Origin of the sequence: Malikia granosa, from assembly GCF_002980595.1 — a bacterium.
Classification (GTDB): Bacteria; Pseudomonadota; Gammaproteobacteria; order Burkholderiales; family Burkholderiaceae_C; genus Malikia; species Malikia granosa.
In genome coordinates this window covers 1-99,954 of the sequence record NZ_PVLQ01000007.1, presented here as the reverse complement: position 1 = coordinate 99,954, position 99,954 = coordinate 1, and the positions used below count along the sequence as shown (strand labels likewise).

The 99,954-nt window shown below is 67.5% G+C and carries 82 protein-coding genes, 1 tRNA gene and 1 other RNA gene; 60 read left to right on the top strand and 24 right to left on the bottom strand.

All coding sequences use genetic code 11. The features are described from left to right. The first annotated feature begins 35 nt into the window (after positions 1 to 35). From C6P64_RS01130 to C6P64_RS01080, 11 genes are all read left to right on the top strand, one after another. Positions 36 to 111, top strand: a tRNA-Trp gene (locus C6P64_RS01130). Between the two features lie 114 nt (positions 112 to 225). Continuing rightward, a complete protein-coding gene (gene secE, locus C6P64_RS01125) occupies positions 226 to 606 on the top strand; it encodes a preprotein translocase subunit SecE (protein ID WP_105746753.1) in 381 nt (126 codons plus the stop codon). Between the two features lie 2 nt (positions 607 to 608). Beyond that, positions 609 to 1,181, top strand: coding sequence for a transcription termination/antitermination protein NusG (gene nusG / locus C6P64_RS01120; protein WP_105746752.1), 573 nt, complete (start codon positions 609 to 611; stop codon positions 1,179 to 1,181). Positions 1,182 to 1,372: 191 nt separating this feature from the next. Beyond that, a complete protein-coding gene (gene rplK, locus C6P64_RS01115; protein ID WP_105746751.1) occupies positions 1,373 to 1,804 on the top strand; it encodes a 50S ribosomal protein L11 in 432 nt (143 codons plus the stop codon). Between the two features lies 1 nt (position 1,805). Further along, positions 1,806 to 2,501: a 50S ribosomal protein L1 gene (gene rplA, locus C6P64_RS01110; RefSeq protein WP_105746750.1), complete on the top strand. Its 696-nt coding sequence runs from the start codon at positions 1,806 to 1,808 to the stop codon at positions 2,499 to 2,501. A 242-nt stretch (positions 2,502 to 2,743) separates the two neighbouring features. Then, entirely contained in the window at positions 2,744 to 3,277 is a 534-nt protein-coding gene (gene rplJ, locus C6P64_RS01105) for a 50S ribosomal protein L10 (protein ID WP_105746749.1), read from the top strand. 36 nt (positions 3,278 to 3,313) lie between these two features. Then, the gene (gene rplL / locus C6P64_RS01100; RefSeq protein ID WP_105746748.1) at positions 3,314 to 3,688 is read left to right on the top strand and encodes a 50S ribosomal protein L7/L12; all 375 of its coding nucleotides are present in this window, start codon (positions 3,314 to 3,316) and stop codon (positions 3,686 to 3,688) included. 277 nt (positions 3,689 to 3,965) lie between these two features. Beyond that, complete coding sequence (gene rpoB, locus C6P64_RS01095) at positions 3,966 to 8,090, top strand: DNA-directed RNA polymerase subunit beta (RefSeq protein ID WP_105746747.1); 4,125 nt, start codon at positions 3,966 to 3,968, stop codon at positions 8,088 to 8,090. Between the two features lie 79 nt (positions 8,091 to 8,169). Continuing rightward, positions 8,170 to 12,378: a DNA-directed RNA polymerase subunit beta' gene (rpoC, locus tag C6P64_RS01090; protein ID WP_105746746.1), complete on the top strand. Its 4,209-nt coding sequence runs from the start codon at positions 8,170 to 8,172 to the stop codon at positions 12,376 to 12,378. Between the two features lie 179 nt (positions 12,379 to 12,557). Next, positions 12,558 to 13,601: an ornithine cyclodeaminase gene (locus C6P64_RS01085; RefSeq protein ID WP_105746745.1), complete on the top strand. Its 1,044-nt coding sequence runs from the start codon at positions 12,558 to 12,560 to the stop codon at positions 13,599 to 13,601. Positions 13,602 to 13,642: 41 nt separating this feature from the next. Further along, positions 13,643 to 13,987 (top strand): RidA family protein, encoded by a 345-nt coding sequence (locus C6P64_RS01080; protein ID WP_105746744.1) that lies wholly within the window; start codon positions 13,643 to 13,645, stop codon positions 13,985 to 13,987. 64 nt (positions 13,988 to 14,051) lie between these two features. On the opposite strand, the gene C6P64_RS01075 is transcribed toward C6P64_RS01080, so the two are convergent. Continuing rightward, the gene (locus C6P64_RS01075) at positions 14,052 to 14,528 is read right to left on the bottom strand and encodes an Lrp/AsnC ligand binding domain-containing protein (RefSeq protein ID WP_105746743.1); all 477 of its coding nucleotides are present in this window, start codon (positions 14,526 to 14,528) and stop codon (positions 14,052 to 14,054) included. Positions 14,529 to 14,627: 99 nt separating this feature from the next. Here C6P64_RS01075 and putA point away from each other — a divergent pair, with 99 nt between their 5' ends. The 3 genes from putA (at position 14,628) to C6P64_RS01060 (ending at position 19,794) form a co-directional block, all read left to right on the top strand. Beyond that, positions 14,628 to 18,350 carry a trifunctional transcriptional regulator/proline dehydrogenase/L-glutamate gamma-semialdehyde dehydrogenase gene (putA, locus tag C6P64_RS01070; RefSeq protein WP_105746742.1) on the top strand — a complete coding sequence of 1,241 codons (3,723 nt, stop codon included), beginning with the start codon at positions 14,628 to 14,630 and terminating at the stop codon, positions 18,348 to 18,350. Positions 18,351 to 18,424: 74 nt separating this feature from the next. Next, positions 18,425 to 19,024: a hypothetical protein gene (locus C6P64_RS01065; protein ID WP_105746741.1), complete on the top strand. Its 600-nt coding sequence runs from the start codon at positions 18,425 to 18,427 to the stop codon at positions 19,022 to 19,024. Positions 19,025 to 19,146: 122 nt separating this feature from the next. Further along, positions 19,147 to 19,794, top strand: coding sequence for a class I SAM-dependent methyltransferase (locus tag C6P64_RS01060; RefSeq protein WP_105746740.1), 648 nt, complete (start codon positions 19,147 to 19,149; stop codon positions 19,792 to 19,794). Between the two features lie 26 nt (positions 19,795 to 19,820). Here C6P64_RS01060 and C6P64_RS01055 read toward each other — a convergent pair whose 3' ends face one another. From C6P64_RS01055 to C6P64_RS01020, 8 genes are all read right to left on the bottom strand, one after another. Continuing rightward, positions 19,821 to 20,444: a response regulator transcription factor gene (locus C6P64_RS01055; protein ID WP_425436662.1), complete on the bottom strand. Its 624-nt coding sequence runs from the start codon at positions 20,442 to 20,444 to the stop codon at positions 19,821 to 19,823. Positions 20,445 to 20,452: 8 nt separating this feature from the next. Further along, positions 20,453 to 22,450: an ATP-binding protein gene (locus C6P64_RS01050; RefSeq protein ID WP_105746739.1), complete on the bottom strand. Its 1,998-nt coding sequence runs from the start codon at positions 22,448 to 22,450 to the stop codon at positions 20,453 to 20,455. Continuing rightward, positions 22,451 to 23,965, bottom strand: coding sequence for a tripartite tricarboxylate transporter permease (locus tag C6P64_RS01045; protein WP_105746738.1), 1,515 nt, complete (start codon positions 23,963 to 23,965; stop codon positions 22,451 to 22,453). A 14-nt stretch (positions 23,966 to 23,979) separates the two neighbouring features. Next, positions 23,980 to 24,468, bottom strand: a complete 489-nt coding sequence (locus C6P64_RS01040; protein ID WP_105746737.1) for a tripartite tricarboxylate transporter TctB family protein — start codon at positions 24,466 to 24,468, stop codon at positions 23,980 to 23,982. A gap of 89 nt (positions 24,469 to 24,557) precedes the next feature. After that, positions 24,558 to 27,026: an adenosylcobalamin-dependent ribonucleoside-diphosphate reductase gene (locus C6P64_RS01035; protein ID WP_105746736.1), complete on the bottom strand. Its 2,469-nt coding sequence runs from the start codon at positions 27,024 to 27,026 to the stop codon at positions 24,558 to 24,560. A gap of 253 nt (positions 27,027 to 27,279) precedes the next feature. Next, positions 27,280 to 28,971, bottom strand: a complete 1,692-nt coding sequence (locus tag C6P64_RS01030) for a SulP family inorganic anion transporter (protein ID WP_105746735.1) — start codon at positions 28,969 to 28,971, stop codon at positions 27,280 to 27,282. A 25-nt stretch (positions 28,972 to 28,996) separates the two neighbouring features. Next, complete coding sequence (locus C6P64_RS01025) at positions 28,997 to 30,313, bottom strand: sulfatase family protein (protein WP_105746734.1); 1,317 nt, start codon at positions 30,311 to 30,313, stop codon at positions 28,997 to 28,999. A 28-nt stretch (positions 30,314 to 30,341) separates the two neighbouring features. Continuing rightward, positions 30,342 to 31,313 (bottom strand): Bug family tripartite tricarboxylate transporter substrate binding protein, encoded by a 972-nt coding sequence (locus C6P64_RS01020; RefSeq protein ID WP_105746733.1) that lies wholly within the window; start codon positions 31,311 to 31,313, stop codon positions 30,342 to 30,344. 100 nt (positions 31,314 to 31,413) lie between these two features. On the opposite strand from C6P64_RS01020, the gene C6P64_RS01015 reads away from it, so the two are divergent. Continuing rightward, complete coding sequence (locus C6P64_RS01015; protein WP_105746732.1) at positions 31,414 to 31,950, top strand: MarR family winged helix-turn-helix transcriptional regulator; 537 nt, start codon at positions 31,414 to 31,416, stop codon at positions 31,948 to 31,950. Positions 31,951 to 32,047: 97 nt separating this feature from the next. Here the strand turns inward: C6P64_RS01015 and groL are convergent, their stop codons facing one another. Continuing rightward, positions 32,048 to 33,694 (bottom strand): chaperonin GroEL, encoded by a 1,647-nt coding sequence (gene groL, locus C6P64_RS01010; RefSeq protein ID WP_105746731.1) that lies wholly within the window; start codon positions 33,692 to 33,694, stop codon positions 32,048 to 32,050. Between the two features lie 134 nt (positions 33,695 to 33,828). After that, on the bottom strand, positions 33,829 to 34,119 hold the full coding sequence (groES, locus tag C6P64_RS01005; protein WP_105746730.1) for a co-chaperone GroES: 291 nt from the start codon (positions 34,117 to 34,119) through the stop codon (positions 33,829 to 33,831). 439 nt (positions 34,120 to 34,558) lie between these two features. Here groES and C6P64_RS01000 point away from each other — a divergent pair, with 439 nt between their 5' ends. From C6P64_RS01000 to C6P64_RS00990, 3 genes are all read left to right on the top strand, one after another. Beyond that, positions 34,559 to 35,545 carry a porin gene (locus C6P64_RS01000; RefSeq protein WP_170073015.1) on the top strand — a complete coding sequence of 329 codons (987 nt, stop codon included), beginning with the start codon at positions 34,559 to 34,561 and terminating at the stop codon, positions 35,543 to 35,545. Positions 35,546 to 35,852: 307 nt separating this feature from the next. Beyond that, entirely contained in the window at positions 35,853 to 36,860 is a 1,008-nt protein-coding gene (locus C6P64_RS00995; RefSeq protein ID WP_170073014.1) for a porin, read from the top strand. 119 nt (positions 36,861 to 36,979) lie between these two features. Next, the gene (locus C6P64_RS00990; RefSeq protein ID WP_105746727.1) at positions 36,980 to 38,473 is read left to right on the top strand and encodes a bifunctional aminoglycoside phosphotransferase/ATP-binding protein; all 1,494 of its coding nucleotides are present in this window, start codon (positions 36,980 to 36,982) and stop codon (positions 38,471 to 38,473) included. Positions 38,474 to 38,540: 67 nt separating this feature from the next. Here the strand turns inward: C6P64_RS00990 and mrdA are convergent, their stop codons facing one another. Genes mrdA through C6P64_RS00970 form a run of 4 tightly spaced genes read right to left on the bottom strand, consistent with a single transcriptional unit; the run spans position 38,541 to position 42,983 of the window. Further along, positions 38,541 to 40,496, bottom strand: a complete 1,956-nt coding sequence (gene mrdA, locus C6P64_RS00985; RefSeq protein ID WP_105746726.1) for a penicillin-binding protein 2 — start codon at positions 40,494 to 40,496, stop codon at positions 38,541 to 38,543. A gap of 6 nt (positions 40,497 to 40,502) precedes the next feature. Continuing rightward, positions 40,503 to 41,033 carry a rod shape-determining protein MreD gene (gene mreD / locus C6P64_RS00980; protein ID WP_105746725.1) on the bottom strand — a complete coding sequence of 177 codons (531 nt, stop codon included), beginning with the start codon at positions 41,031 to 41,033 and terminating at the stop codon, positions 40,503 to 40,505. Then, the gene (gene mreC, locus C6P64_RS00975; RefSeq protein ID WP_105746724.1) at positions 41,030 to 41,917 is read right to left on the bottom strand and encodes a rod shape-determining protein MreC; all 888 of its coding nucleotides are present in this window, start codon (positions 41,915 to 41,917) and stop codon (positions 41,030 to 41,032) included. Before mreC ends, mreD begins: the two co-directional genes overlap by 4 nt. A gap of 19 nt (positions 41,918 to 41,936) precedes the next feature. Next, positions 41,937 to 42,983 (bottom strand): rod shape-determining protein, encoded by a 1,047-nt coding sequence (locus C6P64_RS00970; RefSeq protein WP_105746723.1) that lies wholly within the window; start codon positions 42,981 to 42,983, stop codon positions 41,937 to 41,939. 243 nt (positions 42,984 to 43,226) lie between these two features. Between C6P64_RS00970 and gatC the strand changes: the two genes are divergently transcribed. Genes gatC through gatB form a run of 3 tightly spaced genes read left to right on the top strand, consistent with a single transcriptional unit; the run spans position 43,227 to position 46,491 of the window. Further along, the gene (gene gatC / locus C6P64_RS00965) at positions 43,227 to 43,526 is read left to right on the top strand and encodes an Asp-tRNA(Asn)/Glu-tRNA(Gln) amidotransferase subunit GatC (protein ID WP_105746722.1); all 300 of its coding nucleotides are present in this window, start codon (positions 43,227 to 43,229) and stop codon (positions 43,524 to 43,526) included. Beyond that, on the top strand, positions 43,523 to 45,019 hold the full coding sequence (gatA, locus tag C6P64_RS00960) for an Asp-tRNA(Asn)/Glu-tRNA(Gln) amidotransferase subunit GatA (RefSeq protein WP_105746721.1): 1,497 nt from the start codon (positions 43,523 to 43,525) through the stop codon (positions 45,017 to 45,019). The genes gatC and gatA overlap by 4 nt, the downstream gene beginning before the upstream one ends. Further along, complete coding sequence (gene gatB, locus C6P64_RS00955) at positions 45,016 to 46,491, top strand: Asp-tRNA(Asn)/Glu-tRNA(Gln) amidotransferase subunit GatB (RefSeq protein ID WP_105746720.1); 1,476 nt, start codon at positions 45,016 to 45,018, stop codon at positions 46,489 to 46,491. Before gatA ends, gatB begins: the two co-directional genes overlap by 4 nt. 64 nt (positions 46,492 to 46,555) lie before the next feature. On the opposite strand, the gene C6P64_RS00950 is transcribed toward gatB, so the two are convergent. Together C6P64_RS00950 and pyrE are read right to left on the bottom strand one after the other, a co-directional pair. Beyond that, positions 46,556 to 47,245 carry a DUF4124 domain-containing protein gene (locus C6P64_RS00950; RefSeq protein ID WP_146115836.1) on the bottom strand — a complete coding sequence of 230 codons (690 nt, stop codon included), beginning with the start codon at positions 47,243 to 47,245 and terminating at the stop codon, positions 46,556 to 46,558. Between the two features lie 44 nt (positions 47,246 to 47,289). Next, positions 47,290 to 47,994 (bottom strand): orotate phosphoribosyltransferase, encoded by a 705-nt coding sequence (gene pyrE, locus C6P64_RS00945; RefSeq protein WP_105746718.1) that lies wholly within the window; start codon positions 47,992 to 47,994, stop codon positions 47,290 to 47,292. On the opposite strand from pyrE, the gene C6P64_RS00940 reads away from it, so the two are divergent. Next, positions 47,993 to 48,796, top strand: a complete 804-nt coding sequence (locus tag C6P64_RS00940) for an exodeoxyribonuclease III (RefSeq protein ID WP_105746717.1) — start codon at positions 47,993 to 47,995, stop codon at positions 48,794 to 48,796. The two genes, pyrE and C6P64_RS00940, sit on opposite strands and share 2 nt — an antisense overlap. A gap of 15 nt (positions 48,797 to 48,811) precedes the next feature. On the opposite strand, the gene C6P64_RS00935 is transcribed toward C6P64_RS00940, so the two are convergent. Then, the gene (locus C6P64_RS00935) at positions 48,812 to 49,207 is read right to left on the bottom strand and encodes a glycerate kinase (protein ID WP_105746758.1); all 396 of its coding nucleotides are present in this window, start codon (positions 49,205 to 49,207) and stop codon (positions 48,812 to 48,814) included. Positions 49,208 to 49,332: 125 nt separating this feature from the next. Between C6P64_RS00935 and C6P64_RS00930 the strand changes: the two genes are divergently transcribed. After that, on the top strand, positions 49,333 to 51,264 hold the full coding sequence (locus tag C6P64_RS00930; RefSeq protein WP_342747505.1) for a GspE/PulE family protein: 1,932 nt from the start codon (positions 49,333 to 49,335) through the stop codon (positions 51,262 to 51,264). Positions 51,265 to 51,292: 28 nt separating this feature from the next. After that, positions 51,293 to 51,931, top strand: a complete 639-nt coding sequence (locus C6P64_RS00925) for an MBL fold metallo-hydrolase (protein WP_105746757.1) — start codon at positions 51,293 to 51,295, stop codon at positions 51,929 to 51,931. Positions 51,932 to 51,949: 18 nt separating this feature from the next. On the opposite strand, the gene C6P64_RS00920 is transcribed toward C6P64_RS00925, so the two are convergent. Then, positions 51,950 to 52,831: a M48 family metallopeptidase gene (locus C6P64_RS00920; RefSeq protein ID WP_105746715.1), complete on the bottom strand. Its 882-nt coding sequence runs from the start codon at positions 52,829 to 52,831 to the stop codon at positions 51,950 to 51,952. Positions 52,832 to 52,888: 57 nt separating this feature from the next. Here C6P64_RS00920 and C6P64_RS00915 point away from each other — a divergent pair, with 57 nt between their 5' ends. From C6P64_RS00915 to htpX, 10 genes are all read left to right on the top strand, one after another. Next, positions 52,889 to 54,253, top strand: coding sequence for an AmpG family muropeptide MFS transporter (locus C6P64_RS00915; RefSeq protein WP_105746714.1), 1,365 nt, complete (start codon positions 52,889 to 52,891; stop codon positions 54,251 to 54,253). Positions 54,254 to 54,555: 302 nt separating this feature from the next. Then, positions 54,556 to 56,445, top strand: coding sequence for an ABCB family ABC transporter ATP-binding protein/permease (locus C6P64_RS00910; RefSeq protein ID WP_105746713.1), 1,890 nt, complete (start codon positions 54,556 to 54,558; stop codon positions 56,443 to 56,445). Position 56,446: 1 nt separating this feature from the next. Further along, positions 56,447 to 57,376 carry a LysR substrate-binding domain-containing protein gene (locus C6P64_RS00905; protein ID WP_105746712.1) on the top strand — a complete coding sequence of 310 codons (930 nt, stop codon included), beginning with the start codon at positions 56,447 to 56,449 and terminating at the stop codon, positions 57,374 to 57,376. 120 nt (positions 57,377 to 57,496) lie between these two features. Then, a complete protein-coding gene (locus tag C6P64_RS00900) occupies positions 57,497 to 58,396 on the top strand; it encodes a transporter substrate-binding domain-containing protein (protein WP_105746711.1) in 900 nt (299 codons plus the stop codon). A gap of 63 nt (positions 58,397 to 58,459) precedes the next feature. Next, complete coding sequence (locus C6P64_RS00895) at positions 58,460 to 59,215, top strand: amino acid ABC transporter permease (protein ID WP_105746710.1); 756 nt, start codon at positions 58,460 to 58,462, stop codon at positions 59,213 to 59,215. A gap of 1 nt (position 59,216) precedes the next feature. Further along, positions 59,217 to 59,888, top strand: a complete 672-nt coding sequence (locus tag C6P64_RS00890) for an amino acid ABC transporter permease (RefSeq protein ID WP_105746709.1) — start codon at positions 59,217 to 59,219, stop codon at positions 59,886 to 59,888. A gap of 24 nt (positions 59,889 to 59,912) precedes the next feature. Beyond that, entirely contained in the window at positions 59,913 to 60,650 is a 738-nt protein-coding gene (locus C6P64_RS00885; protein WP_105746708.1) for an amino acid ABC transporter ATP-binding protein, read from the top strand. Positions 60,651 to 60,731: 81 nt separating this feature from the next. Beyond that, on the top strand, positions 60,732 to 61,763 hold the full coding sequence (gene pyrC / locus C6P64_RS00880; RefSeq protein ID WP_105746707.1) for a dihydroorotase: 1,032 nt from the start codon (positions 60,732 to 60,734) through the stop codon (positions 61,761 to 61,763). Next, positions 61,748 to 62,530: a DUF3025 domain-containing protein gene (locus C6P64_RS00875; RefSeq protein ID WP_425436663.1), complete on the top strand. Its 783-nt coding sequence runs from the start codon at positions 61,748 to 61,750 to the stop codon at positions 62,528 to 62,530. Before pyrC ends, C6P64_RS00875 begins: the two co-directional genes overlap by 16 nt. Before the next feature lie 153 nt (positions 62,531 to 62,683). Next, entirely contained in the window at positions 62,684 to 63,553 is an 870-nt protein-coding gene (gene htpX, locus C6P64_RS00870; RefSeq protein ID WP_105746706.1) for a protease HtpX, read from the top strand. Between the two features lie 95 nt (positions 63,554 to 63,648). On the opposite strand, the gene C6P64_RS00865 is transcribed toward htpX, so the two are convergent. The 3 genes from C6P64_RS00865 to cysK all read right to left on the bottom strand — a co-directional run bounded on the left by C6P64_RS00865 (position 63,649) and on the right by cysK (position 67,041). Continuing rightward, the gene (locus C6P64_RS00865) at positions 63,649 to 65,481 is read right to left on the bottom strand and encodes an NAD(P)/FAD-dependent oxidoreductase (RefSeq protein WP_105746705.1); all 1,833 of its coding nucleotides are present in this window, start codon (positions 65,479 to 65,481) and stop codon (positions 63,649 to 63,651) included. A 119-nt stretch (positions 65,482 to 65,600) separates the two neighbouring features. Beyond that, positions 65,601 to 65,936: a hypothetical protein gene (locus C6P64_RS00860; RefSeq protein ID WP_105746704.1), complete on the bottom strand. Its 336-nt coding sequence runs from the start codon at positions 65,934 to 65,936 to the stop codon at positions 65,601 to 65,603. Between the two features lie 181 nt (positions 65,937 to 66,117). Beyond that, positions 66,118 to 67,041, bottom strand: coding sequence for a cysteine synthase A (gene cysK / locus C6P64_RS00855; RefSeq protein ID WP_105746703.1), 924 nt, complete (start codon positions 67,039 to 67,041; stop codon positions 66,118 to 66,120). A 100-nt stretch (positions 67,042 to 67,141) separates the two neighbouring features. Between cysK and rnpB the strand changes: the two genes are divergently transcribed. Next, positions 67,142 to 67,497, top strand: an RNA gene (rnpB, locus tag C6P64_RS00850) — RNase P RNA component class A. A gap of 123 nt (positions 67,498 to 67,620) precedes the next feature. Here the strand turns inward: rnpB and C6P64_RS00845 are convergent. Both C6P64_RS00845 and C6P64_RS00840 read right to left on the bottom strand, forming a co-directional pair. Continuing rightward, positions 67,621 to 68,346 (bottom strand): RNA pseudouridine synthase, encoded by a 726-nt coding sequence (locus C6P64_RS00845; RefSeq protein ID WP_170073013.1) that lies wholly within the window; start codon positions 68,344 to 68,346, stop codon positions 67,621 to 67,623. After that, a complete protein-coding gene (locus C6P64_RS00840; RefSeq protein WP_105746701.1) occupies positions 68,339 to 69,997 on the bottom strand; it encodes an MBL fold metallo-hydrolase in 1,659 nt (552 codons plus the stop codon). Before C6P64_RS00840 ends, C6P64_RS00845 begins: the two co-directional genes overlap by 8 nt. 200 nt (positions 69,998 to 70,197) lie before the next feature. On the opposite strand from C6P64_RS00840, the gene C6P64_RS00835 reads away from it, so the two are divergent. The 25 genes from C6P64_RS00835 to C6P64_RS00715 form a co-directional block, all read left to right on the top strand. Further along, complete coding sequence (locus C6P64_RS00835) at positions 70,198 to 70,854, top strand: YiaD family glycine zipper/OmpA-like lipoprotein (RefSeq protein ID WP_105746700.1); 657 nt, start codon at positions 70,198 to 70,200, stop codon at positions 70,852 to 70,854. Positions 70,855 to 70,895: 41 nt separating this feature from the next. Continuing rightward, positions 70,896 to 71,780, top strand: a complete 885-nt coding sequence (gene dapF, locus C6P64_RS00830; RefSeq protein ID WP_105746699.1) for a diaminopimelate epimerase — start codon at positions 70,896 to 70,898, stop codon at positions 71,778 to 71,780. A gap of 7 nt (positions 71,781 to 71,787) precedes the next feature. Continuing rightward, entirely contained in the window at positions 71,788 to 72,480 is a 693-nt protein-coding gene (locus C6P64_RS00825) for a DUF484 family protein (protein ID WP_105746698.1), read from the top strand. A gap of 128 nt (positions 72,481 to 72,608) precedes the next feature. After that, positions 72,609 to 73,724 carry a CobW family GTP-binding protein gene (locus tag C6P64_RS00820; RefSeq protein WP_105746697.1) on the top strand — a complete coding sequence of 372 codons (1,116 nt, stop codon included), beginning with the start codon at positions 72,609 to 72,611 and terminating at the stop codon, positions 73,722 to 73,724. 250 nt (positions 73,725 to 73,974) lie between these two features. Then, positions 73,975 to 74,457 (top strand): RNA polymerase-binding protein DksA, encoded by a 483-nt coding sequence (dksA, locus tag C6P64_RS00815; RefSeq protein ID WP_105746696.1) that lies wholly within the window; start codon positions 73,975 to 73,977, stop codon positions 74,455 to 74,457. Between the two features lie 69 nt (positions 74,458 to 74,526). Next, entirely contained in the window at positions 74,527 to 75,087 is a 561-nt protein-coding gene (gene hslV / locus C6P64_RS00810; RefSeq protein ID WP_105746695.1) for an ATP-dependent protease subunit HslV, read from the top strand. Next, positions 75,087 to 76,430: an ATP-dependent protease ATPase subunit HslU gene (hslU, locus tag C6P64_RS00805; RefSeq protein WP_105746694.1), complete on the top strand. Its 1,344-nt coding sequence runs from the start codon at positions 75,087 to 75,089 to the stop codon at positions 76,428 to 76,430. Before hslV ends, hslU begins: the two co-directional genes overlap by 1 nt. Before the next feature lie 77 nt (positions 76,431 to 76,507). Then, a complete protein-coding gene (locus C6P64_RS00800; RefSeq protein WP_105746693.1) occupies positions 76,508 to 76,984 on the top strand; it encodes a hypothetical protein in 477 nt (158 codons plus the stop codon). A gap of 228 nt (positions 76,985 to 77,212) precedes the next feature. Further along, positions 77,213 to 77,641: a division/cell wall cluster transcriptional repressor MraZ gene (gene mraZ / locus C6P64_RS00795; protein WP_105746692.1), complete on the top strand. Its 429-nt coding sequence runs from the start codon at positions 77,213 to 77,215 to the stop codon at positions 77,639 to 77,641. A 10-nt stretch (positions 77,642 to 77,651) separates the two neighbouring features. Then, positions 77,652 to 78,578, top strand: a complete 927-nt coding sequence (rsmH, locus tag C6P64_RS00790; protein ID WP_105746691.1) for a 16S rRNA (cytosine(1402)-N(4))-methyltransferase RsmH — start codon at positions 77,652 to 77,654, stop codon at positions 78,576 to 78,578. Further along, on the top strand, positions 78,575 to 78,865 hold the full coding sequence (ftsL, locus tag C6P64_RS00785) for a cell division protein FtsL (protein WP_105746690.1): 291 nt from the start codon (positions 78,575 to 78,577) through the stop codon (positions 78,863 to 78,865). Before rsmH ends, ftsL begins: the two co-directional genes overlap by 4 nt. Then, positions 78,862 to 80,601 (top strand): peptidoglycan D,D-transpeptidase FtsI family protein, encoded by a 1,740-nt coding sequence (locus C6P64_RS00780; protein ID WP_245911586.1) that lies wholly within the window; start codon positions 78,862 to 78,864, stop codon positions 80,599 to 80,601. The genes ftsL and C6P64_RS00780 overlap by 4 nt, the downstream gene beginning before the upstream one ends. Beyond that, positions 80,598 to 82,145, top strand: a complete 1,548-nt coding sequence (locus C6P64_RS00775) for a UDP-N-acetylmuramoyl-L-alanyl-D-glutamate--2,6-diaminopimelate ligase (protein ID WP_245911585.1) — start codon at positions 80,598 to 80,600, stop codon at positions 82,143 to 82,145. The genes C6P64_RS00780 and C6P64_RS00775 overlap by 4 nt, the downstream gene beginning before the upstream one ends. Next, positions 82,142 to 83,542 carry a UDP-N-acetylmuramoyl-tripeptide--D-alanyl-D-alanine ligase gene (locus C6P64_RS00770; RefSeq protein ID WP_105746689.1) on the top strand — a complete coding sequence of 467 codons (1,401 nt, stop codon included), beginning with the start codon at positions 82,142 to 82,144 and terminating at the stop codon, positions 83,540 to 83,542. Before C6P64_RS00775 ends, C6P64_RS00770 begins: the two co-directional genes overlap by 4 nt. Continuing rightward, positions 83,532 to 84,710: a phospho-N-acetylmuramoyl-pentapeptide-transferase gene (mraY, locus tag C6P64_RS00765; RefSeq protein ID WP_105746688.1), complete on the top strand. Its 1,179-nt coding sequence runs from the start codon at positions 83,532 to 83,534 to the stop codon at positions 84,708 to 84,710. The genes C6P64_RS00770 and mraY overlap by 11 nt, the downstream gene beginning before the upstream one ends. 8 nt (positions 84,711 to 84,718) lie before the next feature. Further along, positions 84,719 to 86,338, top strand: coding sequence for a UDP-N-acetylmuramoyl-L-alanine--D-glutamate ligase (gene murD / locus C6P64_RS00760; RefSeq protein ID WP_105746687.1), 1,620 nt, complete (start codon positions 84,719 to 84,721; stop codon positions 86,336 to 86,338). Then, complete coding sequence (gene ftsW / locus C6P64_RS00755) at positions 86,335 to 87,600, top strand: putative lipid II flippase FtsW (RefSeq protein ID WP_105746686.1); 1,266 nt, start codon at positions 86,335 to 86,337, stop codon at positions 87,598 to 87,600. Before murD ends, ftsW begins: the two co-directional genes overlap by 4 nt. Then, positions 87,597 to 88,679 (top strand): undecaprenyldiphospho-muramoylpentapeptide beta-N-acetylglucosaminyltransferase, encoded by a 1,083-nt coding sequence (gene murG / locus C6P64_RS00750; RefSeq protein ID WP_105746685.1) that lies wholly within the window; start codon positions 87,597 to 87,599, stop codon positions 88,677 to 88,679. Before ftsW ends, murG begins: the two co-directional genes overlap by 4 nt. Positions 88,680 to 88,681: 2 nt before the next feature. Further along, positions 88,682 to 90,103: a UDP-N-acetylmuramate--L-alanine ligase gene (murC, locus tag C6P64_RS00745; protein ID WP_105746684.1), complete on the top strand. Its 1,422-nt coding sequence runs from the start codon at positions 88,682 to 88,684 to the stop codon at positions 90,101 to 90,103. Further along, on the top strand, positions 90,100 to 91,077 hold the full coding sequence (locus C6P64_RS00740; protein ID WP_105746683.1) for a D-alanine--D-alanine ligase: 978 nt from the start codon (positions 90,100 to 90,102) through the stop codon (positions 91,075 to 91,077). Before murC ends, C6P64_RS00740 begins: the two co-directional genes overlap by 4 nt. 1 nt (position 91,078) lies before the next feature. Then, positions 91,079 to 91,891: a cell division protein FtsQ/DivIB gene (locus tag C6P64_RS00735; protein WP_105746682.1), complete on the top strand. Its 813-nt coding sequence runs from the start codon at positions 91,079 to 91,081 to the stop codon at positions 91,889 to 91,891. Positions 91,892 to 91,906: 15 nt separating this feature from the next. Further along, positions 91,907 to 93,136, top strand: a complete 1,230-nt coding sequence (gene ftsA, locus C6P64_RS00730) for a cell division protein FtsA (protein WP_105746681.1) — start codon at positions 91,907 to 91,909, stop codon at positions 93,134 to 93,136. Between the two features lie 71 nt (positions 93,137 to 93,207). Further along, positions 93,208 to 94,434 (top strand): cell division protein FtsZ, encoded by a 1,227-nt coding sequence (ftsZ, locus tag C6P64_RS00725; protein ID WP_105746680.1) that lies wholly within the window; start codon positions 93,208 to 93,210, stop codon positions 94,432 to 94,434. A gap of 4 nt (positions 94,435 to 94,438) precedes the next feature. Beyond that, positions 94,439 to 96,322 carry an ABC transporter ATP-binding protein gene (locus tag C6P64_RS00720; protein WP_245911584.1) on the top strand — a complete coding sequence of 628 codons (1,884 nt, stop codon included), beginning with the start codon at positions 94,439 to 94,441 and terminating at the stop codon, positions 96,320 to 96,322. A 171-nt stretch (positions 96,323 to 96,493) separates the two neighbouring features. Then, the coding region (locus C6P64_RS00715; RefSeq protein WP_211296772.1) for an FG-GAP-like repeat-containing protein at positions 96,494 to 99,954 on the top strand (3,461 nt) is incomplete at its 3' end.

Below are 99,954 nucleotides of genomic sequence, written 5' to 3'. Positions count from 1 at the left end.
GTTGCCAAGATCATCGACTGATTTTGAATCAGCGTAGGGGTATAGCTCAATTGGCAGAGCGTCGGTCTCCAAAACCGAAGGTTGGGGGTTCGATTCCCTCTGCCCCTGCCACCTGATCCGGGCATAATTATCGCCCGCTCTGAGTGGTAACCGAAAGCCCGCCCGAGTCGCAAGATTCCGGTGGGCTTGCGTTTCTTCTGACGCATTTTTCACGAGTGCAAATTCATGGCCACAACTGATGTAGAAACCGTTGGCTCTGGCGCCGACAAAGCCAAGCTGGCAGGCGCCGTTGCTCTGCTGCTGCTGGGGTTTGTCGGTTTCTATCTGCTTGCCGGGCAAGGTGCCCTGTTGCAGTGGGCCGTCATGCTGCTGGCCCTGGCTGCCGCGGTCGCGGTATTTGCCATTTCGGAGCCGGGCAAGCGGCTGCAGGGCTACGGCCGTGACTCCTGGAAGGAAGTCAAGAAGGTGGTCTGGCCAACGCGTCGCGAAGCGAGCCAGATGACGGCCTATGTGTTTGCCTTCGTGTTCGTGATGGCCCTGTTTCTGTGGCTGACCGACAAGACGCTCGAATGGGTGCTTTACGACCTCGTGCTGGGTTGGAGATAAGAATGACCGAACAAACCGTCACCATGAATGCCGCTCCCGCTGAGGGGATGCGCTGGTATGTTGTGCACGCCTATTCCGGCATGGAGAAGGCGGCCGAGCGCAACATCATTGAGCGCGTCCAGCGCGCCGGCATGCAGGACAAGTTCGGTCGCATCCTGGTGCCGACCGAGGAAGTGGTCGAAGTCAAGAACGGCGTCAAGCGCACCACCGAACGCAAGTTCTTCCCGGGCTATGTGCTGGTCGAGATGGTCATGGACGACGAGACCTGGCACCTGGTCAAGAACACCGGCAAGGTGACGGGTTTTGTCGGTGGCGCCAAGAACCGCCCGGCACCGATCTCGGAAGAGGACGTGCAGAAGATCATCGGTCAGATGCAGGAAGGCTCCGACAAGCCGCGCCACAAGGTCGAGTTCATCACCGGCGAATACGTGCGAGTCAAGGAAGGCCCCTTCACCGACTTCAACGGCACGGTCGAGGAAGTCAACTACGAGAAGAACAAGCTGCGCGTCTCGGTCACGATCTTCGGTCGCGCGACCCCGGTCGAGCTGGAATTCAACCAGGTGGAAAAGACCTGAGCTGACGCAAAAACCGCTTGACCGACTGGTTTGAGCGGCTTAAAATCTAAAGCTTTTCGCCGACGTGCTGCTGTGCGTCGGCGTTTGCACTGGTGGCTTCGTTCCGACGCCGGCTGCAAAATCATCGGAACCTGTCAGCGAGGAGGTCGTTGCCGTGGGGCAAGGGCCGATTGGACTCGCAGGAGCTCAAAATGGCGAAAAAAATCGTCGGCTTCGTCAAGCTGCAAGTGCCAGCTGGTAAGGCCAACCCCTCTCCCCCGATCGGTCCGGCGCTGGGTCAGCGCGGCCTGAACATCATGGAGTTCTGCAAGGCGTTCAACGCCCAGACCCAAGGCGTCGAGCCGGGTCTGCCGCTGCCGGTGGTGATCACCGCCTACGCGGACAAGAGCTTCACCTTCATCATCAAGACCCCGCCGGCGACGACCCTCATCAAGAAGGCCATCAAGCTGGACAAGGGTTCGTCGAATCCGAACAGCGCCAAGGTCGGCAAGATCACCCGCGCTCAGCTGGAAGAGATCGCCAAGACCAAGCTGAAGGACATGAACGCCGCCGACATCGAAGGCGCGGTCAAGACCCTGGCTGGTTCTGCCCGTTCGATGGGCGTGATTGTGGAGGGCGTGTGACATGGCCAAGCTGACCAAGAAGCAAAAAGCCCAAGCTGGCAAGATCGAATCGACCAAGCTGTACCCCATCGCTGACGCGCTGGCACTGGTCAAGGAATTCGCCAACGCCAAGTTCGACGAGTCGATCGACGTTGCCGTGCAGCTGGGCGTTGACGCCAAGAAGTCGGACCAGGTCGTTCGTGGCGCCGTCGTGATGCCCAACGGCACCGGCAAGACCAAGCGTGTCGCCGTGTTCGCCCAGGGTGCCAAGGCCGAAGAAGCCAAGGCCGCTGGTGCCGACATCGTCGGTTTCGACGATCTGGCCGCCGACATCAAGGCTGGCAAGATGGACTTCGACGTCGTGATCGCTTCCCCGGACGCGATGCGCATCGTCGGTACCCTGGGTCAGGTCCTGGGCCCGCGCGGCCTGATGCCGAACCCGAAGGTCGGCACCGTGACCCCGGACGTCGCCACCGCTGTCAAGAACGCCAAGGCCGGCCAGGTCCAGTTCCGTGTCGACAAGGCCGGCATCATCCACGGCACCATCGGTCGTCGCTCGTTCGGCGCCGAGCAGCTGCAGGGCAACCTGGCAGCACTGCTGGATGCCCTGAACAAGGCCAAGCCGGCTTCGTCCAAGGGCCAGTACCTGCGCAAGGTCGCTGTCTCGTCCACCATGGGTGTGGGCGTGCGCGTCGAAGTCGCATCCATCGCGGTCTGATCGCGTATTGAAGATTCGGTGCTCCGGTCCAGGCCGAAGCACCAAACTGGTGGGCTCGGGCGGTGCAAGTCACCCGAGGCCATCCAAGACCGCTGGCGTGGTCGGGCTGCAAGGCCGGGCCGCTTAATCAGAGCCAGCGCAGATGGCGATCCCGCCGCAGATGGACAAGTCCTGAAACGGTTGATCGCTGCAAGAAGGTGCATGGAAGGGGGAACCCGACCGTGCTTTTTAAGGAGTAGACCTTGAGTCTGAATCGCAGTGAGAAGCAAGTCGTCATCGATGAGGTGTCGGCACTCGCAGCTAAAGCTCAAACGCTCGTGATGGCGGAATACCGCGGCATCACGGTCGCTGCCCTGACCCAGTTGCGCGTTGCCGCCCGCAGCCAAGGTGTGAGCCTGAGTGTTCTGAAGAACACCCTGGCCCGCCGCGCTGTGGCCGGTACCGGCTTCGAGGCAGGCGTCGACCAGATGACCGGTCCGCTGATCTACGGCTTCTCGGAAGACGCAGTCGCTGCCGCCAAGGTGGTGGCTGACTTCGCGAAAACCAACGACAAGATGGTGATTCGCGGTGGTGTCTATGCCGGCAAGGCCCTGGACGCGAACGGCGTGAAGCAACTGGCAAGCATCCCTTCGAAGGAAGTGCTGCTGGCTCAATTGCTGGGCTTGATGCAATCCCCGATCTCGCGCACCGCACGCGTTCTGGCCGCTCTGGCCGAGCAGCGTGGTGCAGCGCAGCCTGCCGAAGCCGAAGCTCCGGTCGAGGCGCAGCCCGCCTGAGGCGAGCTGGAATCCAACTAGTTTTAGGAAATCAAAATGGCATTCGATAAAGACGCATTCCTGACCGCCCTGGACAGCATGTCTGTCATGGAACTCAACGAGCTGGTCAAGGCCATCGAAGAGAAGTTTGGCGTGTCCGCTGCAGCCATGGCTGCTCCGGCCGCTGCTGGCGGTGGCGCTGCTGCTGCTGCTGAAGAGAAGACCGAATTCAACGTCGTGCTGCTCGACGCTGGCGCCCAGAAGGTCGGCGTCATCAAGGCCGTGCGCGAAATCACCGGTCTGGGCCTGAAGGAAGCCAAGGACCTGGTCGACGGCGCTCCGAAGAACGTCAAGGAAGCGCTGCCGAAGGCTGACGCTGAAGCTGCCGTCAAGAAGCTGATCGAAGCTGGCGCCAAGGCTGAAATCAAGTAATTCATTTGGGGCTTTGCCCCAAATCGGTTACAAAGGCAGGTTGCGAAACCTGCCTTTCGGCGTTGCTATCGAAAACGCTGAAAAGCGGATTGCCCGGCAGTCCGCTTTTCAGTGTCTTCTGACCCCGACTGCAGAAGACGACTTGGTTCGGGCCTGTGTGCAAGGCACAGGCCGTCCGCCACGGGCTGGTAGAGGCCAGCCGCCAAGACCGGGTGCGAGGCCTGTACACCTCGCCGCCCACTAGACAGTCGCCGCAGACCTCATGTCCGGAGATCTCATGGCCCCTGCTTCCCAATATTCTTACACCGAACGCAAGCGCATCCGCAAGAGCTTTGGCACGCGCGAAAACGTCTTGGCGATTCCCTATCTGCTGCAAATGCAGAAGGATGCCTACACGGCCTTCTTGCAAGCTGACGTCGCGCCCAAGAAGCGTGCGCCCGAAGGCCTGCAGGCGGCGTTCGAGTCGGCCTTCCCGATCGTCTCGCACAACGGCTATGTCGAGATGAAGTTCGTCGAGTACAACCTGGCCAAGCCGGCGTTCGACGTGCGCGAGTGCCAGACCCGCGGTCTGACCTTTGCCTCGGCCGTGCGCGCGCGCGTGCAGCTGATCATCTACGACCGCGAGTCCTCGACCAGCCAGTCCAAGGTCGTCAAGGAAGTCAAGGAGCAGGAGGTCTACATGGGCGAAGTGCCCCTGATGACCGAGAAGGGCTCCTTCATCATCAACGGCACCGAGCGCGTCATCGTCTCGCAGCTGCACCGCTCGCCGGGCGTGTTCTTCGAGCACGACAAGGGCAAGACCCACAGCTCGGGCAAGTTGCTGTTCAGCGCCCGCATCATTCCCTACCGCGGCTCCTGGCTCGACTTCGAGTTCGACCCCAAGGACCTGCTGTACTTCCGCGTCGACCGCCGCCGCAAGATGCCGGTGTCGATCCTGCTGAAGGCGATCGGCCTGAACCCGGAATCGATCCTGGCGAACTTCTTCGTCAACGACCATTTCCGCCTGATGGACAGCGGCGCGCAGATGGCCTATGTCAGCGAGCGCCTGCAGGGCGAGGTCGCACGCTTCGACATCACCGACAAGTCGGGCAAGGTCGTCGTCGCCAAGGACAAGCGCATCACCGCGCGCCACACCCGCGAGCTCGTGCAGTCTGGCACCACCCATGTCAGCGTGCCGGAAGAGTTCCTGCTCGGCCGCGTCGTCGCCAAGAACATCGTTGATCCCGACACCGGCGAGATCATCGCCAAGGCCAACGACGAGCTGACCGAGACCCTGCTCAAGAAGCTGCGCAGCGCCGGCATCCAGGAACTGGCCTGCATCTACACCAACGAGCTGGACCAGGGCGCCTACATCAGCCAGACCCTGCGCACCGACGAGACCAGCGACGAGTTCGCCGCCCGCGTCGCGATCTACCGCATGATGCGCCCCGGCGAGCCGCCGACCGAGGACGCGGTCCAGGCCCTGTTCCACCGCCTGTTCTACAACCCGGACACCTACGACCTGTCGCGCGTCGGCCGCATGAAGTTCAACGCCCGCATCGGGCGTGACGAGTCGACCGGCCCGATGGTGCTGTCGAACGAGGACATCCTGGCCGTCGTCAAGCTGCTGGTCAACCTGCGCAACGGCAAGGGCGAGGTCGACGACATCGATCACCTGGGCAACCGCCGCGTGCGTTGCGTCGGCGAACTGGCCGAGAACCAGTACCGCACCGGCCTGGCTCGCATCGAGAAGGCCGTCAAGGAGCGTCTGGGCCAGGCCGAGCAAGAGCCGCTGATGCCGCATGACCTGATCAACTCCAAGCCGATTTCCGCGGCCCTGAAGGAGTTCTTCGGTGCGTCCCAGCTGTCGCAGTTCATGGACCAGACCAACCCGCTGGCCGAGATCACCCACAAGCGCCGCGTGTCGGCCCTTGGCCCGGGCGGTCTGACCCGCGAGCGCGCCGGCTTCGAAGTGCGCGACGTGCACGTCACCCACTACGGCCGCGTCTGCCCGATCGAAACGCCGGAAGGTCCGAACATCGGCCTGATCAACTCGCTGGCGCTCTACGCGCGCCTGAACGAGTACGGCTTCATCGAGACCCCGTACCGCCGCGTGGTGGACGGCAAGGTCACGAGCGAGATCGACTACCTGTCCGCGATCGAGGAAGGCAAGTACGTGATCGCCCAGGCCAACGCGGCGCTCGACGCCGAAGGCCGCCTGGTCGAGGAGCTGGTTTCCGCGCGCGAGAAGGGCGAATCGATCCTGACCCCGCCCGAGACCATCCAGTACATGGACGTGTCGCCGGCGCAGATCGTCTCGGTCGCTGCCTCGCTGGTGCCCTTCCTCGAGCACGACGACGCGAACCGCGCGCTGATGGGCGCCAACATGTCGCGCCAGGCCGTGCCGGTGCTGCGTCCGGAAAAGCCGATGGTCGGTACCGGCATCGAGCGCGTCGCCGCGGTCGACTCGGGCACCGTCGTGACCGCGACCCGCGGTGGCGTGGTCGACTATGTCGACGCGACCCGGATCGTGATCCGCGTCAATGACGCCGAGGCCGTCGCCGGCGAAGTCGGCGTCGACATCTACAACCTGATCAAGTATCAGCGTTCGAACCAGAACACCAACATCCACCAGCGTCCGATCGTCAAGGTCGGCGACAAGCTGGCCAAGGGTGACGTGATCGCCGACGGCGCCTCGACCGACCTGGGCGAGATCTCGATCGGCCAGAACATGCTGATCGCCTTCATGCCCTGGAACGGCTACAACTTCGAGGACTCGATCCTGATCTCGGAGCGCGTCGTGGCCGAGGACCGCTACACCTCGATCCACATCGAGGAGCTGGTGGTGATGGCGCGCGACACCAAGTTGGGCGCCGAGGAAATCACCCGCGACATTCCGAACCTGGCCGAGCAGCAGCTCAACCGCCTGGACGAGTCGGGCATCATCTACGTCGGCGCAGAAGTGCTGCCGGGCGACGTGCTGGTCGGCAAGGTCACCCCGAAGGGCGAGACCACGCTGACGCCGGAAGAGAAGCTGCTGCGCGCGATCTTTGGCGAGAAGGCCTCCGACGTGAAGGACACCTCGCTGCGCGTCGACCAGGGCTCGAGCGGCACCGTGATCGACGTCCAGGTCTTCACCCGCGAAGGCATCCCGCGCGACAAGCGTGCCCAGCAGATCATCGACGACGAGCTCAAGCGCTTCCGTCTCGACCTGAACGACCAGCTGCGCATCGTCGAGGCCGACGCCTTCGACCGGATCGAGAAGCTGCTGGTCGGCAAGGTCGCCAACGGCGGTCCGAAGAAGCTGGCCAAGGGCTCGACCATCGACAAGGCCTACCTGGCCGAGGTCGAGAAGTTCCACTGGTTCGACATCCGCCCGGCTGACGAGGTCGTCGCGGCCCAGCTCGAGTCGATGAAGAACGCGATGGAGCAGACCCGCCACAGCTTCGACCTGGCCTTCGAGGAGAAGCGCAAGAAGCTGACCCAGGGCGACGAGCTGCCGGCTGGCGTGCTCAAGATGGTCAAGGTCTACCTGGCCGTCAAGCGCCGCCTGCAACCGGGCGACAAGATGGCCGGCCGTCACGGCAACAAGGGCGTGGTCTCGAAGATCACCCCGGTCGAGGACATGCCGCACCTGGCCGACGGTACCCCGGTCGACATCGTGCTGAACCCGCTGGGCGTGCCGTCGCGCATGAACATCGGTCAGGTGCTCGAGGTCCACCTGGGCTGGGCCGGCAAGGGCCTGGGCCAGCGCATCGGCGACATGCTGCAGCGCGAGGCCGCGACCACCGAGCTGCGCGCCTTCATGGAGCAGATCTACAACGGCACCGGCCGCAAGGAGAACCTCGATGCGCTGAGCGACGGCGAGATCCGCGCCATGGCGCAGGAGCTGACCAGCGGCGTGCCGTTCGCCTCGCCGGTGTTCGATGGCGCCTCCGAGCAGGAGATCATGGACATGCTCAAGCTGGCCTACCCGGACGACATCGCCAAGGCCAAGGGCCTGACCGCGACCCGTACCCAGGCCCAGCTGTATGACGGCCGCACCGGCGACGCCTTCGAGCGCGTCACCACCGTCGGCTACATGCACTACCTGAAGCTGCACCACCTGGTCGACGACAAGATGCACGCGCGTTCGACCGGCCCGTACTCGCTCGTCACCCAGCAGCCGCTGGGCGGCAAGGCGCAGTTCGGTGGCCAGCGCTTCGGTGAGATGGAAGTCTGGGCGCTGGAAGCCTACGGCGCCTCCTACATCCTGCAGGAAATGCTGACCGTCAAATCCGACGACGTGCAGGGCCGCACCAAGGTGTACGAGTCCATCGTCAAGGGCGAGCACGCGATCGATGCCGGCATGCCGGAATCGTTCAACGTGCTGGTCAAGGAAATCCGTTCGCTCGGTATCGACATCGAGCTGGACCGTTCCTGATCACCAAGGAAGCTGGCGGGACGGGAAAGCCTGGCATTGCCGGCCGCCCTGTCCCCAAAGAATTTAAGGAAAGATTCACATGAAATCCTTGCTCGACCTGTTCAAGCAGTTCACGCCCGACGAGCATTTCGATGCGATCCGCATCGGCCTGGCTTCGCCGGAAAAGATCCGTTCCTGGTCCTTCGGTGAAGTCAAGAAGCCCGAGACCATCAACTACCGCACCTTCAAGCCCGAGCGTGACGGCCTGTTCTGCGCCAAGATCTTCGGCCCCATCAAGGACTACGAGTGCCTGTGCGGCAAGTACAAGCGCCTCAAGCACCGCGGCGTGATCTGCGAGAAGTGCGGCGTCGAAGTCACCCAGACCAAGGTGCGCCGCGAGCGCATGGGCCACATCGACCTGGCCGCGCCCTGCGCCCATATCTGGTTCCTGAAGTCGCTGCCGAGCCGTCTGGGCATGGTGCTCGACATGACGCTGCGCGACATCGAGCGCGTGCTGTACTTCGAAGCCTATGTGGTGGTCGACCCCGGCATGACCCCGCTGAAGAAGTTCAGCATCATGACCGAGGACGACTATGACGCCAAGGTCAAGGAATACGGCGACGAGTTCGTCGCCAAGATGGGCGCCGAGGGCATCAAGGACCTGCTCGAGTCGATCGACATCGAGTCCGAGATCGAGCGCCTGCGCAACGACCTGACCGGCTCCGAGCTGAAGGTCAAGAAGAATGCCAAGCGCCTGAAGGTGCTGGAAGCGTTCAAGAAGTCCGGCATCAAGCCCGAGTGGATGGTGCTGGAAGTGCTGCCCGTGCTGCCGCCGGACCTGCGTCCGCTGGTGCCGCTGGACGGCGGCCGCTTCGCGACCTCCGACCTGAACGACCTGTACCGCCGCGTCATCAACCGCAACAGCCGCTTGAAGCGCCTGCTCGAGCTGAAGGCACCGGAAATCATCGCGCGCAACGAAAAGCGCATGCTGCAGGAAGCCGTCGACTCGCTGCTCGACAACGGCCGCCGCGGCAAGGCCATGACCGGCGCCAACAAGCGCGCGCTGAAGTCGCTGGCCGACATGATCAAGGGTAAGTCGGGTCGCTTCCGTCAGAACCTGCTCGGCAAGCGGGTCGACTACTCGGGCCGTTCGGTCATCACCGTGGGCCCGACCCTGAAGCTGCACCAGTGCGGCCTGCCCAAGCTGATGGCGCTCGAGCTGTTCAAGCCCTTCATCTTCGCCCGTCTCGAGAACATGGGCATCGCGACCACCATCAAGGCCGCGAAGAAGGAAGTCGAAGCCGGCACGCCGGTGGTGTGGGACATCCTGGAAGATGTCATCCGCGAGCATCCGGTGCTGCTGAACCGCGCGCCGACGCTGCACCGCCTGGGCATCCAGGCTTTCGAGCCGATCCTGATTGAAGGCAAGGCGATCCAGCTGCACCCGCTGGTCTGCTCGGCGTTCAACGCCGACTTCGACGGTGACCAGATGGCCGTCCACGTCCCGCTGTCGGTCGAAGCGCAGCTCGAAGCCCGCACCCTGATGCTGGCCTCGAACAACGTGCTGTTCCCGGCTTCGGGCGAGCCGTCGATCGTGCCGTCGCAAGACGTGGTGCTGGGCCTGTACTACACCACCCGCGAGCGCATCAACGGCAAGGGCGAAGGCATGTACTTCACCGATGTCGCCGAGATCCAGCGCGCGCTCGACGCCGGCGTGGTCGAGCTGACCGCCAAGATCAGCGTGCGTCTGGTCGAGTGGGTCAAGGACAAGGAAAGCGGCGAATTCGTGCCGGAGACCAAGCTGGTCGAGACCACCGCTGGCCGTGCCCTGCTGTCCGAGATCCTGCCCAAGGGCCTGGCGTTCGAGAACATCAACAAGGCCTTGAAGAAGAAGGAAATCAGCAAGCTGATCAACACCTCCTTCCGCAAGTGCGGCCTGAAGGACACCGTCGTCTTCGCCGACAAGCTGCTGCAGAACGGTTTCCGCCTGGCGACCCGCGCCGGCATCTCGATCGCGATCGACGACATGCTGGTGCCGGCCGAGAAGCACGGCATCATCGCGCGCGCCGAAGCCGAGGTGAAGGAAATCGCCCAGCAGTACTCCTCGGGTCTGGTGACCTCGGGCGAGCGCTACAACAAGGTGGTCGACATCTGGGGCAAGGCCGGCGACGACATCTCCAAGGTCATGATGGACAACCTGCGCAAGGAAAAGACCATCGACCGTTCGGGCAAGGAAGTCGACCAGGAATCGTTCAACTCGATCTACATGATGGCCGACTCGGGCGCGCGGGGTTCCGCGGCCCAGATCCGCCAGCTCTCCGGCATGCGCGGCCTGATGGCCAAGCCGGACGGCTCGATCATCGAGACCCCGATCACGGCGAACTTCCGTGAAGGTCTGAACGTGCTGCAGTACTTCATCTCGACCCACGGCGCACGTAAGGGTCTGGCCGACACCGCGCTCAAGACCGCGAACTCGGGTTACCTGACCCGTCGCCTGGTCGACGTGACGCAGGACCTGGTCGTGATCGAGGAGGATTGCGGCACCGTCAATGGCACGCTGATGCGCGCCATCGTCGAGGGCGGCGAAGTGATCGAGTCGCTGCGCGAGCGCATCCTGGGCCGCACCACGGCCGAGGAAGTGCTGAACCCTGAGAACCAGCAGCTGATCTTCCCGGCCGGCAAGATGCTGGACGAGGACGCGATCGACGAGATCGAGGCCGCCGGTGTCGACGAGGTGCGCGTGCGCACCGCGCTGACCTGCGAAACCCGCTTCGGCCTGTGCGCGCGCTGCTATGGCCGCGACCTCGGCCGTGGCGGCCTGGTCAACGTCGGCGAAGCCGTCGGCGTGATCGCGGCGCAGTCGATCGGCGAACCGGGCACCCAGCTGACCATGCGTACCTTCCACATCGGTGGTGCGGCATCGCGTGCAGCGGTGGCTTCGAGCGTCGAGGCCAAGTCGAGCGGCAACATCGCGTTCAACGCGACGATGCGCTACGTGACCAACACCAAGGGCGAGCTGGTGGTGATTTCGCGTTCGGGCGAGATCATCATCCAGGACGACCTGGGCCGCGAGCGCGAGCGCCACAAGGTGCCTTACGGCGCGATCCTGACGATCAAGGCCGACCAGACCATCAAGGCTGGCACCATCCTGGCCAACTGGGACCCGCTGACCCGACCCATCATCACCGAATTCGCCGGCGTGGCGAAGTTCGAGAACGTGGAAGAGGGCCTGACGGTGGCCAAGCAGGTCGATGACGTGACCGGCCTGAGCACCCTGGTGGTGATCGATCCGAAGCGCCGCGGCTCGGCCAAGGTCGTGCGTCCGCAGGTCAAGCTGATCGACGCCCAGGGCCACGAGGTCAAGATCCCCGGCACCGACCACTCGGTGACGATCGGCTTCCAGGTCGGTGCGCTGATCCAGGTCCGCGACGGCCAGGACGTGGGCCCCGGCGAGGTGCTGGCGCGTATTCCGGTCGAAGGCCAGAAGACCCGCGACATTACCGGCGGTCTGCCGCGCGTGGCCGAGCTGTTCGAAGCCCGTTCGCCCAAGGACAAGGGCATGCTGGCCGAGATCACCGGTACCGTGTCGTTCGGCAAGGAGACCAAGGGCAAGGTGCGCCTGCAGATCACCGATCCGGACGGCAAGGTCTGGGACGAGCTGATCCCGAAGGAAAAGAACATCCTGGTGCACGAAGGCCAGGTGGTCAACAAGGGCGAAAGCATCGTCGACGGTCCGGCCGATCCGCAGGACATCCTGCGCCTGCTGGGCATCGAGGAGCTGTCGCGCTACATCGTCGACGAGGTCCAGGACGTCTACCGACTCCAGGGCGTGAAGATCAACGACAAGCACATCGAAGTGATCGTGCGCCAGATGCTGCGTCGGGTCGTGGTGGACAACGCCGGTGACTCGAGCTACATCGCGGGCGAGCAGATCGAGCGCTCCGAGATCCTCAACACCAACGACGCGCTGCGCGCCGAAGGCAAGACCCCGGCGACCTACAGCAACGTGCTGCTGGGCATCACCAAGGCCTCGCTGTCGACCGATTCCTTCATCTCGGCGGCTTCCTTCCAGGAAACCACCCGCGTCCTCACCGAGGCCGCGATCATGGGCAAGCGCGACGAGCTGCGCGGCCTGAAGGAAAACGTGATCGTGGGTCGCCTGATCCCGGCCGGTACCGGCATGGCCTTCCACGACGCCCGTCGTGCCAAGGAGCAGATGGACGACGAGGAGCGCCGCTCCATCGCCGAGGCCGATGCCGCCGCACTGGCCGGCGACCAGGCCGAGTCCAGCGACGCCGCGGCCGAGTGAGGCCCTGAGCGCTGACGGGGGAGGGCGACAGCCCTTTCCTGCCGCCAGCAAGAAACCCGGAACGCGTGAGCTGTCCGGGTTTTTTTACGCCGCTATCTTGACGATTTTCATTATCGACGTCTCCCGGCACACTTCATCCCGTCGCTGCCAGGCAGCCAATGAACACCGGAGATACTGCAATGATCGACTTCAACGCCCAGGCCCGCAACGTCAATCCGCTCTACCTGAGCGTGCCCGATGCCGCCCAGCTGATCCTGGCCAAGGGTCTCAAGAACTGCATCGCCGCCATCGCCGACAACCTGCGCGAGGACTTCATGCGCTGGGGCGACTTCGACAAGTCGGCCCGCGTCGCCAACCACAGCCGCGATGGCGTGATCGAGCTGATGCCGATCTCGGACGACAGTCTCTACAGCTTCAAGTACGTCAACGGCCACCCGAAGAACACCAGGCTCGGCCTGTCGACCGTGATGGCCTTCGGCGTGCTGTCCCATGTCGACACCGGCACCCCGCTGCTGCTGAGCGAGCTGACCCTGACCACCGCCATCCGCACCGCCGCGACCTCGGTCTTTGCCGCCAGGCTGCTGGCCCGTCCGGACAGCCGCGTGATGGCGCTGATCGGCAACGGTGCACAGAGCGAGTTCCAGGCGCTGGCCTTCCAGCACCTGATGGGCATCGAGGAAATGCGCCTGTTCGATGTCGATCCGGCCGCCACGGCCAAGCTGGCTGACAACCTGCAAGGTTCCGGCCTCGAGGTCGTCGTCTGCGCCAGCACTGCCGAAGCCGTCAAGGGCAGCGACATCGTCACCACCGTGACCGCCGACAAGAACTACGCCACCATCGTGACGCCCGAGATGGTCGAGCCCGGCATGCACATCAACGCCGTCGGCGGCGACTGCCCGGGCAAGACCGAATTGCACGCCGACATCCTGAACCAGGCCAGCGTGTTCGTCGAGTTCGCGCCGCAGTCGCGCATCGAGGGCGAGATCCAGCAGATGCCGGCCGACTTCGCCGTCACCGAGCTGTGGGAGGTGCTGCAGGGCCACCAGACTGGCCGCCGCGACGCGCAGGAGGTCACGGTGTTCGACTCGGTCGGCTTCGCGCTGGAGGACTACTCGGCGCTGCGCTTCATGTACCAGAGCGCGCTCGAGCTGGGCCTGGGCGAGCGCATCGCGCTGATCCCCGAGCTGGCCGATCCGAAGAACCTGTTTGGCGTGCTCCGATAATGCGTGCAGTCCAATTGAACTGATCAAAGAAGGAGTTCCCCATGGTTCAACGCTTCGATGTCGGCGCCCGTCTGTCCGAGATGGCGGTCCACAATGGCGTCGCCTATCTGGCCGGCCAGGTGCCGGAAGACGCCAGCCAGGACATCCAGGGCCAGACCGCCCAGGTGCTGGCGGCCATCGACGCGCTGCTCGCGCGTGCCGGCAGCGACAAGAGCCGCATCCTGATGGCGCAGATCTACCTGGCCGACCTGGCCGATTTCGCCGGCATGAACCAGGCCTGGGATGCCTGGGTGGCCGCCGGCAACGCGCCGCCGCGTGCCACCGTGCAGGCCGCGCTGGCCAATCCCGACTGGAAGATCGAGGTCGTCGTCACGGCTGCCTGCTGAGATGGCCGGTCGGTCCAGCCTGATGCAGGGGCTGCGAGGGTGGCAAAACGACAGTGCTGCTTGATCAGCCCAGGTTCAGCTGGGTCGAGTTCTTGACCTCCTCCATCACGGCGTAGGTGCGGGTCTCGCGCACGCCGGGCAGCTGCCACAGCACCGAGCCGGCGAAGCTGCGGTAGGCATTCATGTCGGCGCTGCGGGTCTTGAGCAGGTAGTCGAAGCCGCCCGCGACCATGTGGCATTCCATGATCTCGGGATGCACCTGCACCGCGGCCTTGAACTGCTCGAACACATTGGGCGTGGTGCGGTCGAGCAGCACCTCGACGAAGACCAGCATGCCGGCACCGAGCTTGAGCGGATTCAGCCTGGCCTCGTAGCCCAGGATATAGCCCTCGCGCGTCAGGCGCTGCACCCGGGCCAGCACCGCGGCCGGCGACAGCAGCACCTGCTCGGCCAGCTTGAGGTTGCTGATGCGGCCGTCCTGCTGCAGCACCTTCAGGATGCGCAGGTCGATGCGGTCGATTTCAGTGTGGGTATTGCTCATGGTCTGAATTTTATTTGGTGCAATCGGTGAAATACCGTGATTAATTTTTCGCCTGGCTCGGCATGATGGCGCCATTCACGCCTCTTCCAGACACCGACCATGAGCCCAGTCTTCCAACAGTTCGTCGATGGCCCCCTGCAGCGCGAGCCGCTGCGCGCCGCCATCACCGCCGCCTACCGCAGGCCCGAGCCCGAGGCCGTCGCCGACCTGCTGGTGCAAGCCCGCCTGTCCAGGACTCAGGCCGATGCCGCGCAGGCGCTGGCCCAGCGCATCGCGCGCCAGTTGCGCGAGCGCAAGAGCGACGGCGGTCGCGCCGGCATCGTCCAGGGGTTGCTGCAGGAATATGCGCTGTCCTCGCAGGAGGGCGTGGCGCTGATGTGCCTGGCCGAGGCGCTGCTGCGCATCCCTGACACCGCCACCCGCGACGCGCTGATCCGCGACAAGATCTCGCACGGCGACTGGTCGCCGCACCTGGGGCAGAGCCCCTCGCTGTTCGTCAACGCGGCCTCCTGGGGCCTGCTGCTGACCGGCAAGCTGGTCGCCACCCACAGCGAGCGCGGCCTGGGCAGTACCCTGGGCGGACTGATCCGCAAGGGCGGCGAGCCGCTGATCCGCAAGGGCGTCGACATGGCGATGCGCATGATGGGCCAGCAGTTCGTCACCGGCGAGACCATCGCGCTGGCGCTGGAGCATGCCCGTGGCCTGGAAGCCCAGGGCTTCCGCTATTCCTACGACATGCTCGGCGAGGCCGCGCTGACCACCGAGGACGCCGAGCGCTACCTGGCTTCCTACGAGGCAGCCATCCACGCCATCGGCAAGGCCGCCGCCGGCAAGGGCGTCTACGACGGCGCCGGCATCTCGATCAAGCTGTCGGCGCTGCACCCGCGCTACAGCCGCGCGCAGTACAGCCGCGTCATGGCCGAGCTCTACCCGGTGCTGCTCAAGCTGACGCAGTTGGCCAAGGCTTACGACATCGGCCTCAACATCGACGCCGAGGAGACCGACCGGCTCGAGCTCTCGCTCGACCTGCTGGAAAGGCTCTGCTTTGAGCCAGTGCTCCAGGGCTTCAAGGGCATAGGCTTCGTGATCCAGGCCTACCAGAAGCGCTGCCCCTTCGTGATCGATCACGTCATCGACCTGGCGCGGCGCAGCGGCCAGCGCCTGATGATCCGACTGGTCAAGGGCGCCTACTGGGACAGCGAGGTCAAGCGCGCCCAGCTCGACGGCCAGGCTGGCTATCCGGTCTACACCCGCAAGGCCTATACCGACGTCTCCTACCTGGCCTGCGCCAAGAAGCTGCTGGCGGCGCCCGACGCCGTCTATCCGCAGTTCGCGACCCACAACGCGCACAGCCTGGCCGCGATCTACCAGATGGCCGGCCCCGACAACTACCACCCGGCCCAGTACGAGTTCCAGTGCCTGCACGGCATGGGCGAGCCGCTGTACGAGCAGGTGGTCGGCCAGGCCAGCGAAGGCAAGCTGGGCCGCCCCTGCCGCATCTACGCGCCGGTCGGCACCCACGAGACGCTGCTGGCCTATTTGGTGCGCCGCCTGCTTGAGAACGGCGCCAACACCTCGTTCGTGAACCGCATCGCCGACCCGAGCATCGCGATCGAGACCCTGGTCGAGGACCCGGTCGCCACGGTCGAACGCTGGGCGGCCGACGAGGGCGAGCTCGGCCTGCCGCACCCGGCCATCCCGCTGCCGCAAGGCCTGTACGGCCATATCCGAGCCAACTCCGCTGGCCTGGACCTGTCGGACGAGACCACCCTGGCTAACCTGAGCGAGGCGGTGCGCAAGACTTGCCAGCAGTCCTGGGACGTGACGCCGCTGCTGGCCTTCGACGCCGCCGCGAGCGGGCCGGTCGAGCCGGTGCTCAATCCCGCCCAGCATTCCGACCAGGTCGGCAGCGTGCGTTCTGCTACGCCTGACGAGGTCGAGGCTGCCATTGCTCACGCCCAGGCGGGCTTCCCGGGTTGGGCCGCGACCGCGCCAGCCGACCGCGCCGCCTTGCTCGAGCGCGCCGCCGAGCTGATGCAGGCCGAGCTCCAGCCGCTGATCGGCCTGCTGATCCGCGAGGCCGGCAAGACGGCCGCCAACGCGATTGCCGAGGTGCGCGAGGCGATCGACTTCCTGCGCTACTACGCGGCCCAGGTGCGCGCCGACTTCAGCAACGACAGTCATGTTCCGCTGGGCCCGGTGGTCTGCATCAGCCCGTGGAACTTCCCGCTCGCCATCTTCACCGGCCAGGTCGCCGCCGCGCTGGCTGCCGGCAACACCGTGCTGGCCAAGCCGGCCGAGCAGACCCCGATCGTGGCCCATTTCGCCGTCCGGCTGCTGTGGCAGGCCGGCGTGCCGCGCGCCGCGGTCCAGCTCGTGCCGGGTGCCGGCGCGCGCGTCGGCGCCCAGCTGGTGGCAGACCCGCGCGTCCAGGGCGTGATGTTCACCGGCTCGACCGAGGTGGCCCGCCTGCTGCAGGCGACCCTGGCCCGCCGGCTGAGCCCGGCCGGCAAGCCGGTGCCGCTGATCGCCGAGACCGGCGGCCAGAACTGCATGATCGTCGACTCCTCGGCGCTGACCGAGCAGGTCGTCAACGACGTGGTGTCGTCGGCCTTCGACAGCGCCGGCCAGCGCTGCTCGGCGCTGCGCGTGCTTTGCCTGCAGGAGGAGATCGCCGACCGCGTGATCGAGATGCTCAAGGGCGCGATGGCCGAGCAGCGGCTCGGATCGCCCGACGCGCTCAATGTCGACATCGGCCCGGTGATCGACGCCGAGGCACGCGACGGCATCGCGCGCCACATCGACGCCATGCGTGCCAAGGGCCGCCCGGTGTTCCAGCAGGCGCGCCAGGCGGCTGGCGCGACCGCCCAGGGCAGCTTCATCGTGCCGACGCTGATCGAGCTCGAGCGCATCGGCGAGCTCCAGCGCGAGATCTTCGGCCCGGTGCTGCATGTGCTGCGCTATCGGCGCCGTGAGCTTGGCGCGCTGATCGAGCAGATCAACAGCACCGGCTACGGACTGACCTTCGGCATCCACACCCGCATCGACGAGACCATCGCGCGCGCTGTCGAATCAGTCCAGGCCGGCAACCTGTACGTCAACCGCAACATGGTCGGCGCCGTCGTCGGCGTCCAGCCCTTCGGCGGCGAAGGGCTGTCGGGCACCGGTCCCAAGGCGGGCGGCCCGCTCTACCTGTATCGCCTGCTGGCCCGGCAGCCGGCCGACGCGATGGCGCGCGGCTTGGCGTTCTCGGGTGGCGCCGAGCAGCCCGCCCCCAGACCGGCGCTGCAGGCGCTGCGCGACTGGGCGCAGGCCACTGGCAAGACCTGGCTGGCTGTTGCCTGCGAGCGCTTCGGCGCCCAGTCGTGCAGCGGAGCGACCGTGCTGCTGACCGGTCCGACCGGCGAGCGCAACAGCTATCAGATCCTGCCGCGCGAGGCGGTCCTGAGCCTGGCCGGGCAGGAATCCGATCGCCTGCTGCAGCTGGCCGCCATACTGGCGGTCGGCAGTCGGGCGGTCTGGCCGGCCGCGGCGGTCTCGCTGCGCGACAGCCTGCCGCCCGTCCTGCGCGAGCAGGTCGCATTGGCCGAGGACTGGCAGTCGCCCCTGGTGCATTTCGATGCCGTGCTGCACCATGGGCCAGCCGCCGAACTGCCAGATCTCTGCGCCTTCCTGGCCAAGCGCCCAGGGGCCATCGTCGGCGTGCAGAGCCTGGCCGATGGCGAGTCCGGGCTGCTGCTGGAGCGGCTGGTGATCGAGCGCTCGGTCAGTGTCAACACGGCAGCCGCTGGCGGCAACGCCAGCCTGATGACGCTGGCCTGAGTCTTGCCGGCCCTGGCCGTCCAAGCCGGCGCGGCCAGGGTGGTACAGTGCGTTCGACCGTACTGCACAGATCCATGAACCTCTACCTGCTGGCAGCCCTGGCCGCCTTTTTCCTCTTCCAGCTGCGCTCACGCGAGCAGCGCCAGCGCATCGCCCTGCTGGCCGAGCAGCTGCGCCGCTACCAGATCGAGCCCCTGATGGAGCGCCTGACCGAGGGCTACCAGCGCGCGCTGGCCGAGTCCGATCCCGAGCGTCGCCAGCTGCTCTGGCAGCAGCATGGTGCCAGCGAGCAGGCGCTGGCCGACCAGGTGGGTCGGCTGGCGAACGACTGTGCCCGCCTCGACGCCGAACAGACCCGCATCAGTCGCATCGTCCTGCCCTATGCCAGCCGTTGGTGGCCGCAGTCCAGCTTCGATTTCCGCCAGTTGCTGGCGCTGCATGCGCGCGGACTTGCCGAGGCCACGCGGCAGGACCTGCCGCGCTCGCCCCAGGACCGTGCCTACACCCTGCTGGCCGAGATGCTGCTGCTGCAGCACAGCTGCCACTGGTTCTGCCGCTCGCGCCCGGTCGCCAGCGCCAGGCTGCTGGCCCGGCACAAGACCCGCCACGACCAGGTCTTGCAGGCCGTCGGCGCCGCCACGCGCGAGGGCTACGATCAGATCGTCGGCGGCTGATCCGGCCTGGCCGACGTCCCTGGTCGCTTCCTGGCCGCTTGCCCCTCTGCGTTGGGCCGCCTACACTGGCCCTGCGGCATGCCCCCGGCTGGAGGGGCCGTCCATGACAAGAAGGGGAGCCGATGAGGGACTTTACACTACCCGGAGCGGGCCAGGCCAATGAAGCCGCCGCCCTGGCGCTGTATCGGGCGCGCTGCAGTTACTACGACTGGCAGCTCGCGCCCTACGAGGCGCTGCGCCGCGCGGCGGTCGAGCGCCTGGGCCTGCAGCCCGGGCAGGTCGTGCTCGACATCGGCTGCGGCTCCGGCATGAGCCTGGACCTGCTGCAGCAGGCGGTCGGACCCGAGGGCCGGGTGATCGCGATCGACCAGAGTCCCGAGATGCTCGCCCAGGCTCGCCAGCGCGTCGAGCAAGCGGGCTGGAAGCAGGTCGAGCTGGTCTGCAGCCCGGTCCAGCAGGCGAGCCTGCCCGCAGCGGCCGATGCGGCGCTGTTCCACTTCACCCACGACATCCTGCAGACGCCGGCGGCGCTCGACCATGTGCTGTCTCATCTGGCGCCCGGTGCCAGCCTGGCGGTCTGCGGGCTCAAGTGGGCGCCGCCACTGTACGGCATGCTCAATCCGCTGGTCTGGTGGAATGCCGTCCAGTCGGTCACGACCTTGGCCGGGCTCGACATGCCCTGGGCCGGCCTGGTGCTGCGTGGCGCCCGCCTGACCGTCGAACCCGTGTGCGGCGGCGCGCTCTACCTGGCCAGCGGTCGCATGCCCTAGACGGCCCTGGCCGTGCTTGGTCGACCTCAGCTCTGGTGCAGCAGCCGGACCAGGTCGACCACCGACCTGACTCCCATCTTGTCGAAGATCCGGGCGCGATGGACCTCGACCGTGCGCACGCTGATCCCGAGCTGGTCGGCCACCAGCTTGTTCGGCATGCCGGAGGCGATCCATTGCATCACGGCCTGCTCGCGCTCGGTCAGCCCGGCGATCTTCTGTTGCAGCTCTTGGCTGCGCTTGCGCTGGCTCAGCCGCTCGGCCGACAGTTCGAGCGCGGCCTCCACCCGCGCCACCAGCGCGTTGTCCGAAAAGGGTTTCTCGCAGAAATCGAAGGCGCCCCGCAGCACCGCGTCGACGGCCGTCGGTACATCGGCATGGCCGGACAGGAAGATTATCGGCATCTGGGCAAACCAGGCTTGCTCGCGCAGGCGTTCGAACAGCGCCAGCCCGTTCATGCCCGGCATGCGCAGGTCGAGCAGCGCGCAGCAGGGCGAGGCCGGGCCTTCGGTCCAGCCCTGGGCCTCGGCCCAGAAGGCATCCGCGCTGGCATAGGGCAGGCTCAGCAGGCGGCGCGTGCGCAGCAGCCAGCCCAGCGAGTCGCGCACCGCCTCGTCGTCGTCGATCAGGAATACCGTACCGTCTCTCGTCATGCCCCGCATCATAGGGCGGCTGGCAGAGTGAAGCTGAACCGGGTGCCGCGCGGCGGGTGGCTCGAGTGGTCCAGCGTGCCGCCGTGCTGCTCGACCACGGTGCGGCACAGGCTCAGCCCGAGGCCCATGCCCTCGCGCTTGGTCGTGAAGAAGGGGGTGAACAGGCGCTGCGCCACCTCGTCCGACAGGCCGCAGCCATGGTCGGTCACGCTGAACGAGACCCATTGGCGTCCGCTGCCCGGCTGCGCCAAGGCCGGCTCGGCCCGCAGCTGCAGGATGCGCAGGCCCGAGGCGGGCGTCGGGTCGCCGGCTGGCATGGCCTGCAGGCCGTTGCGCGCCAGGTTCAGCAGCACCTGCTCGACCATGGTCGAGTCGCACCAGACCGCCGGGCAGTCGGGGGCGATTTCCCATTGCACCTCGATGCCGACCTTGCGCGCCTGCAGCTGCACCAGCGGTGCGATGCCGTCGAACAGCTGTTGCGGTGGCACGGCGCTGCGCTCGCGTTCGCGCCGGCGTACCAGGTCGCTGACGCTCTTGATGACCTTGCCGGCGCGGCCGGCCTGGTTGGCGATGCGCCGCATGGCCTCCTCGAGGTCCGGGCGCAGGTCAGCGCAGTCCTGTTCCGGGTCCTGCAGCAGGTTGAGCGATCCGTTGGCATAGCTCGAGATCGCCGCCAGCGGCTGGTTGAGCTCGTGGCTGATCAGCGAGGCCATCTCGCCCGCCATCGCCAGCCGGGCGGTCGCGGCCAGGCGCTCCTGCGAGGCGCGCGACTGCTCCTCGATCTTGCGCTGCGCGCTCAGGTCCAGCACCGCGCTCATCCAGCCGGTCTGCTTGCCGATGCCGTTGATCAGCGGGGCCTCGACGATCAGCACCGGCAGCCGGGTGCCGTCGGAGCGCAGGTATTCCGACTCGAAGCCCTGGCGCAGCGGCTGCTGGCCGGCCTGCCGGCTGGTCTGGCGCTGCAGGTATTCGTCGACCCGGTCCGCTGGCCAGTAGGGAGCCGGGTTGCTGGTGCCGATCAGCGCCTCCGGCGGCAACCCGACCAGCTGGCAGAAGGCCGGGTTGACATAGGTGATGCGCCCCTTCATGTCGCGCGCGCGCAGTCCGGTCAGCAGCGAGTCCTCCATCGCCTTGCGGAAGGCCAGTGCCTCGCCCAGCCGGGCTTCGGTCTGCAGCCGCTTGCGCACGTCATAGCTCAGCAGCGCGAGCACCCCGACCAGCGCCACGGCCAGCAGGGTCAGCGTCGAGCTCAGCGCCTTGGGCCTGAGGCCCTTGAGCTCGCGCGCCTGATCGACCCGCAGGGTATAGGCGCTGCCCGGCAGCTCGAGCAGGTGCACCGCCGCCATCGTGGTGCGGTCGCGCGCCGAATGGCCGGCGATGGCCAGCCGGGTCCCATCGGATTCGGTCAGCGCCACGCTGAACGAGCGGTAGGCCTCGCGCTTGTGCAGCTCGCCCAGCAGATCGCTCAGGCCATAGGTCAGGACCAGGAAGCCGCCGTCCTCGGGCAAGGGCAGGCACATCTCGAGCAGTTCCTGGCCCCGGCCTTCCTGCAGCGGCATGAAGTAGCTGGTCGAGTAGGCCGCACCGGCGAAGCGCAGCGCGTTGGCGCAGGCCTGCTTGACATCGGGCTGGACCTGCGAGCGCGGCAGCTGGTCGAACAGGAAGGGCTGGAAGGGGCTGGCCTGGGCCAGCCGGATCTGCAGGTCGGTGCTGCGCCACTCGATGCGCAGGATCTCGCGGTTGCTCAGCAGCAACGCGGTGGCTCCGCGCTGCCAGGCCGTATCGTCCGGCCCTGGCGCCTGCAGTCGCTGCAGGGCCTGCACATTGCGGTCCAGGTCCGAGCGGATCTCGGTCACCATGTCGGTGGCGACCTGCTCGAGCTCGCGTGACAGCCGGCTTTCCTCGTAGGCCCGGGCCAGGAAGACCAGTGCGCCCAGCAGCAGCAGCAGCAGGACGCACAGGGCCGACCACAGCCACCAGCGGCCGGCCCCGAGCGACAGGTTCAATCAGTCCTCCACGAAGGCTTCTTCGCGCTTCTTCTTGACCGAAGGCGAGAGCACGATCAGCAGCAGCAGCGCGGCGACGGCCAGCAGCGAGGCCGACAGCGGACGCGTCACGAACACGCCCCAGTCGCCGCGCGACAGCAGCATGGCGCGGCGCAGGTTTTCCTCCATCATCGGGCCCAGGATCAGACCCAGCAGCAGCGGCGCGGGCTCGCAGCCGAACTTGACGAACAGGTAGCCCACCACGCCGAACATGCCGGTGGTCCAGATGTCGAAGGTGTTGTTGTTGGTCGAGTAGACGCCGACCGCGCAGAACAGCACGATGGCCGGGAACATCCAGCGGTAGGGCACCGACAGCAGCTTGATCCAGACGCCGACCAGCGGCAGGTTCAGGATCACCAGCATCAGGTTGCCGATCCACATCGAGGCGATCAGGCCCCAGAACAGCTCCGGGTTGCTGGTCATGACCTGCGGGCCCGGCTGGATGTTGTGGATGGTCATCGCGCCGACCATCAGCGCCATCACGGCGTTGGGCGGGATGCCCAGCGTCAGCAGCGGGATGAAGGAGGTCTGCGAGCCGGCGTTGTTGGCCGCTTCGGGGGAGGCGACGCCGCGGATGTTGCCCTGGCCGAACGGCACTTCGCCCGGACGCAGCTTGGTCTTCTTCTCGAGCGTGTAGGCCGCGAAGGACGACAGCAGGGCGCCGCCGCCAGGCAGGATGCCGAGCGCCGAGCCCAGCGCGGTACCGCGCAGGATGGCGGGCATCATGGCCTTGAAGTCGGCGGCCGTCGGCATCAGGCCGCTGACCTTCTTGGTGTTGAGCGCGCGCTCCTCCTCGGGCTGGGCCAGGTTCTGGATGATCTCGCCGTAGCCGAACACCCCCATCGCGATCACGATGAAGCCCAGGCCGTCGGTCAGCTCGGGGATGTCGAAGGAAAAGCGTGCCACGCCCGAGTTGACGTCGGTGCCGACCATGCCGAACAGCAGGCCGAGGATGATCATCGCGATCGCCTTGAGCAGCGAGCCCGAGGCCAGCACGACGGCGCCGATCAGGCCCAGCACCATCAGCGAGAAATACTCGGCCGGGCCGAACATGAAGGCAACCTCGGTCAGCGGCACCGCGAAGGCGGCCAGCACCAGGGTGCCGACCGAGCCGGCGAAGAAGCTGCCGATGCCGGCAGCGGCCAGCGCCGGTCCGGCGCGGCCCTTCTTGGCCATCGCATAGCCGTCGAGCGCGGTCACGACCGAGGATGCTTCACCTGGCAGGTTGACCAGGATCGCGGTGGTCGAGCCGCCGTACTGGGCGCCGTAGTAGATGCCGGCCAGCATGATCAGCGCGGCGATCGGCGGCAGCGCATAGGTCGCCGGCAGCAGCATCGCGATCGTGGTCACGGGACCGAGGCCGGGCAGCACGCCGATCAGGGTGCCGAGCAGGCAGCCGATCAGCGCGTAGAGCAGGTTCTGCATCGTGAAGGCGACGCTGAACCCGAGCGAGAGGTGATCAATCAGATCCGTCATGGTGTGCTTTCCTTTCAGGCGCCGACGAACCAGGGCCAGACCTGGAAGGTCAGTCCGAGCATCTTGACGAAGATGAAATAGCTGCCGACGGCCAGGATGGCCGACAGGATGGTGGCGCGCTTGACGCAGAAGTCAGCGCTGGCCAGCATGGACACGAAGGTCAGGCCGATGATCGCGACGATCAGGCCCATGGCCGGGATGCCGACGGAGGGCAGGCCACCGAGCAGCAGGCCGAAGATCAGGTTGGCGCCGATGATGAAGATCAGCGGGCGCCAGGCGAAATGCCCGATTTCTCCGTCCGGCTTCGGCTTGCCGCCGAAGGATTGCAGGGTGATCAGGATGCCGAGTCCTGCGAGGATGATGCCGAGCACGAGCGGGAAGTAGCCCGGTCCCATTCTGCCGGCAGTGCCCATGTCGTACTCGCGGGCGCCCAGCGTGAAGGCGGCACCCGTGAGCGTGAACATCAGTCCCGCCAGCAGATCTTTTTGGCTTTTTATCGCCATGTGTACTCCTGTCATGATTTTTATGGTGAACGCATTGTCCACCAGCCGCATGACAGGAGAATTGTGGAAGTTACTTAGGTCTTGCGGCTTCAGCCGCAGCTGCCCAGGTGGCCGCACTGGGTGCAGTACTCGCAGCCGTCCTTCTTGATCACGGCATGGGCGCCGCACTCGGGGCATTTCTTGCCTGCCATCACGGGGGGGGCCTCCGAAGCGGGCGAGCTGTCCTGCTCGGCCAGCGGCAGGCTGAGCTGTTCCGACTGCTCGTTCTGCTTCGCGCGCAGCGCCAGGATGTTCTGGATCGCGAACGCGATCGCCGCCACTTCCGAGTCGTGCCACATCGGGATGCGGACCCCGTCCTCGCGCTCGTGCGTGCCCAGGCGCACCGGACCGCGGTCCCAGGCCACCTTGCGCATGTCGCTGAGTGCGCGCTCGAGGAAGCCGCCGCGCGCGGCCAGCGACAGCAGGCGCATGCTCGAGGTGATCCACTGCTGCGACTCGTTGCTCTGGCCGACAGGCATGAAGAACTCGACCGCGCGGTCCACCGTCTTGCCGTTGCCGTCGGCCACCGGCAGGAAGGACACGATCAGGTACAGCGTCTGCTGGCCTTCCTGGGTCCAGTACTCGAGCTTCTCTGCCACGGCCGACAGCGCGCCCTTGGGACGGCTCTCGATCACGGTGCGCATCGGATCGATCGGGGCGGCCGGCGCGGCTGCGACCGGAGCCGGGGCGGCGGCGGGCGCCGGGGCTGCTGCCGGTGCCGGGGTGACCTCGAGCACCGAGCCCAGGATGCTGTTCGGGCGGTAGGTCGCCAGGCCCTTGAGGCGTGCGTTCCAGGCCTGCAGGTACAGGTCCTTGAAGTCCTCGTAGGGGTAGTCGGCCGGCACGTTGACGGTCTTGGAGATCGCGGTGTCGACGAAGGGCTGGACCGCCTGCATCATGCCGATGTGGTCGGCCGCCTTCATCTCGAGCGCGTTGACGAAGCTGTCCGGCAGCTGGTTCGGGTCACCGCCGAGCTCCTGCCAGACGCGCCAGGCATGGTCCTGCACCTGGTATTCGCTGCGGCTGCCATCGGCCTCGCGCTTCTTGCGCGTGTAGGTCCAGGAGAAGGCCGGCTCGATGCCGTTGGAGGCGTTGTCGGCGAAGGCCAGGCTCACGGTGCCGGTCGGCGCGATCGACAGCAGGTGGCTGTTGCGGATGCCATGCTGGCGGATCGCCTGCTGCAGGTCGGCCGGCAGGCGGCTCGCGAAGGTGCCCGGCTTGAGGTAGCCGTCGGCATCGAACAGCGGGAAGGCACCTTTCTCCTGCGCCAGCTCGACCGAAGCGCGGTAGGCGGCGTCACGCATCGCTTCGGCGATGCGGGCGGCCATCTGACGGCCGGCCTCGCTGTCGTAGCGCAGGTTCAGCAGCGTCAGCGTGTTGCCCATGCCGGTGAAGCCGACGCCGATGCGGCGCTTGGACTTGGATTCCTCGTTCTGCTGCGGCAGCGGCCACCAGGTCAGGTCGAGCACGTTGTCGAGCGCGCGCACCTGCAGTGCGACCACCTGCTCGAAGGCGGCGAAGTCGAAGCTGGCCTCGCCGTCGCGGCCGAAGGCGTTGCGCACGAAGCGCGGCAGGATGATCGGGCCCAGGTCGCAGCAGCCATAGGAAGGCAGCGGTTGCTCGCCACAGGGGTTGGTCGCCGCGATGGTCTCGCAGTAGCTCAGGTTGTTGTCGGTGTTGATGTTGTCCAGGAACAGGATGCCCGGCTCGGCGAAGTCGTAGGCCGACTTCATCACCGTGTCCCAGAGCTCGCGCGCCGGCAGGGTCTGGTAGACCCAGAGGCCGTCGGCGCGCTGGCGAGCGCCGGCAGCCAGCAGGGTCTCGCCCGGCATGGCGCGGTGCACCAGCTCCCACTGGGCGTCATTGACAACCGCCTGCATGAAGGCGTCCGACACGCCGACCGAGACGTTGAAGTTGTTCCAGCGGCCCGGGGTGCGCTTGGCGGTGATGAACTCGCGCACGTCCGGATGGTCGATGCGCAGCACGCCCATCTGGGCGCCGCGACGCGCGCCGGCGCTCTCGACGGTCGAGCAGGACTGGTCGAACACGTTGATGTAGCTGCAGGGGCCCGACGCCATCGAGGCCGTGCCCTTGACGCGCGCGCCCTTGGGGCGGATGCGCGAGAAGTCGTAGCCGACGCCACCGCCGCGGCGCATCGTCTCGGCGGCCTCGCGCAGCGCTTCGTAGATGCCGGGGAAGCCCTCGTCGTCGACGCCCTGGATGCAGTCGCCGACCGGCTGCACGAAGCAGTTGATCAGCGTGGCCTGGATGTCGGTGCCGGCGGCGCTCATGATGCGGCCGGCGCCGATCGCGCCGGCATGCAGGTTCTGCAGGAAGCGCGCCTCGTATTCTTCGCGCAGTTCGGGCTGCTCGACCGAGGCCAGCGCGCGCGCGACGCGGGCGTACAGGTCCTCGATGCTGGACTCGTCGCCCTTGAGGTATTTCTCGCGCAGCACGTCCAGGCTGATCGGTTGCGGGGCCATTGCTTGGGCCGACAGATGCAGGTCGTCGAGTTTCATCTTGATCCTTGGGTCTGGTGGGGGCAGCCGGGTGGACCGGTGCCGCAGGGCGGGGCAGTGGGGGCGCCGGCATGGGCGCCGCTCGGGCTGCCCGAGCCCGGAAAAACTTGCAGCCCGGTGATCCGGGCAGCGGTCGAATTCTAGCGGCGAACCTCAATCGGCACTAGATCTAGTGGCATAAATTATTCTTGCCACTAGATCTAGTGTTTGTGGTAGGGGTGCCGCGCGGCTTTTGTCCCGCTGGCCGGCGGTTTCAGATCACTGGCCAGGGCTCGCAGGGCATGTCCGCCGGTCCGCCTTGCCGCCGCAGCGCCGCCAGCGCTTCGGCATCGGTCCGGTGCAGCCCCAGGTGGGGCGAGTCCTGCAGGCAGCCGGCGCGCCGCAGCACCCGCTCGACCGGCAGCTTGATGCCGCTGATGTGCAGCATGATCTGGCGCGCCTGCAGCTGGCGCACCAGCTTGGCGAACAGGTCGACCCCGGTGGCATCGATGCGGTTGATCGGTTGGGCGAACAGGCAGACCTGCTCGGTCTCCGGGTGCCGGGCCAGGTGTTCGACGATGGCGCGCTCGAAGTCGGCGGCGGACGCGAAGTCGAGCGCTGCGTCCATGCGCAGCGCATAGGTATTGGCGGCCAGTGGCGGCAGCTTCCACAGGTGGCGGTCGCGCAGGCTGCCGTCCTGATGCAGGCCGATCTCGATGATGCGCGGGTGCAGGCGCTGGAACACGAAGCGGCTCAAGGCCATCAGCACGCCGGCCAGCACCCCCCAGTACAGTTGCGGCGCTGCCAGCAGGGTGATCGCGAAAGTCACGCCCGCGATGCCCGCCTCGACCCGCGAGATCTGCCACAGGCGCGTGAACTCGCGCGGCTTGACCAGTCCCAGCACGGCGACCAGCACGATGGCTGCCAGCACCGCCTGCGGCACATGGCGCAGCACCGGCGTGAAGACCAGCAGCGCGCCGAACACGACCACGACCGAGAACACCGTCGCCCAGCCGGTGCGCGCGCCGGCATACAGGTTGAGCGCCGAGCGCGAGAAGGAGGAACTGGTCGGGAAGGCACCGCTGAGTCCCGCAGCCAGCTTGCCCAGCCCCTGGCCGATCAGGTCCTGGTTCTGGTTCCAGCGCTTGCCCTGGCGCTCGTTGTCGACCTTGGCGCTCGAGGCGGTCTCGAGAAAGCTCACCAGCGTGATGATCAGCGTCGGCAGCAGCAGCTGGTTCAGGGTCGACAGCTCGGGCAGCGCCGGCAGGTAGAGTGCCGGCAGGCCCTGGGGCAGCGCGCCCACCACCCGGCCGCCGCCCGCCTCGAAGTCCAGCGCCCAGGACAGGGCGGCGCTGGCCAGCACGATCAGCAGCACCGAGGGCACGGCCGGCTTCCAGCGCCTGGACAGCTGCAGCAGCGCCAGGCTGACCAGGCCGAAGGCCAGCGAGGGCCAGTGCACGGCGGGCGCCTGCAGCCAGGCGCTCCAGCCCTGGCTGATGCCGAGCAGGTCGGGCAGCTGCGAGCCGATGATCAGCAGCGCCGCCGCCTGCGTGAAGGCCATCAGCACCGGGGCATTGACCAGATTGAGCAGCCAGCCAAAGCGCATGAAGCCGAGCGCGACCTGCAGCAGCCCCGTCAGGATGGCCAGCCAGACCGCCAGCTCGACCCAGCGCGCGCTGCCGGGCTCGGCCAGGCCGCTGAGCGAGGCGCTGACCAGCAGGCAGCTCAACGCGGTGGGACCGACCGACAGCCGCACCGAACTGCTGAACAGCACCGCGAGCAGCGCCGGCAGCATCGAGGCATAGATGCCGGTGACCAGAGGCATGCCGGCCAGCGCCGCATAGGCCACGCCCTGCGGAATCACCATCAGCCCGACGGCCAGCCCCGCCATGGCCTCGCCACGCAGCAAGGCCGCATCGGGCCTGGGCCAGGACAGGAAGGGAAACAGGCGGTGCAGTCGAGTCATGGATGCCGATCGTAAGGCCAGGCCGTCAGCGTTGCGGCATGTCCCGGTAGGAATAACCCAGGCTGATGGTCGCATCGAGCGGGATCGGCGGCACCGAATCGTTCCAGGCTTCCCAGCTCGCGCGCATCGCGGCCAGACGCTCGGGCTCGCGCGGCCCCAGGTTGGCGCGCTCGCGCTCGTCGGCTGGAATATTGAACAGGTAGTCGTTGCCGTCGACGCGCAGGTACTTCCAGTCGCCGTCGCGCAGCGCGCGCTGGCCGCGGTGGTTCATGCGCCAGAACAGCGGGCGCTCGAACTCCTGCTGCTCGGCCTGCAGCACCGGCAGCAGCGAAATGCCATCGAGCGGGTAGTCCGGATGCGCCGCCACGCCGGCAGCGTCCAGCATCGTGGCCGACCAGTCCATCGTCATGCAGGATTGCTTGCTTTCGCGGCCCGGCGCGATCACCGCCGGCCAGTGCGCGATCCACGGCACCCGGATGCCGCCCTCGGTCAGGTCCATCTTGCCGCCGACCAGCGGCCAGTTGTCGCTGAAACGCTCGCCGCCGTTGTCGCTCGTGAACACGATCAGCGTGTTGTCGAGCTGGCCATTGCGGCGCAGCGCCTCGATCAGCCAGCCTATGCCTTCGTCCATGTGATGGATCATGCGGCGGTAGGTGTGGATGTTGCCGCCATGCAGGTGGAACAGGTTGTCCTTGACCTCCTGGGACAGCGCCTCGTCGTCGCGCGTCTCCCAGGGCCAGTGCGGCGCCGTGTAGTGCAGGCTCAGCAGGAAGGGCGCGTCCTGCTGCGCCATCCGGTCGACATAGTCGACCGCGCGCTGCGACAGCAGGTCAGTCAGGTAGCCTTCCTCGCTGTGCGCCTGCTCGCCGAAATACAGGTCGTGTGTGCCGCTGCTGCTGCAATGGGTGAAGTAGTCGACCCCGCCCGACATCGGGCCGAAGAACTCCTCGTAGCCCGACTTGAGCGGACCGAAGGCGGGCGGATAGCCCAGGTGCCACTTGCCGATCAGCGCGGTGCGGTAGCCGCTGTCCTTGAGCAGCGAGGGCAGGGTCGGCACCTCGGGCGGCAGGCCCAGCACGGTGCTGCCCTTGCTGCGGCTGTTGATTGGCTCGTCGGCACCGCCGCGCAGGCGGTACTGGTAGCGCGCCGTGATCATGGCAAAGCGGGTCGGCGAGCAGACCGGCGAGTTCGAATAGCCCTGGGTGAGCTTGAGCCCGTTGGCCGCCAGCTGGTCGAGCACCGGCGAAACCTTGCCGAACCCGGCATCGCGGCCGCCATAGCAGCCCAGGTCGGCAAAGCCGAGGTCGTCGGCAACGATGAAGATGAAGTTGGGTTTTTTCATGTTGTGAATCTCCTGCGGGTCGCTGGCCTCATTCCACCTTCATGCCGGTGGCGCGCACCAGCTTGGCGTAGCGGTCCGAGATCTCGGCCAGGCGCTTGGCCGCCTCGCTGCCGGTCTGGCCTTCCATGACCATGTCCAGGTTGAGCAGCCGGCTCTCGAGCTCGGGGCGCTTGAGCGCTTCCAGGATGCCGGCCTGCAGCTTCTGCACCACGGCGTCCGGGGTAGCGCTCGGCACCAGGGCCAGGTAGAGGATTTCCTGCTCCAGCTCCTTCAGGCCGAGCTCGCCCACCGTCGGCAGCTCGGGCGCCAGCCGGGAGCGCTTGGCGCTGGTCACCGCCAGGCCCGTGATCTTGCCGCTGCGCACGAAGGGCAGCAGGCCTGGCGTGGCCAGCACGCCGCCATCGACCTCGTTCGACAGCACGGCCGTGACGGCCGGCGAGTTGCCCTTGTAGGGAATGTGGTTGATCTTGATCTGGACCGCGTCGGTGAAGCGCTCGGCCGCCAGGTGGCCGGGGGCGCCGCTGCCCGCCGAGCTCAGGTTCAGGCCCTTGCCCTTGCCGACCGCGATGAAGTCCTTCAGGCTCTTGATGCCGGTGGCCGGATTGACCGCCACCATCATGCCCGACGAGCTCATGATCACCACCGGCTTGAGCTCGCTGTTCTTGAACGGCATCGCCTTGCCGTAGATATGCGGGTTGACCGTGAAGGTGGTGTCGATGCCGAACAGCACGGTATGGCCATCGGCCGGGCTCTTGGCCACCGCGTCGGCCCCGATGTTGCCGCCAGCGCCCGGCTTGTTCTCGACGATGAAGGGCTGCTTGAACTTCTCGGCCAGCACCTGTCCGACCGAGCGCGCCAGCAAGTCCGCCGGGCCACCGGCCGGGAAGTTGCTGACGAACTTGACCGGCTTGCTCGGGTAGTTGTCCTGGGCCATGGCGGGGGCACAGGCGAACAGTGCCGACAGGCACAGGGTCAGCAGGCGGAAGGCAGGGCTTTTCATGATGGGTCTCCTGATGTTTTGACTTGGATCAAACCGATGGCCAAAATGTAATGGCGCGATAATTGCTTGTTCAAATCAACTGTTCTAGGAAAAAACCCTGATGTCATCGACCGGACTGACCGGGCTCGAGACGGTCAACGACCTGTTGCTGTACCGCCTGGGGCGCCTGGTCTCGACCGGCGGAAGCCTGGTGGTGCGGCTGTGCGAAGGCCAGTTCGGCATCACGCGGCGCGAATGGCGGCTGCTGGCGCAGCTGGCGCTGCGGCCCGGCCTGTCGCCGACCGAGCTCGCCAGCCTGGCCAGCCTCGACAAGGCGCGCACCTCGCGCGCCATCGGCGGCCTGGTCGACAAGGGCCTGCTCGAGCGCCGTCCGCTGCCGCAGGACCGGCGCCAGGCCGAACTCGCCTTGACCGCGGCCGGACAGGCGCTCTACGAGCAGCTGATGCCCGAGGCGCGACGCATCAACCGGGAGCTGCTCGCGCCGCTGAGCGCTGCTGAACTGGTGCAGCTCGACGACCTGCTGAACAGATTGCAGGCCCATGCCAGCCTGGTGGTGCAGCACAACGACGAGCAACTGCCCCGGGTCCAGCGCCACAAGGGCGGCCGTGGCCGCTTCACCGCCGGCGACAGCCGCTAACTGCTAACCGCCAACGGCAGACGCAAAAAAACCCGCCGGGGAGGTCCCAGGCGGGTTGTTCTTGGCGACGGCTGCAGCTGCAGCCGTCAGGCGGGCATTACATGCCCATGCCACCCATGCCACCCATGCCGCCCATGTCGGGCATGCCGCCGGCCGGAGCGTCGTCCTTCGGGGACTCGGCGACCATGCACTCGGTGGTCAGCATCAGCGAAGCGACCGAAGCGGCGTTCAGCAGCGCGGTGCGGGTCACCTTGGTCGGGTCCAGGATGCCCATCTCGATCATGTCGCCATAGGTGTGGTTGGCGGCGTTGAAGCCGTAGTTGCCCGAACCTTCCAGCACCTTGTTGACGACCACGCTCGGCTCGTCGCCGGCGTTGGCGACGATCTCGCGCAGCGGGGCTTCGATCGCCTTCAGGACCAGCTTGATGCCGGCGTCCTGATCGTGGTTGTCACCCTTGAGGGCGCCGATGTTGGCGCGGGCGCGCAGCAGGGCCACGCCACCGCCGGCCACGATGCCTTCTTCCACGGCAGCGCGGGTCGCGTGCAGCGCGTCCTCGACGCGGGCCTTCTTTTCCTTCATCTCGACTTCGGTGGCAGCGCCGACCTTGATCACGGCCACGCCGCCGGCCAGCTTGGCCACGCGCTCCTGCAGCTTCTCGCGGTCGTAGTCGCTGGTGGCTTCCTCGATCTGGATGCGGATCTGCTTGACGCGAGCCTGGATGTCGTCCTCGGCACCGGCGCCGTCGATGATGGTGGTGTTTTCCTTGCCCACTTCGATGCGCTTGGCCTGGCCCAGGTCAGCCAGCGTGACCTTCTCGAGGGTCAGGCCGACTTCCTCGGCGATCACCTTGCCGCCGGTCAGGATGGCGATGTCTTCCAGCATGGCCTTGCGGCGGTCGCCGAAGCCCGGAGCCTTGACGGCGACGACCTTCAGGATGCCACGGATGGTGTTGACCACCAGGGTCGCCAGCGCCTCACCTTCGACGTCCTCGGCGATGATCAGCAGCGGACGGCCAGCCTTGGCAACGGCTTCCAGCGTCGGCAGCAGGTCACGGATGTTGCTGATCTTCTTGTCGAACAGCAGGACAAACGGGTTGTCCAGCAGGGCAGCCTGCTTTTCCGGGTTGTTGATGAAGTAGGGCGACAGGTAGCCGCGGTCGAACTGCATGCCCTCGACGACGTCGAGCTCGTTCTGCAGCGACTTGCCGTCCTCGACGGTGATCACGCCTTCCTTGCCGACCTTGTCCATCGCGTTGGCGATGATCTCGCCGATGCTGTAGTCGCTGTTGGCCGAGATCGAGCCGACCTGGGCGATTTCCTTGCTGGTGGTGGTGGCCTTGGAAGCCTTCTTCAGCTCGGCGATCAGCGCCTCGACGGCCTTGTCGATGCCGCGCTTGAGGTCCATCGGGTTCATGCCGGCGGCGACATACTTCATGCCTTCGCGCACGATCGACTGGGCCAGCACGGTGGCGGTGGTGGTGCCGTCGCCCGCGTTGTCAGAAGTCTTGGAAGCGACTTCCTTGACCATCTGGGCGCCCATGTTCATGAGCTTGTCCTTGAGCTCGATTTCCTTGGCCACGGACACGCCGTCCTTGGTCACGGTCGGGGCGCCGAAGCTGCGCTCGAGCACCACGTTACGGCCCTTGGGGCCCAGGGTGACCTTGACCGCGTTGGCCAGGATGTTCACGCCTTCGACCATGCGAGCGCGTGCGTCAGCGCCGAAAACAACGTCTTTTGCTGCCATTTTTCAGATTCCTTGGATACTTAAATTATTCGGTTGGGAGCAGAGCCAGCCTGCGCGCTGCGCGGCGCCGGGTCTGTCTCGCCATGGTCAGATGGGGACCGGGCTGGCTTGCGCCAGGGCAGTCCCCATGAACCTCAGGCCTCGACGACTGCGAACAGGTCGTCTTCCTTCATGACCAGCAGCTCGTCGCCGTCGATCTTGACGGTCTGGCCGCTGTACTTGCCGAACAGGACGCGGTCGCCGACCTTGACGGTCAGGGCCTTGGTCTCGCCCTTGTCGTTGGTCTTGCCCGGGCCGACGGCCAGCACTTCGCCCTGGTCGGGCTTCTCGGCGGCGTTGTCGGGGATGTAGATGCCCGATGCGGTCTTGGTTTCGTTTTCCAGGCGCTTGACGATCACGCGATCGGCGAGGGGACGCAGTTTCATGGGATTCACTCCGAATTCAAAGACACAGGGGTTGTCAGGGCTGGCCCCGGATGCTGTTAGCACTCGTTGCCATCGAGTGCTAATCATAAGGGCTGAAAGCCGGCTTTTCAAGCCTGGGGTCTATGCCCGATCGACCGGGCCGGCTTCCGGGGCCGCAGCGGACGCTGGCGGCCTGTCCAGGGCCTGCAGGGGCAGGGATCAAGCACCGGCTTTGCACCCAGGCGGAATGGAGGAGGGCAAAGCTCGACTAAGGGAAGACCCTTGGGACCCTAGCGAGCGAAAGTGTCGTTTTTATGACACGTTTTGCCCTCAAACTAAGGGTAAACCTGGATTTTCGGCCCGTTATCTGGTGAAATTGTCTGGCATTTTCATTTCCTGTGATGAAAGTTTGCCAGGCGCATCTCGTTGCGTCCAACCCCAACCTCAAGAGGAATTCGATATGAAAAAGTCTCTGATCGCTCTGGCCGTGCTGGCCGCCGCTGGTGCCGCTTCCGCTCAATCTTCCGTGCAGCTGTACGGTACTGCTGACGTCTGGTTCGGCAGCGTCAAGAACCTCGGTCAGAAAGCTCAGACCGTTCTTGAAGATGGCGGCGTTGACGACAGCCGTTTCGGCCTGAAGGGTTCGGAAGATCTGGGCGGTGGTCTGAAGGCCATCTTCACTCTGGAGCAAGGTTTCAAGCTCGACAACGGCGCTCAAGCCGCTGCTGGCCAGGCTTTCAGCCGTGAAGCGACCGTCGGCCTGGAAGGCAAGTTCGGTACCGTCAAGCTCGGTAAGCAGTTCAACGCTTTCGACGACGTGAGCGGCGCTGCTGCCACCGTGTTCGACGGCGCCCTGACCCCGATGAACAACGTGTTCGAGTCTGGCGCTTTCGCTACCAACGACAACAACACCGTCAAGTACCTGTCGCCCTCGTTCAGCGGCTTCTCGGGTTCCGTCAGCTACAGCTTCGGCGAAAACAAGACCGCTACCGTTGACGCCACCAACAACTACGCGCTGGCTGGCCAATACGCCAACGGCCCGTTCGCTGCTGGCATCGGCTACGCCGTCAAGGATCTGGGCGCTGCTGGCGAAGACAAGGCCACCCGCCTGAACGGTTCGTACAACCTCGGCGTCGCCACCCTGAAGGCTTCCTACGGCCTGGTTGATTTCGCCAACAACAACGAAACCAACGAATACGAAATCGGCGTCGACTACCCGGTCGCTTCGAACCTGGTCCTGTCGGCTGGCTACGCCTTCTCCAAGAAGGAAAACGGCGCTGGCGCCAAGCTGAGCGAAACCAACGGTTTCGGTCTGGCTGCTGCCTACCTGCTGTCCAAGCGCACCACCGCCTACGTCGGCGCTACCCAAGCTACCACCGAAAACGCTGCTGGCGTGGACACCGCCAAGAAGACTGTCTACGCAGTCGGCGTCAAGCACAACTTCTGATCCTGCAGCGGGCTGACCCGCTGTCGATCGCAAGTCAAAAGCCAGTCGGTTCGCCGGCTGGCTTTTTTTATGCTCGGCTCGACCGCCGGCCGGGTCGCGACAAGGCCCGCTTGCGGGTCGGCCGAGGCTTGATCAAACCCATGGTTAACCCTAGTTTGTCGCATGTTTGCAACATTTTTCGGGCATAACGCGGATTCGATCCTTGGTGGGTATGGGGCTCTCTGCTTTAATTCATTCAGCTTCTCTTGCTGGAAGTCAGGTGCGGCAGGATGCTGCGGCCGAAGTAAACAATTTTTGGAGAGACCCCATGAAAAAGAATCTGATCGCCCTGGCCGTGCTGGCCGCTGCCGGTGCCGCTTCCGCCCAATCCTCCGTGACCCTGTACGGCCGCGTCGATGCTGGTCTCGTCAGCGCCAAGGCTGTCGATGCAGCGGGTGTGAGCCTGACCCAAACCAAGCTGGACTCCAACGTCCTGAACAACAGCCTGTGGGGCTTCAAGGGCACCGAAGACCTGGGCAACGGTCTGAAGGCCAACTTCGTGCTGGAATCCGGCATGAGTATGGACACTGGCGCTCAAGCCGACACCACCAAGCTGTTCAACCGCAAGGCCACCGTCGGCCTGTCGGGCAACTTCGGTAGCGTCGAACTGGGCCGCAACTACACCGCCTACGACACGCTGCGCAGCGCGACCAACAACACCGGTGATACCAACATGGCTGTGACCGGCGACGTGTGGAAAGTTGGTGGCGACTACAACCTGCGCACTGACAACTCGGTCCGTTTCGACAGCGCCAACTACAGCGGCTTCAGCGGTTCCGTGGCTTATGCCTTTGGCGAGAACAAGAACGCTGCTGACAACCTGAACAACGGCGCTACTGATACCGTGTCGCTGCATGTCAAGTATGCCAACGGCCCGCTGCTGGTCGGTTACGCACACCAGACCGAAGAGCAGAAGCGTAGTGTTACGGTTCCCTCCTCCACCAAGTACAACCTGATCGCCGGTTCCTACGACTTCGGCGTCGTCAAGCTGAATGCTGGCTACAACAAGGTCAGTGGTTCCGCTGCCCGTGGCGATGACACCGAGTACCAAGTCGGCGTGTCGGCTCCGTTCGGCGCCACCACCGTCTACTTCGGCTACGCCAACGGCAAGAACGAAATCGGCGCTGTCGAGACCAAGCGCGCCGGCTTCGACTTGGCTGCTACCTACGCCCTGTCCAAGCGCACCACCGCCTACGCTGGCTACAAGACTTATGAAACCAAGAACACCAAGATCGAAAACACCGTCTACGGCGTTGGCGTCCGTCACGTCTTCTGAGTTCCCGCTGGCGTGAGCCAGCTGGTCTGAAGAGAAGCCAAAGCCTGGCCGCGCAAGCGGCCAGGCTTTTTGCCATCCAGGCATGAGCATGCCGTGTGTCCAGGCGGCACAATCCGGGCATGGACCTCAGCCTCTGCCTGCCCGGTGCCGTCCGGATCGACACCCATATCTCGACCGTCTGGCTTGCCGGCGACTACGCCTACAAGCTCAAGAAGCCGGTCAAGCTACCCTTCCTGGATTTCTCGACCCTGGCCTTGCGCCGGCATTTCCTGGCCGAGGAACTGCGCCTGAATCGGCGCACCGCCCCCGAGCTCTACCTCGACCTGCTGCCGGTCACGGGCAGCGCCAGTGCGCCCAAGCTGGGCGGTACCGGCGAACCGATCGAATGGGTGCTGCGCATGAGGCGCTTTCCGGCAGGCCAGCTGCTGTCCGAGCTGGCCGCATCCGGGCAGCTGGAGGCCTGTCACATCGACGCGCTGGCCGCGCATGTGGCGGAATTCCATCGCCACCTGCCCGCGCTGGCGCCAGCCGAGGCGCCGGCCAAGGAGGTCGTCGCCTGGACCTGCGAGAGCCTGGACGAGGCCGAATCCCATCCCGGGCGCCCGCCCGAGGTCGATCGGGCCCGGGTACTGCGCCTGCGCGAGCGTCTGCTGACCTTGCTCGCGGCCCAGGCCGGCTGGCGCGCGTACCGGCTGCAAGGTGGTTTCCTGCGCGAGTGCCATGGCGACCTGCACCTGGGCAATCTGGTGCTGTGGCGCGACGGGGTGGTCGCCTTCGATGCAATCGAGTTCGAGCCCGCGCTGCGCTGCATCGACCTGGTCAACGACGTCGCCTTCGCCTTCATGGACCTGCTGGCCTGCGGGCGCCCCGAACTGGCCTGGCGCCTGGTCAATGGCTATGTCGAGCGCAGCGGCGATTTCGACGGCCTGACTGGCCTGCGTGCCTTTGCTGCCTACCGTGCGCTGGTGCGGGCCAAGGTGGCCCTGCTGTCGGGCCAGCCCGCGGGCTTCCTGCGCTACTGGCCGCTGGCCGAAGCGCTGGCGGCCGATCCGTCGCTGCCACGCCTGCTGCTCGTCATGGGGCTGAGCGGCGCCGGCAAGTCCACGCTGGCGGCCATGCTGGCCGAGCAGTCGGGTGCCATCAGGCTGCGCTCCGATGTCGAGCGCAAGCGGCTGCACGGGCTGGCGGCGACCGACCGGCCCGCTCCGGGGCAGGATCTCTACGGCGCCGAGGCGACCCGGGCCACTTACGCGCGCCTGCTCGAGCTGGCCGATGGCTTGCTGGCCGCCGGCCATTCGGTGGTGGTCGATGCCACCTTGCTGCACCAGTCCGAACGTGCCGCCTTGCGCCAGCTGGCGCAGCGGCGCCAGGTCCCCTGCCTGCTGGTCGAATGCCGCGCCGACCCGGCGCTGACGGAGCGTCGGCTGCTGGAGCGCGCGGCGGCTGGCAGCGATGCGTCGGATGCCGGAATCGAGGTGCTGCGGCGCCAGCGCGAGGCGGTCGAGGCGGTCCCGGCCGACTGGGCCGCCGGGCACCGCGTGCTGTTCAACGATGGCAGCCTGGAGCAGCTGAGGACAGCGGCAGCGGCCTTGCTGGCGGACTGGACGCCCTGAGCCTGGCTGGCGGCTGCCAGCAGGTGGGTGGCTGCTGCAGGCTCAGCGGTCTGGCTAGGGTCCGTCTTCAGCGTGTCGCAGCCGGTGGCCACTCGACTTCGCTCGCTGGCCGGAACGGCCCGATCGGGCTCGATGACTGGCCGAGCCGGGTCAGGCGGATGTCCTCTTCGCTCGGGTAGCGGCCCAGCAGCAGGTAGTCGAACACCCGGCGCGCGATCGGTGCCGCGCTGGCGGCGCCGAAGCCGGCGTTCTCGACGATCACGGCCAGCGCGACCTGCGGCTTGTCGGCCGGCGCGAAGGCCGAATAGAGGGCGTGGTCGCGCTGGCGCTCGGCCAGCCTGGCGGCGTTGTAGCGGTCCTTCTGGCCGATCGTGACGGCCTGCGCAGTGCCGGTCTTGCCGCCGCTGCGGTAGGGCGCGCCGGCGAAGACCCGGGTGCCGGTGCCTTCGGTCGTCACGCCCTCCATCGCGCTGAGCACGACCGCCACGTGTTCGGGTTTGACCCCGAGCGATACGCCCGCGCCGACCTCGGCCGGGGTCTCGACCCGGGTCACGACATCCTGGGTGGCCAGCATCACATGGGGCTTGTGCTTGACGCCGCCGTTGGCCAGCGTCGCGGTCGCGTGCGCGAGCTGCAGCATGGTGAAGTTGTTGTAGCCCTGTCCGATGCCGAGCGAGATGGTTTCGCCCGCATACCATTTGCGTTGCTCGGGGCGCTTGTAGGTATTGCGCTTCCATTCCTGGTTCGGCAGCACGCCGCGGACCTCGCCGCGCAGGTCGATGCCGGTGATCTGGCCGAAGCCGAACGGCTGCATGAAGTCGTGGATCGCATCGACGCCGAGGTCGTTGGCGAGGATGTAGTAGTAGACGTTGCTCGACATCACGATGCTGCGGCGCATGTTGACCGCCCCGAGCCCGCCGTCGCCATGGCTGCGGAAGCGGTGGCCGCCGAACTCCCAGTAGCCCGGGTCGTTGATCACGGTCTCGGGCCTGCGCTTGCCGAGCTCGAGCGCGGCCAGTGCCATGAAGGGCTTGTAGGTCGATCCGGGCGGGTAGGTGCCGCGCAGCGCGCGATTGAGCAGCGGCTTGTCGATCGATTCGTTGAGCGCCTTCCAGTTGTCGACATCGATGCCCTCGACGAACAGGTTGGGGTCGAAGGTTGGCTTGCTGACGAAGGCCAGCAGCTCGCCATTGCGCGGGTCGATCGCGACCAGGGCGCCGCGCCGGTCGCCGAACAGGTCCTCGACCATCTTCTGCAGCTTGATGTCGATCGTGAGCTTGACGGTATTGCCGGGCGTCGCGGGCGAGTCGGCCAGCTTGCGCACCGCGTGGCCGCCGGCCGAGGTCTCGACCCGCTCGAAGCCGGTGATGCCGTGCAGCACCTGCTCGTAGCTCTGCTCGACCCCGAGCTTGCCGATGTACTCGGTGCCGCGGTAGTTGGCGATCTCCTCGTCGGTCCAGTCCTCCATCTGCGCCTTCTCGCGCGCGTTGATGCGGCCGATGTAGCCGATCACATGGCTGGCGGTCTCGCCCAGCGGGTAATGGCGGAACAGCCGGGCCTGGATCTCGACGCCCGGGAAGCGGTAGCGCTGGGCCGCGAAGCGGGCGATCTCCTCGTCGCTCAGGCGGGTGCGGATCGGGATCGAGTCGAAGCGGCGCGATTCCTCGGACAGGCGCTTGAAGCGGCGCAGGTCGCGCGGGGTGATCTCGATCAGCTCCTTGAGCCCCTCGATCACCTCGTCGAGCTTGCCGGCCTTGGATGGCGTGATCTCGAGCGTGTAGGCCGAGTAGTTGTTGGCCAGCACCACGCCGTTGCGGTCCGTGATCAGGCCGCGGTGCGGGACCACCGGCAGCACCGCGATCCGGTTCGATTCGGCCTGCTCGAGCAGGTCATCGTGCCGGATCACCTGCAGGTAGAACATGCGCGCGAGCACCAGCCCGAAGCAGAAGGTGGCGAACAGGCCGGCCACCCAGACCCGGGAGCGGAACTGGGACAGTTGCTGCTCGAGGTTGCGCAACTCCATGGCGGATCAGAGCGGACGGCTGTCGTCGGGGTCGTGCGGGCGCCGCTGCGGCGCCAGCAGCAGCCAGTTGGCCGGCAGCCAGAGCACGGCCTCGACCAGCGGTGCCAGCAGCGCGCTCCAGTCGGGCCAGCCCGATCCCGTCAGCAGCCGCACCAGCCATTGCAGCGCGTGCGCGGCCAGCAGCAATGGCAGTACATGCAGGGCCTGGGTCGGCAGCGCGAACCAGAGCAGGCGCCGGTGCACCTGCAGTCCCAGGTAGGCGAGTGCCGAGAAGGCCAGCGCATGCTGGCCCAGCAGCGCGCCCTGATGCACGTCCAGTGCGACGCCGAAGACGAAGCAGCTGCCGATGCCGAGCCGGCGCGGCTCATGCACGACCCAGAACAGCAGGGCGACGGCCAGCAGGTCGGGCGGCCAGGCGGCCCGGCCGCTCAGGCCCATGCCCAGCATCATCTCGAGCAGCAGCGCGAGCAGCAGGCTGAACCAGATGAACCAGGGCTTGACGGGCAGCAGCAGGGGCTGGCCGGCCGGCATGATCATCGCTTGCTCCCTTCGGTGTTGCGCAGCGGCTTGCCGCCGGCCAGCGGCTCCAGCACCAGCAGCTGCAGCGAGTGCTCGGTGCGCGCCATCGGCTGGCAGAGCACGCGGGCAAAGCCGCCCTCGCCCTGGTGCGTGACACTGTGGATGCGTGCCACCGGCAAGCCGGGCGGGTAGATCCCGTCGACGCCGCTGGTGGTCAGCAGGTCGCCGACCTCGAGGTCGGCGCTGGCCGCGACGAAGCGCAGTTCGAGCAGTCCCAGCCGGGGCTGGCCATAGGCGACGCTGCGCTGGCCGGTGCGGGTGTTGAGCACGGGAATCGCCTGGTCGCGGTCGGTCAGCAGCGTGACTTCTGACACCAGCGGGTAGACCCGAGTGACCTGGCCCAGCACGCCATAGCCGTCCATCACGGGCGAGCCGGGCTTGATGCCCTGGGCCTCGCCGCGGTCGATCACGAGCTTGCGGGTGTAGGGGTCGGCGCTGTCATACAGGGCCTCGGCGCCATGCGCCTGCACTTTCAACCGCTCGCGCATGCCGAGCAGGGCGCGCAGCTCGCGGTTCTCCTGGCCCAGGTGCTCGACCTGGGCTGCGCGCTGGACCTGACGCGTCAGCTCGGTCCTGGCGGCATGGGCTTCCTGCTGCGCTTCCTGCAGGCTGCCGAAGTAGCCGCTGCCCGACTGCAGCGCGCGGATCGGCGCCAGTGCCAGCCATTGCAGCGGTGTCAGCGCGGTCGCCACGGCTGCGCGCACCGGCGCACCCAGCTGCAAGCGGGTATCGACCACCATCAGCAGCACCGACAGCGCGCCCAACAGCAGCAGCTTGGACAGGGGCGTGAGGCCCTGCCTGAACAGTGGCGGTGCTCGGCGGTCTAAGGTCGCCTTGGGCATGACCCGGGCCGCTCAGGGCTTATTCGTTCGAGAGGACGCTGCCGCCGAGGCGGTCCATGCGCTCGAGCGCCATGCCGCAGCCGCGCACCACGCAGGTCAAGGGCTCCTCGGCCACCAGCACCGGCAGGCCGGTCTCCTCGGCCAGCAGGCGGTCGAGGTCGCTCAGCAGCGCGCCGCCGCCGGTCAGCATCATGCCGCGCTCGGCGATGTCGGCGCCCAGCTCGGGCGGGGTCTGCTCGAGCGCGATCTTGACCGCCGAGACGATCTGGTTCAGCGGGTCGGTCAGGGCCTCGAGCACCTCGTTGCTGCTGATCGTGAAGCTGCGCGGCACGCCTTCGGACAGGTTGCGGCCCTTGACCTCGATCTCCTTGATCTCGGCGCCGGGAAAGGCCGAGCCGATCTGCTTCTTGATCGATTCGGCGGTCTGTTCGCCGATCAGCATGCCGTAGTTGCGGCGGATGTAGTTGATGATGGCGTCGTCGAACTTGTCGCCGCCGACGCGCACGCTGCCCTTGTAGACCATGCCGCCCAGGCTGATCACGCCGACCTCGGTGGTGCCGCCGCCGATGTCGATCACCATCGAGCCCGAGGCTTCCGACACCGGCAGGCCGGCGCCGATCGCGGCGGCCATCGGTTCCTCGATCAGGTAGACCGCGCTGGCGCCGGCGGCCTCGGCCGCGTCCTTGATCGCGCGGCGCTCGACCTGGGTCGAGCCGCAGGGCACGCAGATGATGATGCGCGGGCTCGGCGTCAGCAGGCTGCGCGGGTGCACCATCTTGATGAACTGCTTGATCATCTGCTCGGTGACCACGAAGTCGGCGATCACGCCGTCCTTCATCGGACGGATCGCCTCGATGTTGCCCGGCACCTTGCCGAGCATGGCCTTGGCTTCCTTGCCGACGGCCTGGATCGTCTTCTTGCCGCTCGGGCCGCCTTCGTGGCGGATCGCGACCACCGAGGGCTCGTCGAGCACGATGCCCTTGTCGCGCATGTAGATCAGGGTGTTGGCGGTGCCGAGGTCGATCGCCAGGTCGGTGGAGAAATGCCGACGGAAAACTTCGAACATGTCTGGATATCCTGTGAGGCCTGCCGGCGGCTGTGGCGCGGCAGCGCCTGGTATGGGGGGTTGTAGCTGGACTGGGGGCTGGCCGATATCAGTGCTTGGCGCGCGAGAACGCGGTAGCCGCAGCGGTCGCCAAACGGGGGATAATACCGCAATGGCCTGTCTCTAAGGCCTTTTGGCGGCAAGCTTTTTTGTAACGAAGTTCCGGTTGCGAAGCCGGATCTGTCCCACTTTCTGGACCCCGCAATGTCCCTGACCCTGCCAGATATCGGGCGCATCGCCCATCTCGCGCGGCTCGAGCTCGACCAGGCGCAAGCCGAGCGCATGCTGACCCGGCTCAACGGCTTTTTCGACCTGGTCGAGCAGATGCAAGCGGTCGATACCGCCGGTGTCGAGCCGCTCGCGCACCCAACCGCCGTGATCGGCCAGGTCGCGCTGCGCCTGCGCGACGACGTGGTGAGCGAAGCCAACCAGCGCGAAGCCAACCAGAAGAGCGCCCCGGCCGTCGAGAACGGCCTGTTCCTCGTGCCCAAGGTGATCGAATGAGCGAGCTGTATCAACTGGATGTGAGCGCCCTGGCCACCAAGCTGGCTGCGCGCGAAGTCTCTAGCGTCGAAGTCACGCAGGCCCTGCTGGACCGCGCCCAGGCCAACGCCGACCTCGGCGCCTACCTGGCGCTCGACCCGGAGGTCAGCCTGGCCCAGGCCCGTGCCGCCGATGCGCGGCTCGACAGCGGCGAGCGCACGCCGCTGCTCGGCGTGCCGATCGCGCACAAGGATCTGTTCGTCACCAAGGATTTCCCGACCACCGCCGGCTCGAAGATGCTGGAAAACTACCGCAGCCCCTTCGACGCCACCGTGGTCGCGAAGCTGGCCGCGGCCGGCGCCGTGACGCTGGGCAAGCTCAACTGCGACGAGTTCGCGATGGGCTCGGGCAACGACAACTCGGCCTACGGCCCCGCGCTCAACCCCTGGGACAAGACCCGGGTGCCGGGCGGCTCCTCGGGTGGCTCCTCGGCCGCCGTGGCCGCGCGCCTGGCGCCGGCCGCCACCGGCACCGACACCGGAGGCTCGATCCGGCAGCCGGCGAGCTTCACCGGCATCACCGGCATCAAGCCGACCTATGGTCGCTGCTCGCGCTACGGCATGGTGGCCTATGCGTCGAGCCTGGACCAGGCTGGCCCGATGGCGCGCAGCGCCAGGGACTGCGCGCTGCTGCTGTCGGCCATGGCCGGCCCCGACCTGGACCGCGACTCGACCAGCCTGGACCGGCCGGCCGAGGACTACGCCGCCGCGCTCGGACTGCCGCTGTCGCCCGAGGCCACGGCAACCCAGCCCTTGAAGGGCCTGCGCATCGGCCTGCCGCAGGAATTCTTTGGCGCCGGTTGCGCGCCCGACGTGCTGGCGGCGGTCCATGCCGCGCTGGCCGAATACGAGAAGCTCGGCGCGACCCTGGTCGACATCAGCCTGCCGCGCACCGAGCTGGCGATCCCGGCCTACTACATCATCGCCCCGGCCGAGGCCAGCTCCAACCTGAGCCGCTTCGACGGCGTCAAGTTCGGCCACCGCGCCGAAAAGTATGCCGACCTGACCGACATGTACAAGAAGTCGCGCAGCGAGGGCTTTGGCGAGGAAGTGCAGCGCCGCATCCTGACCGGTGCCTATGTGCTGAGCCATGGCTACTACGACGCCTACTACCTGAAGGCGCAGCAGATCCGCCGCCTGATCGCGCAGGACTTCCAGAGCGCCTTCACGCAATGCGACCTGATCGCCGGTCCGGTCGCGCCCAGCGTGGCCTGGAAGATCGGCGCCAAGTCGGACGATCCGGTCGCGGCCTACCTGGCCGACATCTACACCCTGCCGGCCTCGCTCTCTGGCCTGCCGGGCATGAGCGTGCCGGCCGGCTTCGGTGCTGATGGCATGCCGGTCGGCCTGCAGCTGATCGGCAACTACTTCCAGGAGTCCCAGTTGCTGGGCGCCGCCCACCATTTCCAGTGCGCCACCGACTGGCACCAGCGCGCGCCCAAGGAGTTCGCATGAGCAAGAAGCAAGCCTCCCTGCTGGTGCAGGGCTACGAGGTCGTGATCGGCTTCGAGACCCATGCCCAGCTCTCGACCAACAGCAAGATCTTCAGCCGCGCCAGCGTCGCCTTCGGCGCCGAGCCCAACACCCAGGCCTGCGCGGTCGACCTGGCCTTGCCCGGCACGCTGCCGGTCATGAACCGTGGCGCGGTCGAGCGCGCGATCCAGTTCGGCCTGGCGGTCGGCTCGCATGTGGCCGAACGCAGCATCTTCGCGCGCAAGAACTATTTCTACCCCGACCTGCCCAAGGGCTACCAGATCAGCCAGTTCGAGATCCCGGTGGTGCAGGGCGGCGAGGTGTCCTTCTACCTCGGCGACGAGAAGAAGACCGTGCGCCTGGTGCGTGCCCACCTCGAGGAGGACGCCGGCAAGTCGCTGCACGAGGACTTCCACGGCCTGTCCGGCATCGACCTGAATCGCGCCGGCACGCCGCTGCTCGAGATCGTCACCGAGCCCGACATCCGCTCCAGCGCCGAGGCCGTGGCCTATGCCAAGGAGCTGCACAAGATCGTGACCTGGATCGGCATCTGCGACGGCAACATGCAGGAAGGTTCCTTCCGCTGCGACGCCAACGTCTCGGTCAGGAAGCCCGGCGCGCCGCTGGGCACCCGCCGTGAGATCAAGAACCTGAACAGCTTCAAGTTCATGCAGCAGGCGATCGATTTCGAGGTGCGCTGGCAGATCGAGCAGATCGAGGACGGTTACGAGATCGAGCAGGCCACCGTGCTGTTCGACCCCGACACCGGCGAGACGCGCGCTATGCGCACCAAGGAGGACGCGGCCGACTATCGCTACTTCCCCGATCCGGACCTGCCGCCGCTGGTCATCGAGCGCGACTGGGTCGAGCGGGTGCGCGCCGAAATGCCCGAGCTGCCGCGCGCGCAGGCCGAGCGCTTCGTCGCCGACTACGGCCTGCCCGAGTACGACGCCACCACGCTGACGCAGAGCCCGGCGATGGCGGCCTATTTCGAGGCGGCGGCCAAGGCCTGCGGCCAGCCGAAGCTGGTCAGCAACTGGGTCATGGGCGAGGTCTCGCGTCGCCTGAACGCCGAGGAGCGCGACATTGCCGCTGCGCCCGTGGCTGCCGCCCAGCTGGCGGCCTTGATCCAGCGCATCGCCGACGGCACCATCAGCAACAACGCCGCCAAGCAGGTGATGGATGCGCTGTGGGCCGGCGAGGTGCCTGCGGGCGAACCGCTGGCGCAGATCGATGCGCTGGTCGAGTCCAAGGGCTTGAAGCAAATGAACGACAGCGGCGCACTCGAAGCCATCGTCGACGAGGTGCTGGCGGCCAACGAGAAGAACGTCGCCGAATACCGCGCCGGCAAGGACAAGGCCTTCAACGCGCTGGTCGGCCAGGTCATGAAGGCCAGCAAGGGCAAGGCCAACCCGGCCCAGGTCAACGAGGTCCTGAAAGCCCGCCTGGGCTGACCCGCCACAACAGCCCGTCCTGCGCCGGGTTGTTGTCGCGGCCTGATGCCGGCTGGCGCCGGCTTCAGCGCCCGGCCGGTGCCCAGAGCTGGCGCAGCCGCACGAGTTCCTCGTCGAAACGCTGTTCGATGCGCGCGCGCTCGCGCAGCTGGGCCGCCAGCTGGGCCGACTGCAAGGCGCGCTGGCGCACGTTTTCCTGCTCCAGTTGCCTGAGCCCGGCCGGTGCCAGGCCATGCTTCTGGCGGTAGAGCTCGAGCTTGGCCGCTATGCCCTGGCCTTGTCGGCTCAGCTCGGATTCACGCATCCGCATCGCGGCCAGCAGACCGTCCTGCTGGGCCAGCCATTCGGCCCTGGCCTTGGCATGGGCCGCCAGATCGGGGTAGCGCAGCACCAGCGCGCGGTCCCTGCGCCGGTCTTCCTTGAGATGGATCTGCAGGTTGGCCTCCTGCTCGAGCCGAGCGGCCTCCTGGGCCCGCTCGCTGGCCGTCAGGACCGGCGGGACGATGCGCTTGAGCTCGCCGCTGGCCCGCAGTTCGCGCTGGCCCGTTGCCATGCATTCCGCAATCGGCCGGTCGGCGGTGATGCGTCGTCCGCCGGGATCGACGCAGACATAGATGCTGGGCTGGCCGCCGGCCGCGAAGCCCTCGTCCTGGGCCCAGGCCAGACCCGGGCTGCCCGCGCCGCCGAGCAGCACCAGACCGCACCAGACCGCCGCCTGGGCACCAGGCCTGGACCCGACGGGCTGGTCTGCCATGATCGCTGTTCCTCCGTCCTTGGCCTCTGCCGAGGCGGGCGGGCTCAGGCCACGCCGTAGCGGTCGCGGTAGGCCTGGACCCGGTCGCGGTGCTCGGCCATCTCGCCGCCCACCTGCTGCTGCAGATAATGCAGCAGGTCGGACAGTTGCGCAATCGCGCAGACCTGCAGGCCGAGCTGGCCGCGCACATACTGCACCGCGCTGTAGGGCACGTCGCGCACGCCGTCCGGCGTGACTTCGGTCGCCATCTCCTGGCGATCGAGCGCAATCGCGACCGCATGCGGGATGGCGCCTGCGGCCTTGATCAGCGCGATCGACTCGCGCGCGGCGGTGCCGGCGCTCATCACGTCGTCGACGATCAGCACCCGGCCCTGCAGCGGGGCGCCGACCAGGCTGCCGCCTTCGCCATGGTCCTTGGCTTCCTTGCGGTTGTAGGCGAAGGGCTTGTTGACGCCCAGCCGCGCGAGCTCGATCGCGACCGCCGCCGCCAGCGGGATGCCCTTGTAGGCCGGGCCGAAGATCATGTCGAACTCCAGGCCGCTGGCCTGGATGCGCCGGGCGTAGAAGGCCGCCAGCCGGCCCAGCTTGGCGCCATCGTCGAACAGGCCGGCATTGAAGAAGTAGGGACTCAGGCGACCGGCCTTGGTCTTGAACTCGCCAAAGCGAAGCACGCCCGATTCGACGGAAAATTGCACAAATTCCAGCGCCAGTGCGTCGTCCGACGCCGGCTTGTTCGCTTCAACCACCATGGGAAATTCCTTGTTCAAACTCACCAGCCTCAACCTCAACGGCATCCGATCCGCCACTTCCAAGGGGCTGGAAGACTGGGTCGCAGCCCAGGCGCCTGATTGTATTGGCGTGCAGGAACTCAAGGCGCAGGGCACCGACGTGGCCGGCCGCTTCGAGCAGCTCGCCGGCCTGCAGGGCTATTTCCACTATGCCGAGAAGAAGGGCTATTCGGGCGTCGCGCTCTACAGCCGGCACGAGCCCAGCGAGGTGATCGTCGGCCTGGGCGAGCCCGAGTTCGACGCCGAGGGCCGCTACGTCGAGCTGCGCTTCGATACGCTGTCCAAGAAGCGCAGCCTCGTCAGCTGCTACTTTCCGAGCGGCTCGTCGAGCGAGGAGCGCCAGCAGGCCAAGTTCCGCTTTCTCGAGCTGATCTATCCCCAGCTGCAGCGCATGAACGCCGAGCGCGACTACGTGCTGTGCGGCGACGTCAACATCGCGCACCGCGAGATCGACCTGAAGAACTGGAAAGGCAACCTCAAGAACAGCGGCTTCCTGCCCGAGGAGCGCGCCTGGATGAGCAAGCTGCTGGACGAGGCCGGCCTGGTCGACGTCTACCGCCATCTGCACCCCGAGGAAGGCGAGGGCAGCTACACCTGGTGGAGCAACCGCGGCCAGGCGCGCGCCAAGAACGTGGGCTGGCGCATCGACTACCAGCTGGCCAGCCCGGCGCTGGCCGTACAGGCGCGCCGCGCGAGCATCTACAAGGAGCAATGGTTCAGCGACCACGCGCCGCTGACCATCGAGTACGACTGGACGCTGTGAGCCCGTTCCGGCCGCTCAGTCCTGCTCCGGTCGCTCCAGCTTCCAGCGCGCAAGCTTGCCGCCCTCGAACTCGCAGCTCACACTCGAGCCCGAGCCATCGCGCCAGCGATAGACCTCGGGCTGCGCGCCTTCGTCCGACAGGCGCTCGCCGAGCGCGCGCGTCTGCGCGATCACGTGCATCAGCGGGCGTCCCGGCTGCAGCTTGGCGTTGAGCATGACCGCGCTGTCGACATGGCCGACGGGCCGGTTGGCGGCGCGCTTCATCACGCCCATCAGGCGCGTGAAGTGCAGCAGCAGCCACATCACCAGGCCGGCGCCCGCGAAAGCCAGGCCGGGCCAGCCGAATTGCGACTGCGCCAGCACCAGCAAGGCCGCCACGCCGCTCCACAACAGAATGCTTTGGAATTTCATGCCGGCATTGTCGCCGCAGCCGGCCCGCATCGCTCGGTCGTGACCTGACCGGAAAAAATCGGCACAATGAACCGGCCAGCCGGCGGGCATGGGGCTCGTCGCTCGTTTTCGATCCGGGCCAGAACTTGCCAGACCTTTCTTCCGACCCTGTCGCTGTTGCCGCCTCGGCCTATCCCAGGCCCAGGATGCCGGACGAGCTCTGGCAGCTGCTGCAGAACCCGCAGTCCTCCGCCCATGGCGCGCGCCATCTCGGCGATGCGCTGGTGCGCAGCGGCCTGCTGACGGTCGAGCAGCTGTCCGAGGCGCTCGCGACCCAGGCCCAGCAGCGCTCGCTCGGCATCCAGCGCCAGCTCGGCCAGCAGCTGGTCGAGAGCGGCCTGCTGACCGAGGCCCAGCTGCGCCACGTGATCGCGGGCTGGCTCGGCAACCGGGTGCTCGATCCCTCGCTCTACCTGTTCGACCAGGAGGCGCTGGCGCTGGTGCCGCGTAGCTTTGCCGAGCGCGAGGCGGTGCTGCCGCTGCTGCTGCAGGACGACATCCTGGTGCTGGCGATGGCCGATCCGCTCGACAAGCGGCTGCTCGACGAACTGCGCTTCATGACCCAGCGCCGCATCGTCGCGGTGCTGGCGGCGCCCGGCACGCTGATGCCCTCGGTCGCGCGCGCCTACGAGCCGCAGTTCGGCGCCGGCGAGCTGCCCAGGTCCAAGGAGGTCAGCCGCGCCTCGTCGCGTGACCTGGTCAACGACCTGCAGGCCGGCGCGGAAGTCGGCCGCGAGCCCGAGGCCGATGTCGTCAGCGAATCGGACAACACGCTGGTGCGCCTGATCAACTCGCTGATCGCCGAGGCGATCGCGCAGAAGGCCTCCGACATCCACATCGAGACCCAGCCCGCGCCGCGCAAGGTCAGGATCAGGTTCCGCATCGACGGCGAGCTGCGGCGCTACCTCGAGGTCGAGTCGCGCTTCCGCTATGCGCTGGTCGCGCGCATCAAGATCATGGCGGGGATGGACATCTCCGAGCACCGCAAGCCGCAGGACGGCAAGATCGACTTCGCCCGCTTCGGCGGCAGCAAGACCGAACTGCGGGTCGTGACCGTGCCGACCCACAGCGGGCTCGAGGATGTCGTGCTGCGCCTGCTGGCCGGCTCCAAGCCGATGCCGCTCGACTCGATCGGCCTGAGTGCCGACAACCTGGCCGAGCTGCGCCGGCTGGCGCTCAAGCCCTACGGCCTGGTGCTGGTCTGCGGCCCGACCGGCAGCGGCAAGACCACCACCCTGCATTCGCTGATCAGCGACATCAACACCGAGAATCGCAAGATCTGGACCGCCGAGGACCCGATCGAGATCACCCAGGAGGGCCTGCGCCAGGTGCAGATGAATCCGCGCATCGGCTGGACCTTCGCCAATGCGATGCGGACCTTCCTGCGCGCCGATCCCGACGTGATCATGATCGGCGAGATGCGCGACGAGGAGACCGCGCGCATCGCCATCGAGGCCTCGCTGACCGGCCACCTGGTGCTGTCGACCCTGCACACCAATTCGGCGCCCGAGAGCATCGCCCGGCTGCTCGAGATCGGGCTCGATCCGTTCAACTTCTCGGACTCGCTGCTGGCCATCCTGGCCCAGCGCCTGGTGCGCCGGCTGTGCCAGCAATGCGTCGAGATCCGCCCGGCCGCCGCGGAGGAGATCGAGGCCCTGGCCCACCAGTACCTCGACGGCCATTCACCGCACGAGCCGCGCGAGGTCGCGGCGCTGATCGAGCGCTGGCGGCGCGACCATGGCCGGCCCGACGCCTTCGGGGTCCGTCGATTGCACAGCTTCGTGCGGCATGGCTGCGAGGCCTGCGAGCAGCGCGGCTACAAGGGCCGGCTCGGCATCTACGAGCTGATGCTCAACGACGAGCAGATCCGCCACCATATCCGCCACCGTGCCCCGGCCGGCGAGATCCGCGAGTCGGCGCTCGGCGCCGGCATGCGCACGCTGCGCCAGGACGGCATCGAGAAGGTGGTTGCCGGCCTGACCGACCTGGCCGAGGTGATCGCCGCGACCAATATGTGAGTGACCTGGCTTGCCTACAATGGGGCGCATGCTGCAATACCTCACGATACCCGTCACGCCCTTCCAGCAGAACTGCTCGCTCGTCTGGTGCGACCAGACGCTCGACGCCGCCGTGATCGATCCGGGCGGCGACCTCGAACTGGTGCTGGCCGAGGTCGACCGGCTCGGGCTCAAGCTCGGCCAGATCTGGCTGACGCACGCGCATATCGACCATGCCGGCGGCACCGCCGAGCTGTCCAAGCGCCTGGGCCTGCCTATCATCGGTCCGCACGAGGGCGACCAGTACTGGATCGACGGCCTGCCGATGCAGAGCGTCAAGTTCGGCTTCCCGCCGGCTGGCCATTTCACGCCGACGCGCTGGCTGCATGACCTCGACCGGCTGCAGCTGGGCCGCAGCGAGGTGACGGTGCGCCACTGTCCGGGTCATACGCCGGGCCATGTGGTGTTCCATTCGGCCGAGGCCCAGCGCGCCTTCGTCGGCGACGTGCTGTTCGCCGGCAGCATCGGCCGCACCGACTTCCCTGGCGGCAACCACGAGCAGCTGATCGCCAGCATCACGCAGCGCCTGTGGCCGATGGGCGACGACACCATCTTCATTCCGGGCCATGGCCCCGAGAGCAGCTTCGGCCGCGAACGGCGCATGAACCCCTATGTGCGCGGTACCTGAGCGCGTTCCGGCCCGGCTTCAGCCCCTGGCCTGCTGGTAGAGTGGCATCACCCGGGGCAGGTTGTCCTGCAGCTCCTGGATCCGGTTCGGACCGCTCGGGTGGGTCGACAGGAAGCCCGGTCCGCCGCGGCCGTTGGCCGCCATCATCTTGCGCCAGAGCGAGACGCTGGCCTGCGGGTCGTAGGCCCCGCGCGCGCCGAGCTCGAGTCCGACCAGATCGGCCTCGGTCTCGTCATCGCGGCTGTACTTGAGGCTCAGCAGCTGGGTGCCGAGGTCGGCGGCGACCTCGCCGAGCTGGCCCAGCCCCAGCAGGCGTGCGCCCAGCGTCAGTCCCAGGCTGGTGGCCTGGGTCTTGGCCAGCCGCTCGCGCGCATGCTCGCGCAAGGCGTGCGCCATCTCGTGGCCCATGACCATCGCGGCCTCGTCGTCGCCGAGCTTGAGCTTGTCGAGGATGCCGGTGTAGAAGCAGATCTTGCCGCCCGGCATGCAGAAGGCGTTGACCTGCGGGTTGCCGATCAGGTTGACCTCCCATTGCCAGCCGCGCGAGCGCGAGTTCCACGGCGCGGTGTAGGGGATCAGGCGCCGCGCGATCTGGCGCAGCCGCTGCAGCTGGGGATGCTGGTCGGGTGCCAGCGCTCCCTTCGCCCGCGCCTGCTCGAGCATTTCCCCGTACTGCTGCCGCGCCGCGCTCTCGAGTTCCTCGGCCGGCACCAGGTTGCGCAGCGCCGAGGCCTCGCCGACATCGACCTGGGCCTGCGCCGTGGCGCTCGCCAGTCCGGTGGCCACCGCTGCGCCGGCCAGCAGGAAGCCGCGCCGCGGCGACCAGGGCCCGGCCTGCCCTTCATCAAGGCTACCGGTCGGGGCTGAAAGAGTGGATTTCGCGTCGCAAAGCCAGCACATGCGCCAATAATAGACAAAAGCCTGCCGCCCGCGCAGGTTTTCTGTTTCAAGCTGTACATGCCTCCATCCGATCCCCGTCCCGCCGCCACGCTGGCCGAACCGCAGTCCGAGCCGCCGCTTTCCTGGCGCGCCACCCTGCACGTCTACCTCGAGCCCGCCGGCCTGCGCCTGTTCGCGCTCGGCTTTGCCGCCGGCCTGCCGCTGCTGCTGGTGCTCGGCACCCTGAGCTTTCGCCTGCGCGAGGCCGGACTCGACCGCGCCACCATCGGCTACCTGAGCTGGGTCGGACTGGCCTATGGCTTCAAGTGGTGCTGGGCGCCGCTGGTCGACCGGTTGCCGCTGCCGGGCCTGAGCCGCTGGCTCGGCCAGCGCCGCGCCTGGCTGCTGCTGTCCCAGTCCTGCGTCATGGCCGGCCTGGTCGGCATGGCGCTGACCGACCCGCGCTCCGACCTGCAGACCATGGTGGGCTGGGCCCTGCTGGTGGCCTTTGCCTCGGCGACGCAGGACATCGCGCTCGATGCCTTCCGCATCGAGTCGGCCGATGCCCGGCACCAGGGGGCGCTGGTCGCCTGCTACCAGACCGGCTACCGGCTCGCGATGATCTGGGCCGGCGCCGGGGTGCTCTGGCTGGCCGCGCGCGCCGAGCTCGCACCAGCGCTGGCGGCCGGTTACCAGCAGACGGCCTGGCGCAGCGCCTACCTGGTCATGGCCGGCTCGATGGCGATCGGCCTGCTGACCGTGCTGCTCTCGCCCGAGCCGCTGCGCCGCGAGATTCCGCCAGCGCGCGACTTCGCGACCTGGCTGCGCGAGGCCATGGTCGAGCCCTTCGCCGAATTCCTGCAGCGCTACGGCTCCCAGGCCCTGCTGCTGCTGGCGCTGATCGGGGTCTACCGCATCAGCGACGTGGTGATGGGCATCATGGCTAACCCCTTCTACGTCGACATGGGCTACAGCAAGGACGAGGTCGCCGCCGTCACCAAGGTCTATGGCGTGATCATGACCCTGGCCGGGGCCTTTGCCGGCGGTGCGCTGGCGCTGCGCTGGGGCGTGATGCGGGTGCTGATGCTGGGCGCCTTGCTGAGCGCCGTCAGCAACCTGCTGTTTGCCTGGCTGGCCTGGCACGGCCATGACCTGCTGGCGCTGATCGCGGTGATCGCCGCCGACAACCTGAGCTCGGGCATCGCCTCGGCCGCCTTCGTCGCCTACCTCTCGAGCCTGACCCATGTGAGCTATTCGGCCACCCAGTACGCGCTGTTCAGCTCGATGATGCTGCTCGCGCCCAAGTGGCTGGCCGGCTATTCGGGCGTCTTCGTCGATGCCTATGGCTACAGCAGCTTCTTCGTCGGCACCGCGCTGCTCGGCCTGCCGGTGCTGCTGCTGGTCTGGCTGGCCTCCCGGGTGCAGGCCAGGACATCAGGCTAGTGGTTTTCCCGTATTTCTTTCATCCCGGGCCTGGGTCCCCTGTCCTGGCTGATGCACAATAGCGGCAATTGTTGTCACACTTTCCCAGCACAAGACTGTCGCTGCGGGTGAATGCCGGCCTCTAGACCGCGTCATCACCTGCTGCCTGATTTCCAACGACGTCCTCTAGGACTTGCCGCCGCCCAGCTGGGCGGCGTTTTTTTGTCCCTTGTGCCCTGGTCCCAGACGGGACATCCTGCCAGAAGCCGGCCAGGATGGCGGCGATGGGCGCACAATCAGCGCGTTTCTTGATCGTTTTGCCGATGCGCCACCTCGCCCCCCCCAGCCCTACCGCCGCCACCGCCCCTGCCGGGGCCGCCTCCGCCCGGCCCGAGCGCTCGGACGCCGCCACCCTGCGTCGCCTGCTGCCCTATCTCTGGCAGTACCGCTGGCGCGTCGCGCTGGCGCTGGCCTTCATGGTCGGCGCCAAGCTGGCCAACGTCGGCGTGCCGCTGCTGCTCAAGGAGCTGGTCGACGCGCTGACGCCGCGCACCGGTCTCGAGGCCGGGCAGGCCGCCTTGCTGGTGGTGCCGATCGGCCTGCTGCTGGCCTATGGCCTGCTGCGCTTCTCGACCAGCCTGTTCACCGAGCTGCGCGAGCTGATCTTCGCCAAGGCGACCGAGGGCGCGACGCGCGCGATCGCGCTGCAGGTGTTCGGCCACCTGCATGGCCTGAGCCTGCGCTTTCACCTCGAGCGCCAGACCGGCGGCATGACGCGCGACGTCGATCGCGGCACCCGTGGCGTGCAGTCGCTGATCTCGTATTCGCTCTACAGCATCTTCCCGACCCTGCTCGAGGTGGTGCTGGTGCTGGCGCTGCTCGGCACCAAGTTCGAGCTCTGGTATGTCTGGACCACGCTGGCCGCCCTGGGCGCCTATGTGCTCTTCACGGTCAAGGTCACCGAGTGGCGTACCCAGTACCGGCGCGAGATGAACGAGCTCGAGTCGGCCAGCCAGACGCGCGCGGTCGATTCGCTGCTCAACTACGAGACCGTCAAGTACTTCAACAACGAGGCCTTCGAGTCGCGCCGCTACGGCGAGAGCCTGGAGCGGCTGCGCCGCGCCCGCGTCAAGAGCCAGACCACGCTGTCGCTGCTCAATGCCGGCCAGCAGCTGATCATCGCGACCGCGCTGGTCGCCATGCTCTGGCGCGCCACCAGCGCCGTCACCCAGGGCGGCATGACGTTGGGCGACCTGGTGATGATCAACGCCTTCATGATCCAGCTCTACATCCCGCTCAACTTCCTGGGCGTGCTGTACCGCGAGATCAAGCAGAGCCTGACCGACCTCGACAAGATGTTCAACCTGCTCGATCGCGAGCGCGAGATCGCCGACGCGCCGGGCGCGCCCGAGCTGGCGCTGGACGGGCCGCCCGAGCTGCGCTTCGAGTCGGTGCGCTTCGCCTACGAGCCGGCGCGCGAGATCCTGCACGGCATCAGCTTCACCGTGCCGGCCGGCAAGACGGTGGCGGTGGTCGGACCGTCGGGCTCCGGCAAGTCCACGCTGGCGCGCCTGTTGTACCGCTTCTACGATGTCGGCGGCGCAGGACTGGCACCCGAGCTGGCCGGCGCGATCCGCATCGCGGGCCAGGACATCCGCCAGGTCACCCAGTCCAGCCTGCGGCGCGCGATCGGCATCGTGCCGCAGGACACGGTGCTGTTCAACGACAGCATCGGCTACAACATCCGCTACGGCCGCCCGGATGCAAGCCAGGACGAGATGATCGCCGCGGCCCAGGCGGCGCATATCCACGACTTCATCCTGAAGCTGCCCAAGGGCTACGACACGGTGGTCGGCGAGCGCGGCCTGAAATTGTCGGGCGGCGAGAAGCAGCGCGTCGCGATCGCGCGCACCCTGCTGAAGAACCCGCCGATCCTGATCTTCGACGAGGCGACCTCGGCGCTCGACTCGGCCAACGAGCGCGCGATCCAGTCCGAACTGCGCAGCGCGGCGCGCGACAAGACCGCGCTGGTGATCGCGCACCGGCTCTCGACCGTGGTCGACGCGCATGAGATCATCGTGCTCGAGCATGGTCATGTCATCGAGCGCGGCTCCCATGCCGAGCTGCTGGCGCGCAATGGCCGCTATGCCCAGATGTGGGCGCTGCAGCAAAGCGGCGCCGAGGAGACCGTCGTGACCCCAGCGGACGCCTGAGATGGATACCAAGTGGCTGGAGGATTTCGTCAGCCTGGCCGAGACGCGCAGCTTCAGCCGCTCGGCCCAGTTGCGCCATGTGACGCAGCCGGCGTTCTCGCGCCGCATCCAGTCGCTCGAGGCCTGGGCCGGCACCGACCTGGTCGACCGCAGCAGCTACCCGACCCGGCTCACGCCGGCCGGCCAGACCCTGTACGGCCAGGCGCTCGAGATCCTCACCGCGCTGCAGGCGACCCGCAACATGCTGCGCCCGTACTGTCCGACCGGCCAGGACCAGATCGAGTTCGCGATGCCGCACACGCTGGGCTTCACCTTCTTCCCGGCCTGGCTCTCCAGCCTGCGCGAGGCGGTCGGGCCGGTCAAGACCCGGCTGATCGCGCTCAACGTCCATGACGCGGTGCTGCGCCTGATGGAGGGCAGCTGCGACCTGCTGATCACCTATCAGCATACCTCGCAGCCGATCCAGCTCGACGCCGAGCGCTACGAGATGCTGTCGCTCGGCCAGGAGGTGCTGGCGCCCTATGTCCGTCCGAACGAGGACGGCAGCCCCTTGCACCGCCTGCCCGGCAGCGCCGAGCAGCCCTGGCCCTACCTGGCCTATGCGCCGGGGGCCTATCTCGGCCGCGTCGTCGACTGGGTGCTGCGCCAGGGCGGGGCGAACTTCCATCCCGAGCGGGTCTACGAGACCGACATGTCCGAGAGCCTGAAGGCGATGGCGATCGCCGGCCATGGCGTGGCCTTCCTGCCGGCGAGCTCGGTCCAGCAAGCCTTGCGCGCCGGCCAGCTGGTCGCCGCGGCCGGCCCCGAGCTGGCCTGCGAGGCGAGGCTGGACATCCGGCTCTACCGCGAGCGCCCAGGCGCGCGCCGGCCCAAGAGCGCGGCGCAGAAGTTCTGGGACGACGTGGCGGCCACCCAGTCCGGTCCGGGCTGATCCCTGGCGCGCTTTTTGCTGCTTGTCCGGGTCGGGGCCGGGTAGATCCTATGGCAGTCCCTCGGCCCGCGCCCTAGAATGGGGCATCACCGTTTCCCCCGACCGATAAAGGACCTTGAGATGAAGAAGAGCATCCTGGCTATTGCATTGACCGCGGCTTGTGCCGGTTCCGTCTGGGCCCAGGCCAACGATACCCTGGCCAAGATCAAGGGCAGCGGCAGCGTGACCCTCGGGGTGCGCGAATCCTCGGGCCTGGGCTACACCCTGGGCAACGGCAAGTACGTGGGCTTCCATACCGAGATGGGCGAGCGCATCATCGCCGACCTGCAAAAGCAGCTCGGCCTGAGCAAGCTGGAAACCAAGTACCAGCCGGTGACCTCGCAGAACCGCATCCCGCTGCTGCAGAACGGCACCGTCGACCTCGAATGCGGCTCGACCACCAACAACGCTGCGCGCCAGAAGGACGTGGCCTTCGCCGTCACCACCTATGTCGAGGAAGTCGGCATTGCCGTGCGCACCAACTCCAACGTGCATCAGGTCAAGGACCTGAACGGCAAGTCGGTCGCCACCACCACCGGCACCACCTCGGTCCAGACGCTGCGCAAGAACGAGCGCGCCAGCGGCATCGACTTCAAGGAGGTCTACGGCAAGGACCACGCCGACAGCTTCCTGCTGCTCGAGTCGGGCCGCGCCGAGGCCTTCGTGATGGACAAGTCCATCCTGGCCGCCAACATCGCCAAGTCGAAGAATCCGGGCGAGTTCAAGATCCTCGACGAGGTGCTGAGCGTCGAGCCGATCGCCTGCATGCTGCGCAAGGACGACCCGGCCTTCAAGAAGGCGGTCGACGACAGCATCAAGCGCCAGATCAAGGACGGTTCGCTGGCCAAGCTGTACGACAAGTGGTTCATGCAGCCGATCCCGCCGGCCAACGTCAACCTGAAGATGCCGCTGACCGACAGCACCAAGGCCGCCTGGGCCAACCCGAACGACAAGCCGATGGAAGAGTACGCGAAGAAGTAAACTTCGCGTCGATGTCAGCCCCGACGGTCGGGGCTGGTTTTTTCGCTGCACGAGGAGGTCCGCATGAGCTGGGATTGGCAGGTATTCTGCGAGGACACCCTCACGCGTGAGGCAGGTTCGAGCTGCTTCGGCCAGGGCGGCGACATCACCTACCTGGACTGGCTGCTGTCGGCCTGGGGCTGGACGGTGTCGGTCTCGCTGCTGGCGCTGCTGCTGGCGCTGGTCGTCGGCGCCCTGGTCGGCACGCTGCGCACCTTGCCCGGCAGCCCCTGGGTGGTTCGGCTCGGCAATGCCTGGGTCGAGCTGTTCCGCAACATCCCGCTGCTGGTGCAGATCTTCCTCTGGTACCACGTGCTGCCGACGCTGTTCCCGGCGCTGCAGGCGGTGCCGGGCTTCGTGCTGGTGGTGCTGGCGCTGGGCCTGTTCACCTCGGCGCGCATCGCCGAGCAGGTGCGCTCCGGCATCCAGGCGCTGCCGCGCGGCCAGCGCTACGCGGCGATGGCGCTCGGCATGACGACCGCGCAGTCCTACCGCTACGTGCTGCTGCCGATGGCGCTGCGCATCGTGATCCCGCCGCTGACCAGCGAGACCATGAACATCTTCAAGAACTCGTCGGTCGCCTTCGCGGTCTCGGTCGCCGAGCTGACCATGTTCGCGATGCAGGCGCAGGAGGAGACCGCGCGCGGGGTCGAGGTCTACCTGGCCGTGACCGGGCTCTATGTGGTGTCGGCGTTCGCGATCAACCGCGTGATGGCCTTCGTCGAGCGGCGGGCCCGGGTGCCGGGCTTCATCGCCAGCGGCGGCACGGGAGGACATTGAGATGGGACTTCAACTCGACTGGTCCTTCTACAACTGGGACCTGCTGCAGAACTTCGTGCTCAAGGGCCTGGGCTTCAGCCTGACCTTGACGCTGATCGCGACGCTGGGCGGCGTGCTGTTCGGCACCCTGCTGGCGCTGATGCGGCTGTCGGGCCGGCGCTGGCTGGCCATGCCTGCCACGGTCTATGTCAACGGCATGCGCAGCATCCCGCTGGTGATGGTGATCCTGTGGTTCTTCTTGCTGGTGCCGCTGCTGATCGGCCGTCCGATCGGCGCCGAGCTGTCGGCGGTGATCACCTTCGTCGCCTTCGAGGCGGCCTATTTCAGCGAGATCATGCGCGCCGGCATCCAGTCGATCCCGCGCGGCCAGGTCCAGGCCGGGCTGGCGCTGGGCATGAGCTATGGCCAGAACATGAGGCTGGTCGTGCTGCCGCAGGCGCTGCGCAACATGCTGCCGGTGCTGCTGACGCAGACCATCATCCTGTTCCAGGACACCTCGCTGGTCTACGCGATCGGCGCCTACGACATGCTCAAGGGCTTCGAGGTCGCCGGCAAGAACTTCGGTCGCCCGATCGAGGCCTATCTCGCGGCGGCCGTGCTCTATTTCGCGATCTGCTATGCGCTGTCGGCGGGCGTCAAGCGCCTGCACCGCAAGATCGCCATCGTGCGCTGACAGCCGGTACCGAAGGAGAATCCGATGATTGAACTCAAGCATGTGTCCAAGTGGTACGGCCCGGTGCAGGTGCTCAACGACTGCTCGACCCGGATCGAGAAGGGCGAGGTGGTGGTGGTCTGCGGCCCGTCCGGTTCGGGCAAGTCGACGCTGATCAAGACCATCAACGCGCTCGAGCCGATCCAGCAGGGCGAGATCTGGGTCGACGGCAAGGCCGTGCACGACCCCAAGACCGACCTGCCCAAGCTGCGCAGCCATGTCGGCATGGTGTTCCAGCATTTCGAGCTCTTCCCCCACCTGAGCGTGACCGAGAACCTGACCCTGGCCCAGATCAAGGTGCTGGGCCGCAACCTCGATGACGCGAAGCGGCGTGGCCTCAAGATGCTCGACCGGGTCGGCCTGGGCGCGCACAAGGACAAGTTCCCAGGCCAGCTCTCGGGCGGCCAGCAGCAGCGGGTCGCGATCGCGCGCGCGCTCAGCATGGACCCGATCGTGATGCTGTTCGACGAGCCGACCTCGGCGCTCGACCCCGAGATGGTCGGCGAGGTGCTCGACGTCATGGTCGGCCTGGCCGGCGAGGGCATGACCATGATGTGCGTGACGCACGAGATGGGTTTTGCGCGCAAGGTCAGCGACCGGGTGATCTTCATGGACGTCGGCGGCAAGATCCTGGAGGACTGCAGCACCCGCGAGTTCTTCAGCCAGCCGGAGAACCGCCAGCCGCGCACCAAGGACTTCCTGAACAAGATCCTGCAGCACTGAGGACCTGATCGCAGGCAGGACGGGCGCCCGGGTGGCGCCTTTTTCCTGGGCGGTCGGCGCCGGATTTGGGACAATGGCGACATGACGCAACAGATCACCATCACCCGCCCCGACGACTGGCACCTGCATGTGCGCGATGGCGCCGCGCTCCACACCGTGGTGCCGCACACGGCCGCGCAGTTCGGCCGCGCCATCATCATGCCCAACCTCAAGCCGCCGGTCACGACCGCCGAGCAGGCCCTGGCCTACAAGCAGCGCATCCTGGCCGCCGTGCCACAGGGCATGAGCTTCGAGCCGCTGATGACGCTCTACCTGACCGACAACCTGCCGCCCGAGGAGATCGCGCGTGCCAAGGCCGCCGGCGTGGTCGCGCTCAAGCTCTATCCGGCCGGTGCCACCACCAACAGCGATGCCGGCGTGACCGACATCCGCAAGACCTACCAGACGCTGGAAGCGATGCAGCGCGAGGGCGTGCTGCTGCTGGTGCACGGCGAAGTCACCAGTCCCGACATCGACCTGTTCGACCGCGAGGCGGTGTTCATCGAGCAGCAGCTCGCGCCGCTGCGCAAGGATTTCCCGGAACTCAAGATCGTGATGGAGCACATCACGACCAAGGAGGCCGCGCAATACGTGGCCGAGGCCGACCAGTACCTGGGCGCGACCATCACCGCGCACCACCTGCTCTACAACCGCAACGCGATCTTCACCGGCGGCATCCGCCCGCACTACTACTGCCTGCCGGTCCTGAAGCGCGAGACGCACCGCCAGGCCCTGGTGGCCGCGGCGACCAGCGGTTCGCCCAAGTTCTTCCTCGGCACCGACAGCGCGCCGCATCCGGCCCACCTGAAGGAGCACGCGACCGGCTGCGCCGGCTGCTACACCGCGCATGCGGCGATCGAGATGTATGCCGAGGCCTTCGATGCCGCTGGCGCGCTCGACAAGCTGGAAGCCTTCGCCAGCTTCAACGGCCCGGATTTCTACCAGCTGCCGCGCAACCAGGGCCGCATCACGCTGCGCAAGGAAAGCTGGACCCCGCCGGCTTCCTTTGCCTTCGGCGAGGCCGAACTCAAGCCGCTGCGTGCGGGCGAGGCGCTGCCCTGGAAGCTGGTCTGAGCCATTTCTCGCGGCAGATCGACTGGTCCGAGCCCTGGCTGACGCCCTGGCGCCAGCCGGGCGAGGCGATCGCGGCCAACGCGCAGGCCCGCGGCGACCTGCCGGCGGCGCTCAATGCCGCCGGGCTGGCGCCTGTGCGCTTCGTGCCGCAGGCCGAGCTGCCCGAGGGCGTGGCCTACGAGGCGCATATCTTCGCGACCGGCGGCGTACCGACGCGCGAGGGCCTGCACGACTTTTTCAACGCGCTGTGCTGGATGCGCTTTCCCGCCACCAAGCTGCGGCTGAACCGGCTGCAGGCGCAGGCAATCGCGGCCGCGGGCGGCGTCGGAGCCCGGCGCGGGCCGCTGCGCGATGCGCTGACCCTGTTCGACGAGAACGCCGCACTGCTGCAGGCGCCCGAGCCGCTCTGGCAGGCGCTGCTGGCGCGCGACTGGCAGCGCCTGTTCGTCGAGCTGCGCCCGCTCTGGGCCCAGTCCACGCTGCTGCTGTTCGGCCATGCGCTGACCGAAAAGCTGGTCGCGCCCTACAAGTCGATCACGGCCCATGTGCTGCGGCTGCCGGTGCCGACCGATGTTCCGGCTGGCGCAGGTGCAGCCACGGTCCATCCCTGGGACGACTGGCTGGCTGGCCAGCTCACGCCCGACTGGCTGGCGACCAAGCCCTACGCGCCGCTGCCGGTGCTGGGACGGCCGGGCTGGTGGCCGGCCAACGAGGACCCCGTCTTCTACGCCGATGCCCAGGTGTTCCGGCCGGCGCGAATGCCCTGAACTGGCACGCCATTCACCGTCCCATGCTAAGGTGGACGGCTTGAAGCGCCTCGCGTCCGTCCCCATATCAGGGCGAAAGGGGGCGCTGGACCGGGGCTGGCAACGGGCGACTGGCACCCCGCTGATCATTTCAACTTGGGAGTTCTTGCTGTCATGAAACGCATTGCGCTTTTCGTTCTGACCAACCTGGCGGTCATGCTGGTGCTGAGCATCACCGCCAGACTGCTGGGAGTGGATCGCTTCCTGACGGCCAACGGCCTGAACCTCGGCGCGCTGCTGGGCTTCTCGCTGATCATGGGCTTTGGCGGCTCGATCATCTCGCTGCTGATGAGCAAGTCGATGGCCAAGTGGAGCACCGGCGCGGTCGTGATCAACCAGCCGCGCAACGCCGACGAGGCCTGGATCGTCAACACGGTGCAGAAGTTTGCCGACAAGGCCGGCATCGCGATGCCCGAGGTCGCGATCTACGACGGCGAGCCCAATGCCTTCGCGACCGGCGCGAGCAAGAACGCCTCGCTGGTGGCGGTCTCGACCGGACTGCTGCACGGCATGACCCACGAGGAGGTCGAGGCCGTGATCGGCCACGAGGTCGCGCATATCGCCAACGGCGACATGGTGACGATGACGCTGATCCAGGGTGTCATGAACACCTTCGTCGTGTTCCTGAGCCGGGTGGTCGGCTACGCGGTCGACAGCTTCCTGCGCAAGGGCGACGAGCGCGAGAGTGGCCCCGGCATCGGCTACATGGTCACCAGCTTCGTGATGGAGATCGTGCTCGGCTTCCTGGCCGGCATCATCGTGGCCTGGTTCAGCCGCCAGCGCGAGTTCCGCGCCGACGCCGGCGCCGCCTGGCTGATGGGCCGCAAGCAGCCGATGATCAATGCGCTGGCTCGCCTGGGCGGCCTGGAGCCGGGCGCGCTGCCGCAGAGCATGGCGGCGATGGGCATTGCCGGCGGCCTGGGCAAGCTGTTCTCGACCCACCCGCCGCTGGAGGAGCGCATCGCGCGCCTGCAGCAGTCCTGATCCCTGGGCGACTGAAATGGACAAAGGCCGGCTTTGCAGCCGGCCTTTGTGTTTGAGCGCTGCCTGTCTGGCGCCGCGATGAGGGGTCTGATGGCTTACGTGCCGAGCGTCGCGGTCGCCACGGCTTCCGCGACCTTGATGCCGTCGACGCCGGCCGACAGGATGCCGCCGGCATAGCCCGCGCCTTCGCCGGCCGGATAGAGCCCCGCGACGTTCAGGCTCTGGCAGTCCTCGCCGCGCGTGATGCGCAGCGGCGAGCTGGTGCGGGTTTCGACCCCGGTCATCACTGCATCGGCCATGTCGTAGCCCCTGATCTTGCGCCCGAAGACGGGCAGCGCTTGCTTCATGGCCTCGACTGCGAACCCGGGCAGCACCTGGCTCAGGTCGCCGAGCTTGACGCCGGGCTTGTAGGACGGTTGGACGGCGCCGAACTCAGCCGAGGGCTTGCCGACCAGGAAGTCGCCGACCAGCTGGCCCGGCGCCTGGTAGTCGCGTCCGCCGGCCTCGAAGGCCAGGCTCTCGAGCTGGCGCTGGAACACCACGCCGGCCAGCGGATGGGTCTGGCCGCGCGCCTGCATGGCCTGCGCCTGGGCCAGGTAGCGTGCGCCATCCGTTGCGCCGAAGGCGGCGATCCAGGCCGCCTCGTCGGTCGGATAGTCGGCCGGGGCTATGCCGACCACCATGCCGGCGTTGGCATTGCGCTCGGCGCGCGAATACTGGCTCATGCCGTTGGTGACGACGCGCTCGTGCTCGCTGGTCGCAGCGACCACGGTGCCGCCCGGGCACATGCAGAAGCTGTAGACCGCGCGCCCGTTGTCGGCGTGGTGCACCAGCTTGTAGGCGGCGGCGCCGAGCAGCGGGTGGCCGGCGTGGCGGCCCCAGAGCGACTGGTCGATCACGCTCTGCGGATGCTCGATGCGCACGCCGATCGAGAACGGCTTGGGCTCCAGGTAGACGCCAGCGTCGTGCAGCATCGCGAAGGTGTCGCGCGAGCTGTGGCCGAGCGCGAGCACGACCCGGCTTGCGGCCAGCTCCCGGGTTGCGCCGCTGGCCAGGTCCTGCACCTTCAGGCCGCGCACGCGTTGGGGTTGGAAGCCCTCCGGCGCAGCGCCGCCGGCGGCCGGCTCGAGCAGTAGCCCGGTCACGCGCTGCTCGAAGCGGATCTCGCCGCCGAGCTCGATGATCTTCTCGCGCATCGCCTCGACCACCTTGACCAGCTTGAAGGTGCCGATGTGGGGGTGCGCCATGTAGAGGATCTCGGGCGGCGCGCCGGCGTCGACGAATTCCTGCATCACCTTGCGGCCCAGGAAGCGTGGGTCCTTGATCTGGCTGTAGAGCTTGCCGTCCGAGAACAGGCCGGCGCCGCCTTCGCCGTATTGCACGTTGGATTCGGGCGTCAGCACCTTCTTGCGCCACAGGCCCCAGGTGTCCTTGGTGCGCTGGCGCACCGGCCGGCCGCGCTCGAGCACGATCGGCTTCAGGCCCATCTGCGCCAGGGCCAGTGCCGCGAAGATGCCGCAGGGACCGAATCCCACCACCACCGGGCGCTCGGCCTGGTCGGCCGGCCAGTTGGCCGGTGCATGGGCCGGGGCCTGCCAGCTCATGTCAGGCGTGCGGTTGATGTGAGGGGTCTTCTCGAACCTGGCCAGCAGATCGGCTTCCTGCGCCGGATCGGCCAGGCTCAGGTCGCAGATGAAGACCGCCAGCAGCTCGGCCTTGCGCGCGTCGAAGCTGCGCTTGAAGACCTGCAGCTCGGCGATCTGGCCTTCGGCGATGCCGAGCGCCTGCGCGGCGAGCCGACGCAGTTCGGTGACCGGATGCGGCGGCGGCAGCCGGTCCAGGTCGGTCTCGGTCGGGGCGTCGGCGGCGCGGCGGGTCTCGACCGGCAGCGCGGTCAGCGGGAGTTTGAGTTCGGAGATTCGGATCATGGTGGCTCGTGGTGATCAAGCAATCGAGCCGCCGATGATAAGGACTTTGCCCGTTTGGGGTCCGCCTTTCGCGCTGACAGCCTCCGGCAATCGGGCTGGCCGGACGGAGGAGCTTGGACTTATTTCTGGGCTGGCAGGGCCGGGACAGCCGGAGTCGCCGGGACCGCCGCGCTGGCAGGCGTTGCGGGCACAGCAGGAGCGGCGGCCTTGGCAGCCGGGATAGGCGCCGGCTTCTTCTTGGCGGCCTTCTTGGCCTTGCTCACCTTCTTGGGCAGGTCCTTGGCGGCAGCCTGGGGCGCCTGCTTGAGCTCGGTCGGGGCGGCCGGCGTCTTCGCCTCGCTGCCCGTGGTCTTGACGGCAGGCGTGGCGGGGACTGCCGGCGTGGCAGGCGTCTGTGCCTGGGCGCTCAGGGTGATCGCGGCGGCGGACAACAGGGCGAACAGGGACTTCTTCATGGTACTTGCCTCTCGGTGGTGAATCAGGGACATCCCTGACAAGCTCCATGCTGATCACCCAGACTTAGCGCCGAGTTAAGGTTTACCGCCCGTTACCTGTGCAATGTTTTGCAACCTCCCTGTCCAGCCGCTCGTGGCGTACCGGGGCAGCGGGGTCGGCCGCTGCCCTTGCGTGCTGCGCTCAGGCCGGCAGGTAGCCCTCGACTGACAGATAGCGCTCGCCGGTGTCGTAGTTGAAGCCCAGCACGCGGGCCGCAGCCGGCAGCTCGGGCAGCTTCTGCGCGATTGCTGCCAGGGTGGCGCCCGAGGAGATGCCGACCAGCATGCCTTCCTCGCGCGCCGAGCGGCGACCGTACTCGCGCGCCGCCTCGGCCTCGACCTGGATCACGCCGTCGAGCAGCGTGGTATCGAGGTTCTTCGGGACGAAGCCGGCGCCTATGCCCTGGATCGGGTGCGGCGCCGGAGCACCGCCCGAGATCACTGGCGAGGCACTCGGCTCGACCGCGTAGACCTTGAGCTGCGGCCACTGGGCCTTCAGCACGCGCGCCACGCCGCTCAGGTGGCCGCCGGTGCCGACGCCGGTGATGATGGCGTCCAGTCCCTCGGGGAAGTCGGCCAGGATTTCCTGCGCCGTGGTGCGGCTGTGGATCTCGGTGTTGACCGGGTTGTCGAACTGCATCGGCATCCAGGCGCCGGGCGTCTGCGCGACCAGTTCCTCGGCGCGCGCGATCGAGCCCTTCATGCCCTTCTCGCGCGGGGTCAGGTCGAAACTCGCGCCATAGGCCTGCATCAGGCGGCGGCGCTCGATCGACATGCTGTCGGGCATGACCAGGATCAGCTTGTAGCCCTTGACCGCCGCGACCATGGCCAGGCCGATGCCGGTGTTGCCCGAGGTCGGCTCGATGATGGTGCCGCCCGGCTTGAGCAGGCCGCGTTGCTCGGCATCCTCGACCATGGCCAGCGCGATGCGGTCCTTGACCGAGCCGCCCGGGTTGCTGCGCTCGGACTTGATCCAGACCTGGGCCTGCGGGAAAGTGGCGAACAGTCGGTTGATGCGGACATGCGGCGTGTTGCCGATGGTGGCCAGGATATGGTCGGCTTTCATGGGGTCTCCGGTGGGGAAAGGATGAAAAATCCCATTTTGGCGCAATCGATAGCGCGTTGTCCGCATAAGCTCATACGGAAAGCGCGATAATCCGGTCTGTGAAGTCTGCTAGGCCGTCGCTGGCGCAAGTCCCGAAAGGGCGCGCTGGAGGAACGTCCGGACTGCATAGGACAGCGTAGGAGCTAACGGCTCTCCACCGCGAGGTGAGGATCAGAGCAACAGAGACGAGTCCCTTGGAACCATCCGCTCCGGCGGCAGGAGCCTTGGGGGTGAAACGGGCAATCTCTACGCGCAGCAACACCAAGTAGGCCAGCGTCGATGTGGTTCCGCAGAGTTGGCGGGTAGGTGGCACCGAGCCATGTGGGTGACCCATGGCCAAGATGAATGGCGGTCACGCCGGGGATTTCGCAAGAAGTTCCCGGTGCACAGAATCCGGCGTATCGGCAGACTTCACAACTTATTCCAGAGCCAGGCCCGGGCATACCGCGCCTGGCTTTTTGTTTCTTGATCTGGCGGCGGTCACTCGCCCGGGGCCCCCGACGGCGGCGACTCGCTCGGGATGGTGCGTTCAGCCCGGCTTCAGAACCGTTCGTGCATGCCGAGCAGGCGCCAGGCTCCGGCTGGCACCTGGCCCAGCGCGACCCGGCCCAGGCGCAGGCGCTGCAGGGCTTGCGGCTTCAGGCCGGCTTGCGCCAGCCATTGCGGCAGCCGTTCGGGCGCGTAGCCCTTGAGTGCCAGCCGCAGCCGGCTACGCTCCTCGCTGCGGCTGCCCACGCTGAGCTTGAGGTAGGGCGTGCGTGGCCCGGGGGCCAGCTGGTCCACCGACTGTTCCAGCGCCTCGAGCCGGTTGGCTGCGACCGCGCCTGGCAGGTCCAGCATCCATTCATGCTCGAGCAGCAGCGCGTCCTCGTGCAGCTTGCGCTGCACGCCCGGGCTCTGTGCGAACACGGCCAGTCCGCTGCAGGCCGCCGGCATCGGACTGGCGCAGCGCAGGTGCTTGAGGTGCCAGGGCCTGAGTTCGCCCTCGGCCTGGATCAGGCCGGCGAGCGGCTGGCCCTCGGCCAGTGCGATGCCGACCGGCTTGTGCCAGAGCAGGGTGACCGGCAGCAGGGTCTCGCCCAGGCCCTGGGCGTCGATCTCGATCGCCTCGTCCTGCACGCGTTGCGCCGGGTCGTCGGCCACGCGGCCGGCGACGCGGACCCAGCCGCCCTCGATCAGGCGCTCGGCCTCGGCGCGCGAGCAGCCCTGCAGGGCGGCGACGCGCTTGGCCAGGCGTTCGCCGGCGGATTTTTGATAGTCAGACATTGAAGCCTCCCAGGCTTTCGATTCTTTGCACATGCGCCTGCAGCGACAGCTTGGCGATCGGCCACAGTCGCTCGGGCGCGTCGTCATAGGCCAGCCGGACCCAGTCGTCGAGCTGGCCGTCGGGCAGGGCGCGCATCGCGGCGGCGACCTTGGTCTCGCGTGCCAGCCGGTGCGCCTTCAGGCGTTCGATCGCCTGCGCCGCACTGCCCAGCACATGGCCGTGCGCCGGCAGGATGAATTCGACCTGCCATTCGGAGCAGGCCGCCAGCAGCTTGTCGAGCGAATCCAGGTAGTCGTTCATGTTGCCGTCGGGCGGCGCGACCAGGGTCGTGCTGCCGTTGAGCACATGGTCACCGCTGAACAGCAGGCCGTCCTCCTCGAGCAGCAGGCAGAGGTGGTTGGCCGCATGGCCTGGCGTGTGCAGCACGCGCAGCACATGCCTGGCCTCGCCCGCCGCACCGCACAGCAACAGCCGTTCGCCATCGGCCAGCTCGCGCTCGGGCGTGAAGCGGCTGTCATGGCGTGAGTGTGGCCCGCTGGCCAGGCCCAGGATGGGCGGCCTGGGCCGGCCGGTCTGCTCGACCAGCGCTTGCAGCCGCGCCGCGCCGGGCGAATGGTCGGGGTGCGAGTGGGTGCAGACGATCGCACGGATGTCGCCGCCGGCGGCACTCCAGAGCCGCTCGATGTGCTCGGGTTCGTCCGGACCGGGGTCGATCGCGACATGGCCGGTCGCCGGGTCGCCGACCAGGTAGCTGTTGGTGCCGGGGCCGGTCATGAAGCCGGGGTTGGGCGCGGTCAGGCGCTGGACGTTCCTGAGCAGCCTGACCGCATGGTCGGTCTGCCAGTCCAGCGCGTGCGCCAGCTGGCCGTCGGGGCAGCACAGTTCGAGCTCGCCATGGGCCGGCTCATGCTCCATCACCGAGACCTTGCGCCCGCCGAGCCAGCCGCCGCGCGGGCAGCTGGTCCAGAGCGGCTGCTCGGTCGTGGCGCTGAGCGCCAGCACGGCATCCACGCTGGCTTGCGCGGCCAGCCATTCGAGCGTGCGTATCGTCGGGTGGATCAGGTGCAGCTCGCCGGCCGCGTGGCGCGCGAGTGCGTCCTGCGGCCGCAGCCAGACCGGCTCGAACTGCTCGCTCTCGTCGGCCACCGGCTGCTGGCCGTCGGGCATGCGCGCGACCATGAAGGGCACGTCGAAGCGGATCGGCAGGTCGCGGTCGGTGATCCAGTGCGCCAGCCAGTAGACCCGGTCCGCCGCCAGCGTCAGCCCGCGCGCGGCGCATTGGGCGGCGAAATCGCCCTGGCGGTCGAGCGCATCGAGATCCTGCTGATCGACCCAGCGGCCGTCGGCATGCAGCGCCAGCAGCACGCCGAGCTCCTCGAAGCTCTCGCGGATCGCGGCGATCGCATGGGTCAGCTGCGCGTCGTCCTGCTGCGGCCGTCGGCTGGCCAGTCCATGGGACTGCGCGTCGGCGGCGTCCAGGCTGCCGCCCGGAAACACATAGGCCCCTGGCGCGAAGCGGGCTTGCGTCGAGCGTCGGGTCAACAGCACTTCGAGCCCCTCGACGCCGTCACGCAGCAGCAACAGGGTGGCGGCCGGCCTTGCCGGAGCAGGGCGATGCGGAGGGTGCAGGAGTTGGGTCTGGCGTGGCATGTGAAGGAGGGGATAGTGGCAGGCCTGGGGCGCTCGGCCGCGGCTCGTCCGAGGGCGGGAGAGGTCTGGGCGATGTCTTCTGTCCTGGACCCGGCTATGGTAAGGCCGTTACGGATGGTGACGATTGGCTGCTGGGCAGTCAGGGGTTTTCGGTCTACACTTTTTGCGCCAGTGGTAAATCTGATTCAAAGGGGAAACACATGAAGAGAAACATCCTGATCGCCACCCTCGCCGGCGCCGTCGTCCTGTCCGGTTGCGCCAACATGAGCGAAGAGCAGAAGGGTGGCACCGGCAAGGGCGCCGCCATCGGTGCCGCCACTGGTGCCGTGCTCGGTGCCATCACTGGCAGCGGCACCAAGGGCGCGGTGCGCGGGGCCGCAGTCGGCGCTGCCGCTGGCGCGCTGGGCGGCTATGTCTGGTCCTCGCGCATGGAGCAGCAGAAACGCGAGATGGAGGCCAGCACCCGCGGCACCGGGGTCGAGGTCATGCAGACCGCCGACAACCAGCTCAAGCTCAATATCCCGAGCGACATCTCCTTCGATACCGGCCGTGCCGACATCAAGTCCAACTTCCGCCAGATCCTGGACGACTTCGCGCGTGGCCTGCAGAACAACCCGAATGCGCGCGTGACCATCATCGGCCACACCGACAACGTCGGCAGCGATGCGGTCAACGACCCGCTGTCGATCAACCGCGCTGCCAGCGTGCGCAACTACCTGACTTCGCGCGGCATTTCGCCCAGCGTGATAAGCATCGACGGCCGTGGTGAGCGCGAGCCGATCGCGAGCAACGCGACCGCCGAGGGCCGGGCGCGCAACCGCCGCGTCGAGATCTTCGTCGGCGAAGGCGCGCGCTAAGTCCCTGGCCGCCAGGCAGGCGCCGGCCTGATAATGCGGCCATGCGGATTCCATTTACCAAGATGCAGGGCGCGGGCAATGACTTCGTCGTCCTCGACGAGACGCGCGGCCGCTTCGGCCTGAGCACAGCCCAATACCGTTTCCTGGCCGACCGGCATTTCGGCGTCGGTGCCGACCAGATCCTGACGGTGCGGCCGGCGCCGACCCCCGAGCTCGACTTCGAGTACCTGATCCACAACGCCGACGGCGGCGAGGTCGAGAACTGCGGCAACGGCGCGCGCTGCTTCGTGCGCTATGTGCACGAGCGCGGCCTCACCCACAAGCCGACCGTGCGCGTCAAGGTGCATGGCGGCGCGATCGAGCTGCGCCTCAATGCCGACGGTCGCGTGACGGTCGACATGGGTGCGCCGGTGTTCGATCTCGAGCGCCTGCCTTTTGATCCGACCGGCTTGCAACCCCAGGTCAGCGGTGGCTGGCAGACCTGGCCGCTGGCGCTGGACCTGCCCGCCGGAGTCGTGACCGCGCCGGTCGCGGTGGTCTCGATGGGCAACCCGCATGCGGTGCTGCTGGTCGACGATGTCGAGACCGCGCCGGTGGCCGAGTGGGGCCCGCTGATCGAGCGCCATCCGGCCTTCCCGAAGCGGGTCAATGCCGGCTTCCTGCAGATCGTCGATCGCACCCAGGTCAAGCTGCGCGTCTACGAGCGCGGCGCCGGCGAGACCCTGGCCTGCGGCACCGGTGCCTGCGCGGCGGTGGTCGCCGGCATCCGGCTCGGCCTGCTCGACGAGCAGGTCGACGTGCAGGCCCGCGGTGGCCGGCTCACGATCGCCTGGGCCGGTGGCCGCGACCTGGCCGCGCCCGTGCTGATGACCGGTCCCGCCGTCACCGTCTTCCAGGGCGAGATCGAAGTTCCCGAGCTGGCCTGAGTCCGCGATGGACAGTCGCGCCCAGTTCCAGCCCATCACCGAGGACGATATCGCCCAGTTCCTCGCGAACACGCCGGGCTTCTTCGAGCGCTATGCCGGGCTGCTCGCGAGCGTGCAGCTCGGCAGCCCGCATGGCGGCCGCGCGATCAGCCTGCAGGAGCGCCAGGTCGAGTTGCTGCGACGCAAGATCCACGACCTCGAGCTCAGGCTGGCGGCCATGCTGCGCCTGGGCCGCGACAACGTGGCGATCGCCGACAAGCTGCTCGGCCTGTTCCAGGCCCTGCTGCGTGCGCGCTCGGAGCATGAGCTGCCCGGGCTGCTGCGGTCCGAGCTCGAGCGGCGCTTCGGGCTGCCCCAGGTCGCACTCAGGCTCTGGGGCCTGGCGCCCGAGTTCGCCGAGCTCGACCAGGCCGCTGCCATGGGGCAGGGCGACCGCGCCGTCTTGCCGGAGCGGCTCTACTGCGGGCCGCAGGCCGGCCAGGCCGCGCTGGCCTGGCTCGAGCAGCCCGAGGCCGCGCAGTCGGTCGCGCTGCTGCCGTTGCGCCCGCAGGCCGACGCGCCGCCGTTCGGCCTGCTGCTGCTGGCCTCGGACGATGCGCAGCGCTTCCAGCCCTCGATGGATACCGATTTCCTGCGCCACTTGGGCGAGCTCGCGGGCGCTGCGCTGTCGCGCCTGCTGCCGCTGTGCGAGCCGGACTGACGCGGCAGCCTGCCTGCCGGCTTCCGGCATCGGTCCAGGGGGCTTGACAGAAGGGCTACACTGCCAGATTGACCAATTCTCCGCGTTGGCCCTATGGCCGGTGCATTCCCGTATCCACAGCGACACCCATGGCCCTGATACCCGTCACCATCCTGACCGGATTCCTCGGATCTGGCAAGACCACCCTGCTCAAGCGCGTGCTGACCGAGGCCCATGGCCAGAAGATCGCCGTGATCGAGAACGAGTTCGGCGAGGAGAACATCGACACCGACATCCTGGTCTCCGACACCGAGGAGCAGATCATCCAGATGAGCAACGGCTGCGTCTGCTGCACCATCCGCGAGGACCTGCGCAGCACGCTGCAGCTGCTCGCGGCCAAGAAGCGCAAGGGCCTGCTCGACTTCGAGCGCATCGTGATCGAGACCACCGGCCTGGCCGATCCGGGCCCGGTCGCGCAGACCTTCTTCATGGACGAGGAGATCGCCGAGAGCTACCTGCTCGACTCGATCATCACCCTGGTCGATGCCAAGCATGCGCAGCAGCAGCTCGACGAGCGCCAGGAGGCGCGGCGCCAGCTCGGCTTCGCCGACCAGATCTTCATCAGCAAGTCCGACCTGGTGTCGGAGTCCGAACTGGCCGAGCTCAAGCACCGGATCCGGCACATGAACCCGCGCGCGCCGATCCAGACCGCGCATTTCGGCCAGGTTGCGCTGAGCCAGGTGCTCGACCTGCGCGGCTTCAACCTCAACGCCAAGCTCGACCTCGACCCGGATTTCCTCAAATCCGACGATCACAGCCACTGCGACCACGACCATGGCCATTGCGAGCATGAGCATGGCCACGATCACGATCACGATCACGATCACGATCACGGCCATGAGGGCCATGACCACGCGCCCGGCGAGCCCTGCAACCATCCCGGCCATGGCCACCACCATCGCCACGACGACGATGTGCAGAGCTTCGTCTACCGCGAGACGCGTGCGCTCGATCCGGCCAAGCTGGAGGATTTCCTCGGCGCGATCGTGCAGGTCTACGGCCCCAAGCTGCTGCGCTACAAGGGCGTGCTGCACATGAAGGGCACCGGGCGCAAGGTGATCTTCCAGGGCGTGCACCAGCTCATGGGCAGCGACCTCGGTCCCGAATGGGGTCCGGACGAATTGCGCCAGAGCAAGATGGTGTTCATCGGCATCGACTTGCCGCGCGACATCCTGCTGCAGGGCCTGGGGCAGTGCCTGGCCTGAAGCGTCCGCGGCACCGTTACAATGCCGCCGCCGCGGGCCGTAGTGCGCGCCAGGCGTTTATCCAGTCAGAAAGATAAGAGTGAGGGCCGCTGGCGTCGCGCGACGCCGGTCCAGCCCAACACCAGGACCGCCCGCAAGGGCATCAAGGAGAACGGTTTTGAACCTCGACAGCTCGCCTCCCCGCGCCGATTGACCGGCCGGCAGGGCTGCTGCAGCCGCCGTTTTCCATTCCCACTCCATCGAAGCCATCATGTCCACCACCGCACCCAAGACCGCCGCCCAGGATTCCTCGCTGGCCGACCACTGGAAGACCAAGCCCTTGGAGCAGCTGACCGACGCCGACATGCTCGCCATGCCCGAGAGCGAGTACATGAACGAGGTGCAGCTGGCTTATTTCCGCCGCAAGCTGCAGGCCATCAAGGCCGGCATCCTGGCCAATGCCGGCGAGACCACCGAGCACCTGCGCGAGGACACCTCGGTCGTGCCCGATCCGGCCGACCGCGCCACGATCGAGGAGGAGCATGCGCTCGAGCTGCGCACCCGCGACCGCGAGCGCAAGCTGCTCAAGAAGATCGAGCAGTCGATCGCCAGCATCGATTCGGGCGACTACGGCTACTGCGCCGAGACCGGCGAGCCGATCGGCGTCGGCCGCCTGCTGGCCCGTCCGACCGCCAACCTGTCGCTCGAGGCACAGCAACGGCGCGAACTCAAGCAGAAGATGTTCGGGGACTGATGGCGTCGGCCGGTTCCGGGCTCTCTCGGCGGCGCAGCGCAAGCGGCGTGCGCCTGCGAGAATAGGGGCATGGAACACAAAGACTCCTCGATCTTCTACGGCACGACCATCGTCTGCGTGCGGCGACAGACGCCGCAGGGCGTCCAGGTCGCGATTGGCGGTGACGGCCAGGTCACGCTCGGCAACATCGTCGTCAAGGGCACGGCGCGCAAGGTGCGCAAGCTCTACCGCGACCAGGTGCTGGCCGGTTTCGCCGGCGCCACCGCCGATGCCTTCACCCTGTTCGAGCGCTTCGAGGCCAAGCTCGAGAAGCACCAGGGCCACCTGGTGCGCGCCGCGATCGAGCTGACCAAGGACTGGCGCACCGACCGCGTGCTGCGCAAGCTCGAGGCCATGCTGGCGGTGGCCGACAAGACGGCCAGCCTGATCATCACCGGCAATGGCGACGTGCTCGAGCCCGAGCATGGCATCGTCGCGATAGGCTCCGGCGGCTCCTACGCCCATTCGGCGGCCCGGGCGCTGGTCGACCATACCGAACTCAGCGCCGAGCAGGTCGTGCGCGAGTCGCTCAAGATCGCGGGCGAACTCTGCATCTACACCAACATGAACCACACGGTCGAGGTCCTGTAATGTCGTCCGCCATGACCCCCCAGGAGATCGTCTCCGAGCTCGATGCCCACATCATCGGCCAGCAGGCCGCCAAGCGCGCGGTCGCGATCGCGCTGCGCAACCGCTGGCGCCGCCAGCAGGTCGAGCCCAAGCTGCGCCCGGAGATCACGCCCAAGAACATCCTGATGATCGGCCCGACCGGCGTCGGCAAGACCGAGATCGCGCGCCGGCTGGCCAAGCTGGCCCATGCGCCCTTCATCAAGGTCGAGGCGACCAAGTTCACCGAGGTCGGCTATGTCGGCAAGGATGTCGATTCGATCATCCGCGACCTGGCCGACATCGCGATCAAGCAGCAGCGCGAGCTCGAGATGGCCAAGGTCCGGGTGCGTGCCGAGGACGCGGCCGAGGAGCGCATCCTCGACGCGCTGGTGCCGCCGCCGCGCTCGGAAGGCTTCGGCTTCAATGCCGAGGACAGGCCGGCCGACAGCGCCGCGCGCCAGGTGTTCCGCAAGAAGCTGCGCCAGGGCGAGCTCGACGACAAGGAGATCGAGCTCGACCTCGCCGCGGCCAGCCCGCAGCTCGAGGTCATGACCCCGGCCGGCATGGAGGAGATGGCCGAGCAGCTGCGCGGCATGTTCAGCCAGCTCGGCGCCGGCAAGAAGAAGGCGCGCAAGCTCAAGATCGGCGAGGCCAGGAAGCTGCTGATCGACGAGGAGGCCGCCAAGCTGCTCAACGAGGACGAGGTCAAGCAGCAGGCGCTGCACAATGCCGAGCAGAACGGCATCGTCTTCATCGACGAGATCGACAAGGTCACCAGCCGCAGCGACGGCGCCAACGCGGGCGAGGTGTCGCGCCAGGGCGTGCAGCGCGACCTGCTGCCGCTGGTCGAGGGCACGACGGTCTCGACCAAGTACGGCGCGATCAAGACCGACCATATCCTGTTCATCGCGAGTGGCGCGTTTCATTTGAGCAAGCCGAGCGACCTGCTGCCCGAGCTGCAGGGCCGGCTGCCGATCCGGGTCGAGCTGCAGTCGCTGACGGTGGCCGACTTCGAGGCCATCCTGAGCCAGACCCATGCCAGCCTGGTGCGCCAGTACCAGGCGCTGCTGGCGACCGAGGGAGTGCAGCTGGCCTTCACCCCGGATGGCATCACGCGGCTGGCGCAGATCGCGCACGAGGTCAACGAGCGCACCGAGAACATCGGCGCGCGCCGTCTCGCGACCGTGATGGAGCATCTGCTCGACGAGGTCAGCTTCGACGCGACCAGGCTCGAGGGCCAGACCGTCACCATCGACGCCGCCTATGTCGATGCCCGCCTGGGCGCCCTGAGCCAGAACGAGGACCTGTCGCGCTACATCCTCTGACGCAGCGGCTGCCTGCAGGCGCGTGACGGCACGCCGTCCGCCCTGTATGATAAAACTCTGCTGAAGGGGAGGATGTCATGGCCTTTCGACCGCGTGCCGTCTGGGGCTTGCTCGGCTGGCTGCTGCTGGTTCAGGGCCAGGCGCAGGCCGAAGCCCCGGGCCAGATCTACCGTTGCCGGACCTATGGCGGCGGCCAGTTCTGGTCCGAGCAGCATTGCCAGCAGCATGGCGCGCTGATCGAGCGCATCGAAAGCGTGCCGGCCGGCATGAGCTTCGAACGCCAGGTCAAGGTCGCCGAGCAGGGCAGCGGCCGCAGCGCCAAGGCGGTCAGCGCCGGCCGGGCGAGCCGCAGCGAGCAGGCCCTCATCGAGCGCGAGGCCAAGGCCAGGGCGCGCGAGCAGGCCAGGTTGCAGGCGCGCTGCGCCAGATGGCAGGCCGAGCTCGAGCGCCAGCAGGGCTACAGCCGCCAGAAGCTCACGGCGCGCCGGCAGGAGTTCATCCGCAACAAGCAGCAGTTCCTGCGCGAGCAACGCGAGCAGGCGGGCTGTCGCTGAAGCTCCTAGTTCCCGACCTTCCTCCCGACTTCAGGTTTCGCCTGCAATCAGGCGGCTAAGTGCTTATGCGATCAAGGGTTTTTCCTGATCCTGCAGCGGGCGTGTGAGCCTAAGTCTTTGATTTCATTTTAAAAAAACAAACATTTACTTGTTTAGCAGGCTGTTTTGGTGCTACAGTGGAAAAAAGTGCAATAAAGTGGCGAAAAGTGTTTTTAAAGGCCTGGTACCGTGTTTCAGGGAGCGTCCTCCATCAGCCTCGATGCCAAAGGTCGGCTTTCCGTGCCGACTCGGCATCGTGACGTGTTGAGCGCGACTGCTGCCGGCCAGCTCACAATCACCAAGCACCCGCACGGTTGCCTCATGATCTTTCCGCGTCCCGAATGGGAAGCTTTCCGCGCCCGCATTGCCGAGCTGCCGATGTCGGCTCAGTGGTGGAAGCGGATCTTCCTCGGCAATGCGATGGACTGCGAGCTCGACGCCTCGGGGCGGGTGCTCGTGGCGCCCGAGCTGCGCGCCGCCGCGGGAATCACCAAGGGGGCTGTGCTGCTCGGGATGGGCAACCATTTCGAACTCTGGGACGCTGAGACCTATGCGGCCCAGGAAGCCGAGGCGATGAAGGGCGAAATGCCCGACGTCTTCAAGGATTTCTCTTTCTGAAGGCACGGCAGTGCAAACTCCTCTCTCTCATTGCACCGTCCTGTTGGACGAGGCGGTCGATGCCCTTTCGGTTCGACCGGATGGTCATTACATCGATGCGACCTTTGGTCGCGGGGGCCACTCGCGCCTGATCCTGTCGCGGCTCGGTGCCGACGGTCGCCTGACCGGCTTCGACAAGGACCCGCAGGCGGTGGCCGTGGCCGACGCGCTGGCGCAGGCCGATCCGCGTTTTTCGATCCGCCACGAGGGCTTCAAGTCCATGGCGGAGCTGCCGGCGGCCTGTGCCGACGGCATCCTGATGGATCTCGGGGTCAGCTCGCCCCAGATCGACGACCCTGCACGGGGTTTTTCCTTCCGGCACGACGGGCCGCTGGACATGCGCATGGACCCCAGCCGGGGCGAGAGCGTGGCCGACTGGCTGGCCGAGGCCGAAATTCCCCAGATGGCGGAGGTGATACGTGACTACGGCGAAGAACGGTTTGCTCAACAGATTGCAAAGGCGATTGATCGTCGCCGACAGGAACGGGGCCCGCTTCGAACCACCGCCGAGCTGGCCGAAGTCGTGGCTGGCGCGGTCAAAACCCGCGAGCCGGGCAAGGACCCTGCAACGCGCACATTTCAGGCTCTTCGGATTTTCATCAACGCCGAGCTTGAGGAGCTCCAGCAGGCCCTGAGCGCGAGCCTGCGCCTGCTGCGTCCGGGTGGCAGGCTGGTCGTGATCAGCTTCCATTCGCTCGAGGACCGTATCGTCAAGCAGTTCATCGCCCTGCACTCGAAAGAGGTCTACGACCGCCGTGCGCCCTTCGCGGCCCCGAAGCCGATGGCGCTGCGCAGCATCGGCCGGATCATGCCGGGCGAGCGCGAGGTCGCGGCCAATCCGCGCGCGCGTAGCGCCGTGATGCGCGTGGCCGAGCGCACCGACGCGGAGGCGCCGTGACGCGTGTCAACCTGGTCCTGCTGCTGGCGCTGCTGGTCAGCGCCTTTTGCTTGGTGAACGTGCGCTACGAGTCGCGCCGGGTCTACATGGCGCTGAGCAAGGCGCAGTCGCAGGCCTTGCGGCTTGACGCCGACCATGACCAGCTGCTGGCGCAGAAGCGCACCCTGGCCGCACCGGTCCGGGTGCAGCAGCTCGCCGCTGGCCAGTTGCGCATGCGTCCGACCAATCCGGCCGTGACCGAGTATCTGCAGTCCGGTGCCAAGGCACCGGTCAAGGGTCAGCCGTGAGCCGCCGCAGCATCGCCTACAGCAGCAGCCCGCTGCTGGCCAGCAAGACGCCGCTGGGCCGCAGCAAGGCCATCGTCGGCCTGATGGCGCTCGGCTTCGTCGCCATGGCCGGCCGCGCCGCCTATGTCCAGGTACTGGGCAACGACTTCTTCCTGCGCCAGGGCGAGGTGCGCTATGCGCGCACGCTCGAGCTGCCGGCCAGCCGCGGCCGCGTGCTCGATCGCAACGGCGTGATCCTGGCCACCAGCGTGGTCGCGCAGAGCATCTGGGCCGAGCCGTCCGACATCGAGCTCGACGATCCCAAGCTGGCCCAGGCGGCCGAGCTGCTCGGCCTGTCGCTGGCCGAGTTCAAGAGCCGCATCAGCAAGGGGGGCAAGAACTTCGTCTGGATCCAGCGCCAGGTCGACGAGCCGGTGGCGCTCAGGGTCAAGGCGCTCGGCATCAAGGGCCTGCACCTGCGCGAGGAGTACAAGCGCCATTACCCCGAGGGCGAGGCGTCCGCGCATGTGGTCGGCTTCACCAACGTCGAGGATGTCGGCCAGGAGGGGATAGAGCTGGCCTTCAACCAGGCCCTGTCGGGCAAGCCGGGTTCGCGGCGCGTGATCAAGGACCGGCTGGGCCGGGTGGTCGAGGACACGCGCGAGGCGATCCCGCCGGTGGACGGGCGCGACCTGCAGCTGTCGATCGACAGCAAGATCCAGTATTTCGCCTACCAGAAGCTGCGCGACCAGGTGATCGCGCACAAGGCCCGCGCCGGCAGCGTGGTGGTGCTCGACGCCCGCTCCGGCGAGCTGCTGGCGCTGGCCAACTACCCGAGCTACAACCCGAACCAGCGCCAGAACCTGACCGGCGAGCAGCTGCGCAACCGCGCGCTGACCGACACCTTCGAGCCCGGCTCGACCATGAAGCCGTTCACGATCGGGCTGGCGCTCGAGACCGGTCGCGTCAAGCCCGAGACCCTGGTCGATACCTACCCCGGTCGCCTCACGATCACCGGCTCGACCATCTCGGATACCCACAACTACGGCACGCTGACGGTCGAGGGCGTGATCCAGAAGTCGTCCAACGTCGGCACCACCAAGATCGCGATGCAGATGCAGCCGCGCGAGATGTGGGAGACCTTCACCGCGGCCGGCTTCGGCCAGAAGCCGCAGCTCGAGTTCCCCGGCGTGGTCGGTGGCCGGGTGCGGCCCTACAAGACCTGGCGGCCGATCGAGCAGGCCACCATGTCCTATGGCTACGGCTTGTCGGCCAGCCTGTTCCAGATGGCGCGCTCCTACACCGTGTTCGCCAACGAGGGCCGGATCATTCCAGCCACCATCCTCAAGAAGCCGGAAACCGCTGCCGCCGGTGCCCAGGTGTTCTCGCCGCGCACGGCGGCCCAGGTGCTCAAGATGCTGGCGATGGCGACCGGCCCTGGCGGCACCGGCCAGCGCGCCCAGACCATCGGCTATTCGGTCGGCGGCAAGTCGGGCACCGCGCGCAAGCAGGCCGGCAAGGGCTATGCCGCCGGCAAGTACCGCGCCTGGTTCACCGGCATGGCACCGATCGAGCATCCCCGCATCATCTGCGCGGTCATGCTCGACGAGCCCAGCGCTGGCCAGGTCTATGGCGGCCTGGTCGCGGCGCCGGTGTTCAGCGAGACCGTGCAGCAGGCGCTGCGCATCCTGGGCGAGCAGCCCGACATGAGCGTCAAGCCGCATATCGTGGCGCAGGCGGTGGAGGAATCCTTGTGATCACGACTTTCGACCGGCCCGATGCCGCCTGCCGCTGGCTGCGCGAGCAGGGCGTGCGCGCGCTGCAGAGCGACAGCCGGCGCGTGCGGCCCGGCGATGCCTTCGTGGCCTGGCCCGGCGCGGCGCAGGACGGCCGGCGCCATGTCGCCGCCGCGCTGGCGGCCGGCGCGGTCGCCTGCCTGGTCGAGCGCGCGGGCTGCGAGGCCTTCGGCCTGGACGATTCGACCGATCCGCGCATTGCCGCCTTCCAGGGCCTGAAGGCCGCCACCGGCGCCATTGCCAGCCTGTTCCAGCGCGAGCCGAGCCAGGTGCTCGACGTGATCGCCTTGACCGGCACCAATGGCAAGACCTCGACCGGCTGGTGGATCGCGCAATGGCTGGCCGCGCTCGGCGAGCCCGCCGCGCTCGCGGGCACCCTGGGCATGGGAGTGCCGGGCTGCGACTTCGAGCCGACCGGACTGACCACGCCCGACCCCGTGAGCTGGCAGGCCGGCTTGCGGCGCTGGGCCGACGCTGGCATCCAGGCGGCCGTGGTCGAGGCTTCTTCGATCGGCCTGCAGGAAGGCCGGCTCGAGGCGACCCGCATCCGCACCGCCGTCTTCAGCAACCTGACCCAGGACCATCTCGACTACCACGGCAGCATGGATGCCTACTGGCGCGCCAAGCGCGCGCTGTTCGACTGGCCCGGCCTGCAGGCGGCGGTGGTCAATATCGATGATCCCCATGGCGCCCGGCTGGCGGCCGAGCTGCAGCCGCGTGCCGATGCCGGTGCGCTCGAGCTGTGGACGATTGCCGTGCGCGCCCCGCAGGCGCGGTTGCGCGTGACCGGCTGGGCCTTGACCGAGACCGGCCTGCGCTTCGAGCTGGTCGAGCGCCAGCCCGATGGCAGCAGCGGCGCTGCGCAGCAGATCAGCGTCCCGCTGGTCGGCGAATACAACCTCTACAACCTGCTGAGCGCGCTGGCCGTGGCACGCGCGCAGGGCCACGCGCTCGAGCCGGCGGTCGCCGCTGCCAACGCCTTGACTCCGGTGCCGGGCCGCATGCAGTCGGCCTGGGGCGCCGAGCAGGCCGGCCAGCCGCTGGTGCTGGTCGACTATTGCCACACGCCCGACGCGCTCGAGAAGGCGCTGCAGGCGCTGCGTCCGCTGGCCGACAAGCGCGGCGGCTGCCTGTGCTGCGTGGTCGGCTGCGGTGGCAACCGCGATGCCGGCAAGCGTCCGTTGATGGCCGCCGCGGCCGAGCGCGGCTCCGACCGGCTCTGGCTGACCAGCGACAACCCGCGTTCGGAGGACCCGCTGCAGATCCTGGCCCAGATGCGCGCTGGCCTGCTGGAGCCGGCCCGGGTCGAGGTCGTGTCCGACCGTGCGGCGGCGATCGCGCAGGCGGTGGCGCAGGCCGGTCCGAGCGATGTGCTGTTGTTGGCCGGCAAGGGACATGAGGACTATCAGGAGATTGCCGGCGTGAAACTGCCGTTTTCCGATCTGGAGCAGGGCCGGCTGGCGCTGCAGGCCTGGCGCTCGTGCCAGATGAAGGAGCAGGCATGAAGACCCTGGCCCAGCTCCTGCCCGAGCTCGAGGGCGCGCGCGTCGTCGGCGCACCCGCGGCGCTCGGCATCGCACGGGTGCACAGCGACAGCCGCAGCCTGCAGGCCGGCGACCTGTTCGTCGCGCTGCGCGGCGAACGCTTCGACGCCAACGACTACCTGGCGCAGGCGCGCGCCGACGGCGCGGTCGCCGCGCTGGCCGAGCGTGGCCTGGAAGCGGCCGGCCTGCCCGGCGTCGAGGTCGCCGACAGCCGGGCCGCGCTCGGCGAGCTGGCCCGGCGCTGGCGCGAGCAGTTCGCGCTGCCCTTGATCGCCGTCACCGGCAGCAACGGCAAGACCACGGTGACGCAGATGATCGCGTCCATCCTGCGCGCCGCCGTGGGCGAGGCAGCGCTGGCGACCCGGGGCAACTTCAACAACGAGATCGGCGTGCCGCTGACCGTGCTGCGCCTGGACGCCTCGCACCGGCTCGCGGTGGTCGAGCTCGGCATGAACCATCCGGGCGAGATCGCCGGCCTGGCGCGCATTGCGCAGCCGACCGTGGCGCTGGTCAACAACGCGCAGCGCGAGCACCAGGAGTTCATGGCGACGGTCGAGGCGGTGGCCCGCGAGAACGCCGAATGCTTCCAGGCGCTGCCGGCCGATGGCACGGCGGTGTTCCCGGCCGCCGACGAGTTCACGCCGCTGTGGCGCGAGCTCGCGGGCAGCCGGCGCGTGCTGACCTTTGGCGGCGCGGGCGCCGATGTCAGCGGCGAGGCCGACTGGATCGATGGCGGCTGGCGCCTGCGTGCGCGCACGCCGGCGGGGGACTTCGAGACCCGGCTGCAGATCGCGGGTCGGCACAACGTGGGCAATGCCCTGGCGGCTGTGGCCTGCGCGCTGGCCGCCGGCGTGGCGCTGGAGGCGATCGCGCGCGGCCTGGCCGACTTCGTGCCGGTGCAGGGCCGCTCGCGCGCCTACCAGCTCCTGCTGGCCGGCCGCCATCTGACCCTGGTCGACGACAGCTACAACGCCAATCCCGATTCGGTGCGTGCCGCGATCGAGGTGCTGGCCGAGCTGCCGGGCCCGCGCCTGCTGGCGCTGGGCGACATGGGCGAGGTCGGTGCGCAGGGCCTGGCCTTCCACGACGAGGTGCTGCGCCATGCGCTGGCGCTCGGCCTGGACCGGGTGCTGGTGTCGGGCGACTGGATGGAGCAGGCGGCCGCGCCGCTGCTGGCCGGATCGAACGGCCGGTTGACGTTTTTCAAGGATTTCGAGGCGCTGCAGTCCGAGGCGCTGGCATTGGTTCCCACCATGGGGTCGGTGCTGGTCAAGGGCTCGCGCTTCATGCGCATGGAGCGGCTGGTGCAGTCGCTGCAGGCGCTGGCACAACAAGAAGGAGTGAGCCATGCTGCCTAGTTTGGCGCAATGGATGCAGGGCATGGGCCCCGAGTTCGGTTTTCTGCGGGTGTTCCAGTACCTGACTTTCCGCGCCGTGATGGCGGCCATGACCGCGCTGCTGGTCGGTATCGTCGCCGGCCCCTGGTTCATCCGCCGGCTGACCGCGCTCAAGATCGGCCAGCCGGTGCGCGGCTATGCGATGCAGTCCCACCTGAGCAAGAGCGGCACGCCGACCATGGGCGGCGTGCTGATCCTGTTCGCGATCGCGTTCTCGACCCTGCTCTGGTTCGACTGGAGCAACCGCTTCGTCTGGGTGGTGCTGATCGTCACGCTCGGCTTCGGCGCGGTCGGCTGGGCCGACGACTGGCGCAAGGTGGTCAACAAGGACCCCGAGGGCATGCGCTCGCGCGAGAAATACGCCTGGATGTCGCTGATCGGCCTGTTCGCGGCCTGCTACCTGCTGTTCGCGATCTCGGGCCGCAGCGGCACCGGCATGGTCGAGTTCTTCGTGCGCTGGGCCCAGTCCGGCTTCACGATGGAGTTCCCGACCCAGACCGGCTTGATGGTGCCCTTCTTCAAGGAGGTCGCCTATCCGCTCGGCATGTTCGGCTTCATCGTCATGACCTACCTGGTGATCGTCGGCTCGAGCAATGCGGTCAACCTGACCGACGGCCTCGACGGCCTGGCCATCATGCCGGTCGTGATGGTGGGCGCGGTGCTGGGCCTGTTCGCCTATTTCACCGGCAACTCGGTGTTTGCCAAGTACCTGCTGCTGCCCTACATCCCGGGCGCGGGCGAGCTGCTGATCTTCTGCGCCGCGATGGGAGGCGCCGGCCTGGCCTTCCTCTGGTTCAACGCCTATCCGGCCCAGGTCTTCATGGGCGACGTCGGTGCGCTCGCGCTCGGCGGCGCGCTCGGCACCATCGCGGTCATCGTGCGCCAGGAGATCGTGCTGGCGATCATGGGTGGCGTGTTCGTCGCCGAGGCGCTGTCGGTCATGCTGCAGGTGTCCTGGTTCAAGTACACCAAGAAGAAGTTCGGCGAAGGCCGGCGCATCCTCAAGATGGCGCCGCTGCACCACCATTTCGAGAAGTCCGGCTGGCGCGAGACCCAGGTCGTGGTGCGGTTCTGGATCATCACGATGCTGCTGTGCCTGCTCGGCCTGTCCACCCTGAAGCTGCGTTGAGGTCCGAAATGCTGAATTTCCTGCCCCTGCTGCAAGGCCGCGAGCTGCTCGTGCTGGGCCTGGGTGCGTCCGGACTCGCGATGGCGCGCTGGTGTGCCAAGGCCGGCGCCCGCGTCACGGTCGCCGACACCCGTGCGGCGCCGCCGCAGGCCGCCCAGCTGGCGGCCGAGCTGCCCGAGGTCCGGCTGGTCCAGTCCGCCTTCGATGAAGGCTTGTTCACGTCCCGCCCCTGGGCCATGGTCTGCCGCAGCCCAGGCATCGCGCCGGCGCAGCTGAGCGGACTGGCGCAGGCCGCGCAGGCGGTCGGCGTACCGGTGGTCGGCGAGCTCGGGCTGTTCGCCCAGGCGCTGGCCAGGCTGGCCGAGGAGCCGGTGGCGCCGGCCATCGATGCCGAGGCAGCCGACGCCAAGGATGAGCCGGTCCGGGATGCTGCTGCCGACCCGGCGCCGCTGGCCTTGCCCTATCGGCCCAAGGTGCTCGCGATCACCGGCACCAATGGCAAGACCACCACCACCGCGCTGACCGCGCATCTGCTCGAATGGGCTGGCATCAAGGCCGTGGTCGCCGGCAACATCGGCCCGACCCTGCTCGACACGCTGCAGGCCCGCTTGGACAGCGGCGAGCTGCCCGAGGCCTGGGTGCTCGAGCTCTCGAGCTTCCAGCTCGACGGGGTGCAAGGCTTCGAGCCGACCGCGGCCACCGTGCTCAACGTGACCCAGGACCACCTCGACTGGCATGGCAGCATGGCCGCCTATGCCGAGGCCAAGGCGCGCATCTTCGGCCAGCAGGCGCTGATGCTGCTGAACCGCGACGACGCGACCGTGATGGGCTGGCAGCCGCAGCCGCAGATCGTGCCGGAAGGCCGGCGCAGCAGGACGCTGCCGGCGCGCCCCAGCCAGAGCTTCGGCATCGATGTGCCGCGCCGCGCCGGCGACTGGGGCCTGGAGGCGGTCAACGGCATGAGCTGGCTGGTGCGCGCGCTGCCGTCCGACGAGACTGCGCGCAAGGGCCGCGGCTCGGAGGAGGAAACCGTCCATCTGCAGCGCCTGATGCCGGCCGAGGCGCTGCGCATCCGCGGCCGCCACAATGCCAGCAATGCGCTGGCCGCGCTGGCGCTGGCGACGGCCGCCGGTGCGCCGCTGGCGCCGATGCTGCACGGCCTGCGCGAATACCGCGGCGAGCCGCACCGGGTCGAGCCGGTCGCCATCGTCGACGAAGTCGAATACATCGACGACAGCAAGGGCACCAATGTCGGCGCCACCCTGGCCGCGATCAACGGCCTGGGGCCGGAACGCCAGCTGCTCGTGATCCTGGGCGGCGAGGGCAAGGGCCAGGACTTCGGTCCGCTGGCCGATCCGGTGGCGCGCCATGCGCGCGCCATCGCGCTGATCGGCCGCGACGCACCCGCGATCCGCGCCGCGCTGGCCGACAGCGGCGTGCCGCTGCACGATTGCGCCACGCTGCCCGAGGCGGTCCGGTGGTGCGCCAGCCAGGCCAGGCCGGGCGATGCCGTGCTGCTGTCGCCGGCCTGTGCCAGCCTCGACATGTTCAAGGACTATGCGCACCGGGCGCAGGTCTTCGTCGAGGCGGTGCAGGAACTGCAGCAGTCCGGAGGAACGCCGGCATGAAACGCCTCGCTGCCGGCCTCTCCGGCCTGCTCGGCCGCCAGGACGCCAAGGCGTCCGCCGCCGGCGACATCCCGATCCATCTGTCGAGCCGCGACTACTCGCGCGGGCGTACCGACCAGTGGGTGCCCAAGGTCGGCTTCGACCAGCAATTGCTCTGGGTCGTGGTCGGCCTGCTGTGCTTCGGGCTGGTGATGGTCTATTCGGCCTCGATTGCCCTGCCCGACAATCCGCGCTTCGGCAACTACATGGCCAGCCATTTCGTGCTGCGCCATGGCTTCGCGATCCTGATCGGCGCCCTGATGGCGCTGCTGGCGTTCCAGGTGCCGATGAGCAGCTGGGAGCAATGGGCGCCCCGGCTGTTCCTGCTCTCGCTGCTACTGCTGGCGCTGGTGCTGGTGCCCTTCATCGGCAAGGGCGTCAATGGCGCGCGGCGCTGGATCGCGCTCGGCATCATGAACTTCCAGCCTTCCGAGCTGGCCAAGTTCGCGACCCTGCTCTATGCGGCCGGCTACATGGTGCGCAAGATCGCGGTCAAGGAGAGCTTCATGCGCGCCATCCTGCCGATGTGCGCGGCGGTGAGCCTGCTGGCGGCGCTGCTGCTGGCCGAGCCTGACATGGGCGCCTTCATGGTGGTCGCGGTGATCGCGATGGGCATCCTGTTCCTTGGCGGGGTCACGATGCGCATGATGCTGCTGATCATGGGCGTGCTGGTGTCGGCCTTCGTGGTGATGATCGCGACCTCGCCCTGGCGCCGCGCCCGCGTCTTCGCCTACCTCGACCCCTTCAGCGAGGACCATGCGCTGGGCAAGGGCTACCAGCTGTCGCATTCGCTGATCGCGATCGGCCGCGGCGAGGTCTTCGGCGTCGGCCTGGGCTCGAGCGTCGAGAAGCTGCACTGGCTGCCCGAGGGGCATACCGACTTCCTGCTCGCCGTGATCGGCGAGGAATTCGGCCTGGTCGGCGTGCTGGCGCTGGTCCTGACCTTCTTCTGGCTCACGCGCCGCATCATGCAGATCGGACGCCAGGCGATCGCGCTCGACCAGCTGTTTGCCGGCCTGGTGGCGCAGGGGGTGGGCCTGTGGATGGGCTTCCAGGCCCTGATCAACATCGGCGTCTGCCTGGGCGCGCTGCCGACCAAGGGCCTGACCCTGCCGCTGATGAGCTACGGCGGCTCGGCCATCCTGATGAACCTGGTCGCGCTGGCGGTCGTGCTGCGCGTCGACCACGAGAATAGACAACTCATGCATGGAGGCCGGGTATGAGCCGTCAGCCCTGCGCCCTGGTGATGGCCGGCGGTACCGGCGGCCATATCTTCCCCGGCCTGGCCGTGGCCGAGGCGCTGCGCGCGCGCGGCTGGCGCGTGCACTGGCTCGGCGTGCCCGGCAGCATGGAAGACCGGCTGGTGCCACCGCGCGGCTTCGCCTTCGAGCCGGTCGAGTTCGGCGGCGTGCGCGGCAAGGGCCTCAAGACCCTGGCGCTGCTGCCGCTGCGGCTCACTCGCGCGCTCTGCCAGGCCAGGGCCGTGCTGAAGCGGGTCAAGCCCGATGTGGTGCTGGGTCTGGGCGGCTATATCACGGTGCCGGGTGGCCTGGCGGCCAAGCTGGCTGGTGTACCGATCCTGCTGCACGAGCAGAACTCGATCGCCGGCATGTCGAACCGCTGGCTGGCCAAGCTGGCCGAGCGTTCCTTCAGTGCCTACCCCGCTGCCTTGCCGGGCGGCGAATGGATCGGCAATCCGCTGCGGACCGAATTCCTGCAGCAGCCCGCGCCGGCGGCGCGCTTTGCCGGCCGCAGCGGCCCGCTGCGCCTGCTGGTGGTTGGCGGCAGTCTGGGCGCGCAGGCGCTTAACCAGGTGCTGCCGCTCGCGCTGGCGCTGATCCCGTTCGAGCAGCGCCCGATCGTCACCCACCAGGGCGGCGAGAAGCAGATCGATGCGCTGCGCGCGGCCTATGCCGAGGCCGACGTGCAGGCGACGCTGACCCCCTTCATCCGCGACACGGCGCAGGCCTTCGCCGACGCCGACCTCGTGATCGCGCGTGCCGGCGCCAGCACCGTGACCGAACTCGCCGCGATCGGCGCGGCGGCGGCCTTCGTGCCCTTCCCGCACGCGGTCGACGACCACCAGACCCACAACGCCCGCTTCCTGGTCGATGCCGGCGCGGGCTGGCTGCTGCCGCAGTCCGAACTCACCCCCGAGCGCCTGGCCGGCCTGCTGCAAGGACTGGACCGGGCCGAATTGCTGGCCCGCGCCGAAAAGGCCCATGCCCTGCGCCAGACCGGTGCGGTCGAGGCCATGGTCGCCGCCTGCGAGCGCCTGCTGGAACAGAAAGAGAGAAACTGAACATGAAACATGCCATCCGGCATATCCATTTCGTCGGCATCGGCGGCGCCGGCATGAGCGGCATCGCCGAGGTGCTGCTCAACCTGGGCTACCGCATCTCGGGCAGCGACCTCGGCGACAGCGCCGTCACGCGCCGCCTGATCGAGCTCGGCGCCCGCGTGCACCAGGGCCACAATGCCGCCTACATCGAGGGCGCGGACTGCATCGTGACCTCGACCGCGGTCAAGGCCGACAACCCCGAGGTGCTGGCCGCGCGCGCCAAGCTGATCCCGGTGGTGCCGCGCGCGGTCATGCTGGCCGAGCTGATGCGCATGAAGAAGGGGGTCGCGATAGCCGGCACCCACGGCAAGACCACCACCACCAGCCTGGTCGCGAGCGTGCTGGCGGCGGCCGACTTCGATCCGACCTTCGTCATCGGCGGCCGGCTCAACAGCGCTGGCGCCAATGCGCGCCTCGGTTCGGGCGACTACATCGTGGTCGAGGCCGACGAGTCCGATGCCTCCTTCCTCAAGCTGCTGCCGGTGCTGGCCGTCGTCACCAACATCGACGCCGACCACATGGAGACCTACGGCCATGACTTCGGCAAGCTCAAGGACGCCTTCGTCGAGTTCCTGCACCACATGCCCTTCTACGGCGCGGCAGTGGTCTGCATCGACGATCCGGTGATCCGCGAGCTGCTGCCGCGCATCGAGCGGCCGATCACCAGCTACGGCACCGCCGAGGACGCGCAGGTGCGCGCGCTCGACATCCGCGCCGTCGATGGCCAGATGCATTTCCGCGTCCAGCGCCGCAACGGCATCCAGCTGCCCGACCTCGAGGTGGTGCTGAACCTGCCGGGCCAGCACAATGTGCTCAACGCGCTGGCCGCGATCGCGGTCGCGGTCGAGCTCGGCGTGCCCGATGCCGCGCTGCTCGAGGCGCTGGCCCAGTTCAAGGGCGTGGGCCGGCGCTTCCAGCGCTACGGCGAGGTCGCGCTGCCTGGCGGCGGCCAGGCGACCCTGGTCGACGACTATGGTCACCACCCGGTCGAGATGGCGGCCACGCTGGCCGCCGCGCGTGGCGCCTTCCCGGGCCGGCGCCTGCTGCTGGCCTTCCAGCCGCACCGCTACAGCCGCACCCGCGACTGCTTCGAGGATTTCGTCAAGGTCATCGGACAGGCCGATGCGGTGCTGCTGGCCGAGGTCTATGCCGCCGGCGAGGCACCGGTGGTCGCCGCCGACGGCCGCGCCCTGGCGCGCGCGCTGCGCGTCGCGGGCAAGGTCGAGCCGGTGTTCGTCGACCCGATCGGCGCCATGCCGCAGGCCCTGCTCGACAACGCGCGCGACGGCGATGTCCTGCTCTGCATGGGTGCGGGCTCGATCGGCGCGGTGCCGGCCCAGGTGGTGGCGCTGGCCGCTGCCGCCAACCGCCAGGAGGTCGCATGAGCACGACCGCTGTGATTGATCCCAAGGCCATGGGCAAGGTCGCCGTGCTGACGGGCGGCCATTCGGCCGAGCGCGCGGTCTCGCTGATGTCGGGCCAGGGCGTGCTGGCCGCGCTGCTGTCCCAGGGCGTCGATGCCCAGGCCTTCGACCCGGCGCAACGCGACCTCGGCGACTTGAAGCGCGAAGGCTTTGATCGCGCCTTCATCGCCCTGCATGGTCGCTTCGGCGAGGACGGCACGGTCCAGGGCGCGCTCGAGCTGATGGGCATTCCCTACACCGGCTCCGGCGTGCTGGCCTCCAGCGTCGCGATGGACAAGATCATGACCAAGCGCATCTGGCTGGCCGAGGGCCTCTCGACGCCGGCCTGGCGCCAGGTCGACAGCGTCGAGCAGACGGTCGCGGCGCTGGCCGAGCTCGGCGCGCCGATGATCGTCAAGCCCGCGCGCGAGGGCTCCAGCCTGGGCCTGAGCAAGGTCACCGACCCCGCGCAATGCGCCCAGGCCTATGCGCTGGCCGCGCGCCACGACCCCGAGGTGCTGTGCGAGCAGTTCGTCGCCGGCGACGAGGTCACCTGCCCGGTGCTCGGCACGGGCGCGCAGGCGCGCGCGCTGCCGGTGATCCACATCGTCGCGCCCGACGGCAACTACGACTACGAGCACAAGTACTTCACCGACGACACCCATTACATCGTGCCCTGCGACCTGCCCGCAGGCGAGGAAGCCGCGATCCAGGCGCTGGTGCTCAGGGCCTTCCGCACCCTGGGCTGCCGCGGCTGGGCGCGCGCCGACGTCATGATCGACGCCCGCACGCGCCAGCCCTACCTGCTCGAGATCAACACCTCGCCCGGCATGACCAGCCATTCGCTGGTGCCGATGTCGGCGCGTGCGACCGGCATGAGCTACGAGCAGCTCTGCCTGCAGCTGCTGGCCTCGGCCAGCCTGGACAACCCGCTGCCCGCGCGCACCGGAGACTGAGATGGCAAGCCGTTCTGCCCTGCCGTTCGACGTCCGCATCATGAACGGGCTGGCCAGCGCCCTGTTCCTGAGCGTGGCGCTGGCCGCGCTCGGCACGGCGGTCTGGTGGGTCGCGCATCACCCGTCCTGGTCGCTGGGCCGCATCGTCGTCGATGGCGAGGTCGAGCACCAGAGCGAGGAGGGCGTGCGCGCCTACCTGGCACCGCAATTGCGCGGCAGCTTCCTGACGCTGGACCTGCAGGAGGTCAAGCGCCTGTTCGAGACCCTGCCCTGGGTACGCCAGGCCGTGGTGCGGCGCGAATTCCCGAACCGCCTGCATGTGACGCTGCAGGAGCATGAGGCGGTCGCCTGGTGGGGCGAGGCCGGCGGCGGCAAGCTGGTCAACCGCCAGGGCGCGGTGTTCGAGGCCGATCCCGACCCCGGCCATGCGCAGGCCGAGAGCTGGCCCGAGCTGGTCGGCCCCGAAGGCGGCTCGGACCGGGTCTATGCGCTCTACCGCCAGCTACAGCCGGTGCTGCAGCCGCTCGGCCAGCCGCTGAGCCAGCTCGAGCTCGGCGCCAGCGGCCATTGGCAGGCCCGGCTGGCTGGCGGCACGCAGATCGAGCTCGGTCGCGGCAGCGAGGCCGAGCTGCTGGCGCGTGCCGAGCGCTTCAGCTCGACCCTGCCCGAACTGATGACGCGCTACGGCGGCCGTGCCCTGGAGGCCGCCGACCTGCGCTACCCCGACGGATATGCCGTGCGCATGCGCGGCGTCCAGACCGTCAGCGACGACAAGGCCGCGGCAGCGCTCGCTGCCCGGGTCCGAAAAAAGTAATCGAGGCAACAGCAAATGGCCAAGGAACAGAAAGACATCGTGGTCGGACTCGACATCGGCACCGCCAAGATCATGGCGCTGGTTGCCGAGGTCCAGGCCGACGGACAGCTCAAGCTCGCCGGGCTCGGCGTCGCGCCGAGCAACGGCCTCAAGCGCGGCGTGGTGGTCAACATCGACGCCACGGTCGCGAGCATCCAGCAGGCGCTGAAAGAGGCCGAGCTGATGGCCGACTGCCATATCGCGCGCGTCTACACCGGCATCACCGGCAGCCATATCCGCGGCACCAACTCGAGCGGCATGGTGCCGATCAAGGACCGCGAGGTCATGCCGGCCGATGTCACGCGGGTGGTCGAGGCCGCCAAGGCGATCAACATCCCGAACGACCAGCGCCTGCTGCTGGCCGAGCCGCAGGAATTCATCATCGACGGCCACGAGGTCAAGGAGCCGATCGGCATGAGCGGCATCCGCCTCGACGCCCGGGTCCACATCGTGACCGGGGCCCAGAGCGCGGCCGAGAACATCATGAAATGCGTGCGTCGCTGCGGCCTCGAGGTCGACCGGCTGATGCTCAACCCGCTCGCCTCCAGCCACGCCGTGCTGACCGAGGACGAGAAGGAGCTCGGTGTCGCGCTGGTCGACATCGGCGCCGGCACCACCGATGTCGCGATCTATTCGGGCGGCGCGATCCGCCATACCGCGGTGATCCCGATCGCTGGCGACCTGATCACGAGCGATATCGCGATGGCGCTGCGCACCCCGACCAAGGATGCCGAGGAGATCAAGGTCGAGCATGGCTGCGCCAAGCAGCTGCTGGCCGATCCCGAGCATCGGGTCGAGGTGCCCGGCCTGGGCGACCGCGCGCCGCGCATGCTGAGCCGCCAGGCGCTCTCGGGCGTGATCGAGCCGCGGGTGGAGGAAATCTTCGCGCTGGTGCAGCAGGTGATCCGCGAGTCGGGCCACGAGGAGCTGTTGTCGTCGGGCATCGTGCTGACCGGCGGCAGCTCGGTCATGCCGGGCATGGTCGAGCTCGGCGAGGACATCTTCCTCAAGCCGGTGCGCCGCGGCCTGCCCCAGTACGCCGGTGCGCTCAGCGACATGGTCGCGCAGCCGCGCTCGGCGACTGCCATGGGCCTGCTTGAGCAGGCCAGGCTGGACCGCCTGCGTGGTCACAAGGTGGCGCAGAAGACCGGTTCGGTCCAGGGCACGCTGAGCCGGATCAAGGATTGGTTTGTCGGTAACTTCTGAGCGGGCGCTCAGGCTGGTGTTTTTTGGGTGGTTCTAGTTTCAGGTTCAAACGGCATTTAAGGAGTAGTGACATGAGCATCGAGATGATTGAAGTCGAGGAGTTCAACCGGGGCACCCAGATCAAGGTGATCGGTGTCGGTGGCGGTGGCAGCAATGCGGTCGATCACATGATCCGCTGCCAGGTGCAAGGCGTCGAGTTCATCTGCGCCAACACCGATGCGCAGGCGCTCAACAAGACCGCGGCCCACCGCGTGATCCAGCTCGGCCAGTCCGGCCTGGGCGCCGGCAGCAAGCCCGAGAAGGGCCGCATCGCCGCCGAGATGGCCGAGTCCGACATCCGCGCCGCGATCGAGGGCGCGCACATGCTCTTCATCACCGCCGGCATGGGCGGCGGTACCGGCACTGGCGCCGCGCCGCTGATCGCCAAGCTGGCCAAGGAAATGGGCATCCTGACCGTGGGCGTGGTGACCAAGCCCTTCGACTGGGAAGGCAAGCGCCGCACCGACAACGCCGAAGCCGGCCTGGCCGAGCTCGAGTCCAACGTCGACTCGCTGATCGTCGTGCTCAACGACAAGCTGCTCGAGGTCATGGGTGACGATGTCAGCCAGGACGAGGCCTTCGCCGAGGCCAACGACGTGCTCAAGAACGCCGTCGGCGGCATCGCCGAGATCATCAACGTCGAGGCCATGGTCAACGTCGACTTCGAGGACGTGCGCACCGTGATGGGCGAACCCGGCAAGGCCATGATGGGCACCGCGGTCGCCAGCGGTCCGGACCGCGCCCGCATCGCCGCCGAGCAGGCCGTCGCCTGCCCGCTGCTCGAGGGCGTCGACATGCGCGGCGCCAAGGGCGTGCTGGTGCTGATCAGCGCCGGCAAGGGCTCGCTCAAGCTGGCCGAGTCCAAGGTCGCGATGAACACCATCCGTGCCTTCGCCTCGCCCGACGCCCATGTGATCTACGGCACTGCCTACGACGAGTCGCTCGGCGACGCGATCCGCGTCACCGTGGTCGCGACCGGCCTGAACCGCCAGGCCGAGCGCCAGCCGCTGACCGTGGTCCAGAGCCAGCCCGGCGTGCGCACCGGCACCGACCCCTTCGTGCTGCCCGACTTCCGCCAGCCCAGCGGCCATTCGGGCCTGGGTGGCGCGGCCAGTCTGGCCGGTGGCGACCTTGGCGTGCCCAGCATCTGGCGCAAGCCGACCGACCGCACCACGGCCGCCTCGCGCGTCGATGCGCTGTCGGCTGGCGGCATGGACGACATCGAGATCCCGGCCTTCCTGCGTCGCCAGGCTGATTAAGGTCTTGAGCGATCGCAAGCACCAGGGCGCTGCCCTCTGGCGCTGCTTCGAGCAGCGCATCGACCCTTACCCGAACGCCGCGCCGCGCACGCCGCCGCGCGGCTTCGCGGCCTTCCTGTGGGAAGGCACGCGCGGCCTGCGGCCCTATATCTTCGGCATGACCCTGCTGACGGCGGCCATCGGTGCCTTCGAGGCGCTGCTGTTCGCCTGGCTGGGCCGGGTGGTCGACTGGCTGGGCCAGACCCCGCCGGCACAGCTCTGGCAGCAGCAGGGTCCGGCCTTGCTGCTGCTGGCCGCCCTGGTGCTCGGCAGCGTGCTGCTGGTCGCGCTGCAGACCATGCTCAAGCACCAGACGCTGGCGGGCAACTTCCCGATGCGGCTGCGCTGGAACTTCCACCGCCTGATGCTGGGCCAGAGCATGGCCTTCTACCAGGACGAGTTCGCCGGCCGGGTCGCGGCCAAGGTGATGCAGACCGCGCTCGCGGTGCGCGACACCTGCATGACGCTGACCGACATCCTGGTCTTCGTCGTGATCTACTTCACGACCATGGTCGCGGTGCTCGGCGGCCTGGACGCCTGGCTGCTGCTGCCCTTCCTGGGCTGGGTGCTGCTCTATGGCCTGAGCCTGCGCTGGTTCGTGCCGCGGCTGGGCCGGGTCTCGCGCGAGCAGGCCGGCGCGCGCGCGCTCATGACCGGGCGCATCACCGATGCCTATACCAATATCGCGACCGTCAAGCTGTTCTCGCACGCCGGCCGCGAGGCCGCCTATGCCCGCTCGGCGATGCAGGAATTCATGCACACCGTCCATGCCCAGATGCGGCTCGTCAGCGGCATCGAGGTGGTCAACCACCTGCTCAGCATGGGGCTGATCCTGAGCACCACCGGGGTCGCGCTCTGGTCCTGGAGCCAGGGCCAGGTCGGCATCGGCGCGGTCGCGGCGGCCACCGCGATGGCGCTGCGCCTCAACGGCATGTCGCACTGGGTGATGTGGGAGATGGCCGGCCTGTTCGAGAACGTCGGCACGGTGCAGGACGGCATCAACACGCTGGCGCGGCCGCAGCAGGTACTGGACAAGCCCGGCGCGCCGCCGCTGCAGGTACCGCATGGCGAGATCCGCTTCGAGGGCGTGGGCTTCGCCTATGGCCAGTCCAAGCAGTCCGCCGATGGCCAGGTGCGCTGGGTCATCGACCGGCTCGACCTGACCATCAGGCCGGGCGAGAAGATCGGCCTGGTCGGGCGCTCCGGTGCCGGCAAGTCGACCCTGATCAACCTGCTGCTGCGTTTCTACGATGTCGAGGCCGGCCGCATCCTGGTCGATGGCCAGGACATCGCGACCGTGCAACAGGACAGCCTGCGCGAGCATGTCGGCATGGTGACGCAGGACACCTCGCTGCTGCACCGCTCGGTGCGCGACAACATCCTCTACGGCCGGCCCGACGCCGGCGATGCGGCGATGGTCGAGGCCGCCCAGCGGGCCGAGGCGCACGAGTTCATCCAGACCCTGGGCGACCTCGAGGGCCGGCGCGGCTACGACGCCCATGTCGGCGAGCGCGGCGTCAAGCTCTCCGGCGGCCAGCGCCAGCGCATCGCGATCGCGCGCGTGATGGTCAAGGATGCGCCGATCCTGCTGCTCGACGAGGCCACCAGCGCGCTCGACTCCGAGGTCGAGGCCGCGATCCAGGCCAGCCTGTACCAGCTGATGGAAGGCAAGACCGTGGTCGCGATCGCGCACCGGCTCTCCACCATCGCGGCGATGGACCGGCTGATCGTGCTCGACCAGGGCCGCATCGTCGAGCAGGGCAGCCATGCCGAGCTGCTGGCGCGCGGCGGGCTCTATGCGCGGCTGTGGGCGCGGCAGAGCGGGGGCTTCCTGGGCGAGGAGGCCTGATGGTCCAGCCTGGCGTGCGTATAATTTTTTCAGCGAGGCGAACGGCAAGCGATCGAATATCCCCCGCTTGATCGACGGGCCGTTCCTGAGCTTGATCTCGCTGCCCATCGGGTCAATGAGCCGCCTTATTATTGGCCTGCCCCAAGGCCGGAGTGAAACTGGAATCAAGCCATGGCACAAGTCACACTGTCCGTTTACGGTAACAACGGCAACACGCAAGTCACGATCGGAAACCTGCCCGAGGGCAACTGGAATACCGGGTGGACCGCACTGGAGGTCAGCCGCTTCAATACGGCGGTGCTGCAGTTGCAGGGATGGGGAGCGAACGGAGCGCTTAACGAGCTGTGCGTGGTCGACCTGGAAACGGGTACGGTGCTGGGCAAACGCGCGCTCGCCAGCAACGAATACCTGCTGCCCTCGATCGCCTCGGACACCACTTTCCATATTGGTACCTTCGCAACTACGGCAACCGGGTCAGGGCTGGTAGTCAAGGCTTATGACTACGGCCTGTCGACCACCGATGCGACGATTTCCAACAGCTCTGCCACCCAGTTCTTCACCTTGCCTGCGGGTGCCAACTGGTCCAGCGTTTACGGCTATACGCCACCGACAGCGACCGCTGACGGCTATCTGGTGACCCATACCTGGGGCAACCCGACGGTCAATTCGCTTTATGTGATCGACAAGTCGACGGGAGCGGCAAGCCTCAGCGGTGTTGCCTTGCCGGCGGGTGACTGGTACGGGAATATCTTTGTCGCCGATGGCGCGCTCTGGCTGAACGCCTGGAGCAGCAGCACGCAATTGAGCAGCTATTACAAGCTTGCGACTGGCAGCACGCAATGGGTCCCGGTTTTGAATTCTGATTTCTGGGGTGTCAGCGATCTGGTCAAGGCTAATCAGAGCGTTGTTCGTGACGGCAGTTATGCTTATGATCTGCTGGGACTTGCCTGGCCCGTCAAGCCCGACAAGTTTTCTCTCGAGCAGGACTATCGCCTGCCCGACGGCAGCCTGTTGGTTCGTGCCACTGCCGATTTCTCCAGCGAGGTCCTCAATGTCGGCTACGAACGCTGGCTGGTCGTCAAGAATGGCCAGGTCGTGGTCGACAAGGCATTTTCGAGCGCAACGGGTCTGGGCCTGCGCAGTCTGGATAGCCCTGATGACGGCTATGCCTATTTCCAACAGCTGGATGTGACCTTCACTGGCAGTGCCGGCAGCGTTTCAGCTCTCCAGCAGCAGTCAGGCGGCGTCACGATCTACAAGATCGCGCTCGACAAGGTCGCCAGCGTGCTGGCCAATGCGTCGGACGGCACGCCGCTCAATACCCTGGTCGGTGCGCCAGACGTGCTCCAGGTGGCGCAGTACACCCTGGCTCAGCTGCCCGGGGATGCCAGTTCCAGCAACGGCAAGATCGAGATCATCAAAGGCTATTTATCCGCCAGCTTGCTCGCGGCGGGTGACCAGGGAGCGTTCGTCTGGAGTGCCCTGTTCGACATGACTACCGGCAACGGTGCACAGTACCTCAGCCGTATCGAGGCCAACGGCACGGTGAGCAAGAGTACCGAGCTGGCAGGAGACATAAAGGACATCAACGGAGCCGGTGAGCAAGCGATTGTGACCGTTGATGGTTACAACGGCAGCCAGCAACACCTGCTGCTGGATGTCAAGACCGGCACCCTGACTGCCGTCAATGTGACCAGCGTGCAGACCGGCACCGACGCCTCAGACTTGCTCAATGGCACGGATGGCAATGATGCGTTGCTGGGTGGCGCGGGCCACGACATGCTCAACGGCTGGGCGGGTAATGATCTGCTCTATGGCGGTGCAGGCGACGACACGCTCGATGGCGGTGCCGGCGATGACACGCTTGACGGCGGCGCTGGAATCGACGACTGGGCGTTTTACGCCAATGCTTCGAGTGCCGTGACCGTGAACCTGTCGCTCAATCAGGCGACCGGGGATGGCAGTGACAAGCTCGTCGGTATTGAGCATATTCGTGGTAGCCGATTCAGTGACCAGTTGACGGGCGATGCGGCCGACAACTTCCTGCAGGGCGGACAAGGCGACGACAGGCTTGATGGCGGTGCCGGTTTCGACTGGGCTGACTATCGCAACGCGGCGGGTTCGGTGACGGTGGAGCTCTCCAAAGGCCAGGCGAGTGGTGCGGACGGAAATGACCAGCTCATCAGCATCGAGAGGGTGCGTGGCAGCAATTACGCCGATCAGCTGGTGGGCGACGCGGGCGACAACTGGCTGCGCGGGATGCAGGGCGATGACAGGCTCGATGGCGGTGCAGGTTCCGACTGGGCGGACTACCGGAGTGCGCTGGGTGCGGTGGCGGTCAACCTGTCTCTGGCCCAGAATCAGGCGACTGGTGCCGACGGCACCGACCAGCTCACCAGCATCGAGAACATCCGTGGCAGTAACTACAACGACAGCCTGACAGGTGACGCGGGCAACAATTTCCTGCGTGGCATGCAAGGCAACGACACGCTCGATGGCGGGGCAGGTTTCGACTGGACCGACTACCGCAACGCGACGGGCGCGGTGTCGGTGGACCTGTCTACCGGCCAGGCGACCGGCGCGGATGGCATCGATCAGCTGATTGGCATCGAAGCGATCCGGGGCAGTGAGTTCAGCGATAGCCTGACCGGGAATGGCAGCGCCAACAAGCTTGATGGCGGTGCGGGCAACGACACGCTGGCCGGCGGTGCTGGCAATGACACGATCGTGGCATCGGCGGGCAGCGACCAGATTGACGGTGGCCTGGGCAAGGACGAGGTGGTGTTCTCGGGCAGGTTCGCTGGCTACGGGATCACGAACCAGGGCAATGGCAGTTGGGTGGTCAAGGACACCGACTTGAGCGATGGTGACGATGGCACGGATACCCTGAGCGGCATCGAGGTCCTGCGCTTTTCCGATCAGCTCAAGGCCGCGCATGGCACGGCGTTCAAGGACTTCAACGGCGACGGCAAGGCCGACCTGCACTGGACCAAGGACAGCGGCGAGGTATCGCTGTGGCTGATGAACGGCACGGTGCCGACCGCGACTGCGAATTTCGGTCCCTTCAATGGCTGGGGCGTGAAGGACGGCAGCCGGGATTTCAACGGCGACGGCAAGACCGACCTGTTGTGGACCAATGCCAACGGCGCGGTATCGGTCTGGACCATGGACGGACTGAACGCGACCTCGATCGTCGATCGCGGGCCCTATGCGGGCTGGAAGCTGGTCGATGCCGCGGGTGACTACAACGGCGATGGCAAGGCGGACCTGCGCTGGGTCAAGGACAGCGGCGAAGTGTCGCTGTGGCTGATGAACGGCGCAAGCCCGCTCGCGACAGCGAACTTCGGTCCCTTCAATGGCTGGAGCGTGAAGGACGGCAGCCGGGATTTCAACGGCGACGGCAAGACCGACCTGCTGTGGACCAATGCCAACGGCGCAGTATCGGTCTGGACCATGGATGGATTGAACGTGACCTCGATCGTCGATCGCGGGCCCTATGCGGGCTGGAAGCTGGTCGACGCCGCGGGTGACTTCAACGGCGACGGCAAGGCCGACCTGCGCTGGGTCAAGGACAGCGGCGAGGTTGCGCTGTGGCTGATGAACGGCGCAAACCCGCTCGCGACAGCGAACTT

Excerpts from the sequence above, each read along its gene's own strand:
- secE (WP_105746753.1), top strand. The coding sequence starts at position 226 with ATGGCCACAACTGATGTAGAAACCGTTGGCTCTGGCGCCGACAAAGCC.
- nusG (WP_105746752.1), top strand. The coding sequence starts at position 609 with ATGACCGAACAAACCGTCACCATGAATGCCGCTCCCGCTGAGGGGATG.
- rplK (WP_105746751.1), top strand. The coding sequence starts at position 1,373 with ATGGCGAAAAAAATCGTCGGCTTCGTCAAGCTGCAAGTGCCAGCTGGT.
- rplA (WP_105746750.1), top strand. The coding sequence starts at position 1,806 with ATGGCCAAGCTGACCAAGAAGCAAAAAGCCCAAGCTGGCAAGATCGAA.
- rplL (WP_105746748.1), top strand. The coding sequence starts at position 3,314 with ATGGCATTCGATAAAGACGCATTCCTGACCGCCCTGGACAGCATGTCT.
- rpoB (WP_105746747.1), top strand. The coding sequence starts at position 3,966 with ATGGCCCCTGCTTCCCAATATTCTTACACCGAACGCAAGCGCATCCGC.
- rpoC (WP_105746746.1), top strand. The coding sequence starts at position 8,170 with ATGAAATCCTTGCTCGACCTGTTCAAGCAGTTCACGCCCGACGAGCAT.
- C6P64_RS01085 (WP_105746745.1), top strand. The coding sequence starts at position 12,558 with ATGATCGACTTCAACGCCCAGGCCCGCAACGTCAATCCGCTCTACCTG.
- C6P64_RS01080 (WP_105746744.1), top strand. The coding sequence starts at position 13,643 with ATGGTTCAACGCTTCGATGTCGGCGCCCGTCTGTCCGAGATGGCGGTC.
- C6P64_RS01075 (WP_105746743.1), bottom strand. The coding sequence starts at position 14,528 with ATGAGCAATACCCACACTGAAATCGACCGCATCGACCTGCGCATCCTG.
- putA (WP_105746742.1), top strand. The coding sequence starts at position 14,628 with ATGAGCCCAGTCTTCCAACAGTTCGTCGATGGCCCCCTGCAGCGCGAG.
- C6P64_RS01065 (WP_105746741.1), top strand. The coding sequence starts at position 18,425 with ATGAACCTCTACCTGCTGGCAGCCCTGGCCGCCTTTTTCCTCTTCCAG.
- C6P64_RS01060 (WP_105746740.1), top strand. The coding sequence starts at position 19,147 with ATGAGGGACTTTACACTACCCGGAGCGGGCCAGGCCAATGAAGCCGCC.
- C6P64_RS01055 (WP_425436662.1), bottom strand. The coding sequence starts at position 20,444 with ATGACGAGAGACGGTACGGTATTCCTGATCGACGACGACGAGGCGGTG.
- C6P64_RS01045 (WP_105746738.1), bottom strand. The coding sequence starts at position 23,965 with ATGACGGATCTGATTGATCACCTCTCGCTCGGGTTCAGCGTCGCCTTC.
- C6P64_RS01040 (WP_105746737.1), bottom strand. The coding sequence starts at position 24,468 with ATGGCGATAAAAAGCCAAAAAGATCTGCTGGCGGGACTGATGTTCACG.
- C6P64_RS01035 (WP_105746736.1), bottom strand. The coding sequence starts at position 27,026 with ATGAAACTCGACGACCTGCATCTGTCGGCCCAAGCAATGGCCCCGCAA.
- C6P64_RS01030 (WP_105746735.1), bottom strand. The coding sequence starts at position 28,971 with ATGACTCGACTGCACCGCCTGTTTCCCTTCCTGTCCTGGCCCAGGCCC.
- C6P64_RS01025 (WP_105746734.1), bottom strand. The coding sequence starts at position 30,313 with ATGAAAAAACCCAACTTCATCTTCATCGTTGCCGACGACCTCGGCTTT.
- C6P64_RS01020 (WP_105746733.1), bottom strand. The coding sequence starts at position 31,313 with ATGAAAAGCCCTGCCTTCCGCCTGCTGACCCTGTGCCTGTCGGCACTG.
- C6P64_RS01015 (WP_105746732.1), top strand. The coding sequence starts at position 31,414 with ATGTCATCGACCGGACTGACCGGGCTCGAGACGGTCAACGACCTGTTG.
- groL (WP_105746731.1), bottom strand. The coding sequence starts at position 33,694 with ATGGCAGCAAAAGACGTTGTTTTCGGCGCTGACGCACGCGCTCGCATG.
- groES (WP_105746730.1), bottom strand. The coding sequence starts at position 34,119 with ATGAAACTGCGTCCCCTCGCCGATCGCGTGATCGTCAAGCGCCTGGAA.
- C6P64_RS01000 (WP_170073015.1), top strand. The coding sequence starts at position 34,559 with ATGAAAAAGTCTCTGATCGCTCTGGCCGTGCTGGCCGCCGCTGGTGCC.
- C6P64_RS00995 (WP_170073014.1), top strand. The coding sequence starts at position 35,853 with ATGAAAAAGAATCTGATCGCCCTGGCCGTGCTGGCCGCTGCCGGTGCC.
- C6P64_RS00990 (WP_105746727.1), top strand. The coding sequence starts at position 36,980 with ATGGACCTCAGCCTCTGCCTGCCCGGTGCCGTCCGGATCGACACCCAT.
- mrdA (WP_105746726.1), bottom strand. The coding sequence starts at position 40,496 with ATGGAGTTGCGCAACCTCGAGCAGCAACTGTCCCAGTTCCGCTCCCGG.
- mreD (WP_105746725.1), bottom strand. The coding sequence starts at position 41,033 with ATGATCATGCCGGCCGGCCAGCCCCTGCTGCTGCCCGTCAAGCCCTGG.
- mreC (WP_105746724.1), bottom strand. The coding sequence starts at position 41,917 with ATGCCCAAGGCGACCTTAGACCGCCGAGCACCGCCACTGTTCAGGCAG.
- C6P64_RS00970 (WP_105746723.1), bottom strand. The coding sequence starts at position 42,983 with ATGTTCGAAGTTTTCCGTCGGCATTTCTCCACCGACCTGGCGATCGAC.
- gatC (WP_105746722.1), top strand. The coding sequence starts at position 43,227 with ATGTCCCTGACCCTGCCAGATATCGGGCGCATCGCCCATCTCGCGCGG.
- gatA (WP_105746721.1), top strand. The coding sequence starts at position 43,523 with ATGAGCGAGCTGTATCAACTGGATGTGAGCGCCCTGGCCACCAAGCTG.
- gatB (WP_105746720.1), top strand. The coding sequence starts at position 45,016 with ATGAGCAAGAAGCAAGCCTCCCTGCTGGTGCAGGGCTACGAGGTCGTG.
- C6P64_RS00950 (WP_146115836.1), bottom strand. The coding sequence starts at position 47,245 with ATGGCAGACCAGCCCGTCGGGTCCAGGCCTGGTGCCCAGGCGGCGGTC.
- C6P64_RS00940 (WP_105746717.1), top strand. The coding sequence starts at position 47,993 with ATGGGAAATTCCTTGTTCAAACTCACCAGCCTCAACCTCAACGGCATC.
- pyrE (WP_105746718.1), bottom strand. The coding sequence starts at position 47,994 with ATGGTGGTTGAAGCGAACAAGCCGGCGTCGGACGACGCACTGGCGCTG.
- C6P64_RS00935 (WP_105746758.1), bottom strand. The coding sequence starts at position 49,207 with ATGAAATTCCAAAGCATTCTGTTGTGGAGCGGCGTGGCGGCCTTGCTG.
- C6P64_RS00925 (WP_105746757.1), top strand. The coding sequence starts at position 51,293 with ATGCTGCAATACCTCACGATACCCGTCACGCCCTTCCAGCAGAACTGC.
- C6P64_RS00920 (WP_105746715.1), bottom strand. The coding sequence starts at position 52,831 with ATGTGCTGGCTTTGCGACGCGAAATCCACTCTTTCAGCCCCGACCGGT.
- C6P64_RS00915 (WP_105746714.1), top strand. The coding sequence starts at position 52,889 with ATGCCTCCATCCGATCCCCGTCCCGCCGCCACGCTGGCCGAACCGCAG.
- C6P64_RS00910 (WP_105746713.1), top strand. The coding sequence starts at position 54,556 with ATGCGCCACCTCGCCCCCCCCAGCCCTACCGCCGCCACCGCCCCTGCC.
- C6P64_RS00905 (WP_105746712.1), top strand. The coding sequence starts at position 56,447 with ATGGATACCAAGTGGCTGGAGGATTTCGTCAGCCTGGCCGAGACGCGC.
- C6P64_RS00900 (WP_105746711.1), top strand. The coding sequence starts at position 57,497 with ATGAAGAAGAGCATCCTGGCTATTGCATTGACCGCGGCTTGTGCCGGT.
- C6P64_RS00895 (WP_105746710.1), top strand. The coding sequence starts at position 58,460 with ATGAGCTGGGATTGGCAGGTATTCTGCGAGGACACCCTCACGCGTGAG.
- C6P64_RS00890 (WP_105746709.1), top strand. The coding sequence starts at position 59,217 with ATGGGACTTCAACTCGACTGGTCCTTCTACAACTGGGACCTGCTGCAG.
- C6P64_RS00885 (WP_105746708.1), top strand. The coding sequence starts at position 59,913 with ATGATTGAACTCAAGCATGTGTCCAAGTGGTACGGCCCGGTGCAGGTG.
- pyrC (WP_105746707.1), top strand. The coding sequence starts at position 60,732 with ATGACGCAACAGATCACCATCACCCGCCCCGACGACTGGCACCTGCAT.
- htpX (WP_105746706.1), top strand. The coding sequence starts at position 62,684 with ATGAAACGCATTGCGCTTTTCGTTCTGACCAACCTGGCGGTCATGCTG.
- C6P64_RS00865 (WP_105746705.1), bottom strand. The coding sequence starts at position 65,481 with ATGATCCGAATCTCCGAACTCAAACTCCCGCTGACCGCGCTGCCGGTC.
- C6P64_RS00860 (WP_105746704.1), bottom strand. The coding sequence starts at position 65,936 with ATGAAGAAGTCCCTGTTCGCCCTGTTGTCCGCCGCCGCGATCACCCTG.
- cysK (WP_105746703.1), bottom strand. The coding sequence starts at position 67,041 with ATGAAAGCCGACCATATCCTGGCCACCATCGGCAACACGCCGCATGTC.
- C6P64_RS00845 (WP_170073013.1), bottom strand. The coding sequence starts at position 68,346 with ATGTCTGACTATCAAAAATCCGCCGGCGAACGCCTGGCCAAGCGCGTC.
- C6P64_RS00840 (WP_105746701.1), bottom strand. The coding sequence starts at position 69,997 with ATGCCACGCCAGACCCAACTCCTGCACCCTCCGCATCGCCCTGCTCCG.
- C6P64_RS00835 (WP_105746700.1), top strand. The coding sequence starts at position 70,198 with ATGAAGAGAAACATCCTGATCGCCACCCTCGCCGGCGCCGTCGTCCTG.
- dapF (WP_105746699.1), top strand. The coding sequence starts at position 70,896 with ATGCGGATTCCATTTACCAAGATGCAGGGCGCGGGCAATGACTTCGTC.
- C6P64_RS00825 (WP_105746698.1), top strand. The coding sequence starts at position 71,788 with ATGGACAGTCGCGCCCAGTTCCAGCCCATCACCGAGGACGATATCGCC.
- C6P64_RS00820 (WP_105746697.1), top strand. The coding sequence starts at position 72,609 with ATGGCCCTGATACCCGTCACCATCCTGACCGGATTCCTCGGATCTGGC.
- dksA (WP_105746696.1), top strand. The coding sequence starts at position 73,975 with ATGTCCACCACCGCACCCAAGACCGCCGCCCAGGATTCCTCGCTGGCC.
- hslV (WP_105746695.1), top strand. The coding sequence starts at position 74,527 with ATGGAACACAAAGACTCCTCGATCTTCTACGGCACGACCATCGTCTGC.
- hslU (WP_105746694.1), top strand. The coding sequence starts at position 75,087 with ATGTCGTCCGCCATGACCCCCCAGGAGATCGTCTCCGAGCTCGATGCC.
- C6P64_RS00800 (WP_105746693.1), top strand. The coding sequence starts at position 76,508 with ATGGCCTTTCGACCGCGTGCCGTCTGGGGCTTGCTCGGCTGGCTGCTG.
- C6P64_RS00770 (WP_105746689.1), top strand. The coding sequence starts at position 82,142 with ATGAAGACCCTGGCCCAGCTCCTGCCCGAGCTCGAGGGCGCGCGCGTC.
- mraY (WP_105746688.1), top strand. The coding sequence starts at position 83,532 with ATGCTGCCTAGTTTGGCGCAATGGATGCAGGGCATGGGCCCCGAGTTC.
- murD (WP_105746687.1), top strand. The coding sequence starts at position 84,719 with ATGCTGAATTTCCTGCCCCTGCTGCAAGGCCGCGAGCTGCTCGTGCTG.
- ftsW (WP_105746686.1), top strand. The coding sequence starts at position 86,335 with ATGAAACGCCTCGCTGCCGGCCTCTCCGGCCTGCTCGGCCGCCAGGAC.
- murG (WP_105746685.1), top strand. The coding sequence starts at position 87,597 with ATGAGCCGTCAGCCCTGCGCCCTGGTGATGGCCGGCGGTACCGGCGGC.
- murC (WP_105746684.1), top strand. The coding sequence starts at position 88,682 with ATGAAACATGCCATCCGGCATATCCATTTCGTCGGCATCGGCGGCGCC.
- C6P64_RS00740 (WP_105746683.1), top strand. The coding sequence starts at position 90,100 with ATGAGCACGACCGCTGTGATTGATCCCAAGGCCATGGGCAAGGTCGCC.
- C6P64_RS00735 (WP_105746682.1), top strand. The coding sequence starts at position 91,079 with ATGGCAAGCCGTTCTGCCCTGCCGTTCGACGTCCGCATCATGAACGGG.
- ftsA (WP_105746681.1), top strand. The coding sequence starts at position 91,907 with ATGGCCAAGGAACAGAAAGACATCGTGGTCGGACTCGACATCGGCACC.
- ftsZ (WP_105746680.1), top strand. The coding sequence starts at position 93,208 with ATGAGCATCGAGATGATTGAAGTCGAGGAGTTCAACCGGGGCACCCAG.